The 115,343-nt window shown below is 36.6% G+C and carries 101 protein-coding genes (1 of these 101 cut by a window edge); 40 read left to right on the top strand and 61 right to left on the bottom strand.

Translation table 11 applies throughout. The features are described from left to right. Positions 1 to 139 precede the first annotated feature (139 nt). A complete protein-coding gene (locus H560_RS0101410) occupies positions 140 to 1,420 on the top strand; it encodes a dicarboxylate/amino acid:cation symporter (RefSeq protein ID WP_027378383.1) in 1,281 nt (426 codons plus the stop codon). Positions 1,421 to 1,601: 181 nt separating this feature from the next. Here the strand turns inward: H560_RS0101410 and H560_RS0101405 are convergent, their stop codons facing one another. The 7 genes from H560_RS0101405 to gyrB form a co-directional block, all read right to left on the bottom strand. After that, positions 1,602 to 2,492 carry a diacylglycerol/lipid kinase family protein gene (locus tag H560_RS0101405; RefSeq protein ID WP_394330251.1) on the bottom strand — a complete coding sequence of 297 codons (891 nt, stop codon included), beginning with the start codon at positions 2,490 to 2,492 and terminating at the stop codon, positions 1,602 to 1,604. A 5-nt stretch (positions 2,493 to 2,497) separates the two neighbouring features. Beyond that, positions 2,498 to 3,292: an RsiV family protein gene (locus tag H560_RS0101400; protein WP_027378381.1), complete on the bottom strand. Its 795-nt coding sequence runs from the start codon at positions 3,290 to 3,292 to the stop codon at positions 2,498 to 2,500. Positions 3,293 to 3,334: 42 nt separating this feature from the next. Next, entirely contained in the window at positions 3,335 to 4,156 is an 822-nt protein-coding gene (locus H560_RS0101395; protein WP_162143842.1) for an RsiV family protein, read from the bottom strand. Positions 4,157 to 4,340: 184 nt separating this feature from the next. Then, positions 4,341 to 5,168: an RsiV family protein gene (locus tag H560_RS0101390; RefSeq protein WP_027378379.1), complete on the bottom strand. Its 828-nt coding sequence runs from the start codon at positions 5,166 to 5,168 to the stop codon at positions 4,341 to 4,343. A gap of 81 nt (positions 5,169 to 5,249) precedes the next feature. Next, complete coding sequence (locus H560_RS0101385; RefSeq protein WP_027378378.1) at positions 5,250 to 7,184, bottom strand: transglutaminase-like domain-containing protein; 1,935 nt, start codon at positions 7,182 to 7,184, stop codon at positions 5,250 to 5,252. A 2-nt stretch (positions 7,185 to 7,186) separates the two neighbouring features. Beyond that, positions 7,187 to 9,079 (bottom strand): DUF3857 domain-containing protein, encoded by a 1,893-nt coding sequence (locus H560_RS0101380; RefSeq protein ID WP_027378377.1) that lies wholly within the window; start codon positions 9,077 to 9,079, stop codon positions 7,187 to 7,189. 272 nt (positions 9,080 to 9,351) lie between these two features. Beyond that, the gene (gene gyrB / locus H560_RS0101375; protein WP_027378376.1) at positions 9,352 to 11,286 is read right to left on the bottom strand and encodes a DNA topoisomerase (ATP-hydrolyzing) subunit B; all 1,935 of its coding nucleotides are present in this window, start codon (positions 11,284 to 11,286) and stop codon (positions 9,352 to 9,354) included. A gap of 444 nt (positions 11,287 to 11,730) precedes the next feature. Here gyrB and H560_RS0101370 point away from each other — a divergent pair, with 444 nt between their 5' ends. After that, positions 11,731 to 13,074 carry a cytochrome ubiquinol oxidase subunit I gene (locus tag H560_RS0101370; RefSeq protein ID WP_027378375.1) on the top strand — a complete coding sequence of 448 codons (1,344 nt, stop codon included), beginning with the start codon at positions 11,731 to 11,733 and terminating at the stop codon, positions 13,072 to 13,074. Continuing rightward, on the top strand, positions 13,071 to 14,075 hold the full coding sequence (locus tag H560_RS0101365) for a cytochrome d ubiquinol oxidase subunit II (protein WP_027378374.1): 1,005 nt from the start codon (positions 13,071 to 13,073) through the stop codon (positions 14,073 to 14,075). The genes H560_RS0101370 and H560_RS0101365 overlap by 4 nt, the downstream gene beginning before the upstream one ends. A gap of 2 nt (positions 14,076 to 14,077) precedes the next feature. Here the strand turns inward: H560_RS0101365 and H560_RS20915 are convergent, their stop codons facing one another. From H560_RS20915 to H560_RS0101340, 5 genes are all read right to left on the bottom strand, one after another. Beyond that, a complete protein-coding gene (locus H560_RS20915; RefSeq protein WP_228372397.1) occupies positions 14,078 to 14,902 on the bottom strand; it encodes a mechanosensitive ion channel family protein in 825 nt (274 codons plus the stop codon). 119 nt (positions 14,903 to 15,021) lie between these two features. Continuing rightward, positions 15,022 to 16,719, bottom strand: coding sequence for a lysine--tRNA ligase (lysS, locus tag H560_RS0101355; protein ID WP_027378373.1), 1,698 nt, complete (start codon positions 16,717 to 16,719; stop codon positions 15,022 to 15,024). Between the two features lie 118 nt (positions 16,720 to 16,837). Continuing rightward, positions 16,838 to 17,767: a 23S rRNA (adenine(1618)-N(6))-methyltransferase RlmF gene (gene rlmF / locus H560_RS0101350; protein ID WP_027378372.1), complete on the bottom strand. Its 930-nt coding sequence runs from the start codon at positions 17,765 to 17,767 to the stop codon at positions 16,838 to 16,840. Between the two features lie 3 nt (positions 17,768 to 17,770). Next, entirely contained in the window at positions 17,771 to 17,959 is a 189-nt protein-coding gene (locus H560_RS20910) for a c-type cytochrome (protein ID WP_262486254.1), read from the bottom strand. Positions 17,960 to 18,124: 165 nt separating this feature from the next. Further along, complete coding sequence (locus tag H560_RS0101340; protein WP_027378371.1) at positions 18,125 to 18,352, bottom strand: hypothetical protein; 228 nt, start codon at positions 18,350 to 18,352, stop codon at positions 18,125 to 18,127. A gap of 138 nt (positions 18,353 to 18,490) precedes the next feature. On the opposite strand from H560_RS0101340, the gene H560_RS0101335 reads away from it, so the two are divergent. From H560_RS0101335 to H560_RS22210, 11 genes are all read left to right on the top strand, one after another. Beyond that, entirely contained in the window at positions 18,491 to 19,135 is a 645-nt protein-coding gene (locus H560_RS0101335; protein ID WP_027378370.1) for a hypothetical protein, read from the top strand. A 252-nt stretch (positions 19,136 to 19,387) separates the two neighbouring features. Further along, entirely contained in the window at positions 19,388 to 20,812 is a 1,425-nt protein-coding gene (locus tag H560_RS0101330; RefSeq protein WP_027378369.1) for an anthranilate synthase component I family protein, read from the top strand. A 70-nt stretch (positions 20,813 to 20,882) separates the two neighbouring features. Next, entirely contained in the window at positions 20,883 to 21,452 is a 570-nt protein-coding gene (locus tag H560_RS0101325) for an anthranilate synthase component II (RefSeq protein ID WP_027378368.1), read from the top strand. A gap of 35 nt (positions 21,453 to 21,487) precedes the next feature. Beyond that, on the top strand, positions 21,488 to 22,474 hold the full coding sequence (gene trpD, locus H560_RS0101320; protein WP_027378367.1) for an anthranilate phosphoribosyltransferase: 987 nt from the start codon (positions 21,488 to 21,490) through the stop codon (positions 22,472 to 22,474). 18 nt (positions 22,475 to 22,492) lie between these two features. Further along, entirely contained in the window at positions 22,493 to 23,272 is a 780-nt protein-coding gene (gene trpC / locus H560_RS0101315; RefSeq protein ID WP_027378366.1) for an indole-3-glycerol phosphate synthase TrpC, read from the top strand. Beyond that, positions 23,269 to 23,898: a phosphoribosylanthranilate isomerase gene (locus H560_RS0101310; protein WP_027378365.1), complete on the top strand. Its 630-nt coding sequence runs from the start codon at positions 23,269 to 23,271 to the stop codon at positions 23,896 to 23,898. The genes trpC and H560_RS0101310 overlap by 4 nt, the downstream gene beginning before the upstream one ends. Before the next feature lie 83 nt (positions 23,899 to 23,981). Beyond that, positions 23,982 to 24,506 carry a hypothetical protein gene (locus tag H560_RS0101305; protein WP_155844930.1) on the top strand — a complete coding sequence of 175 codons (525 nt, stop codon included), beginning with the start codon at positions 23,982 to 23,984 and terminating at the stop codon, positions 24,504 to 24,506. Beyond that, complete coding sequence (gene trpB / locus H560_RS0101300) at positions 24,487 to 25,677, top strand: tryptophan synthase subunit beta (protein ID WP_027378363.1); 1,191 nt, start codon at positions 24,487 to 24,489, stop codon at positions 25,675 to 25,677. Before H560_RS0101305 ends, trpB begins: the two co-directional genes overlap by 20 nt. A gap of 81 nt (positions 25,678 to 25,758) precedes the next feature. Next, positions 25,759 to 26,493: a tryptophan synthase subunit alpha gene (gene trpA / locus H560_RS0101295; RefSeq protein ID WP_027378362.1), complete on the top strand. Its 735-nt coding sequence runs from the start codon at positions 25,759 to 25,761 to the stop codon at positions 26,491 to 26,493. 31 nt (positions 26,494 to 26,524) lie between these two features. Next, the gene (gene lipB, locus H560_RS0101290) at positions 26,525 to 27,256 is read left to right on the top strand and encodes a lipoyl(octanoyl) transferase LipB (RefSeq protein ID WP_027378361.1); all 732 of its coding nucleotides are present in this window, start codon (positions 26,525 to 26,527) and stop codon (positions 27,254 to 27,256) included. 11 nt (positions 27,257 to 27,267) lie between these two features. Next, the gene (locus H560_RS22210; RefSeq protein ID WP_051289076.1) at positions 27,268 to 28,431 is read left to right on the top strand and encodes a restriction endonuclease; all 1,164 of its coding nucleotides are present in this window, start codon (positions 27,268 to 27,270) and stop codon (positions 28,429 to 28,431) included. Between the two features lie 50 nt (positions 28,432 to 28,481). Here the strand turns inward: H560_RS22210 and H560_RS0101280 are convergent, their stop codons facing one another. The 8 genes from H560_RS0101280 to H560_RS0101235 all read right to left on the bottom strand — a co-directional run bounded on the left by H560_RS0101280 (position 28,482) and on the right by H560_RS0101235 (position 37,700). Beyond that, on the bottom strand, positions 28,482 to 29,069 hold the full coding sequence (locus tag H560_RS0101280; RefSeq protein WP_027378360.1) for a peptide deformylase: 588 nt from the start codon (positions 29,067 to 29,069) through the stop codon (positions 28,482 to 28,484). 425 nt (positions 29,070 to 29,494) lie between these two features. Beyond that, positions 29,495 to 30,367, bottom strand: coding sequence for a ChaN family lipoprotein (locus H560_RS0101270; RefSeq protein WP_027378359.1), 873 nt, complete (start codon positions 30,365 to 30,367; stop codon positions 29,495 to 29,497). A gap of 241 nt (positions 30,368 to 30,608) precedes the next feature. Next, entirely contained in the window at positions 30,609 to 31,637 is a 1,029-nt protein-coding gene (locus H560_RS0101265) for a hemin-degrading factor (RefSeq protein WP_027378358.1), read from the bottom strand. Positions 31,638 to 31,762: 125 nt separating this feature from the next. Next, entirely contained in the window at positions 31,763 to 32,533 is a 771-nt protein-coding gene (locus H560_RS0101255; RefSeq protein WP_027378357.1) for a heme ABC transporter ATP-binding protein, read from the bottom strand. Beyond that, positions 32,533 to 33,573, bottom strand: a complete 1,041-nt coding sequence (locus H560_RS0101250; RefSeq protein ID WP_027378356.1) for a FecCD family ABC transporter permease — start codon at positions 33,571 to 33,573, stop codon at positions 32,533 to 32,535. The genes H560_RS0101255 and H560_RS0101250 overlap by 1 nt, the downstream gene beginning before the upstream one ends. Beyond that, positions 33,557 to 34,435 (bottom strand): heme/hemin ABC transporter substrate-binding protein, encoded by an 879-nt coding sequence (locus H560_RS0101245; protein WP_027378355.1) that lies wholly within the window; start codon positions 34,433 to 34,435, stop codon positions 33,557 to 33,559. Before H560_RS0101245 ends, H560_RS0101250 begins: the two co-directional genes overlap by 17 nt. Positions 34,436 to 34,460: 25 nt before the next feature. Beyond that, on the bottom strand, positions 34,461 to 35,543 hold the full coding sequence (locus H560_RS0101240) for an HmuY family protein (protein ID WP_027378354.1): 1,083 nt from the start codon (positions 35,541 to 35,543) through the stop codon (positions 34,461 to 34,463). A gap of 12 nt (positions 35,544 to 35,555) precedes the next feature. Then, on the bottom strand, positions 35,556 to 37,700 hold the full coding sequence (locus H560_RS0101235) for a TonB-dependent receptor plug domain-containing protein (protein ID WP_027378353.1): 2,145 nt from the start codon (positions 37,698 to 37,700) through the stop codon (positions 35,556 to 35,558). Between the two features lie 96 nt (positions 37,701 to 37,796). On the opposite strand from H560_RS0101235, the gene H560_RS0101230 reads away from it, so the two are divergent. Next, a complete protein-coding gene (locus H560_RS0101230) occupies positions 37,797 to 38,597 on the top strand; it encodes a T9SS type A sorting domain-containing protein (protein WP_027378352.1) in 801 nt (266 codons plus the stop codon). Between the two features lie 194 nt (positions 38,598 to 38,791). Beyond that, positions 38,792 to 40,099: a T9SS type A sorting domain-containing protein gene (locus tag H560_RS0101225; RefSeq protein WP_027378351.1), complete on the top strand. Its 1,308-nt coding sequence runs from the start codon at positions 38,792 to 38,794 to the stop codon at positions 40,097 to 40,099. 190 nt (positions 40,100 to 40,289) lie between these two features. On the opposite strand, the gene H560_RS0101220 is transcribed toward H560_RS0101225, so the two are convergent. From H560_RS0101220 to H560_RS0101195, 6 genes are all read right to left on the bottom strand, one after another. Beyond that, positions 40,290 to 40,580 carry a putative quinol monooxygenase gene (locus H560_RS0101220; RefSeq protein ID WP_027378350.1) on the bottom strand — a complete coding sequence of 97 codons (291 nt, stop codon included), beginning with the start codon at positions 40,578 to 40,580 and terminating at the stop codon, positions 40,290 to 40,292. Positions 40,581 to 40,673: 93 nt separating this feature from the next. Further along, positions 40,674 to 41,558 (bottom strand): sulfite exporter TauE/SafE family protein, encoded by an 885-nt coding sequence (locus H560_RS0101215; RefSeq protein ID WP_027378349.1) that lies wholly within the window; start codon positions 41,556 to 41,558, stop codon positions 40,674 to 40,676. Positions 41,559 to 41,589: 31 nt separating this feature from the next. Beyond that, positions 41,590 to 42,831: a sulfate adenylyltransferase subunit 1 gene (locus H560_RS0101210; RefSeq protein WP_027378348.1), complete on the bottom strand. Its 1,242-nt coding sequence runs from the start codon at positions 42,829 to 42,831 to the stop codon at positions 41,590 to 41,592. A gap of 135 nt (positions 42,832 to 42,966) precedes the next feature. Further along, complete coding sequence (cysD, locus tag H560_RS0101205; RefSeq protein WP_027378347.1) at positions 42,967 to 43,875, bottom strand: sulfate adenylyltransferase subunit CysD; 909 nt, start codon at positions 43,873 to 43,875, stop codon at positions 42,967 to 42,969. Positions 43,876 to 43,895: 20 nt separating this feature from the next. Then, positions 43,896 to 44,588 (bottom strand): phosphoadenylyl-sulfate reductase, encoded by a 693-nt coding sequence (locus tag H560_RS0101200; protein WP_027378346.1) that lies wholly within the window; start codon positions 44,586 to 44,588, stop codon positions 43,896 to 43,898. Between the two features lie 89 nt (positions 44,589 to 44,677). Next, positions 44,678 to 45,085 carry an RrF2 family transcriptional regulator gene (locus H560_RS0101195; protein ID WP_027378345.1) on the bottom strand — a complete coding sequence of 136 codons (408 nt, stop codon included), beginning with the start codon at positions 45,083 to 45,085 and terminating at the stop codon, positions 44,678 to 44,680. A 139-nt stretch (positions 45,086 to 45,224) separates the two neighbouring features. Here H560_RS0101195 and H560_RS0101190 point away from each other — a divergent pair, with 139 nt between their 5' ends. The 3 genes from H560_RS0101190 (at position 45,225) to H560_RS0101180 (ending at position 48,119) form a co-directional block, all read left to right on the top strand. Further along, positions 45,225 to 45,653, top strand: a complete 429-nt coding sequence (locus tag H560_RS0101190; RefSeq protein ID WP_027378344.1) for a DUF4268 domain-containing protein — start codon at positions 45,225 to 45,227, stop codon at positions 45,651 to 45,653. 242 nt (positions 45,654 to 45,895) lie between these two features. Continuing rightward, positions 45,896 to 47,389: an autotransporter outer membrane beta-barrel domain-containing protein gene (locus H560_RS0101185; RefSeq protein WP_027378343.1), complete on the top strand. Its 1,494-nt coding sequence runs from the start codon at positions 45,896 to 45,898 to the stop codon at positions 47,387 to 47,389. A 160-nt stretch (positions 47,390 to 47,549) separates the two neighbouring features. Further along, complete coding sequence (locus H560_RS0101180) at positions 47,550 to 48,119, top strand: Crp/Fnr family transcriptional regulator (RefSeq protein WP_027378342.1); 570 nt, start codon at positions 47,550 to 47,552, stop codon at positions 48,117 to 48,119. Here H560_RS0101180 and H560_RS23540 read toward each other — a convergent pair. Continuing rightward, positions 48,112 to 48,243: a hypothetical protein gene (locus H560_RS23540; RefSeq protein WP_262486253.1), complete on the bottom strand. Its 132-nt coding sequence runs from the start codon at positions 48,241 to 48,243 to the stop codon at positions 48,112 to 48,114. The genes H560_RS0101180 and H560_RS23540 overlap by 8 nt on opposite strands. A 50-nt stretch (positions 48,244 to 48,293) precedes the next feature. On the opposite strand from H560_RS23540, the gene H560_RS0101170 reads away from it, so the two are divergent. From H560_RS0101170 to H560_RS0101140, 7 genes are all read left to right on the top strand, one after another. Beyond that, entirely contained in the window at positions 48,294 to 49,031 is a 738-nt protein-coding gene (locus tag H560_RS0101170) for an SDR family oxidoreductase (RefSeq protein WP_027378341.1), read from the top strand. A 135-nt stretch (positions 49,032 to 49,166) separates the two neighbouring features. Beyond that, positions 49,167 to 49,907: an SDR family oxidoreductase gene (locus tag H560_RS0101165; RefSeq protein WP_027378340.1), complete on the top strand. Its 741-nt coding sequence runs from the start codon at positions 49,167 to 49,169 to the stop codon at positions 49,905 to 49,907. A 157-nt stretch (positions 49,908 to 50,064) separates the two neighbouring features. Further along, positions 50,065 to 50,904, top strand: coding sequence for an SDR family NAD(P)-dependent oxidoreductase (locus H560_RS0101160; protein ID WP_027378339.1), 840 nt, complete (start codon positions 50,065 to 50,067; stop codon positions 50,902 to 50,904). Positions 50,905 to 51,077: 173 nt separating this feature from the next. Continuing rightward, positions 51,078 to 51,992 carry a helix-turn-helix domain-containing protein gene (locus tag H560_RS0101155; protein WP_027378338.1) on the top strand — a complete coding sequence of 305 codons (915 nt, stop codon included), beginning with the start codon at positions 51,078 to 51,080 and terminating at the stop codon, positions 51,990 to 51,992. 104 nt (positions 51,993 to 52,096) lie between these two features. After that, positions 52,097 to 52,522 carry a very short patch repair endonuclease gene (locus H560_RS0101150; protein WP_027378337.1) on the top strand — a complete coding sequence of 142 codons (426 nt, stop codon included), beginning with the start codon at positions 52,097 to 52,099 and terminating at the stop codon, positions 52,520 to 52,522. Then, positions 52,506 to 53,699, top strand: a complete 1,194-nt coding sequence (dcm, locus tag H560_RS0101145) for a DNA (cytosine-5-)-methyltransferase (RefSeq protein ID WP_027378336.1) — start codon at positions 52,506 to 52,508, stop codon at positions 53,697 to 53,699. The genes H560_RS0101150 and dcm overlap by 17 nt, the downstream gene beginning before the upstream one ends. Continuing rightward, positions 53,689 to 54,879, top strand: coding sequence for a type II restriction endonuclease (locus tag H560_RS0101140; RefSeq protein WP_027378335.1), 1,191 nt, complete (start codon positions 53,689 to 53,691; stop codon positions 54,877 to 54,879). The genes dcm and H560_RS0101140 overlap by 11 nt, the downstream gene beginning before the upstream one ends. A 48-nt stretch (positions 54,880 to 54,927) precedes the next feature. Here H560_RS0101140 and gldG read toward each other — a convergent pair whose 3' ends face one another. From gldG to H560_RS0101085, 11 genes are all read right to left on the bottom strand, one after another. Further along, on the bottom strand, positions 54,928 to 56,598 hold the full coding sequence (gene gldG, locus H560_RS0101135; RefSeq protein WP_027378334.1) for a gliding motility-associated ABC transporter substrate-binding protein GldG: 1,671 nt from the start codon (positions 56,596 to 56,598) through the stop codon (positions 54,928 to 54,930). Between the two features lie 4 nt (positions 56,599 to 56,602). Further along, the gene (locus H560_RS0101130; RefSeq protein ID WP_027378333.1) at positions 56,603 to 57,331 is read right to left on the bottom strand and encodes an ABC transporter permease; all 729 of its coding nucleotides are present in this window, start codon (positions 57,329 to 57,331) and stop codon (positions 56,603 to 56,605) included. A gap of 119 nt (positions 57,332 to 57,450) precedes the next feature. Beyond that, positions 57,451 to 57,996: a CopD family protein gene (locus H560_RS0101125; protein WP_027378332.1), complete on the bottom strand. Its 546-nt coding sequence runs from the start codon at positions 57,994 to 57,996 to the stop codon at positions 57,451 to 57,453. Positions 57,997 to 58,163: 167 nt separating this feature from the next. Beyond that, positions 58,164 to 59,360, bottom strand: a complete 1,197-nt coding sequence (gene kbl, locus H560_RS0101120) for a glycine C-acetyltransferase (RefSeq protein ID WP_027378331.1) — start codon at positions 59,358 to 59,360, stop codon at positions 58,164 to 58,166. A 92-nt stretch (positions 59,361 to 59,452) separates the two neighbouring features. Continuing rightward, positions 59,453 to 61,378 (bottom strand): M1 family aminopeptidase, encoded by a 1,926-nt coding sequence (locus H560_RS0101115; RefSeq protein WP_027378330.1) that lies wholly within the window; start codon positions 61,376 to 61,378, stop codon positions 59,453 to 59,455. Between the two features lie 83 nt (positions 61,379 to 61,461). Then, the gene (gene dacB / locus H560_RS0101110; RefSeq protein ID WP_027378329.1) at positions 61,462 to 62,931 is read right to left on the bottom strand and encodes a D-alanyl-D-alanine carboxypeptidase/D-alanyl-D-alanine endopeptidase; all 1,470 of its coding nucleotides are present in this window, start codon (positions 62,929 to 62,931) and stop codon (positions 61,462 to 61,464) included. Positions 62,932 to 63,089: 158 nt separating this feature from the next. Then, positions 63,090 to 65,537: a replication restart helicase PriA gene (priA, locus tag H560_RS0101105; protein ID WP_027378328.1), complete on the bottom strand. Its 2,448-nt coding sequence runs from the start codon at positions 65,535 to 65,537 to the stop codon at positions 63,090 to 63,092. A gap of 460 nt (positions 65,538 to 65,997) precedes the next feature. Next, the gene (locus tag H560_RS0101100) at positions 65,998 to 68,481 is read right to left on the bottom strand and encodes a beta-mannosidase (protein WP_027378327.1); all 2,484 of its coding nucleotides are present in this window, start codon (positions 68,479 to 68,481) and stop codon (positions 65,998 to 66,000) included. Positions 68,482 to 68,620: 139 nt separating this feature from the next. Continuing rightward, the gene (locus tag H560_RS0101095; protein ID WP_027378326.1) at positions 68,621 to 69,283 is read right to left on the bottom strand and encodes a copper homeostasis protein CutC; all 663 of its coding nucleotides are present in this window, start codon (positions 69,281 to 69,283) and stop codon (positions 68,621 to 68,623) included. Positions 69,284 to 69,374: 91 nt separating this feature from the next. Then, positions 69,375 to 70,370 (bottom strand): isoaspartyl peptidase/L-asparaginase family protein, encoded by a 996-nt coding sequence (locus H560_RS0101090; protein WP_027378325.1) that lies wholly within the window; start codon positions 70,368 to 70,370, stop codon positions 69,375 to 69,377. Positions 70,371 to 70,404: 34 nt separating this feature from the next. Beyond that, a complete protein-coding gene (locus H560_RS0101085) occupies positions 70,405 to 72,657 on the bottom strand; it encodes a family 20 glycosylhydrolase (RefSeq protein WP_027378324.1) in 2,253 nt (750 codons plus the stop codon). A 105-nt stretch (positions 72,658 to 72,762) separates the two neighbouring features. Between H560_RS0101085 and H560_RS0101080 the strand changes: the two genes are divergently transcribed. Continuing rightward, on the top strand, positions 72,763 to 73,566 hold the full coding sequence (locus H560_RS0101080) for a DUF4197 domain-containing protein (protein ID WP_027378323.1): 804 nt from the start codon (positions 72,763 to 72,765) through the stop codon (positions 73,564 to 73,566). A 208-nt stretch (positions 73,567 to 73,774) separates the two neighbouring features. Here the strand turns inward: H560_RS0101080 and H560_RS0101075 are convergent, their stop codons facing one another. Then, a complete protein-coding gene (locus tag H560_RS0101075; protein ID WP_027378322.1) occupies positions 73,775 to 74,428 on the bottom strand; it encodes a CoA transferase subunit B in 654 nt (217 codons plus the stop codon). 121 nt (positions 74,429 to 74,549) lie between these two features. Here H560_RS0101075 and H560_RS0101070 point away from each other — a divergent pair, with 121 nt between their 5' ends. After that, positions 74,550 to 76,349, top strand: a complete 1,800-nt coding sequence (locus H560_RS0101070) for an ABC transporter ATP-binding protein (protein ID WP_027378321.1) — start codon at positions 74,550 to 74,552, stop codon at positions 76,347 to 76,349. A 102-nt stretch (positions 76,350 to 76,451) separates the two neighbouring features. Here the strand turns inward: H560_RS0101070 and H560_RS0101065 are convergent, their stop codons facing one another. After that, the gene (locus H560_RS0101065) at positions 76,452 to 77,153 is read right to left on the bottom strand and encodes a CoA transferase subunit A (RefSeq protein ID WP_027378320.1); all 702 of its coding nucleotides are present in this window, start codon (positions 77,151 to 77,153) and stop codon (positions 76,452 to 76,454) included. Positions 77,154 to 77,328: 175 nt separating this feature from the next. On the opposite strand from H560_RS0101065, the gene H560_RS0101060 reads away from it, so the two are divergent. Then, on the top strand, positions 77,329 to 77,814 hold the full coding sequence (locus H560_RS0101060; RefSeq protein ID WP_027378319.1) for a DoxX family protein: 486 nt from the start codon (positions 77,329 to 77,331) through the stop codon (positions 77,812 to 77,814). 104 nt (positions 77,815 to 77,918) lie between these two features. After that, on the top strand, positions 77,919 to 78,299 hold the full coding sequence (locus H560_RS0101055) for a DoxX family protein (protein ID WP_034752029.1): 381 nt from the start codon (positions 77,919 to 77,921) through the stop codon (positions 78,297 to 78,299). 52 nt (positions 78,300 to 78,351) lie between these two features. On the opposite strand, the gene H560_RS0101050 is transcribed toward H560_RS0101055, so the two are convergent. Continuing rightward, the gene (locus H560_RS0101050; RefSeq protein WP_027378317.1) at positions 78,352 to 81,090 is read right to left on the bottom strand and encodes a fibronectin type III domain-containing protein; all 2,739 of its coding nucleotides are present in this window, start codon (positions 81,088 to 81,090) and stop codon (positions 78,352 to 78,354) included. A gap of 285 nt (positions 81,091 to 81,375) precedes the next feature. Between H560_RS0101050 and rplS the strand changes: the two genes are divergently transcribed. After that, positions 81,376 to 81,732 (top strand): 50S ribosomal protein L19, encoded by a 357-nt coding sequence (rplS, locus tag H560_RS0101045; protein WP_027378316.1) that lies wholly within the window; start codon positions 81,376 to 81,378, stop codon positions 81,730 to 81,732. A gap of 155 nt (positions 81,733 to 81,887) precedes the next feature. Here the strand turns inward: rplS and H560_RS0101040 are convergent, their stop codons facing one another. From H560_RS0101040 to rpsA, 4 genes are all read right to left on the bottom strand, one after another. After that, positions 81,888 to 82,883 (bottom strand): alpha/beta fold hydrolase, encoded by a 996-nt coding sequence (locus H560_RS0101040; protein ID WP_027378315.1) that lies wholly within the window; start codon positions 82,881 to 82,883, stop codon positions 81,888 to 81,890. 73 nt (positions 82,884 to 82,956) lie between these two features. Then, the gene (locus H560_RS0101035) at positions 82,957 to 83,937 is read right to left on the bottom strand and encodes an EamA family transporter (RefSeq protein ID WP_027378314.1); all 981 of its coding nucleotides are present in this window, start codon (positions 83,935 to 83,937) and stop codon (positions 82,957 to 82,959) included. 125 nt (positions 83,938 to 84,062) lie between these two features. Continuing rightward, the gene (locus H560_RS0101030; RefSeq protein WP_027378313.1) at positions 84,063 to 85,550 is read right to left on the bottom strand and encodes a T9SS type A sorting domain-containing protein; all 1,488 of its coding nucleotides are present in this window, start codon (positions 85,548 to 85,550) and stop codon (positions 84,063 to 84,065) included. A 158-nt stretch (positions 85,551 to 85,708) separates the two neighbouring features. Then, positions 85,709 to 87,508, bottom strand: a complete 1,800-nt coding sequence (gene rpsA / locus H560_RS0101025; RefSeq protein WP_027378312.1) for a 30S ribosomal protein S1 — start codon at positions 87,506 to 87,508, stop codon at positions 85,709 to 85,711. A gap of 321 nt (positions 87,509 to 87,829) precedes the next feature. Between rpsA and H560_RS22870 the strand changes: the two genes are divergently transcribed. Both H560_RS22870 and H560_RS0101015 read left to right on the top strand, forming a co-directional pair. Then, positions 87,830 to 88,006 (top strand): hypothetical protein, encoded by a 177-nt coding sequence (locus H560_RS22870; RefSeq protein WP_155844929.1) that lies wholly within the window; start codon positions 87,830 to 87,832, stop codon positions 88,004 to 88,006. Positions 88,007 to 88,124: 118 nt separating this feature from the next. Further along, positions 88,125 to 89,432: a DEAD/DEAH box helicase gene (locus tag H560_RS0101015; protein WP_027378311.1), complete on the top strand. Its 1,308-nt coding sequence runs from the start codon at positions 88,125 to 88,127 to the stop codon at positions 89,430 to 89,432. 155 nt (positions 89,433 to 89,587) lie between these two features. Here H560_RS0101015 and H560_RS0101010 read toward each other — a convergent pair whose 3' ends face one another. Further along, positions 89,588 to 90,481, bottom strand: a complete 894-nt coding sequence (locus H560_RS0101010; RefSeq protein WP_027378310.1) for an SMP-30/gluconolactonase/LRE family protein — start codon at positions 90,479 to 90,481, stop codon at positions 89,588 to 89,590. 164 nt (positions 90,482 to 90,645) lie between these two features. Between H560_RS0101010 and H560_RS0101005 the strand changes: the two genes are divergently transcribed. The 3 genes from H560_RS0101005 (at position 90,646) to H560_RS23200 (ending at position 92,418) form a co-directional block, all read left to right on the top strand. Further along, positions 90,646 to 90,990 carry a MerR family transcriptional regulator gene (locus H560_RS0101005; protein WP_027378309.1) on the top strand — a complete coding sequence of 115 codons (345 nt, stop codon included), beginning with the start codon at positions 90,646 to 90,648 and terminating at the stop codon, positions 90,988 to 90,990. 112 nt (positions 90,991 to 91,102) lie between these two features. After that, positions 91,103 to 92,170 carry a helix-hairpin-helix domain-containing protein gene (locus H560_RS20900; RefSeq protein ID WP_228372396.1) on the top strand — a complete coding sequence of 356 codons (1,068 nt, stop codon included), beginning with the start codon at positions 91,103 to 91,105 and terminating at the stop codon, positions 92,168 to 92,170. 17 nt (positions 92,171 to 92,187) lie between these two features. After that, positions 92,188 to 92,418: a hypothetical protein gene (locus tag H560_RS23200; protein ID WP_228372395.1), complete on the top strand. Its 231-nt coding sequence runs from the start codon at positions 92,188 to 92,190 to the stop codon at positions 92,416 to 92,418. Between the two features lie 144 nt (positions 92,419 to 92,562). Here the strand turns inward: H560_RS23200 and rluF are convergent, their stop codons facing one another. The 5 genes from rluF to H560_RS0100975 form a co-directional block, all read right to left on the bottom strand. Next, positions 92,563 to 93,288: a 23S rRNA pseudouridine(2604) synthase RluF gene (gene rluF / locus H560_RS0100995; protein WP_027378308.1), complete on the bottom strand. Its 726-nt coding sequence runs from the start codon at positions 93,286 to 93,288 to the stop codon at positions 92,563 to 92,565. Next, complete coding sequence (gene truB, locus H560_RS0100990; protein ID WP_027378307.1) at positions 93,266 to 93,994, bottom strand: tRNA pseudouridine(55) synthase TruB; 729 nt, start codon at positions 93,992 to 93,994, stop codon at positions 93,266 to 93,268. Before truB ends, rluF begins: the two co-directional genes overlap by 23 nt. A gap of 39 nt (positions 93,995 to 94,033) precedes the next feature. Then, a complete protein-coding gene (locus tag H560_RS0100985) occupies positions 94,034 to 94,852 on the bottom strand; it encodes an undecaprenyl-diphosphate phosphatase (RefSeq protein ID WP_027378306.1) in 819 nt (272 codons plus the stop codon). Between the two features lie 92 nt (positions 94,853 to 94,944). Then, positions 94,945 to 95,244, bottom strand: coding sequence for a DUF3098 domain-containing protein (locus tag H560_RS0100980; RefSeq protein ID WP_027378305.1), 300 nt, complete (start codon positions 95,242 to 95,244; stop codon positions 94,945 to 94,947). 3 nt (positions 95,245 to 95,247) lie between these two features. Further along, positions 95,248 to 96,147 carry a cell division protein FtsX gene (locus H560_RS0100975; RefSeq protein WP_027378304.1) on the bottom strand — a complete coding sequence of 300 codons (900 nt, stop codon included), beginning with the start codon at positions 96,145 to 96,147 and terminating at the stop codon, positions 95,248 to 95,250. 91 nt (positions 96,148 to 96,238) lie between these two features. Between H560_RS0100975 and rsmA the strand changes: the two genes are divergently transcribed. Further along, positions 96,239 to 97,015, top strand: a complete 777-nt coding sequence (gene rsmA, locus H560_RS0100970) for a 16S rRNA (adenine(1518)-N(6)/adenine(1519)-N(6))-dimethyltransferase RsmA (RefSeq protein WP_027378303.1) — start codon at positions 96,239 to 96,241, stop codon at positions 97,013 to 97,015. Between the two features lie 229 nt (positions 97,016 to 97,244). Here the strand turns inward: rsmA and H560_RS0100965 are convergent, their stop codons facing one another. The 8 genes from H560_RS0100965 to H560_RS0100930 form a co-directional block, all read right to left on the bottom strand. Then, positions 97,245 to 99,614, bottom strand: a complete 2,370-nt coding sequence (locus tag H560_RS0100965) for a T9SS C-terminal target domain-containing protein (protein WP_027378302.1) — start codon at positions 99,612 to 99,614, stop codon at positions 97,245 to 97,247. Positions 99,615 to 99,742: 128 nt separating this feature from the next. After that, positions 99,743 to 103,327, bottom strand: coding sequence for a choice-of-anchor L domain-containing protein (locus H560_RS0100960; RefSeq protein WP_027378301.1), 3,585 nt, complete (start codon positions 103,325 to 103,327; stop codon positions 99,743 to 99,745). Positions 103,328 to 103,499: 172 nt separating this feature from the next. Further along, a complete protein-coding gene (locus H560_RS0100955; RefSeq protein WP_228372394.1) occupies positions 103,500 to 105,776 on the bottom strand; it encodes a choice-of-anchor L domain-containing protein in 2,277 nt (758 codons plus the stop codon). A 304-nt stretch (positions 105,777 to 106,080) separates the two neighbouring features. Further along, complete coding sequence (locus H560_RS0100950) at positions 106,081 to 106,611, bottom strand: DUF1003 domain-containing protein (RefSeq protein ID WP_027378299.1); 531 nt, start codon at positions 106,609 to 106,611, stop codon at positions 106,081 to 106,083. Positions 106,612 to 106,622: 11 nt separating this feature from the next. Continuing rightward, positions 106,623 to 107,393, bottom strand: a complete 771-nt coding sequence (locus H560_RS0100945) for a TIGR02757 family protein (protein ID WP_027378298.1) — start codon at positions 107,391 to 107,393, stop codon at positions 106,623 to 106,625. Positions 107,394 to 107,400: 7 nt separating this feature from the next. Next, a complete protein-coding gene (locus tag H560_RS0100940) occupies positions 107,401 to 108,315 on the bottom strand; it encodes a ribonuclease Z (protein ID WP_027378297.1) in 915 nt (304 codons plus the stop codon). A gap of 142 nt (positions 108,316 to 108,457) precedes the next feature. Then, the gene (gene rdgB, locus H560_RS0100935; protein ID WP_027378296.1) at positions 108,458 to 109,033 is read right to left on the bottom strand and encodes an RdgB/HAM1 family non-canonical purine NTP pyrophosphatase; all 576 of its coding nucleotides are present in this window, start codon (positions 109,031 to 109,033) and stop codon (positions 108,458 to 108,460) included. 94 nt (positions 109,034 to 109,127) lie between these two features. Beyond that, positions 109,128 to 109,958 (bottom strand): CPBP family intramembrane glutamic endopeptidase, encoded by an 831-nt coding sequence (locus H560_RS0100930; RefSeq protein WP_027378295.1) that lies wholly within the window; start codon positions 109,956 to 109,958, stop codon positions 109,128 to 109,130. Positions 109,959 to 110,133: 175 nt separating this feature from the next. Between H560_RS0100930 and H560_RS0100925 the strand changes: the two genes are divergently transcribed. Both H560_RS0100925 and H560_RS0100920 read left to right on the top strand, forming a co-directional pair. Continuing rightward, a complete protein-coding gene (locus tag H560_RS0100925; RefSeq protein ID WP_027378294.1) occupies positions 110,134 to 111,729 on the top strand; it encodes a peptide chain release factor 3 in 1,596 nt (531 codons plus the stop codon). A gap of 343 nt (positions 111,730 to 112,072) precedes the next feature. Then, the gene (locus H560_RS0100920) at positions 112,073 to 113,005 is read left to right on the top strand and encodes a DUF4349 domain-containing protein (RefSeq protein ID WP_027378293.1); all 933 of its coding nucleotides are present in this window, start codon (positions 112,073 to 112,075) and stop codon (positions 113,003 to 113,005) included. A 212-nt stretch (positions 113,006 to 113,217) separates the two neighbouring features. Here the strand turns inward: H560_RS0100920 and H560_RS0100915 are convergent, their stop codons facing one another. Further along, positions 113,218 to 113,583 carry a hypothetical protein gene (locus H560_RS0100915; protein WP_027378292.1) on the bottom strand — a complete coding sequence of 122 codons (366 nt, stop codon included), beginning with the start codon at positions 113,581 to 113,583 and terminating at the stop codon, positions 113,218 to 113,220. Positions 113,584 to 113,602: 19 nt separating this feature from the next. Further along, complete coding sequence (locus H560_RS0100910) at positions 113,603 to 114,742, bottom strand: acyl-CoA dehydrogenase (RefSeq protein ID WP_027378291.1); 1,140 nt, start codon at positions 114,740 to 114,742, stop codon at positions 113,603 to 113,605. Between the two features lie 269 nt (positions 114,743 to 115,011). Between H560_RS0100910 and H560_RS0100905 the strand changes: the two genes are divergently transcribed. Beyond that, positions 115,012 to 115,343, top strand: partial view of an AMP-dependent synthetase/ligase gene (locus tag H560_RS0100905; RefSeq protein WP_027378290.1) — the 5' end (the start) only. Its footprint extends 1,447 nt past the window's final position; only the first 332 of its 1,779 coding nucleotides appear in the window; its start codon is at positions 115,012 to 115,014; its stop codon lies beyond the right edge, outside the window.

Below are 115,343 nucleotides of genomic sequence, written 5' to 3'. Positions count from 1 at the left end.
AAGGTTTCAGAAAACTTGAATTTTCTTGAATTAAATACTTTAGTTTCGGCGGGGCTTTCAGCCCCGCCGAAACTTTTCATGACTTTTATCATATTTTAAAGCAAATTTTCTTAATTTTCGCCCTTCAAAAATAATTTCATTGAAATCAAAAAAATTTTACCAGCAACTTTATTTTCAGGTAATTGTCGCAATTATTGCGGGAATACTCTTAGGAAGATTTTATCCGGAATTGGGTGAAAAAATGAAGCCTTTGGGTGATGGATTCATCAAACTTGTAAAGATGATTATCGCTCCGGTGATTTTCATTACACTCACGTTGGGAATTGCTCACATGACAGATCTTAAAAAAGTAGGCAGAATTGCGGTAAAAGCAATGATTTACTTTATTACATTTTCAACATTAGCCTTGATCATCGGTTTAGTTGTGGGTAATCTTTTACAGCCAGGACATGGTTTGAATATTGACCCCGCTACTCTTTCAGGCGATGTCTCGCAATATCAGCAAAAAGCCCATGAAACCACACTCACAGGTTTCATCATGAATATTATCCCGGAAACTCTGTTTAGTCCACTGGTAGGCGAAAATATCCTCCAGGTGCTGTTAGTTGCTATTTTGATGGGGGTTGCGCTGGTTTTAACAAAAGAAAAAAGCCACAAAATAACCAATTTTTTACAGGATCTTTCGGCACCTGTTTTTAAAATTGTCCATATGCTGATGAAGCTTGCACCTATCGGAGCATTCGGTGCGATGGCTTTTACTATTGGAAAATATGGACTGCATTCGGTGTTAAACCTGATATTTCTTGTCGGGACCTTCTATATTACTTCTGCTCTTTTTGTAGTCATTATTTTGGGAGCTGTAGCATGGTACAATGGTTTTAACATATTCAAACTTATGTACTACCTTAAAGAAGAACTGCTTCTGGTGTTGGGAACAAGCTCATCAGAATCTGCACTTCCGGGAATCATGGAGAAGCTTGAAAAGGCAGGATGCTCGAGGGCAATTGTAGGATTAGTGGTACCTACCGGATATTCTTTCAACCTGGACGGGACCAATATTTATATGACACTGGCTTCACTATTTATTGCCCAGGCTTTAAATATTCATCTTCCCATTGAAAAGCAGATCATGCTGCTTCTAGTGGCGATGTTGAGTTCTAAAGGTGCTGCCGGAGTTACCGGAGCCGGCTTTGTAACATTGGCTGCCACGCTTGCCGTAGTTCCTGAAATTCCGATTGCAGGAATGACCCTTATTTTAGGAATTGATAAGTTTATGAGTGAATGTCGTGCCTTAACGAATGTAATTGGAAATTCTGTAGCAACCGTAGTTGTGGCGAACTGGGAAAAACAACTGGATAAAACTCAATTGAAATATTCTTTGGATCATCCACATGACGTGGAAAAGAAATTGGAAATTTAATTTTAAAATTAATTGATATTCTTTAATAGATGCTTCGACTCCGCTCAGCATGACGTTGCTACTTATTGTTAAATAAAATAATTAGTATTAGAGTTATCATGCTGAGCGGAGTCGAAGCATCTATTACTGTGTATAATATATCAGATTTTAAAATAATCAATCCAGATAAAATTTCTTAGGCTTATATCAAAATATTCAAGCTTGAAGGCTGTACTTTTACATGAATAGGAGATTTTATTTTGTTGAATTCACCATCCAGATGCCAGTTTTTGGTATTAACCTTAAATTCAATTTCGGAAACCGGAAGATAAGTGATGTAATCATCATCCTTAAGCTTTTTTGTAAACATCCTGAAAGCAAAAAGAGGTGAATAAGTCAGTGGAAATTTTTTAACCAAAACCATATCCACGAGACCGTCGCTTTTACTTGCATTGGGAGCAATATAGGCATTGTTACCAAACTGACGCGTATTTGCGATATTCACCATAAGGTATTTTCCGTTGTACTGTTTGTATTCTTCCTTTAAGAATTTAACTTTAATCGGTTTATAGCTGAAAAAGGTTTTTAAGGATACTTTGATATAATTTTTAAAGCCCCGATTTGTTTTTTCAAATTCTTTAACCACTTTCCCGTCAAATCCCGTTCCTGAAACATTAATGGAAAGCCTGTCATTCACTGTAAAAGTATCAATCTTACGGGATTTTTTTTCCTGAAGCTTTTCCAAAAGCTCATCCAGGTTTTTGCTGAACTGCGTTTCGTTGGAGAATCCGTTTCCCGAACCAGCCGGAAATATAGCGAGGATTTTATCTGTGTTGATAATATTACGCGCTACCGTTGAGATAGTTCCGTCTCCCCCTATCGCTACAAAAAAATCTACCTCGTGAAAATGTTTCTGGATAAAATCATCCGTTCCAAATATTGATTCCGAAATATAATATAAAGGATCTTTGACCTTTGCTTTCAGCTCATTAAGAAAAGGCTGATAGTTTTTTTTGGCCGAAAAAGGATTGATGATAAAAGCTACTTTTTCCATTGCTGCAAAAATAAAAAATGCTTCCTGAATTGGAAGCATTAATATTAGTTAATTTTCATTCTTTCTTTAAAAGCAGGATTAATCTGACCTTCCAGTTTATCCCAGGATACAGCAACCACAATATCCCCCATCGGATAACCCGGCATGAAGACATTCATATTATAATGAAAATATAAATTATTCTTATCAAAATAAAAATTATTGTTAGGCACAATTTTCTTTACTGTAAGATCTGCAAACTTTATTTTCTTATCATTTTTATCGAAATTTTCCTGCAGGATTGTAGACAGTTTTTCCTTTGAAGCCGTGGTAATATCAGTTAACTCTACTTTTTTATTATTTTGAATATCAAAAACTTTTTCAGTGTAATCAGCTGTTCCACGGGTTTTCCCTTCGGTTTCTTTTTTATAATACTGAATATGAAGATATCCGTTTTCATAAGATTTCATCTTCATATCTGAAGCATATTCCCATGTCTGCTTATAATGAATATCAGCATTTTTGCGGTTTTTATTTACAAAATCATAGTATGCTTTAGTTTCTTTTGTAAAATTATCCGTCAGTCCCTTTGCAGAAAAATCAGCAAGTCCTTTTTTATCAAAATAAATGCTGTCAAGCAACGTTTTATCCTTCAGATCAGGAAAAACCAACAGCCTTGAATAATAATCAACGGTAACAGAATCAAATACTTTCTTAGAATCGCTCAATGAAAGGGAATCAACTCTGAAGTTTTCTGTTGTATTATTTTGCTGCTTGCTCTGGTGATTTTCTTTTTTATTGCACGCAAAAGACAGTAAAAGCAGGCCTGAAAATATGGTGCCTTTTAAGTAGTTTTTCATTTGTTGTTTAATTTATTGATTTTAAATGATAGTCTTATTATTTTATTTCATCCTGTTTTGAAACTCAGGATTCAGCTTTCCTTTAAGCTCTTCCCAAGAAATGGGGATTACTATATTTCCCAGAGCGTGTATGGCCACTTCTCCCGGGCTGTAATGGAAATACAGATTTTTTTGGTCGAAATAAAAATTATTTAAAGTAAGTTTACTATTTGTATCATACAGTTCCTCTGATAATATGATCGGTTTTTCAGAACCTTCATTTTTAAAGGTTATCTTTGCTGCATTTTGTTTTAATAACTTTTCTATATCGGTTTTTGCTAAAGAAGTAATATCTGAGAGCTCAACTTTTTTATCATTCTTAAGGTCAAAAACTTTATCCTGGAAAACTTCATTGCTGTATGGGCCTCCATTATTGGATTCCATACTGTATTCCATGTGAAGAAAGCCATTTTCATTAGACTTAATCTTCATTTTAGAATCTGCCATCCATAGGCTTTCGGGCATGCTTTTATCTTCTTCATTCTGTTTCTTCAGATCAGCATAATACATATTTTTCTCATTCTCCATCGCTTTCTGAAGCTCTTCTCTGGAAAAATCTTTCAATCCCTTATATTTAAAATAAATACTGTCAAGCATTTTTTTTCCTTTCCAGTCCGGAAAAAGTAAAACTTTTGATTTATAGTCTATTTTTACATTTGAAAATAACTGAGCAGAATCTTTGAACTCCAAAGAATCAATTTTAAGATTTTCTGAATTTTGTTCAGAAGCTTGCTGGCCTGCAACTGGTTTTGATTTATTTTCTTTACAAGAAGAAAATATGAGCAGTAAAGACATTGCTAGGAAAGTGGTGGTTTTTGTCATCATTTGGAATTTACTAAATAAAGTAGCAAAAAATATTCCATAGACAATACAAATTAACATCTGAAAATGAGCAACTAAATAATATAAACTTATTTTAAAAATAATATTAAAATAAGTTTATGCCGCCTCTATTTAAGTTTAATTTTTTTTGCAAAAAAACAAAACTGAATTTATTTAAAATTTAATATTATTTTATTTTCATCCTGGATTGAAATTCCGAATTTAATTTTCCCTTCAGCTCTTCCCATGAGACAGGAATTGTAATATCACCCGCCGCAAAAGCCGTGATTTCGTATGGACTGTAATGGAAATAAAGATTTTTTTCATCAAAATAGAAATTATCCGTTGCCGGGATTTTATCTACCAGCAGCATTTCTGAATTGTTGATATTCCCATTTCCATCAGTGGTTCCACTGTTTACTTTATTGATGTTTTTCATTAATAATTTTTCCAGCTCATTTTTAGGCATGGATGTGATATCTTTTAACTCAACTTTTTTATTGTTTTTAAGATCAAAAACTCTTTCTGAAAAACCATAATTATCATGTGCTCCACCTTCATAAGAACCCCATGCATACTCAATATGAAGATAATCATTGATGTTCGATTTCATATTCATTCCGGTATCAGAATACCACTTTTGAGCGTATCTAATATCTGCAAGCCAGTCTTTAGAGTCCTTTTTAACTGTATTAAAATATTCATTTTTATTTTTTTCAAGCAAAGCCTGAATACCTTTTTTCGAGAAATCCTGAATATTTTTATTCGTAAAATAAATACTATCCAATAGCTTTTTATCTTTAATGGAAGGAAAAACCAGCATTTTAGAAGAATATTGTACCATTAAAGAATCAGCAAGCTTAATAGAATCATTCATTTTTACAGAGTCTACTGTAAATTTTTCAGGTTGAGTGGTTGCCGTTTTTGTTGTATCAATATTGGTATTTTCAGATTTTTTGCAGGCAGAAAAAAAGAAAAACGTGGAAAGTGCTATAGCAGCAATGGTATTTTTCATAGTTTGATTTTCTTTCTTATATGCAAAAACCATTCAAAAAATGAATGGTTTGCAGAATTATTTGAATTTTGTTGTTATTTCTTATTTTTTAACGAGACTTATTACCTGATTTTCCTGTTTGGAAGCCACTCCCCAGATTTGTTTGAAGGCAGGGTAATACTCTTTCGGATAATCCGGGCTCATGATTTTTGTTGTAGAAACCACTTCCAGCTTATTTCCTTTTTGCTCAGCAATATAGCTGTACTCTATCTCCTTATCGTCGGTTATGATTTTCTTGTTTTTAGGCATCTCTTCAATGATGTATCCGTCAGGAATCTCAAGAACAATCTTTTTCACCCTTGTGAAAGACGAAGTAAAATCAATGGTGTATTTTCTTTCTTCCGTTTGATCAAATTCGTTTGAGTTTTTATTTAAAAACAACATCGGATTGATGATTATTTTCTTACCGACTTTATCAATAAGGTTATCAGAAGAAAACTTCATTGTACTTTCAAAATCTCCGTTTTCAAGAACTTTAGAATCAATATTTGTAAAATCAATAGAAAAATTTTCCTTGTACTGCTTCTTATATTTTTCGGAATTATCATCATAATTCTCCTTTGCAAACATGGCGTACGTTCCTGTATCCTTATCAGAATATGTTCCGGAAATACTTCCATCGTCATTTATTTTGGCCTCGGCAGTAAGATAAGTGTAGCTTGTTTTTGCGTTAACCATCGATAATTGCTGTACTTTTTCTTTGGCTATTAAAATACCGAACTGGTTCCAGTCTCGCGGAGGAAGCTGGTCCATTGAAGACTGCTTTGCCGTAGCATCATAAAGGTGAAAGCCATCTTTAGTCTGGATAGCAGCAATAACGAAATTCATGTTTGAAACATTGGGTGAAGCAAGATTGATCAAACCGTTGCTCACTGTGGAAATGACAAGCGGATCTGCCTTAATTCCCGCTTCACGAAGCATCATTACCAGGAAAAGATTCATTTCTGCAGCGTTCCCGGTCTTGGTTTCAAGCATTTTTTTGATTCCGTCTTCTACATAAATTCCACGGTCTTTATTCCATGTGAATGTGTTTTTTACGTAATTAAAAATAGCATTGGCTTTTTCAGTTTCATTTGAAATTCCGGAAATAGCAGCCGGCATATTTTCTTTTGCCAGCTTCGTTTTTTTCAATTCTCCACCGAAATCTTCATTATCATAGAGCCTCTGTTTGATCTGCTCCCAGGAAGAAGAATACAGTTTAAGTTCCCTAAAATTCGTAGAATGAAGCTCCGCACTTATTTTTGTTCTGTAATTTCTGTCATTATTAACGAATCTTTCAGTTTTAAAGCCTTTTACATTATCATATCCAAATCGGTATGTTTTGTAATTCATCCCATACATCATTTTCTCTTCCATCATTCTGTATTTTGGAATCAAAGAACCTGTATAGTTTACGTTATAAGCAATATTTGAAGGGGTATCCAGAACATATTCCGTATAAAGTGAAGGGGTGTCTGTTTCTATTAAGATTTCAGGAACAGTAAACAAAAACGGCGACAAAACCTCATACTGATATTCTATTATCGAACCATTTTTCACATTTGGAAACGCAAATTTTGTAATTGAAACATATTTACTTTCCTTACTTTTATATTTTGAGCTTTTATCAACCTTTGTAGCAACGGCAGCGCCATTTTCAAGGTTATAAGTAAAAGCCTTTATCTTTGAAAGAGATTCCTGATCACTTCCACTGCTCTGATAGAGTGGAATTTCAAGATTCAGCCAGTCTTCAGCTTTATCTTTATCATAAATTTTGACCCTGTAAAAAGCCTTTTTCACCAGATTTCCTGTAGTATTATCAATACTAAAATGCAATGATTTATATAAAATTTCCGCAGGAGCATTTTCATCAAGAGCAGATTTTTGTTTTGATAAATCTGCATCATTGAACTTTGGAGTTTCCAGGAATTCATGTTTTTGAGCCCCAATGAATATAAAATTCATTGAGCATAAAGCTATCATCAGTACTTTTTTCATGCTTAGATTTTAGATATTAAAATTTTTGAATTGTCTATGTTTATCGTTTTTTTTCTGAAATTGATATAATCGTTGTATTTTTCTTTAGGATAAAGACCTTTATTGATTCTGATCGTTCTGTTTACCTTTAGCTCTTCACCATTTTTCACAAAGTTCAGCTTATACATTCCAAACTCTGAATTAATGGTAACATTTTCCGGTAACTCCTCAATTTTATAATTTTTTGGAAGCGTAAAATTAATTTCATATTCATCTTCAAAAGACTGCCCCAGCTCAAAAGGCAGTTCCCTGTTTTCATCAGTCTTATAAACATTATCCGAATAAATAGGTACCGCCCTGAAAATCATACTGCTGCCTGCATTTTTAGAATAATTGTTGGCTTTAAAATCAAGATCATACTTGGTTATAGCATGATCTCTGTCGTTCAGCAGGTTCTTCAGCTCTACTTTTTCAAAATTAAGAATGTTCAGCATGCTTCTCATCGCTTCATTTCTTTCTTTCGGAGACAGTGAAACAAGTGGCATGGTAGTGTCATACTGGCTTCCGCTATAGGAAAAGTTTCCTTCTCCCAGAATGCTGTTATCTTCGTTAAGCTTAATCTTAAGTACCTGCTTTTCCTTGTTCTGTTCGGCAGGATAAGTGGGTGTATCAATGAGTTCAATTCCATTTTTTCTGATGGAAAGAACATTCCTGTCCGTTGTTCTATAACTTAAATGATTGAAAGCCACCTGTTGTGAAGTGTTTTCCAGCCAGATATTTCCTTTTTCCGTAGGAACCATCAAAATCACATGGTTCCCGCCCATTTTCGGGAAATCTTTATCAAATGAGACCGGCGACGTCCCGGAATTGACCACCGAATAATAAGATGGAATCCCAGCTTCATCCAGTAAGGTTTTCATATAATTGGTAAGACCTTTACAGTCCCCATATCCTTTTTTCTGAACCTCATCCGGGAGCATCGGCTGCCATCCGCCTATTCCCAAAGCCACGAAAATATAACGTGTTTTGGCCTGCATATGCTGATAAAGCTTTTTAACTTTTTCTTCCGTTGTTCCCTGTAAATTTAGAGCTGCAACTTCTGCTTTAATCGTAGGGGTAGAAACTGAAACCGGCTGCAAAATACTGTTGTAATACCACAATCCGAAATCCTGCCAATTATTAAGCTCGCCCTGTTTTCCTTCCAGATTAAATTTCGTTAAGGCAAAACTTACTTTTGGTAAAATTTTTACAGGCTCAGGAACTAAAGAGGCTTCATCAATTGCCGGAACATTTTTATAGGTGTACGTTTTTTCACCATTGCTATCGCTCTCCGCAACTGCAGTATAATTGTACTTTGAAGGATATGTTTTGGTTTTAAGCTCAATTCCGGATTTATTGATAATTTTCATCTGGGCTTCTTCAAGCGCCACATTGGTAGATCTGAACGGAATAAAATCTGGCAGAAAGATTGTATTTTCATCACCTATCTGGTAAGAAAATTCCACCGTATAAGGGTACTGAGTAGGCGTGTAAGACAAAGCCATCACCCTGTTGTCCGAATAAAAAGTTCCCTGATTATTATTCGCGAAATCACCAAAATCTGATTTTGAATATGATTTCATCTTTTTCCCTGATTCATCATAGATGGTCACTTTCACATCTGAAATGCTATTACCTTTTTCATAAGGAATATAAATGAGCGCATTAGAATCACCATCTTTGTTCAGGACCGTCGTTACAGTATAAAACTGATATTTAATATCATCAATTTTATTAATCTGAATTGTTGTAAGATCTTTCCTTACGACAGCGTTGGCATTCTTTTTCAGGTTTTCCGGAATTGCAGACGCAGGAAAGCTTTGTGCGTAATACAATGAAGCTATAGACAATGCTCCGATAGAGAGTATTTTCATCATGGTTATAAAATTGAGCAAAAATAGTGAAATCTTAATAATTGTTAAAAAATTATTTATTAAATATTGTAAGAATTGTAAATTAAAGTATTGTACAAAGTATGCTCAGCAACGAGCGACGTTGATAGAAGTGAATTTTTCATCTTTGTTTGTATTTTGACGCAAAAATATATTTTTTAAATTTAATTATATAATATTTTGACACATTTTATTATTTTCTAAATAAAAAAAGACCTCATTTCTGAAGTCTTTTATATTATATTTTCAAGAATTAATTATGCATCAATCTTAGCATATTTTGCATTCTTCTCAATAAATTCTCTTCTCGGTGGCACCTCATCCCCCATCAACATGGAGAAAACACTGTCTGCCTCTACCGCATTGTCTATTGTTACCTGCTTCAGGATCCTGTGTTCAGGATTAAGAGTGGTTTCCCAAAGCTGCTCTGGGTTCATTTCCCCAAGACCTTTATAACGCTGAACCTCAACACCTTTACCATCAGGAGATAGATCTAAAGTAAATTCTTCACGTTCTTTTTCGTTGTAGGCATATACTTTTTTATTTCCTTTCTTTAATAAATATAAAGGGGGCTGAGCAATATAAATATATCCGTTCTCAATCAATTCCTTCATGTATCTGAAGAAGAAGGTTAAAATCAGGGTAGAGATGTGAGAACCGTCAATATCGGCATCGGTCATGATTACGATCTTGTGGTATCTCAGTTTAGACATATTCAAAGCCTTACTGTCTTCCTCCGTACCTACGGAAACTCCAAGTGCTGTATAGATATTTTTAATCTCCTCGTTATCGTAAACCTTGTGAAGCATTGATTTTTCAACGTTCAAAATTTTACCTCTTAACGGAAGAATAGCCTGGAAAAACCTGTCACGCCCTTGTTTTGCCGTTCCACCCGCGGAGTCACCCTCTACAAGGAAGATTTCTGATTCTGCAGGATCTTTTGAAGAGCAATCCGAAAGCTTACCCGGAAGTCCTGAACCTCCCATCGGAGATTTTCTCTGAACCATTTCACGGGCTTTTTTCGCAGCCTGTCTTGCTTTTGCAGCTAAAACTACCTTCTGAACGATAATTTTTGCTTCATTTGGATTTTCTTCCAAAAAGTTGGTAAGCATCTCCCCTACAATCTTATCTACAGCCCCTGAAACTTCGGAGTTACCTAATTTCGTCTTGGTCTGTCCTTCAAACTGAGGCTCCATTACCTTTACAGAAATCACCGCTGTAAGTCCCTCACGGAAGTCATCCCCGGTAATTTCTACCTTTTCTTTCTGTGGAATACCCAAATCATCAGCATACTTCTTCAAAGTTCTTGTCAAAGCACGTCTGAAACCCGCTAAGTGAGTACCTCCTTCATGCGTATTGATATTATTAACATAAGAATGCAGATTCTCGTTGAATGAAGTATTGTAACGCATTGCTACTTCCACCGGAATCTCATCTCTTTCACCTTCCATGAAGATTACATTTTCCATGATTGATTCACGGTTTCCGTCTATATAGGCAACAAATTCTTTTAATCCGCCCTCAGAATGGAAAACTTCTGTTCTGAAAGTTCCGTCTTCCAGCTTTTCTCTCTCATCTGTAAGGGTAATTGTAATTCCTTTATTAAGATAAGAAAGCTCTCTTAAACGGGTTGCCAGTGTATCATAATTATACACAAGCTCTGTAAAAATAGTATCATCCGGCTGGAAGAACTGCTTAGTTCCTCTCTGATCGCTGTGACCTATCTCTTCAACACCAGTCTGTGCTTTCCCTCTGGAATATATCTGCTGATAAACATTTCCGTCTCTGTAAACGGTTGTCACCATTTCATTGGAAAGTGCGTTTACACACGATACCCCAACTCCGTGGAGACCTCCGGAAACCTTGTAAGAATCTTTATCAAACTTACCACCGGCCCCGATTTTTGTCATTACAACCTCAAGAGCAGATTTTTGTTCTTTTTCGTGGAAGTCTACCGGAATACCTCTACCGTTATCGCTAACCTCGATTCCGTTCCCTTCTTTAATGCTGACGAAAATAGTATCGCAGTATCCTGCCAACGCCTCGTCAATAGAGTTATCTACTACTTCATAAACCAAATGATGGAGACCTCTCACTCCCACATCACCAATGTACATTGAAGGACGCATACGTACGTGCTCCATCCCTTCCAATGCCTGAATACTACTAGCTGTATATTGTTTCTGACTCATATCAAATATTAAAGCTTTGCCTGTTGCAAAGACCCACAAATATCGTGATTTTTTTTGAGGTATGAAAGTTAAAAAGTGTCAAAAAAGAGGTGATTTTTCCACAACATTTTAATCATTTTAGAAGTGTTGATTTTTTCAGGCACTATAAATTTTTAATATTAAAAAACTTAGTACAATTAATAAATTAACTCTTAGTAAAATGCTAATTAATTTATTTTCTTAACTTCAATACAACCATTCATCTTCTTCATTTAAGTATTAAAAACCTAAATTCTTATTGTTTTAATGTTAAAAATATTTGAAACAAAATTTTAAAAGCTTACAGAGTGGATTTCTTTTAAAAAATATCAAAGTTAAAACCTATTCTCCAAACCAATACTGTTGTAAATCATACCGGACATCTCTAATTTATGCTTAAATTTATTTACTCAAAAATTGATATTTATGGACGATTTCATGGCAGCCCGTGCCCAGATGGCAATGTCCCTCGGTTTTCACATTATTTTTTCCTGTGTTGATATGGTAATGCCTTTTCTGATGGCATTTGCCCACTGGAAATACTTGAAAACGAAAAACGAAGTGTATAAAGGCCTCACCAAAGCCTGGAGTAAAGGTGTTGCCATACTTTTTGCTACCGGAGCCGTTTCCGGGACCATGCTTTCTTTTGAGCTGGGACTTCTTTGGCCACAATTCATGAAACATGCAGGCCCCATTTTCGGGATGCCTTTTTCTTTAGAGGGAACAGCTTTCTTTATTGAAGCCATCGCCATTGGTTTCTTCCTTTACGGATGGGACAGATTCAACAAATGGTTCCACTGGTTCTGTGGATTTTTAGTTGGTTTAAGTGGTTTAGCTTCCGGAATTTTAGTGGTTGCGGCCAATGCCTGGATGAATTCGCCTGCCGGATTTGATTATGTAAACGGACAGTATTTAAATATAGATCCTATAAAAGCAATGTTTAATGAAGCATGGTTTCCACAGGCTTTACACATGACGGTAGCTGCTTTTTGTGCCACCGGATTTGCTGTTGCGGGGGTTCATGCTTATTTGATTATGAAAAAAAAGAATGTAGAGTTTCATACAAAAGCATTTAAAATTGCTGCAGGGTTTGCATTAATTGGTGCGTTTGGAGCCCCTTTAAGCGGCGATATTGCTGCAAAGTCTGTAGCGGAAAGACAGCCTATCAAATTAGCTGCCATGGAAGCGCATTTTGAAACAGAAAAAGGAGCCGCTTTTGTAATTGGAGGAATTCCCGATGAAGAAAAAGGTGAAATAAAGTATGCTATAAAAATTCCAAAAGTATTAAGCTTTTTAGTAAGCAACGATTTTAATCATGAGGTAAAAGGCCTGAATGATTTCCCAAGAGACGAATGGCCGCCGGTTGCCGTCGTACATTATGCTTTTCAGATTATGATCTTCTTCGGGGTAGTAATGATCATCATTGGAATGGTTTATCTGTATGCTTATTTTTTCAGAAAAGAATGGCTCACGAAAAACTGGCTTTTAAAAACATTTTTAATAGCTTCTCCATTCGGATATATTGCACTTGAAGCGGGATGGACCGTAACTGAAGTCGGCAGACAGCCGTGGATCATCTACGGAATCATGAGAACCGCAGATGCCGTAACACCGATGCCCGGAATTCAGTATTCATTTTACTTTTTTACTGCGATTTTCGTTTCATTGTCTTTAATCATCATTTTCCTTTTAAGAAGGCAGATACAGATGGTTCCGAAGTTGTATGATCCCACCGATCCTCAGTTTAACTCTAAAAATAAGCAATCATGATTTATGTAGTTATAGGCTTTCTCTGGCTTTCGATTTGTCTTTATGTAATTCTGGGAGGTGCTGATTTCGGAGCCGGAATTGTGGAGCTTTTTACCAAGAAAAAAAACCGCCCGAAAACCAAAGTGATTATGTATGAATCCATCGCGCCGGTCTGGGAAGCGAACCACATGTGGCTGATCATTGCGATTGTTATACTTTTTGTAGGTTTTCCTGAAATTTATACTACTCTTTCCACGTATCTTCATATTCCACTGGTTTTGATGCTGGTAGGAATTATTGCGCGGGGAACTGCTTTTACTTTCAGACATTATGATGCCGTAAAAGACGACTGGCAGCAGGTTTATACGCAGATTTTTTATTTTTCGAGCTTACTTACTCCATTTTTTTTAGGATTAATTGCAGCTGCGACAATCTCTCATTCCATAGATTCTGAGGCTAAAGGATTTTTAGAACTATATATTTTCAGCTGGCTGAACTGGTTTGGAATTGCCGTGGGGCTGTTTACAGTGGCTATTTGTGCTTATCTTGCTTCTGTTTTTGCCTTACGGGAAACCATTGACAAGGTGGAATTAAGTTTAATGATTAAAAAATCGAAACAAACCATGATCTTTGTGGTCATCACCGGAATTTTGGTTTTTGTAACGGCTTATCTTTCGGATATTCCTTTATTAATGTGGGTATTTTCGAAACCTTTGGGAATGATGGCAACAGTTTTTGCAACGATTTGCCTGGCTTTGATCTTAAGAGCAATGCACACGCGCAAACTGCTTCCTGTAAGAGCTTTAGCGGGCTTTCAAATTATTATGATTCTGGTAGCAGCCACTTATCAGCATAACCCGAATATTATACTTTTTGCCAACGGGCAGCATCTTTCTTTGCTGGAACATGTAGCAGCTCCTAAGACAATTTCAGCTTTAGGATGGGCTTTAATGTTGGGATCTGTTTTTATCCTTCCGTTTTTATTTTATTTAATGATTTCTTTCAGTAAGCAAAGAAAATAAGCTTATTTAGTTTTATGTTCCGGCCATTGAACATCCAGAGTTCTGATAGGGAAAGGGATGGTAATCTTATGAAGATCAAAAGATTTTTTAATAGCAATAATTGCCTTATGCCCCATACTTAAATAATGACTCTGTTCAGTAGAGCTGCACCATAAACAGATTGTAAAGTTAATGGAACTTTCATCAAATTCTGTATATACTAATGTGACTTCTTCAGAAGGATCTAGGCCTTCGATATCTTTTACAGCCTCCAAAGCAAGTTTTGCAGCATATTCCAAATCGTCATTATAGGAAATCCCTATTTCAAGATCAAATCTTCTTTTTCCCAGAAGAGAATAATTTTCAATTGCGCTTTGAAAAACATCCTTATTAGGAATAATTACCATCTTACCCTGAAAGGTTTTAATTACAGTATCCCGAAGATTAATCTCCACTACCTTTCCCATATAATTTTTAATAGAAACTATATCACCAATCTTAAGTGGCCTTCTGAACGTAATAAAAATCCCGGATATAAAATTTGCAGCAATGTCCTGAAAAGCAAAAGCTAATGCCAAACCGAGAATACCTGCTCCGGCAAGAATTGAAGTAACCGCTTTGTCAAGTTTTAAAATACTTAACGTTGTGAAGATAACAATCCCTAAAGCTGCTACATAAGTGAAAGTACTGAATAAATGATTTATTGTATGATTAGTAAATATTCTTCCAAATATTTTATGAGAAGCTCTTCTTATATATTTTGCCATCCAAAAACCTATAACTAAAACTAAAGAAGCCAGTAAAAGGTTAGGAAGAATTTTCACAAACTCTTGAAACCAAAATTCCAACTTAGTATTTATAAGTTCCCATGCCTTGCTAAGATCAAACATATCAAAAAAATAGAGTAAAGTTTATAAAAAATAAAAGCAGGAATATATTTCCCGCTTATAAATGTATTAAAATATTTTTAAACCAGTTTCATCAAAACATTTTCGTCGATCTTCTCTACTTTCACCAGATTATTTTTAGTTAAAGTTTTTGAAGCTTTGTCCCATTTTTTACCGGACAGCTGGCTTCTCTCCTTTACTTCGGCTAAAGAGAACGGCTCTTCCTGAGAATTTAAGATTTCAAGAATCACTTTCTCATCTTCACCCAGCTCTACCTGAGGAACAGTTTTTTCCGGCTTCATCTGAGGGAAGAACAGCACTTCCTGGATGGATGCATTATTCGTTAAGAACATGATTAACCTGTCCATCCCGATTCCTAAACCTGATGTTGGCGGCATTCCGTATTCCAGCGCTCTAAGGAAATCCTGGTCGATAAACATCGCTTCATCATCTCCTTTTTCAGAAAGCTTCATTTGCTCTTCGAAACGCTCTCTCTGGTCAATAGGGTCATTAAGCTCCGAATAAGCATTCGCGATTTCTTTTCCGCAAACCATTAATTCAAAACGCTCGGTAAGGCCTTCTTTGCTTCTGTGCTTTTTGGTTAAAGGTGACATTTCAATAGGATAATCTGTAATGAAAGTCGGCTGGATGAAGTTTCCTTCACACTTTTCACCGAAAATTTCATCAATTAATTTTCCTTTACCCATGGTTTCATTCACTTCAATACCGATGGATTTTGCGAAGTCATATAGTTCCTGCTCCGTTTTCCCGGTAATATTAAAACCTGTAAATTTCTGGATAGCTTCCGTCATCGAAACTCTCGGGTAAGGTGCTTTGAAATCAATTTCATACTCTCCAAAAGTTGCTTTTGTAGTTCCGTTTACCTGAACTGCACAGAATTCCAATAGTTTCTCCGTGAAATCCATCATCCAGTTGTAATCTTTGTACGCTACATAGATTTCCATTGCTGTAAATTCCGGATTATGGGTTCTGTCCATCCCTTCATTTCTGAAGTTTTTTGAGAATTCATAAACTCCGTCGAAACCACCCACGATTAATCTTTTTAGATATAATTCGTTTGCAATTCTTAAATATAATGGAATATCCAAAGCATTATGATGTGTGATAAATGGTCTTGCCGCAGCTCCTCCCGGAATTGACTGTAAAATTGGCGTTTCAACTTCAAAATATCCGGCATCATTGAAGAAAGTTCTCATTGCGTTGAACAATTTTGTTCTTTTAACGAAAATTTCTTTTACCTGAGGATTTACCGTCAAGTCTACGTAACGTTGTCTGTATCTTAATTCAGGATCTGTAAATCCGTCATGCACTACTCCGTTTTCGTCTGTTTTTGCTTGTGGTAAAGGTCTTAAAGCTTTAGTAAGAAGTGTGAAATTTTTTACCAAAACTGTTTTTTCACCCACCTGGGTCGTGAACAATTCTCCTTCAATACCAATAATATCTCCTATATCTAAAAGGTGTTTGTACACTTCATTATACAAAGTTTTATCTTCACCTGTACAGATCTCATCTCTGTTAAAATATACCTGGATTCTGCCTGTAGAGTCCTGCAGTTCAGCAAAAGAAGCCTTTCCCTGGATTCTTCTTGACATTAATCTCCCTGCAATCTTAACCTGTTTATTATCAGCGAAATCCTGTTTTATAGATTCTGTAGTATCTGTAATTACATATTCATCTGCAGGGAACGCATTAATTCCCATTTCAACAAGCTTGTTCAGCTTTTCTCGTCTAATGATTTCTTGTTCTGATAATTGCATTGTATTTATTTAAAATAACGTGCAAAATTAGTGATTTTTGAATTGATGGTCAATGGCTTTTCTCAGAAATCTCATTTATTTCATATAAAATTTAATTCAAAAGATTTTTAAATCTAAATTATAAGAACCAGTCTATATGGTTTTGCTGAGGAATAAAAGTCCAGGCCAATATTCTGCTGATCTTCTGGCCCTGAGCCATATCAATTATTTTGACATCTATGGCTTTCAGCTTTTTTAAAAGCGAAGTCAATTTGAAAAGATTATCTTTTTTTGAAACCAGACATGTAAACCAAAGTATCTGTGATGAATACAGCCTGCTTTCATGGATCATTTTTGTAATAAAGGCCAATTCACCGCCGTCGCACCATAACTCAGACTGTTGTCCTCCAAAATTCAGCAAGGGTTTGCTGACTTTTGACCGGTTCAGGTTTTTTGTTTTTCTGAGATTTTCCTTTAGTGCAGATTCTTCAGAATCATGAAACGGAGGATTACACATGGAAAAAGTAAACCTGTCTTTTGAAGTAATTATACATTTAAATATATGATCGGGATTGAGCTGGTGTTTTAATTCAATTACAGATAACAAATCAGGATTATGATCTAAAATTTTCTGCGCATTTTCCAGAGATTTTTCATTAATATCTGTACCCAAAAGCTTCCAGCCATAAGATTTATGGGCAATTAAAGGATAGATAAGATTCGCCCCTGTTCCGATATCCAGGCCTTGTATGGAGGGGCCTTTCGGAACTTCATTCTGTTGCCCGGCCAATAAATCCGCAATATAATGAATGTAATCTGCCCTTCCGGGAATGGGAGGACAAAGATTAGTATCCGGAATATCCCAGCTCTGAATGTTATAAAAATGCTCTAATAAAGCTTTATTAAGTAATTTTACGGCTTCTGGAATGCTAAAATTAATCGTTGCCGTTTGATAAGAATTTTTGAAGACATAATGTTTCAGTTCCGGCACACAAGAAATAAGCTGATCAAAATCGTAAGGATCGCGATGCAGATTTCTTGCGTGCAGACTGGTTTTTTCGGCGGACATTTTCTACTTTTTCTTTAAAGTCAAAATATATTCCACCATTTTTTTAGCATCATCTTTAGACACCTGAGGATGGGGCGCCATTGGAACGCTTCCCCATACCCCGCTTCCGCCTTCTATGATTTTTGAAGCAAGCAATTCAATATCCTTTTCAGAATATTTATCTGCGATCTCCTGATAAGAAGGTCCTATCATTCTTTCATTTACCGAATGGCAGCCGGAGCAGTCCAGCGTTTCGATAATCTGGTCACCGGAAAGATCAGCTTTCGGAGCCCGAGATTTCTACCGGCGTATTTTCTTTTTTGGAACAGGAAACAATCAGCATACCCAGACATCCTGTCAAAAATAATTTTTTCATTATTACTTGGTAAGAGTATCTGCTTTTGCATCTTTTGCAGGAACGGATACTGCTGCATTTACGTCTGCTTCAGGAGTATCACGTGTTGTTGCGCTGGAATCCTGAACTACTGTAGGAGCGTCCGGTTCCGGCAGCATAGTGTTGCTGTCTTGTAAGTCATGATTAGGCTTCTTTGAGCAGTTAGCTACCAATAAACCTCCGATAAATGCGATTGCTAATACTTTTTTCATTATTTTTTCTATAAATTATTTAAGCAAAAATATAAAAAATAAACTTGTAAAATCATGACATCTGTCCATTTTGACTATATTTTTCAGTAAAGATTGTAATTCATAATGATTATATTTAAGTAATTTTAAACTAAAACTATGATTTTCGTTTCAAAAGTTCTATTCTTCACCAGCCATCATGGTTTTTACACGGTGGTTATTGTTTTTTTCCTCTTCGGACTGCTGTCTGCGGTAACGAAAAAGTGGTGGTTTTTAGTCCCAATACTCCCTTTGTCTATATTAAATGGCATTGGCGGACAGTTTTTGAACGCCTGGTTTCTCAATAAATACGGCGTAGAAAGTACAGCCATAATCACCTCTGATGTAGAGACGAATTCTACCTTAAACGAACAGTATATCCATGATTATGAAGCCATTGTAAAAAAGCAGGACGGAAAATACGTTACTACATTCTTTTCTACAACTACGGCGGCGATCTATCCTATAGAAAATGCTATCAGGATTCCGCAGAAAGAAAAACCTTTTCCTGTGAAATTCATTCCGGGTTACGAAAAAAATATCGTTATTCTTTATCATGAATCCGAAGAAGGAAAATTACTTTTAAAGTATGAAAAACAAGCCCCGATAGAAAAAGCAAGAATAAAATATGAAGCTGACAAAACAAATAAAGATTTCATTGAAGAATATATTTCTGCTTTAGAAGATTACACAAAAACTTATCCTGACGAAAATTATTCAATTAAAATAGAAGAACTAAAGAAAGAACTGCAACAACTGAAATAAAAGATCTTCAATTTTATATACGTTTAATTTCATTATTTTTATTTTTTGTATTAAAAAATTCCATACATTTGCCATATGTTTAATATAAGCAACAATATTTGGTGGTGGCTTTCAAACTCTTCGTCGGGTCTGGAAGTAGGATCATGTTGTTAATTTGTACAGCAGGAATAATACTTAAAACAATATATAAAGACTTTGACGTGTGCGTTGAAGTCTTTTTTTGTTTAAATACAATTGAATAATACACAGCAGATGTTGACTAAAAAAATAAAAATAAAAACCGTATCCAAAAAAGCATTGGGAGACCTTAAAACCCCGATGAATATTTACCTGCAGCTTCGGGATAAGTTCCGGGATACAATTCTTCTGGAGAGTTCGGATGCTAAAAATATTGATCATAATTTTTCTTTCATTGCTATTAACGCCATTGCAGGAATTGAAATAAAAAACCTTAATGAATATGAAATAAAACTACCGGGAGAAGAGCCTGTAAAGCAATTTATCATCGAACATAAAATTGCAGATATCTTTGAAAACTTTTCCCAGATTTTTGAATGTGAAAAAACAAAAGATCCTGTAGAAGAAACTGCACAGAGCCTTTTCGGGTATACAAGCTTTGAAGCCGTTCAGTTTTTTGAAAATATCATGCTGAAAGCACAAAGCCCCGAAGTTGAAATCCCGATCCTCCGGTACAGGCTGTATCAATACGTCATCGCCATTAATCATTATAATGACGAGATGTATATCATTGAAAACCAAATCAAGGGTATAAAATCTGAGCTTTATCTGCTGGAAAGCCTGATCAGAAATCAGAATTCCATCATTTATCCTTTCGAAAAAAACGGAAAAGAAACATCCAATATTACTGATGAAGAATATATTGAGCTTGTAAAAACCGCTCAAAAGCACTGCATGCGGGGCGATGTTTTCCAGCTGGTATTAAGCAGAAGGTTTGAGCAGAAGTTCAAAGGTGATGAATTTAATGTTTATCGTGCATTGCGAAACATTAATCCTTCTCCGTATCTTTTCTTTTTCGATTATGGAAATTATAAATTATTTGGCTCAAGCCCTGAAAGCCAGCTGATTATAAAAAACAACAAAGCTACCATTCATCCTATTGCCGGGACTTTCAAAAGGACCGGGCATTTTGAAACTGATCTCAAGTCAGTGGAAGCTTTAAAAAATGATGCTAAAGAAAATGCAGAACATACGATGCTGGTAGACCTTGCAAGAAATGATCTTGGAAAATTGGGGAAAAATGTTACTGTTACAAAATTGAAAGAAATACAACTTTTTTCTCACGTAATCCACATGGTAAGCGAAGTAACCGCAGATTTACCGGAAAATACAAATCCGTATGAAATGGTTGCCACCACCTTTCCGCAGGGAACATTAAGCGGCGCACCGAAACATCAAGCTTTACAGCTGATCAACAAATATGAAAAAGATTCCCGCGGCTATTACGGTGGCTGCATCGGAATGATCGGCTTAAACGGAGACTGTAACCAGGCTATTATGATCCGTACTTTTTTAAGTAAAAACAATACTTTGTATTATCAGGCCGGAGCCGGACTCGTCGCAAAATCTGACCCTGAAAATGAACTGCAGGAAGTCAACAATAAACTTAATGCCCTGAAAAAAGCAGTAGAAAAGGCAGGAAGCTTGGTTGAAAACTAATAAATGAAGAGTAAATTAAACTTTAAACAAGAAAAAAATGAACAACAATATAAATAAGGAAAAACAGGAAATTAAAGTGTTGGTTTTTGATAATTACGACAGTTTTACCTATAACCTTGTGCAAATCATTGAAAGGGTTTTGAATGCAAAAGTAGATGTGGTAAGAAATGATGAAATTACCTTGGATGAAATTGAAAAATACGACAAAATAGTCCTTTCACCAGGCCCCGGGATTCCTGAAGAGGCAGGGATTTTATTGGATGTAATAAAAAAATATGCTCCTACAAAAAGTATTCTCGGCGTATGTCTCGGTCAGCAGGCTATTGCTGAAGCTTTTGGAGGAAAGCTCATCAATCTTTCCGAGATTTTCCATGGAGTGGCAACTTCGGCAGATTTTGTGAAAAATGATACCAAGCTTTTTAAAAATCTATCATCCGGTATGGAAGTCGGAAGATATCACAGCTGGGCTGTAGATAACAATAATTTCCCTGAAGAACTGGAAATCACCGCAGTAGACAAAGACGGAATGATCATGGCTTTGCAGCATAAGCAATATGATGTTCACGGAGTCCAGTTTCACCCTGAGAGTATTTTAACGCCTGACGGGGAGATTATTATTAAAAATTTCCTTTTAAATTAAAAAATGCGAATGTTTTCATTCTTAAAACCCCGGTAATGAAAGAAATCCTACAATATTTATTCAACCATCATACCCTTTCAAAATCTGAGGCAAAAGCTATCATGATTGAAATTGCGCAAAACAAGTTCAATGCCATGGAAGTTACTGCATTTATCAGCGTTTATCTCATGCGGAACATTACCCTTAAAGAGCTTGAAGGCTTTCGGGAAGCCCTGCTGCAGATGGCTGTTCCCCTGAATCTTGATACCAGTGATGCCATTGACATCGTGGGAACCGGCGGTGATGGGAAAAATACCATCAATATATCCACTCTGGCAAGCTTTGTAGTAGCCGGAGCCGGACAGAAAGTGACAAAGCACGGCAATTACGGAACTTCTACCGTTGTAGGTTCTTCAAATGTGCTGGAAGAGCTTGGTTATCAGTTTAAAAATGATTCGGAAAGGCTTACCATGGATCTGGATAAAGCAAATATCTGCTTTCTTCATGCGCCGTATTTCCATCCCGCCGTACAGTCGGTAGGCTTGCTCCGGAAATCATTGGGTTTAAGGACATTTTTCAACCTTTTGGGTCCGCTTGTGAACCCTGCAAAGCCGCAATATTCCATGATTGGGGTTTATAATCTTGAAATTGCAAGGATTTACCAGTATATTTTACAAAAGGATAAGAAGGATTTCATCCTCATTCACGGAATGGACGGCTACGATGAGATCAGCCTTACCCACGACACCAAAGTAATCACAAAAAACGGTGAAGAAATTTATTCTACGGAAGACCTCGGGTTTGATTCTGTGAAGCCGGAAAGCTTAAAAGCGGGAGCAACCGTTCAGGAAACTGCAAAAATTTTCAGGAACATCCTGAGTGGTAACGGTACCGATCCGCAAAATTCTGTGGTTTTAGCCAATGCTGCAATGGCACTTCATCATACGAATAAGTTCGGGAACTATGACGATTGTCTATTTCAGGCTCAGGAAAGCTTATTCGGAGGAAAAGCTTTGAAAAGTCTTGAGCTGCTTTTAGAATAATTCAAAAAAGTAATGATGATGAATATTTTAGACAAGATAATCCAAAGAAAAAAAGAGGAAATTTCTGTTTCAAAATCAAGAATACCAGTTGGTGATCTTAAAAATACAATGTTTTTTGAAAGAGAAAATTTTTCGTTAAAACATAATATAAAAAATAAAAGCGGCATTATAGCCGAATTTAAAAGAAAATCTCCGTCAAAAGGTATTATTAATGATACAATATCACCTTTGGAAGTCACTTCAAAATATCAGGAATTGGGTGCAGGCGGAGTTTCTATCCTGACGGATACGGAGTTTTTTGGCGGAAGCATTGAAGATATTTTAAGTGTAAGAAATCATATCAATATTCCTATTCTGAGAAAAGATTTTATGATTGACGAATATCAGTTTTATGAAGCCAAAAGTATAGGTGCAGACGCTGTTTTATTAATTGCAGCCTGTCTTTCACCACAGCAGGTTATGGAATTTACAGAGCTGTCTCATGAATTGGGAATGGAAGTTTTGCTTGAAATCTATACAGAAGATGAGCTTAAGCATTTTAACCAAAATATTGATCTGGTAGGAATTAATAACAGAAATTTAAAGGATTTTAAAGTTGATCTGCAGCATTCGGTTAATTTAAAAAACCAGCTTCCTGAAAATGCCGTATCTGTTGCAGAAAGTGGGATTTACAGTGTTCAGGATTTTAAATTTTTAAAGCAAAAAGGGTTTGACGGGTTTCTTATGGGTGAATATTTTATGAAAAATGAAGATCCGGGAGAAAAATTTAAAGAATTTATGGCTGAAGTAATATTATGAATTTACAAAAACCAAAGTTAAAAGTGTGTGGTTTAACCAAAACCAGCCAGATTAATGAACTGGCTTCTATAAATATAGATTTTCTTGGTTTTATTTTCTATAAAAAATCACCAAGATATGTTTTGGATCAATTGTCCCTGGAAGAGATTTCGGAAATCAATCACCATGGGAAAGTCGGGGTTTTTGTAAATGAAAATATTAATAAGATAGTAGAAATTTCAGAAAAAGCAAACCTGAATTATATTCAATTGCACGGTGATGAAAATGAAAATTTTATTTTCGAATTAAAGAAAGAAATACCTGATATTAAGATTATTAAAGCAATAAGAATAGCAAACAATGAGATTAAAATAAACGATAAAATTACTGAAAATACAGACTATTTTCTTTTCGATACCGATTCAAAAGCTTTTGGCGGAACGGGAAAACAATTCGACTGGAATATTTTAAATACCGTACAGCTGCCGCTTCCCTACTTTTTGAGTGGCGGAATTTCAGAGGAAAACATTGATCAGGTGAAAATTTTAAACCAAAAACCATTTGCCATAGATATCAATTCAAAATTTGAAACTGAGCCGGGAATTAAAAATATAAGTAAAATAAAAACGTTTAAAGAATTATATTAGAATACAAAAACACAACAACGAAAAACAATACAATTTTGAAAAAATATTATTCAAAAAAGCTTAAGCTTTTAAAAATCAAGCGAATGAATTTACAGTCTTTAAAAAAGACGGTGAATTCTGCATTATTTCCTTTAAAATTTGAGAACAGGAAAATTGACGATTTACATAAGTTTATTACCCAGAATGACAGCAATACGGAACACTGGGAAATTGACGGCCTTCTGGGAGATTTCATCAGCATTATCGGAAAATTTGAGAAAGAAGATATTCAGTATTTCTTTAAAAATATAAGCCGGTGGGAAAGCTACCACCTTGTGATTATTGCCGATAAGTTATTGGATAACAATGTGAAATCGAGCGTGAGTTTTGATTTTGGATTTGTGTATTGTAAGATTTTCTGCCTGTATGAAAAACTGGATTCCTATTTTCTGGTGGATAATCTGGAAATTGCCGTCAATATGTACAATTCCAAACTAAACCTGAATATGATCGTGAATTTAACGGCAAAAATTAACCTTTTGTACCAAAACAAGCTGATTAATAAACAACAGTTTGATTATAATATTTCATTGATAAATAAATTACAAAATGACTTACAGAAACCCTGATGAATACGGATATTATGGAGACTTCGGAGGTGCATTTATCCCCGAAATGCTCTATCCCAATGTAGAGGAGTTACAGAAAAACTATCTGGAAATCATAGAATCGGAAAGTTTTCAACAAGAATATCAGGATTTATTAAAAAATTACGTTGGAAGATCAACGCCTTTATATTATGCTCAAAATCTAAGCGAAAGATATCAAACCAATATTTATCTGAAAAGAGAAGACCTCAACCACACCGGAGCCCACAAGATCAACAATGCTCTTGGACAGGTTTTGCTCGCAAGACATTTAGGTAAAAAAAGAATTATTGCAGAAACCGGAGCGGGTCAGCATGGCGTTGCAACAGCTACTGCATGCGCTTTACTGGGTCTGGAATGCATCGTTTATATGGGTGAAATTGACATTCAAAGACAAGCTCCGAACGTTGCAAGGATGAAAATGCTGGGAGCAGAAGTCATTCCCGCAACATCAGGTTCGAAAACGCTGAAAGACGCTGTAAATGAAGCATTAAGAGACTGGATCAATAATCCGGTTACGACTCATTATGTGATCGGAAGCGTGGTGGGACCACATCCTTTCCCTGATCTGGTGGCGAGATTTCAGAGCATTATTTCAAAAGAAATCAAAGAACAGCTTCTTGAGCAGGCCGGAAGAGAAAACCCGGATTATGTAATTGCCTGCGTAGGCGGAGGAAGCAATGCTGCAGGGGCTTTTTACCATTTTGTAAATGAAGAAAATGTACAATTAATCGCAGCCGAAGCCGGTGGCCACGGAGTTGATTCAGGAATGTCGGCAGCGACTACTTTCCTCGGAACTTTGGGTGTTTTACACGGAAGCAAAAGCCTCGTCATGCAGACGAATGACGGCCAGGTCATTGAACCCCACTCCATTTCCGCGGGATTGGATTATCCGGGAATCGGGCCTTTTCATGCGAATTTATTCAAAGAAAAACGGGCAGAATTTTTCAGCATTAATGATGATGAAGCGTTGGAGTCTGCATTTGAACTTACTAAAATGGAAGGTATTATTCCGGCTCTGGAAAGTGCTCATGCCCTAGCGGTTTTGGAAAAAAAAGCATTTGAAAAAAATGATATTGTAGTGATCTGCCTGAGCGGCCGCGGTGATAAGGATATGGAAACGTATTTAGAGAAATTAGAAGCTAGAAATTAGAGGTTAGTTATTATTAAAAATTTCTGCTTGCTAAATACTAACTTCTAATTTCTAACCTCTAACTTCTATTTTCAAAATAAAATGAAAAAATTAAACATCTATTTCACAGCCGGAATTCCAGCACTGGAAGACACCGCTGAGATTATAAAACTCATACAAAATTCCGGGGCAGATATGGTAGAAATCGGGATGCCTTATTCGGATCCGGTAGCTGATGGGCCAGTGATCCAAAAAGCACACGAGCTGGCTTTGAAAAACGGAATGATAATTTCAACATTATTTTCACAACTGAAATCTATAAAAAATGAGATAAAAATTCCACTTATTTTAATGGGATATATTAATCCCGTTTTAAGTTTCGGATTTGAAAAATTTTGTCAGGAATGCGCTGAAAGTGGTATTTCAGGATTGATTATTCCGGATTTACCGCCTATTGAATTCGAAAAAAATTATCAGAAAATTTTAGAAAAATACCACCTTAATTTTACTTTTCTGGTGACACCCGAAACTTCGGATGAAAGAATTATGTATCTCGATTCTTTGAGTTCGGGGTTTTTATACGCTGTAAGTTCCTCATCTACAACAGGAAATAAAAATGCTGATTTGAAAAATGAAGATTATCTTTCAAGACTGGGATCTTTACCTTTGAAAAACCCTGTGATGATAGGATTTGGAATTAAATCAAAAGAAGACTTTGAAAGTGTAACTGAAAAAGCGGATGGCGGAATCATCGGAACTGCCTTTGTGAATATTTTACTACAAAATAGAGACTGGAAGAAAAAAGCAATAGATTTCATCCATGCTGTAAAAGCATAAAAATCACTAAATTTGTGTATCAAAAAATGATATGAACACACATCAAAATAAAGTAGTAGAATTTGAAGATTTGGGAATCAAAGAATATCAGCCCGCCTGGGATTATCAGGAAAAACTGATGAAAGATATTATTGACACCAAAATAAAAAACCGTGATCTGCCTGCTGACCAACATATTACAACGCCCAACCATTTTCTTTTAGTAGAACATCCACACGTTTACACGCTTGGAAAAAGCGGTCATGAAGAAAATATGCTGGCCGGGATGGATCAGCTAAAGCAAATTGACGCTACTTTCGTAAAAGTAAATCGTGGCGGAGATATTACTTATCACGGTTACGGGCAAATTGTAGGCTACCCGATTCTTGACCTTGAAAATTTCTTTACGGATATTCATAAATATATGCGCAATCTTGAAGAAGTTATCATCAGAACTATTGCTGAATACGGCCTGAAAGGTGAACGCTCTCCGGGTGAAACGGGAGTCTGGCTTGATGTAGGAAAACCTTACGCCAGAAAAATCTGCGCCATGGGAGTAAAAGCTTCCCGCTGGGTAACTTTACACGGTTTTGCCCTGAATATAAACACAGATATGCGTTATTTTGAATATATTATCCCTTGTGGAATCAAAGACAAGCAGGTAACTTCCTTAAAAAGAGAGCTTGAAAGAGAGTTGACTCCTGAAGAAATGGAAGATATTAAGGCGAAGATCAGAAAGCATTTTACGGATGTTTTTGAGGCGGAATTGGTGACTATTCAGTAATAATTAAAGTTATGTTAGAAATTCTTATTCCTTTAATATTGATTCTTTTAATTTTTTCAATTTCTCTTTTTCGTATTAAAAAAGTATTAGAAAATGAAACAAAAAAATTAAAAATTAATCTTATTAATAAAGAAAAAGATTTTAAAACACTTGAAAATAGCTCAAAACAATTAGAAGAACAAAACAACAATTTAAAGCAATGCATTATTGAAAAAGACGAGCATTATAAAGACTTAGATAAATTCAATAACGATTCAATAAAAAAAATAATCACTTTACATAACGACTTTCTTTTATTTCAATTTGATATTAGTTCAAAATATTTAGAAAATAAATCCAGACCCGCAAATGTTGAAGCAAAAAGAATTAAAGAACTTAAGCAAGAGTCTAGATTGTACCTTGAGCAATATAAATTAATGCTTTATAAATATGAATATTTATTAAATATATTTCCTGAGCTTTTAAATTATGTTGATGACATTAGTTTTCTAAAAGAATTAGAAGACAAACAAAATATAGAGAAAATAACTAATGAAGATTATGTTTCTAGATATATTACTAAAGAGCAATATGCTCAATTAGATGATATACAAAGAAATCAACTGGCATTAGACAACTATATTAAAGGTAAAAAAACTAACTGGCAAATTGGGAGAGATTATGAGTTATTTTGTGGACAACATTACCAAAATTTAGGTTGGAATGTTACTTATTTTGGTATGGAGCAAAAACTCAAAGATTTAGGAAGAGATTTAATTGCTGTGAAAGATGATAAGACACTTATAGTACAATGTAAATATTGGTCTAAAGATAAATTAATTCATGAAAAACATATTTTACAATTATTTGCAACAACTTATATTTATAAAGTTTCTACCCTAAAATCTAAGAATAATTGTAAGGCAGTATTTATAACTAATACTGCACTTTCAGATACAGCAAAAGAATTTGCAAAAATTTTAAATGTTGAAATTATTCAAATGCAATTATCTGAATTTCCAAGAATAAAGTGTAACGTAAATAGAGATTCTTTTGGTGAATCAAAAATTTACCATCTCCCTTTTGATCAAAAATACGACTTTACTCACATAAAAAATAAAGGTGAGTTTTATGCGTATACAGTTAAGGAAGCTGTTGATAGAGGATTTAGAAGAGCCTTAAAATATTATGGCTAATTCAAACTTTACCTCGTTACAGAATCACTTTTCTTAAAAGCGTCCACTTTTTAATAAGAATCATTTTTCTCTTTTTCTTTTTTATCCGAAATTAAAATACCAAAGAGATGGTCAATCTCGTGCTGGAAAATTACGGCCGTGAAACCTTCTACAATTTCCGAATATTTCTGCCCTTTTAAATCAACATATTCAAGCTGAATAACCTTGCTTCTGTAAAATTCATCCCTGAAATCAGGAATGGATAAATCCCCTTCCGGACCGAGATTCTGCAGTTCCGACCTCCAGATGATTACCGGATTAATGAAATATTCCAACGGGCTTCCCTCTTTATCAAAACGCTGAACCCAGATCACTTTCCTATTGATTCCCACCTGTGGAGCTGCAATTCCCACTCCGCCGTCTGTTGAAAGCAAAGATTCTTTCATTCTCTTAACCAGAGTTACCGTATTCGGATCCAGTGGATCTATTTCTGTTGATAAGTTTAACAGCGTTGTATGCTGAGATTCATCCGTAGTCTGGTAGATGGGCAAGGCAGAGTTTTTATCTCCCTGATTGATAATGGAAAGTTCTGCTGAAGTTAATTTTTGAGCATTAACGAAACTGATAAAAAATATGAAGAAAAAGGATAGCTTTTTCATTATTATTGAATGTTTTACAAAGATAATAATGCTGATTTAAGTTTTGGTTAAAACTAATTTGAATTTTGATATTGAAAACGGGCTAAAGCCCGTTCCTATTAATAAAGAAAGTAAATTTTTCATTGTTTTGATTATTCTGCAAAGATATATTTTACAAAGAAAATAATTTAACGAAACAAGAAAATAGTTCAAACAAAAAAGGAAGCTTTTCGCTTCCCTTCTTTCACAATTTACCTTTATTTGTTCGTGTAAAGCAGATCAGCTTTACTTTTTTTTTTCTCATTGTGTGTTTTTAATCATTGTGTTTTTACTGAGGTAATTTGCTGATACAAAGGTAGAGACTATAAAAGTCAAAAAAGTTGAACTAGTTCAAAAAAAACATTTTACAAAAAAATAATTGTCTCTTTTTTTGCTTTTTAGTTTAATCAATACGTTTTCGTCATATCGGCCGGAATAATCAGATTAAAATCCGTTGGTTTGTAATCCTTCTCAGGCACCTTCAATTCAGGGTCTTCTGATTCAAAAACTGAGATTACCGCCATTTTAAGGTTAGGATTTTTCTGTTTGATATACCAATAAATCCCTCCAAACTCTTTGCTGTGATAATTTCCATTATAATGAATAAAAGTTTTCCCTGCCTGAAAATTTTTCAGGATAGACTCTGCCATTGTTGCATCCTTCGTTGCCTGCGCGGAAATAAAATTCATCACTTTTGTACCGTCTGTATGATCTCCCATCATGGCTTTCATTTCGGGATAGCCCGGCGTGTCAAGGGTTACTTTGATTGGCAGCTGAGCAATGTAAGTTTTTTCTTTTTCAGATAAATTATTCAAAGATTCAAGGCCTTCTTTTGATGTTTGGGAAGCGTATCTTCTGGGAATATTAGTGGCGATAAAATTCAGTTTTTTAGCTTTAGCAAAATCTACCAGCGGCTTGTAGTCCGTAGTAAAATTATTCCATAATCTTGCAGAATCCTTTAATATTTTTGCATCAAATTTCCCGCTTAGATATTGGTTCAACTGAGACTGGTTGTCTCTTTCAAACATTTCCGCTCCCAGGATAACCTGCCCGTTTTTCTCCCGGTATAAAGCTTCGGTAATTTTCAGCTGAAGCCAGTGATTGATAGAATTGTTATGATTTTCTCCAAAAAAAACAACATCATATTCCGCCAATTCTCTGACTAATTTTTCTGTCCGGATTTCCTTTCCTTTTTGATTATAAAACTGATAGGCTTTGAAGTCCTGAGCATTGAATGAACAGAAAGCTGTAAGAAGTATGGTTATGAAAATATTTTTCATTTTAATTATTTTTTTAACACTAATATTTTCCACAAATATCACAATATAATTTTAAATATTTCTTTTATTAACCATTAAGGATATTTAAGTTGTTAAGATTGATTAAGAAATAAAATTTTTAACTTCTAACAAGTAAAATTTAGTGTAATCCGTGAAAAATATTTGTGTAATTGTGTTTAGATTTAAAAAAGCCGCCCTGCAAAAAACAAAACGGCCTTATAAAAAAATCACCTAACTATTTTTATTTTTCTAAATTCGCTACAAGGTCTTTCCACTCCTGCAGTTCAGGAATTCCAGGTTTTCTTTTTCCAAAGAACTGAACGATGAAATCACCTTCTTTATTGAACACCTCAATAGCCGTTACTTCTCCGTCTTCCGTTGGTTTTTTCACGATCCAAGCCTCTGCAATTTTTGTTACATCAAGGTGTAAATTGAAATCAGGATCCATCACGTTGAACCATTGCTGGTGCCAAAGCGTTTTCTTCACATTTCCCGTATGAATCTGGATGATTCCTCTGTTTCCTACAAAAATCATGATCGGAAGCTCTTTTTCTGAAGCATCTTCCAATACATTTACCACTTTAGCATTGTCAATTTTCTTTGCAAATCCTTCCGGAGCCAGTCTCAAAGCCTGCGTTCTGCTCACGCCGAACTTTCTGGTCATCATGAAGAAATCATGAGTATCTTTAAGCTCTGTCCACGCTTTTTGGAAGCCTTCAACATCAATTTCTGAGTCTGCTTTTTCAGGAGCTTTAGGAGCCACAGCCTCAAATTCCAAAGCCTGAGTTTGATCTTCAGCCTTGAATTTTCCAACAATTGTATCAAAAGCAGCTTCGTTGCTGTCTTTTGTTAAATAAATCTTGTGAAGCGCCAGACCGTCTTTACCGAAGAACTGTAAGCTTTTTTTGTCACCTTCCACTACCGCGAAAGCGAATTTCCAATGGTTAAGGAAAATTCTAAGATCAATATCTTCTCCCACGAAAAGCTGAGCATGCGGGCTGCTGAAGTCTCCGTTCAGGTATGTTCCTTTTCTTTCGTGAACGCATTCGTCGTTACGAGTAAGAGCCATTACTTTTCCCAATTGCTCTGCTTCAGTGAGAATATCTTTAAAATCCGGCTTTAAAACGGTTACTCCTTCACCAACGTTTGTTGATAATAATTCTGCTTCGCTTACTCCAAGTTCTGCAGCTGCATTTCTGATTCTCAAATGTGGATTTTCTGCTTTTAAAGCTTCCCATTTTTCTTTCAAATCATTGACTAATGTGCTCATTATTTTATTTTTTTATGGTTAAAACTGTATAATTTCTTGTTATTGATTGTCGATTACTATTTCTTGTTTCTCCATGAAGATTGGCGAGATTCTTAGCCAATATTTTCAAATCTTCTTTTTCCATATTATCCAAAAATAATCATTGGGTTATTCGTGATCGGGTGCCCGCAAATGGTACAGGGAAAATTGTAAGCTGCACTGATATTCTCAGCGGTGAAAACCTCTTCCGGGGTTCCGTAAGCAGATACTTTTCCGGCTTTCATCAGTAATATTTTATCTGCATACTGTGCTGCAAGATTCAGGTCATGAAGAACAACAATCGCAGAATTGGCTTTTTTAGTGAAATTTTTAATAATTTCTAAAGCTTTGTACTGATGTTTTATATCTAAATTATTTAGAGGTTCGTCGAGGAAAAGAAGCTTATGTGCTATTCCGTTTTGCAGCTGAGCCAGCACTCTTGAAAGATGTACACGCTGCTTTTCTCCACCGGATAAAGTGTTGTACTCCCGGTCTTTCAGATGAAAAACATCTGTTTCATACATTATTTTGTTCATGGCTTCATGGTCTTCATGCTTCGGCTGTGCATCGAAATAGGGATAACGGCCCATCATCACGACATCTTTTACCTCAAGGGGAATATCATTGCTGTTGTGCTGGGAAAATTTTGCCTTGTGTTTAGACAGTTCTTTTACTTCCCAGTCAGTCAGGCTTTTATCTTTAAATAAAATTTTCTGTTTTGATTTTACTTCATTGGCCAAAACACTTAAAAGGCTGGATTTTCCGGCTCCGTTCGGACCTACAATCGCTAAAAACTCACCGTATTCCAAATGAACATCAACCCCATCCAGAACATGGAATTCTTTATGTTTGTAAATGATTTGATGCGCTTTAATCATTAGAGTGATTTTTTAAATTTAATTAAAATCGCGATGAAAATAGGACCTCCCATTAATGCTGTAAGAATCCCGATCGGCAGTTCTGAAGGTTCTACAATGCTTCTGCTGAAAGTGTCTGCCGTCAACAGTAAAATGCTTCCGCAAATGGCTGATAACGGTAAAATGAACGCATAATTTGATTTAAATAAAAGCCTCAAAATATATGGTACAATAAGACCGACAAAACCAATCGTCCCTGAAAATGCTACAGAGCTTCCCACCATTAATGCCGTAATGATGATGATCTGCTTCTTTAATCTTTCTACATTAATTCCCAAATGCTGTGCATCTTTTTCACCTAACATCATTGCATTCAATGCTTTACCTTTCGGCAGTAAAATGATGTATGAAATTATTAAAACAATGGCCAGAATGATATTCTTCGTCCATGTGGCAGCCGCTAAACTTCCTAAGTTCCAGAATGTTAAATCTCTTAACTGGTCATCTTTCGAAATATAAATCAAAAAACCTGTAATAGAGAAACCGATGGCCGTAATGGCTACTCCGGTCAATAACATCATAACTACATTGGTCTTTCCACCGCTCGTAGAAATCCTGTACACCAGCATCATTGATAAAAATGAGCCTATAAAAGCTGCAATACCCACCAGCGAAAATTGTACGGCCTCAGGAAGATACTGCTTAAAATGCCCTCCTAAAACAATTGCAATAGCTGCAAGTAGTGTTGCTCCTGAAGTAAGCCCTATCAAATCTCCCGTTGCTAAAGGATTTTTAAACAATCCCTGCAGTCCTGTCCCGGAAACGGCAAGCATACTTCCGATAAAAATAGCCATGATAATTCTGGCTGCACGTACGTCCCAGACTACATATTTATCACTCAGCGATACATCCTGATCCCCTTGTATTACTTTTCCTAAAACTTCAAAAGCAGATTTACCACCAAAGTCGTAAACGCCTGTATTAAGTGACCATACTGCTATGATAACCAGCAGTATGGCACTTATTGTAATGTAAAAGTATAATTTACTTTGTGTTTTCAATTAAAAGTTTGTTTAATCCTACAGCAGCCTCTCCTAATCTCGGTCCGAAACCTGAAACCAGGCCTCCGTCCATGGCGATAATCTTTTTGTTTTTACCAGCGTTTGTCTGTGAAACACCCGGCATTTTAAGTGCGCCTTCGTTTCCTCCTGCTCCCTGTAAACCGCTTGTGAAGAAGAATAACACATCTGGATTTGCTTTTACTACCGCCTCAGGTGTTAATGGCTTGAAATCTTCGAAATCATTTACTGCGTTTTCACCTCCTGCAATCTCGATTAATGAAGCCATTGGCGTATTTTTTCCTGAAACCATAAGCATATTTCCTCTTGCGTAGATGAATAATACTTTTGGTTTTTTAGCGATAGGCTGGATTTGTTTTAAATCAGCATCTATTTTATCGTTAAGCTTTTGATAATCTGTACTTCCGACTGCTTTTGCAACGTCAGCAATTAATTTTTTAGTCCCTTCAACAGTAAATTCCTGCTTGAAAATTTCCGTCTGGATTTTTGATTCCTGAATTTTTTTCATTAATTCCGGGTTGATATCTTTATCAGAAGCCAGGATTAACGTAGGAGAAACCGCCATGATCGGCTCGATAGTCATTGATCTTACGTGTCCCAGATCTTTAGCCGTAGCTTTCAAAGATTCCGGATATGTGCTGGTAACATCTGTGCCTACGATTTCTTTTTCGTGTCCTAAAGCCGCTACTATTTCTGTAATTCCGCCGTTTAGGGTAACAATTTTATTGTTGGATTTTGGAGCTTCAGCGCTTACTTCCGTAGTATTTTCTTTTTTAGCACCTTCTTCTTTTTTGCAAGAATATACTGCAACGAGAACGGATGCCGCAAGGATGAATTTTTTCATGATATACTATTATTTGATTTATTTTTTATAATGGTTTGTATTCAAACTGTGGATTACCTCTTTCGCCGGATGTACTTGTAAGTCTTGTGAATCTGAGCTTAAAGTAGTAGCCTTCAGCATCTTTCATCACGTAGAAGCGGTCTCCGTAAACTTCAAGTCCGTTTGTTCCTACGGGATTCCTCCAATTGGCCCCGATAACGCGCTGATCATTGTAGATAAATTTAGACTGATCAATATCCGAAGCTTTGAAATTATTATAGGCTTCCACGCCTGACCCCGAAGTCACTACAACCTCATAAGCTCCTGCTCCACCTACATTATTAATGGTAACAAAATCTGCATAAATATAGCTCCCGGCCCCGGTAATCGTATTGGTGAATACCGTAAAACAGATATCCCATTTCTTTTTCTCCGGCTGAATAGTAACTTCTTTATTATTTTTTAAGCTTACAAAATTGTAGTTGTAGGCTGTATTTTTTGCGATGGTAAGCTCTTTATGCGTCGTTGAATTAAGCTCTGCATATTTCACTTTGTATCCTTCACCGGATCTTATCACCTGTACTTTCATCCATCCTCTGCTGTCACCTCCCGTTGCTACAGAACCATTGGCCACTGTTCCTGTGTAGATCTCCTTCCCCATATTGACAAGGTAAACTGCATTTTCGGAATCTGTGGGTTTTATCTCTTCAATGGCCGTGTATCCACCGGGAAAGTTACCCTTCACATCATCAATATAAATTTCATTGGCAGGATTAAAATTCGCTACCTGAACCTGATCTTTAAATGATGCAACACTGGCTTCAGTTACCAGATCTATGTTTGTAGCATTAGGAATTTTTCCTGCTGCCATCATAATTGATGAATTTAAAACTACTTTAAAAGCGCTTCCGGAATAGAATGCAAGATCCCAATCTGTTCTTTTAGTAAGAATTTCAGTTTTAGTTCCCAGATCAAACCAAACCTGATTGGGCTGAGTGGCCCCTCCCACCTTAGGATCTACCCGTGCACCGTCTGAAGGAAGCATTGCTACCGGATCTTCATTATCGTTAATACATGATTGCGAAATAAAAGAAGCTCCTATTAAAAGGCAAAAAAGTATTTTTTTCATTTTTTAAAATGTTTAAAAATTATAGTTTAATCTGGCAAAATAACTTCTGCCATAGAACAGATTCTGCTGATCCAAAGCTGCATTGTGGCCATCGCCGCCTTGTATTGTATTTCTAATGGATGATATATCAAAGATGTTTTTAATCCCTGCACTAATCTCAAAGTGATTATTAAAGAAGGGCTGACTTACCGTAAAGTTCAGCATGCTGAAATCCCCAAGCTCACCCAAAACATACCGCCCCGGATCCTGCGGATTATTGGCATCAGTAATATGGGTATATCTTTTTTGAGTTCCGGTATATTTGTAATAAAGGGCAAACAGAGTTTTTGTGGCAGGCAATGTATAATTAGCAGCCACATTAGCTTCCGTATAAAAATTAAAGTCATCGGGCGAAGTGATATTTCCTGTATTTAAAACTTGGGAAATACCCATAACGGAAACTCCGGTATTGAAAGAAAAATCACCTTTTCGAATGTTAATTCCGCCGCCTAATAATATTGATTTATAGTTATCTACATTTAAATAAGTCAGTTTTAACGGGCTGTTGCTAATCACAACATCTACAATCCTGTCTTTCACATCAAGATACATTCCCGAGGCACTGAAATTGAACTTCCAGCCTGCCGCAGATGTTGTATTGTAATCCCAAAATGCGCCGGCCGAATATCCCGTTTCCGGCTTTAGATTTTCATTGCCTCTTATATCATGATTAAAATCCACTCTCATGGTATACAGCTCTTCATACGTTGGAAACCTGTTTGCAGAACCGACTACTAAACGGATATCTGATTTTTCGGTGGTTTTGAATCTTGCTGTTACAGAGTAATTATATTGAGAATTAAATTTATTGCTTACTGCAAATCTCACTCCCGGACGTAATGAAAGCCAGCTTGTGGCGTTCCATTCTGCTGATAAGAAATTAGCATAATTGAAGATAATCCTGCTTATATCTGTATTTTCTCCTGTAGTCCCGAAATTTCCGTCCTTGTTACTGGCAAAGCCTTTCGTCCTGTCCAGCTCGTAGCCTAATTGGAAATTAATCTTATCGCTGTTCAGGAAATTGCTGAACATTCCTCTTGAATACATGACTTCAGATTTAAAGAAGGTCTCATTCTCGCCCCGCGACAGTTCGTACCTGTTCGGAACATCATACACATAATCCTGTAATTTTCTTTCCTGGGTCTGGTAAGAAAAATCTCCGCTGTAATTGATTCTTGAGCCTAATTTTGTCTGAATATTAAACTGGTGAATCCATCTCTTAGTGCTAAAATCCGTATCATTTGAAATATAAGTTCTGTTTCCTCCTCCAAGGTACAGTTCTTCAACAATAGGATTGTATGAATTAATTTTTTCCGTTAAGAAATTAACTTTATAGAAAAAGCTTGTGCTATTTTTATTATAACGGATGATTCCGTTTGTAGTGAGCTGATCTTTCGGCAGCCATTCGTAGCCTCGGTTTCCGTCATTATTCTCCGTGAAGTATTTATAACCTCCCAAACTACCTTTATATCCCTGAAAATCATTATGATTAATATCTGCAGAGACAGACCAGTGGTCATTAATTTTATATCCTACATTCAGAAACTGTATATGCCTTCCGTTTCCTTTTTTGAACCAGTCATAATCTTTATTAACGGTTTCTTCCTGTAATGAAGCCTGTATCGTTATTTTTTTTCCGTAATTTTTCTTTGTGATAATATTAATTACACCTGCTACTGCATTATTACCGTACTCTACCCCCATTGATCCCTTTACAACTTCAATACGTTCGATATTATTTACGTTGATTTTAGTAAGGTCCACCAGGTTTCCCATTCCCTGATCACTGACTACAGGAATATTGTCGATAAGAATTTTAGTGTATTCCCCGCTCAGCCCCATAATATTGGCGTTGGAATCACCGGAGCCTCTGTTGGGTTCTATAAGAATATTAAGGTTTTGATTAAGAACTTCGGCTACATTGGTTACAGCCATGTTTTTAATCTGCTGCGCATCAATCACCTCCACTTTATAAATTGACTTATTAATGGACTGCTGCATATATTGCCCGGTGATGACAACCTCTTCTATTTTCTTCTGATCAAGAGTATCTTTTTCCTGTGCATTCACCCAAAAAACTGTGGATAAAGAGAGAATGGAAAGCACTTTCTTCTTCATAGATGCAAAAAATTTTCGACAAATATAGTGCTTTATTTAGAACAATTAAAAATAAATAACTATTTTTGTGGAATAATTCTAAATAAAAATAACGTTATGAAATTAAGACTACTTATTGGAACTTTAATGCTTACGGCTATTTCGGCTAATGCGCAAGTAGCTACTATTAATGAAAATTTCAACAACTTTACGGCAGGGAACAGCACTTTCCCACAAAACGGATGGTCTGCTGTTTTAGCACCCAACCCAATGCCTTTCCCTCCTGGACCGTTAATGATTGTTACCAATACTACCGACAGGGCTGTACAAGCATACTCTGGTAATAATACCAACGCACCTTCTTATCTTATTTCTCCACAGATTGTAGCACCAGCAGGTGATAAGACACTAACTTTTGCTGCAGCAAAAGCTACCGGGTCAGGCGGTAACGGAACATTGGAAATCGGACTTGCTTCCAGCCCAACTGATATGAGTACATTCACAGCTTTGGGTTCTCCAATTTCTTTAACGAGCGAAACATATCAGAACATTACAGTTCCAGTAACAGCTTCTACGTCTACTTATATTGTATTTAAATTTACTCCTACTGCAGCTCATACCGCTTTACAGATTGATAATGTAGTTTATAATGTGGGCAGTGTTTTAGCTGTTTCAGATAATTTTAAATCAAAAGAAGACATCAAATTCGCAGTAAATGCTGATAACACAGCACTACATTTCATAGCTAAAAAAGATCCTAAAAACATTCAGATCTATTCTGCTGCAGGTCAAAAAGTAGCGGAAGGAAAATTATCAAGCCAGCAATTTGATATTAATAATATCCAGACAGGGGTTTATTATATCATCATAGAAACTGCAGAAGGTACTGTTGTAAAATCAAAATTTATTAAAAAGTAAAGATTTATTAGACTATAATTTGCACTTTAAAGTCGGCTGATCATGTATTAGCCGGCTTTTTCTTTGTTTAAATCTTTTTAATATTACTATAAATTAATATCAAACCAGACAAAAATCATGTTTTTATTTAGAATGATTAAAAATAAATTATATAGTTTTGTGGAATGATTCTAAATAAATAAAATTAAAATATTATGAAAACAAAACTACTTTTTGCTTCAATGCTGGCTTTGGGTATACAGCAGAATGCTCTCGCTCAGGTGGATGCTAATGGCTATACAACAGTGAATATGACGATGGGGGCAAGCTATCAGAACAGAGTTTTTTTTGACCTGAGTGCAAACAACATGGTTTCTCAGCCTGCCAATACCTGGGATATTGCTTTTTACAGAAATTCAAGCATGAATTTTGGAACAAGGATCAATGATGCGCAATATATTGAAGTATATCAGGCTTCAAACAATCCAAATGACTGGAATACCATCACAACCAATAATATCTCAACCTTCGGGGCACCTTTATATAATCTGGATAATACTACAGCCATTCAGGAAGGCGCTTTTGAGCAGGGAACGGCTACTTACGGTTGGGGAGAATACAATCCCGGAACTCATCATGTAGAAGGAAAGGTAATTTTCATCCTAAAATATGTTACTACCAACACGTATTATAAATTTATGGTGGAAGATTATTACGGAGGTTATACTTTTAAATATGCAAAATGGAATTCTTCTACCTCTTCATGGGATCCTGCCGTTACAAAAAATGTTGCTAACGGTACAGATGACGCTTATTTCAACTATTTTTCTTTCGCGACTAATGATAAAGTAGCTAATCTGGAACCATCAAAAACCAACTGGGACCTGATGTTCACAAGATACTGGACAGATTACCCATACACCGACCCGAATACAGGCCAGCCGGCAACCATGAAATACAGAATGGCAGGCGTAATCCAGAATTCTAATATCACCGTGGCTAAAGTACAGCCGGAAACACAGGCTACCTCTACAGCTACTCTTCCTGCTGCCAACACATTCTCGAACAATATTACAGCAATCGGGCACAGCTGGAAACCAACTATGGGTGTACACAATGATGTAGTTTATTACATTAAGCAGGGTACGGAATACTACAGACTGTATTTTACTTCAAACGAAGGCTCTTCCGCAGGAAATATGTATTTCAAATATAAGAATATCACATCTTTTTTAGGAACAACTGATATAGCAAACAAAAAAGCATCTTTCGGGATGTATCCAAATCCTACAACGGCTGATAAAAAGGTAACGGTTTTATTTGACATTAAAGAAAAAGCAAACACTAAAGGCAATGTAGAGGTTTATGATATGTCCGGCAAAAAAGTATATTCTGCAGAACTCACTAATCAAACTGGCTTCTACAAGCAAGATCTAAATCTTTCTCACCTTTCTTCAGGAAATTATTTAGTAAAAATAACTTTTGGAGGAAGTACGGAAACCAAAAAGCTGATAGTGAAGTAATTAAGGTGAATTGTTAAATGTGAATTATTGTACTGTCAATTGTAAAGGTTGAAATTATACTATTATATTCACTTTCAAAATAATACTTTCTATTTTTTCTAATAAAAGGCTGCCCGCAATTGTGGACAGCCTTTTAGATTTTATGAATCCGGAAACTTTTACACAATGGTATTTACTTCTATCTTCCGGCCTATAATGTCTTATATCCTTTATAAACCTGTGTTGAGCTTTCCAGCATTTTTGCAACATCTCTCCGGAAATTCAGCAGGTGATCCTGGCCGTTGTGACGGTTCAGGTGTTCTTCACTTTCCCATAATTCTATCATAAGAAAAGTTCCTTTGTTATCCTTGTCTTCTACCAGGTCATATTGCAGGCAACCCTCTTCTTTCCTAGTTTCTCTTACCAATGTCTGAAAATGTTCCACTGCTTCCATAAGGTAATTTTCATTAAACTTAAAAAGCGCAACTACATGTAAATTCATTATTAATTTTTTTAATGGTGTAAATGTAGAATATTTTCAAGGCCGAAAGTATTTTACAGGCTTTTATTTTTCCACAATAAAGCATTGATTACATTAAAAAACAGATTTACAAATTGTTATCGAGCTCATTACAATAACTAAAATCCCGATGATGATAAACATACTTTTTACAGGAAGCTTTGCGGTAAGCATTGCAGAAAACGGTGCGGTGACAATACCGCCAAGCAAAAGGCCCAGAATGATATTCCAATGCTGAATTCCCAATGTAAAAATAAAAGTAATGGCTGCAGTAAGGGTTAAAATAAATTTTGCAACGGTAGAACTTCCTACTGCAAACCTCGGTGTGAAAGAATTTTTAATTAAAGTGCCCGTTACCAAAGGCCCCCAACCACCTCCGGCGAAAGAATCGATAAATCCACCAATGATTCCCAGTCTTGTAAGGTTGGTTTTCTTTTTCAGTTTCTTGTCCTGCTTGCTTTTAAAAGCATTTGATAAGATCTGGATTCCAAGGTATAATGTATAAAAAGAGATAATGGTTTTAGTAATTTTAGAATAATATTCTCCGAGATAACTCAATAAAATTGCACCGATGATCGCTCCGATTATAGCCGGAATCGCTAATTTTTTAACTAAACTTTTGCTTACATTCTTCAATTTGATATGGCTGATGCTCCCGGCTGCCGTTGTAAAGCTTTCCGCCGAGTGAATGCTTGCACTTACTGCATGCGGCGGAATTCCTATGAACAGAAGTGTTGTAGTGCAGATCACACCATATCCCATTCCCATTGATCCGGCCACAATTTCGGCTAAAACACCCACCAAAAGCATCCAGTAGAAAATGTAATTATCTTTTGCTAAAATGGCACCCAGCTCATCAAGGTAACCCGTTTCATACATGGCAAAAACCACGATGAACAGGATTGCAAGTGTCACTAAGAACACATTGAGCCTGATTTGAATTTTCCTTGAAATTACCATTTTATTTGTTAATTGTTTAAATCAATTTAAATTACAAAATCATCACAGCTCCCACCGTAGAATTACTCGTTTCATCAATCAGAATGGCGTTTCCCGTATTTCTGCTTTCATCAAAGCTGTCAAAAACCAGTGGCGAAGCCGTTTTAAGACGAAGTTTCACGACTTCATTCAGTTTGATGCTTTCCGTAATCGGTGTTTTTTCTAAGGTATTGACATCTATTTTATATTCGATTTCCTTTATTACAGCTTTTAAGACCTTGCTTTTATGCTGTATAAAATATTTATTTCCTTCATTAAGCTCTTTTTTATCCAGCCAGCAGACTACTGCTTCTATTTCATTTTCCACCTTTGGAAGGTTTTCTGATTGTACTAAAAAATCACCCCGGCTGATATCAATATCATCTTCAATATGCAGAACCGCCGGCTGATTGGTAAAAACAGATTCCACTTCTTTTCCGCCTGTTTCTATTTTTGAAATTTTTGTCTGAATATGTTGGGGAAGAACAGTAATTTTGTCCCCTTTTTTATAAGTTCCGGAGATAACTTCTCCTGCGTAGCCCCTGTAATCGTGCAATTCATCGGTTTGCGGACGGATCACATACTGAACCTGGAATCTCGGATTTTCAAATTCTTTATTTTCATTAATCTGTACATCTTCGAGAAAGCTTAACAGTGTAGAACCTTCATACCAGGGCATATTTTCTGATTTTTCAACAATATTGTCTCCATGAAAGGCGGAAATAGGGAAATATCTCACATTTTCCAGTCCTAATTTCTTAGCCACCAGGCTGTATTGAGCTTTAATATCATTAAAAACTTCCTCGGAATAATCTACCAGATCCATTTTATTGATCGCAACTACAACATTTTTCATCTTTAATAATGAAGCGATAATAGAATGCCTTCTCGTTTGTTCGATCACACATTGTCTCGCATCAATCAGAATCACAATCAGCTGCGAATTCGAAGCTCCTGTAATCATATTTCTGGTGTACTGGATGTGTCCCGGTGCATCAGCAATAATAAACTTCCTCTTCGGAGTTGAAAAATACCTGTAGGCTACATCAATAGTGATTCCCTGCTCTCTTTCGGCCCTTAAACCGTCCGTTAAAATAGCAAGGTCTACCCCGTTTTCATTTTTATTTTTTGATTGTTTTTCTAATGCTTCCAGCTGATCAATCAATATATTTTTACTGTCGTACAAAAGCCTTCCGATCAGGGTACTTTTCCCGTCGTCTACACTTCCCGCTGTTATAAATCTTAATATGTCCACGTAAATAATATTAATAATGAGTAATTGGTAATGAGTGATTTTTTCAAACCGCTCATCTTTTGTAATTTAATATTAAGCTATGAGTAAAATATGCAGGATATTTTGCATTACTTATTACTCATTGCCTATTACTTATTAAAAGTAACCTCCCTTCTTTCTGTCTTCCATTGCTGCTTCCGTTACCTTATCATCGATCCGGGTTTCGCCGCGTTCGGAAATTCTTGAGGCTGTAATTTCACTGACAACCTCATCCAAAGTTTCTGCTGAGCTTTCAACGGCGGCTGTGCAGGTCATGTCTCCCACGGTTCTGTAGCGGACTTTTTTGTTGACAATCGTATCATTTTCATCAATTTGGATAAAATCTGAAACCGCAATTAACTGTCCGTCATATTCTATCACCTCTCTGTTATGAGCAAAATAAATTGATGGCAGCTGGATATTTTCTTTTTTGATATAATTCCAGACATCAAGCTCCGTCCAGTTGGAAATCGGGAAAACTCTTACATTTTCTCCTTTGTTGATTCTCCCGTTGTAAATATTCCATAATTCCGGCCGCTGCAATTTCGGGTCCCACTGCCCGAACTCATCACGAACAGAGAAAAAACGTTCTTTGGCCCTTGCTTTTTCTTCATCTCTTCTCGCTCCTCCGATACAGGCATCAAACTGAAACTCCTCAATCGTATCCAGTAAAGTATGCGTTTGTAGCCAGTTTCTTGAAGCAAATTTTCCTTTAGGCTCTGTGAGTTTTTTAGCTTTAATGGTATCTTCTACTTTTCTTACAATCAGTTCAGCACCAATATTTTCCGCTAAATAATCCCTGAACTGCAATGCTTCCGGAAAATTGTGTCCCGTATCAATATGAACAAGAGGAAATGGAATTTTCATCGGGGCAAAAGCCTTTTTCGCCAGATGAACCAATGTAATGGAATCTTTTCCGCCACTGAAAAGCAGCGCAGGCTTTTCAAACTGGGCAGCAATTTCACGCATAATGTAAATGCTTTCCGCCTCCAACTGTTCCAGATAGTCTAGTTTATGTGTACTCATTTTAGTTTTAAATTTTTGAATTAATGGGTATGCAGACCACACTCCTTTTGTGAACTTTCCCACCACCAGCGTCCGGCACGCGGGTTTTCGCCTTCTACAATTGCTCTTGTACATGGCTGACAGCCCACACTTATGAAACCTTTTTTATGTAAGGGTAATTCCTGGACTTTATTTTGTTCTAAATAATTCAAAACATCCTGATAGTTCCACTGAATCAATGGATTATATTTATAAACCTGCCGTTCTCCATCCCATTCTATGATCGGCATATTTCCCCGGTTTTCAGATTGTTCTGAGCGGAGTCCTGTGATCCAGATTTTTGCATTTTCCAGTGCTCGATTTAAAGGTTTAACTTTTCTTATAAAACAGCATTCCTTACGGTTTTCAATGGAATGATAAAAAGCATTCATCCCTTTTTCATTCACATATTTTTCTACATCGGATGCTTCCGGAAAATAGACTTCGGTTTTTATTTTATAGCGGGAATTGTTCTGTGAAAGCAGTTCGTAATGTTCATAAAAAAGCCTTCCCGTATCTAAAGTAAAAACTTTTATGGGCAGCTGGTTTTTGAAAATAATATCGGTAATTACCTGATCTTCCTGACCAAGCGAAGTTGAGAAAACAGCTCCTTCCGGAAACTTTGCAGAGATGAATTTCAATCCCTCCTCTGCTGAAAGCTGTTTTAGTGTATCTGCATCTTCTTTTGAAATCATAGTTCGTTCATTTGAAGTAATGCAAATATCAGATAAAATTATTATCCTACCAAATGAGTAGACTAATTATTTTAAAAAAAGAAATGATTTTAATCCACCAGATCCATCAGAGTTTTCTTCTCTAAAATATTTAAAGAAGCATCCCGAACCTCGATCAGTACATCATGGAGTCCGCAATGATCTTCATTACAATCGTCACATTTTTCGTAAAAATTGAGGCTTACGCAAGGAAGAAGTGCGATGGGGCCATTCACAAGGCGGATGATTTTTGCCAGCTTTACATTTTCAGGGTTTTCTTTAAAGAAATAACCGCCACCTTTTCCTTTTTTACTATCAAGAATATCCGCTTTTTTAAGCTCAAGCAAGATATTTTCCAAAAATTTCAAAGGAATTTTCTTATGTTCCGCAATTTCGGAAATAAGAATAGGGCCTTCATTCCTTTTTTCTACAAGGTATGAAAGTGCTTTGAATGCGTATTGAGATTTTTTAGACAGCATTACAGCAAAAATAAGAAAAAGTTTGGATATAAAGAATGGAAGCTGGAGACTGGAAGTTGGGAACTATTCCAACTGCATTAATGCTTCACTCTTCTTACTTCAAGCATCCAACTTCAAGCCAAATTACTATCTTTGTCACATGTTCAGTAAGCAGGAAGCACAGCAGTTAAAAAAAGAGTTTTGGACGGCTTTCGGGAAGTCGTTTCCGCGGAAATGGATTTTATATGATACCAAGGTAAAGGATTTATCATTCAAATTCAATGCGGATAATAAAAAGGCGGAAGTTTCTTTAGATATAGAAATGAAAGATGAAATCTTCCGGAATGCTTATTATGAAAAGATCTGGTCTTTAGAAGATATTCTGAAAGATTTTATCGGAGAATTTCAAAAGGAAGAATATTTTACACTGGACAATGGAAAAGTAATTGCTAAAATCTGGATCGAAAAACACGGAGTTTCTATCTTCAATAAAAATACATGGCAGGAAATCTTTGAATTTTTTGTTGAGAAAATGGATGGTTTTGAAAGGTTTTATTATGAATATGAAGATTTCATAAAAGACGTTTAAAAATTTTGCTATCATCTTTTTTCCAAAACAAGTCCCCACATAAACAATCCGTTTCATCTGAGATTCTAAGATTTACAAATATGACTTGAGTCATAAATCAAAGAATGGAGAATTAATACTTTTGAAAGGTATCAATTCTGCTATGTATATTTTTATAATAAAAAATAGCAGTAATCATACCTAGACTGATGAATAAAAACTTCATCAGCAATTATTTCAAAATTAAATTAAAACACTTCATTATGGTAAAGACTTATATTTCAGATAATATTAAAAGGTTTTTATTGCTTATAATTTTACTGTCCACCGCCGCAGTAAAGGCACAAGTCGGTATTGGCACACCCAATCCCAATCCGAGTTCCATTTTAGACCTTTCTTCTACAACCAAGGGTTTGCTTGCCCCAAGAATGACTACCGCACAGAGAAACGCAATAATTTCCCCTGCCGACGGGCTGATGGTATATGACACCACAGCAAGGCTGCTTTATTATTACGTAGGTTCTACTGCATCATGGTCTCCACTGACAAGCAGTGTAACGGAAAGATTGAATTTTAAACGCATTAAGTCTACAGACGTCCTCTCAACAGTTCTCGCTGCTGAGCTTGCTGCAGGAGGTGGTGCCAGATATGTTATGAATTCCAGCACTTTGTACGAAATCAATGGCCAGGTAGTTTTCGATCTCCCTATCGATCTTAACAATGCCTATATTCACGGGCTGGACAGTGAAAATGATATCATAGCAAGAACCTCAGGCAATATTTTTGAGGGTGCAACAGGCGGGAGCATCAGAAGCTTAACGCTTACGGCTCCTAGCGGAAGTATTTTTAATTTGAACGGATCTAATACCCAAAATCTTATTTTCAGGGATTGTATCGTTGCTAATTCTAATAATGTAGGAACAGTTTCCGGATTCGGGCTGGTATTTTTAAGCATTATCCAGTTTACCGGGAACAGTAACGGAATCACATATAATAATATTAACCAGTTGCTGCTGAGCAATATGGGGTGGTTCGGGAACAATTCCGGGACGTATGAGAGACTCACAGGAACTTTCACTTTGGTGGAAAAGCAAGGCGGTTTCAGCCAGGTGAATGGTTCAGCAATAGGATTTGATGTTTCAGCATCCGGACTTACTATTACCGGGGATGCCGTAATGGAAACCGTGGTTTTTACCGGAACCAACACTGCCGGATATGTAAGACCTTATACCTCCGGAACTTACAGCGGATACAATTTTAATAACAGCTGGACCGTGAGAGCCGCCGGGATCCCTACCGAAACCGATGCCAATGCCGTAGGTGATTTCTCCGTAGATTACGCTGTGGGAACAGGTATCGGGGTAAGTTTTTCGAATACAAACCCAAGTAATATTGTAAAAGTAGGTACAGCCACTTCAGTTTCCACATCCTCTAACTTATTCCGTTTTTCTACAGATGGTGTTCCCAACAGACTAAGGTATTTAGGTAAAAAGAAAAGAATCTTCCAGATAACAGGGTCTATCTCTTTCCAGGTTCCGGCAGCAGGTACATATATCATCTATATTGCAAAAAACGGCGCAGTCCTGAACCAGTACAAAGTCTACGGCCGTGGATCCGCTACCAATGACATTGTTGTATTGCCGATAAATGGTACAACTGAGCTCAACAATAGCGATTATATTGAAATATTTGCGCAGCGGTATACAGGATCAAATGGTGATATCGTTGTTCCTAACATGACCGTTACAATAAAATAAGACATAACCGGAATTTGTAATACAAATCAAAAATTCCGGAGGATTAATTAAATGAATATAATAATAAGACTGCCCGCACGGGTGGTCTTATTTAGTTAAAAGATATACTTTTTTACCAAATGACAAATGTTGTAAGATTTTCTTTATTTAACTTGCATTCATGAAAGAATTATTTGATTTTATATTAAAATTCGGGAATCTGAATCAGCAGCAAATGGATTTCATAGCCAGTAAAGTCACAGAAATTCATCTTGCCAAGGAAGAATACTTTTCCGAAGCCGGAAAAGTCGCCAAACAGGTAGGTTTCGTACAGGACGGTATTCTCCGCGTCTGCTATTACAATAATCAGAGTGAGGAAATCACAAAATATTTCATTGACGAGAATAATCTTGTCGTTGATATGATAAGCTTTGATAACGAAATTTGCTCCAGCTCGTACGTTCAGGCTGTGACAGACTGTACCATCCTTGCTTTTTCAAAAAAAGACTGGACGGAGCTTCTCAATACCATTGTAGGTTTTGATGCCATTGTTCATAAAATTATCTCAAGGGCGCTGATGCAGAAAGTAGAAAGAAGAAGCCCGCTGGTAACGGAAGATGCCACGACCCGCTATTTAAAATTTTTAGAAATTTATCCTAATGCCGTCAACCGGATTCCGCTTTCGTATGTGGCTTCTTATTTAGGCGTTACTCAATCATCATTAAGCAGGATAAGGAAGAATATTAAGTAAGTTGGGAGCTTGAAGATGGAGGCTGGAAGTTATCATCAGAATGAATTTTTTTAGCCTTTATTAACTTCCAGCCTCCATCTTCCAACTTCCAGCTCAAAAAGCTTCTCTTTTTGCCAAATGACAAATGCTGTGTAAATTAATTAACGGAATTTTACATCATTAATTAAACAATAAATGAAAACAGCATTAATAACCGGAGCCAACAGAAGTATTGGCCTTGAAACAGCAAAACAACTTTCAGAAAAAGGTCTGTTTGTGTATCTTGGAAGCCGCAGCCTTTCAAAGGGTGAAGAAGCAGTAAAGGAACTTTCTGAAAAAGGATATCAAAATATCAAAGCCATAGAAATAGATGTAACCAATCCTGAATCTATTTCAAAAGCAAGAAATATTATTGAAAATGAACAGGGAAAGCTGGACATCCTTATCAACAATGCCGGTATTTTAGGAATAAATCCCCAAACTGCAGCTGAAACACCTGTAAATGATATCAAAGAAGTTTTTGAAACCAATTTCTTCGGTGTAATCAACGTTACACAGGCTTTTTTAGACCTTCTGAAAAAATCCGGTGCACCCAGAATCAGCAATATTACTTCTGGATTAGGCTCATTAACACTGCACAGCGACCCAGACTGGAAATATTATCACGTAAAAGGTGCAGCTTACGGCCCTTCAAAATCTGCTTTAAATGCCTACACCATTGTACTGGCCTACGAATTGAGAGATTTACCTTTCAAAGTAAATGCTATTGATCCAGGCTACACCGCTACAGATTTCAACCATCACAGCGGACCCGGATCTGTGGAAAGTGCAGCATCTTTTATCATCAAGCATACCTTAACCGACGAAAACGGGCCTACAGGGCAATATTTCAGCAATGATATTGAGGATGAAACCGGAATCAGTCCGTGGTAATTTCAGATAAGAGGCCGAGGTTAAGGTTGAGGTTGAGGTTAAGATTAATTTTAAATTATCTTTCTTTTTTGTCAAATGGCAAATGCCATCCTATTTTATTGACGGAATTTTACATCATTAATTAAATTTAAAAAAATGAAAAAAGCATTAATTACAGGAGCTAACAGAAGCATAGGATTAGAAAGCGCAAGACAATTATTACAAAAAGGTTATCACGTTTATTTGGGAAGCCGAAGTGCAGAAAACGGACAGGAAGCTGTAGAAAAATTAAAAAACGAAGGTCTGGATCATGTAGAATTCATACAGATAGATGTGGCGGATCAGGAATCTGTTAATAGAGCTTATGCCGAAATTTCTGAAAAGACGGATGTTCTGGATGTATTGATTAACAATGCGGGAATTTCCGGGGTTATTCCTCAAAGTGCTCTTGACTCCGAAATTGATAATTACAAAAATGTGTACGATATCAATGTATACGGTGTAATCCGTGTGACACAGGCTTTTTATCCTCTTTTGAAAAAATCGGATGAGCCAAGAATTGTGAATGTAAGCTCAAGTGTGGGCTCGCTGTCACTTCAAAGCAATCCGGAGTGGGCTTTTTACGACCACGCAAAATTTGCCGTGTATTCATCGTCAAAATCTGCGCTGAATATGTACACCGTTACCTTGGCTTATGAACTTAAGGATTCCAATTTCAAAGTAAATGCAGTAGATCCCGGTTATACAAAAACCGATTTCAATAACCATCAGGGAACAGGAACCGTGGAGGAAGCTGCAGCACGTGTTGTAAAATATGCGCTTATCGGCAACGACGGGCCTACAGGAAAATATTTCAGTGAAGAAACCAATCCTGAAACCGGGGAAATTGCCTGGTAATTTCTATGATTTCAAAAATTAAAGAGAAGCCTTCTGGTTTCTCTTTTTTATTTCCATTCACGATTTAGATACATCATTCGTGGATTCGGCTACTTTTTTCGACTGCAGACTTTCCATCTTTGTACCATCAATTTAAAACAAATAAAATATTTAAAAAATGGAAACAAAAAAAGTATGGTTCGTAACAGGAGCCTCAAAAGGTTTAGGACTAGTTTTAGTTAAAAAATTATTATCTGAAGGATTTCAGGTAGCAGCTACAAGCCGCAGCGTAGAATCTTTGATTTCAGAAATCGGGGAAAGCTCTGAAGACTTTTTACCATTAAGCGTAAGTCTTACAGACAACAACGATGTAAAATCTACCATTTCAAAAACCGTTGAGCATTTCGGGAAAATTGATGTGGTAGTGAACAATGCCGGATACGGACAGCTTGGAACTTTGGAAGAACTTTCAGACGAAGAAGCAAGAGCAAACTTTGATGTGAATGTTTTCGGAACATTAAACGTGATCAGGAATGCAATGCCTTATCTGCGTAATCAAAAATCAGGTCACATCTTCAACATCTCCTCTATCGGAGGCTTTTCAGGGAATTTTCCGGGTTGGGGGATCTACTGTTCCACAAAATTTGCAGTTGCCGGACTTACGGAATCACTGGCTGAAGAAGCAAAAGATTTCGGAATTCACGCAACGGTAGTTTATCCCGGATATTTCCGTACCGATTTCTTAACTAAAGACTCTGTAAGAACCCCGAAAAATTCTATCGAAGCCTACGAAGCAGCAAGAAACTCTGAACAGGCTCACCTTAACGAGATCAACGGAAATCAGCCGAACGATCCTGAAAAAGGCGCAGAAGTTTTGATTGCCATCAGCAAAGAACAGAATCCGCCGGTGCATTTGCTGTTGGGCGTTGGTACAATGGAATATCTTAATAATAAGATTGAAACGATCTCAAACGATGCTAAAAACTGGAAAGATTTAGCAGAATCAACTGCGATTTAATTTTTATATAAACTTAGAGATCCTTCGACAGGCTCAGGATGACATTCCGCTAATACTAACCGTTAGCAATGAGCAGAAATAATTTGCCGGTGTCATCCTTAGCGAAGTCGAAGGATCTTATTTTACAAATAATTTCAGTTTCAACTTTCAAATTAATTAAATAACTTAGTATTATGAAAGAAACATTTCGTTTTAATTCCATATCAGATTTTCATTCTTTCTGTGATCTTCCGAAGCCGGATCATCCGCTGATCAGCCTCATAGATTACAGCAAGGTAAGATATCCTGTGAATGATGATGAGCTGAAGTGGATTCAGAATTACTATTCCATCGGCCTGAAAAGGAATGTGAATGCAAAGTTCAATTACGGCCAGCAGGAATATGATTTTGATTCCGGGGTTTTATGTTTTGTGTCGCCACTGCAGTTTTTGAGGATCGAAATGAAACCTGAGGTTGAAGTAGAGCCCACCGGTTACCTTTTGCTGATTCATCCGGATTTTCTTTGGGGAACTTCCCTGATTAAGAAAATGAAATCCTACGAATTTTTCACTTACCAGATCAATGAAGCGCTTTTTCTTTCGGAAAGGGAGGAAAAAATTATTGTTGATTTGTTTAAAAATATCGAAAAAGAATACCAGAACAACATCGATAAATTCACGCAGGAACTCATTGTGGCCCAGCTGGAATTGATGCTGATCTACTCCGAGCGTTTTTATGAACGCCAGTTTTTAACCCGTAAAAAATCCAGCCACGAATTATTAGTAAAATTTGAGGAAGTCCTTTCCCAATATTTCAACAACGGCAATCTTCTGGAACATGGAATCCCGTCCGTAAAAACCATCGCCGAACAGATGAATATTTCACCAAATTACCTGGGAAGCCTACTCAGAATTCATACCGAGCTGAATACACAGCAACACATTCAGAATAAGCTGATTGATCTTGCAAAAGAACGCCTGAGCACGACGAGTTTATCCGTAAGCGAAATTGCTTATGAACTGGGATTTGAGCATCCGCAATCTTTCAGTAAGTTGTTTAAGCAGAAGGCGGGGCAGTCGCCGGGGGATTTTAGGAGGTTGTTTAATTAATCATATTTTGACATCAAAACTTCCGATTTATTTCTGTCAGACACTTCAGATACCTTATATTAAAAGGTTGCTTAATTTTAATAAACCAAAATTATTATTTTAATATGGATGTTTTAACAAAGGAACAACGAAGAAAGAATATGCAAGCTATAAAAAGTACAGGAACAAAAGACGAAGTTCTTTTGGCTAAAGCTTTATGGAAACTTGGATATCGTTACAGAAAAAATAATAAGAATGTCTTTGGAAAACCTGATTTGACTTTCAAAAAAAATAAACTTGCAATTTTTGTTGACAGTGAATATTTTCATGGAAAAAATTGGGATACAGAAAAATTTAGAATCCAAACCAATAGAGATTTTTGGTGGAAAAAAATTGAACAAAACATAAAACGAGATAAAATCGTAAATGAAGAACTAACTAAAAATGGCTGGAAAGTTTTACGGTTTTGGAGCAAAGATATTCGAAAAAATTTAGCATCTTGCGTAATGAAAATTGAAGAAAATTTAAAGAATAATGTTGAAATACAGTGAAATAAAAGAAGAACTTAATATAAACATTGACAAGCACTTAAATGATGGTTTTGCAGCTTTAACACATTATTGGCAAAATCATAAAAATGGTGTATCTCAGTATTTCAAGCCTGCTGCAAAAGAATACTTGCAAAAAGAAATTTTATTTACTATTGAAGAACCTCACCAATTATATATACCTTTTAAATTTGATATACCTTTTCCTCCAAAACAAAACTCTAAATTTAAATTCATTGATCTGTTTGCCGGAATTGGAGGCATAAGACTTGCATATCAAAATGTTGGTGGAAACTGTGTTTTTACAAGTGAGTGGAATAAATTTGCAAAAAAAACCTACGAAGCAAATTTTGGAGAAGTTCCTTACGGAGATATAACCGAAATTAGTGAGAAAAATATACCTGATCATGATGTTTTATTGGCCGGATTTCCTTGTCAACCATTTTCTATTGCAGGAGTCTCCAAAAAAAATTCTCTGGGAAGAAAACACGGATTTTTAGATGAAACACAAGGAACTTTATTTTTTGATATTGCAAGAATTTTGGATTACAAAAAACCAAAGGCTTTTATGTTGGAAAATGTAAAAAATCTTGTTTCTCATGATAAAGGAAATACATTTAGAGTAATTAAAAACACTTTAACAGAACTGGGATATTCTATTCATTATAAGGTTTTAGATGCAAAGCATCTTGTTCCACAACACAGAGAGAGAATCATTATTATAGGATTTCGAAACGATATTTTTAACGGCAATGAGAATTTTGAATTTCCTGACTTACCTAAACCAAAAGCTAAGATTAAAGATATTCTGGAGCCGGTTCCAGACCTAAAGTATACTTTATCTGATAAACTTTGGAACTATCTGCAAGATTATGCAGCAAAACATAAAGCAAAAGGAAACGGGTTTGGCTATGGGCTTACTGATTTAGAAGGTATTTCAAGAACAATGTCAGCAAGATATTATAAAGATGGAGCAGAAATACTTATACCGCAGGCAGATTCAAACCCACGAAGATTAACCCCAAGAGAGTGTGCAAGACTACAAGGATTTCCTGATAATTTCATAATTCCTGTTTCTGATAATCAAGCATATAAACAATTTGGTAATTCCGTGGCAGTACCTCTTATTCAAGCTGTTGCAAAACAGTTAGTAAAAGCTTTGGAAAATTATGGAAAATAGTATTTTAACTGAAGTAATCCAATCAGTACAGAGTTCTGAAATTGCATTTTCAAAATTTATAACAGCAAATGATGCCGGAGCAACAGGCGGACATCAAGCTGGATTTCATATGCATAAAAAGAGTTGGCCTTTATTTTTTGATTCTGAAGGTCAAAAAGGGGAAAACAAAGATAAACTTGTTACAATAAAATGGCAAAATAGTTTTGAAACTCAAAGTAGATTTATTTATTATGGAGTTGGAACTAGAAACGAATACAGATTGACAAGATTTGGAAGGAGATTTCCTTTTCTTCAGGACGAAAACATTGGTGATTTACTTGTAATTACAAAACAATCAGAAGAATTTTATGAAGCTTTTGTTCTTCATTATGACGACGAAATAGATGGTTTTTTGGCAGCTCTCAATATTTCAACAACAGAAATAAATGGAATTATTCCCAAACAAATTGAACAAACGGCAGAAGACAGGCTTATTGAATGCTTTAATGCTTTTATATCTACTTTAACTGCTAATTTCCCTCCAACAATTGAGCTTGCAACAAATGCAAGAAATTGTTATAATAATTCATATCATATAACTCCACAACTAATCAAAGCAAATCCTGATAAAGAAATTTTGCAATGGATTAACACCGAATTTCAACTTTTCAAAACACTTGAAAATAATAGATATTCTGAAAGGATCACATCACCTTTTATATCTGTAGAGGAACTTGTTGAAGTTGCAAATACTATTTTGAATCGAAGAAAAAGCAGAGCCGGGAGATCATTAGAACATCATTTAGCTGAAATTTTCAATATTTTTGATTTGCAATATGAAACTCAGGCAGTGACTGAAATTAATAAGAAACCCGATTTCTTATTTCCTAATATTAAAGCCTACAGAAATCCTAATTATGATGAAAGTAAGTTAATTGTTCTTGCTGCAAAAACAACTTGCAAGGATAGATGGCGACAAGTTTTAAATGAGGCTGACAGAATCAAAATAAAACATTTATTCACTTTACAACAGGGCATTTCTAGAAATCAACTTGAAGAAATGTATAAATCCAACGTAAATCTTGTTGTCCCTAAACCATATTTAGAAAGTTTCCCTAAAGAATTCAGGAATAAAATTTTAACACTTGATTCTTTTGTAAAAAAAGCCAAAAATTATCAAACAAAAAATTTAAATGGATGATTATAAACAAAAAAGAGAAGCCCAAAAGCCTCTCTTTTTCTATATCATTTATCCAAACTTCCTCTTCCTCAACCAGAAGAACAATCCTCCCAAAATTCCGATAATCAGTAACGGCAGCAGCAAATTAAACCATTGCCAGTTGCTTTTTTCTTCGGTGATTCTTTGTCGGTCAAGAAGACGTTCTTCGATGTTTCTGTTTCTGAGTTCCATTAGATTGCTGTCGTCCAGAAGATAGTCCAGTGCATTTCTCAGGAACTGTTCGTTTCCAAACTGTTCGTTGGTCAGCAAATCTACACCCAGCGGCAGCGGTTCACCTTTCAGTACCTTATTTCTTCCTACGTCCCCGTCTGCAATGATGATCATCTTATTTTCAGGGCTTGAGCCTTTGAAACCGGGATACGACTTCCTTTCAATCCTTGAAGCGTAAGCGGAATTGAACTTTCCTTCCAATGAAACGGCGTAGATTTTCGGAGTGCTTGGCTTTTCCATCTGCCCCAAGCTGTCGACGCTGGAAATTTCCTTTAAATCAACATAATTCGGAACCTGCTTCAGCAAAGTTCTTTCACTGGATTCGAAAAGAACGTTGGTTTTAATATTTTTTCTTCCTCCCAATGTATCAATTGAGGTCGGGAATTCAAATTTTACAGGGTTGATGTTTTTTGTGATCGGATTGTTGTGTTCCGCGATTCCCAGCGGGAAATACGGCCACGGAAGACTTGTGTACTGCGGGTTTCCGCCCACTTCCCCGGTTACGAGCCTTAGCAGGGCAAACTTTTTCACATCTTTCACCAAAGCCGGATTGATCCTGATTCCGTAATTGAAGAAAAAGTCGGTCATATTGATGTCTACAGGGAAAGGCATCACCTTTTGAGACCCCATCAGGGTATCCATTTCTGCGTTAACGGCATCGATCATCCAAAGGGTTTTCCCACCGTTCATTATATATTGGTCCAGGATTACTTTTTCATTGTCGGTGAAAGCTTTTCTTGGTTTTGCAATGACCAGCGCGCTCATCTGCTTCAGCATCGGAACATCAGCCAATGTAAGCTCAGTCTGGTTTTTCGGGATAATTGGCCCTGCATCATAGCTTTCAAGCGCCAGTTGCATAAAACCCTGAAATTCATTAGGGCTCAGCTCATCCTGATTCACTAAAACTCCGATTTTCTTTCTCTTGTCAACCGCAATATTTTTGATGTTGGAAACCAGGTTATATTCTAAATTCTCGATAGATTTTGTTAACAACTCTTCTCTGCTAATTCCTGCTTTTTGAATAATTAATGGTATTGAATACTCAATTCTGTTATGTCTTATTAAAGCGTAGGGATATATATCGATAAAAGAAACTTTCCCATCTTTAATATCTTCTAACTGTGACGCTGCCATTCCCATAGCAGCAAGTGTATCTTGAGGTATATTACTTTTGATAGGATCGATGAATTTGAAATCAATTTTCGGATTAATTTTTCTGAATTCCTCCAACATGAATTTCGTTTCGCTCTGCAGCTGCTTGAAGCTTGCCGGAAAGTCTCCCTCCAGGTAAACATCCACTGTCAAAGGTTTTTTTACAGATTCCAAGACCTTAATCGTGTTGTCGGAAAGGGTATATCTTTTTTCTTTGGTTAAATCCAATCTGATTCCTGAAACTGCAAGGATAATTACCAGCGGCAATACTACGAAAAGTAAAATTCCTAATGGAGATTTGAATTGTATCTTCTTCATAATTCTACTTCTTTTTATTAATAAAATGATTGGACAAAACTAATGTAACACCGATGATTAAAGTAAAATAAGCAACATCTTTAAAATCAATAAGCCCTCTCGTAAAACCTAAAAAATGCTGATAAAAACCTACATTCTGCAAAATAAAATCTGCACCTCCCAGCAACTTATAGCTTGCCAGCTGCTCGATTCCAAAATACATGATAAAGCACATGAAAACGCCCAGCAGATAAGCCATAATCTGGTTCTGAGAAAGCGAAGACGCCAAAATTCCCACTCCGGAAAATGCTGCAATTAAAATAATCAGCCCGATATAGCTTCCGAACGTCATTCCCATATCAATATTCCCGGCAGGAACGCCCAAAACATACACTGTATAAAGGTAAATTAATGAAGGAATCAAACATAAAATACCAACGATCCAAACGGAAAGAAACTTCCCAAACACAAGATCCGAAACCTTCAAAGGCTGGGAAAACAACCAGTTTAATGTTCCCGTCTGCTGTTCTTCCGCAAAAGTTTTCATAGAAAGTGCCGGAATAATGAACATTAATAACCACGGAACCAAAACGAAATAACTTTGTAAAGAAGCCATCCCGATTTCAAAAATATTAGAATCATTGTCGAAAAAAAACAAAAAGAGAGTAGCAATGAGGCTGAAAGCCGCAATGATGACCCATGCGCTCCAGTTCCCGAAGTAACTCCAAAGTTCTTTTTTTAAAATTGCAAACATGTTTTATAGTTATGAATTATAAATTATGAGTTATGAATTACCAGCTATATGTTGAAAAGTTTGAAATAAAAATGTATTAAAATCAACTTATAACTAATAATTCATAACTTATAACTTTATTACTTTCTTTTTTTATTAACCAATTTAACGGTCATCATGATCAAAAATACCAGAACGAAAAATCCTGTGATTAATTGCCACCAATATTCAATGACCTGAGACTTTAATATCACGGTAAATACGACAAGGAACAAAATAAAGGTTGCGATTTCATTGGCCTGCCTTAATTTGATATTAGCCGTCTCCAGAGTATTTCCGTTTAATTGTTTCAATTGTAAAACTTTTTTCCAGCACCAGTAGTGATAAACAGCAAGACCGATGAGGAATGTCAGTTTTAAATGAAACCACGGGGTCTTCATTAATCCTAAGTTCAGAAAAATCATGATTAACCCGCACACCGCCATGATAACACCGGCCGGAACGGTGATGATATTCCATAATCTGCGGGCCATAAAAGTATATTGTTCCCTTAAAATCTTTTTTTTGTCTTCCGCAAATCCGTCCGTGTCTTTGTAGTAAACAAAAATCCTTACGAGGTAAAAAATTCCCGCAAAATAGCTTACCATGAAGATAATGTGTAAAGCTTTTATTATAGTGTAAAGCATTCGAAAATTAATTACTACGGATAGTTCTTGTATAATTTAAATTCTTATTTTTTGGGAAATGACATCGCTACAAAATTACGTCAAATAAAGCAGCTAGTATTAGAGTTGTCATGCTGAGCCTGTCGAAGCATCTCATTATTTTATTTTAAATCTAATCAAAATTAAATCTAAGAAATTACCCCCAATTCCTTTCCAACCTTTTCAAAAGCAGCAATTGCCTTATCCAAATGCTCTCTTGTATGAGCCGCAGAAAGCTGAACCCTGATTCTGGCTTTTCCTTTCGGTACTACAGGATAGAAGAACCCGATTACATAAATTCCTTCATCCATCAGCTTTTCAGCCATTTTCTGAGCCAACGGCGCATCGTAAAGCATTACCGGAACTATTGCAGCATCACCATCAGGAATATCAAATCCTTTCGATTTCATTTCTGCTCTGAAATATTCTGCATTTTCCATTACTTTATCGCGAAGAGATGTGTCTGCCGAGATCATATCCAATACTTTCAATGCTGCACCCACGATCCCCGGAGCCAGTGAATTGGAAAATAAATAGGGTCTTGAACGCTGTCTCAGCATATCGATGATCTCTTTTTTCCCGGATGTAAATCCTCCCAAAGCACCGCCTAATGCCTTTCCAAGCGTAGAAGTAATGATATCTACCCTACCCATCACCTCATTAGCTTCATGAGTTCCACGGCCTGTTTTCCCGATGAAACCTGTTGCGTGAGAATCATCCACCATTACCAGAGCATCATATTTATCTGCTAAGTCACAAACTCCTTTCAAGTCTGCAACGATTCCGTCCATTGAAAAAACACCGTCCGTAACGATGATTTTGAAACGGTGATTCTTTTCTGAAGCTGCAATCAACTGTGCTTCAAGATCCTCCATATTATTGTTTTTGTAACGGTATCTTGCCGCTTTACAAAGACGAACCCCGTCAATAATGGAAGCGTGGTTCAGTTCATCAGAAATAATCGCATCCTCTTCCGTAAATAAAGGTTCAAAAACACCTCCGTTCGCATCAAAGCAGGCTGCATAAAGAATAGTATCCTCAAGACCTAAAAAATCCGCAATTTTTTGCTCCAATTGCTTATGAATATCCTGAGTTCCACAGATAAAACGTACAGAAGACATACCGTAGCCGTGAGATTTTATCATGTCCTGAGAAGCTTTCATGACTTCAGGATGGTTTGATAATCCCAGATAATTGTTCGCACAAAAGTTCAGCAGCTTTTTCCCGTTCGCCTCTATTTCTGCACTTTGCTGGGAAGTGATGATTCTTTCTCTTTTGTAAAGCCCGTCGTTATCGATATTCTGTAGTTCGTTCTGTAAATTTTCAAGATACTTTTTAGAGATCATTTCTAGTAATTTTTAAGATGCGCTAATTTAATAAAAAAAGCTGTTTCAATCTTATGAAACAGCTTTCTTATTTTAGGTTTACTATATTTTGTTTATTTCTTTAAGAATTTAATGTTTTTATCATTAATCTTAAAAATATAAGTCCCTGGAACAAGCTCTGAAATATTTATTGGTCTTTCAGGCTGATATGTTCCTTTTCTTACCAGTTTGCCATCCGTGAAATAAATGGTAAACTCGGCAGGTTTTTTAATCCCTTTTATATTTAATTCATTTTTTGCAGGGTTCGGGTATAATGCAAATTCTTCTTTCGTTACGTCTGAAGTATTTAAAGTAAGATCCTGTGTTACCGTAGAATTTTTCTCTAAAATCTGATATTCATAATTAAATTCTACACTTGCCACCGGAAAAGCCACGGATTCTACAAAATATTGATTATTCGATGTATTATTTAATTTAAAGTAGGCTGTCTGGCCTCCTGTTCCGTTTACTTTTATTGGTAACGGCATTTCATAGAAGCTTACAGTAGGGCTGCTTTGCGTTTGAGCCGCTTTAATAATAATTTGACCTCCTGACTGTTTCCATCTTATATCGTAAATAGGATAACCTTCACCATAAATCCAGTCATTGAAAAACTCTGTAAAATTAACGCCTGTTGACTGTAATAAAGAAGCATTCAAATCCTGAGTTTTTACATAATTATAAGCAAGAGCCGGTCTTGCATGATACTCCTTGATGGCCTGATAAAATGCCGTATCACCCAGGATCCATTTTAACATTCTTACCACATATCCACCTTTGGAATAGGTAAGTCTGCTATTGAAAATAGTTCCAACACTTCCCAGATTAGAATTAGCTACATATACACTACCTCCCGGAGCACTTGTAACATAATCTTTCTGATCCAGCAAATAGTCCAGAAACTGATCATTGGTCATCAATAACTTTTCATTGGCCAAATGCTCTCCGAACGTGGCAAAACCTTCATTCAGCCAGATATCGTTCCATGCGCCGCAGGTTACTTTATCACCAAACCACTGGTGAGCCAGCTCATGAGCAATCAGCCCTCTTCCCCATGATCCCATTGATGACATCGTCTGGTGCTCCATGCCGCCACCCGCCTGAAACTGCATGTGTCCGTATTTTTCATTTCTGAATGGATAAGGCCCCAAATAAGTTTCAAAAGTATTCATCACTGTTTTTGTCCATTCGATATTACTCATGGCGCTTGCGTTGGAGGCCGTTGAAGGAAAAACATAATTTACAAAAGGAAAGGGCGGATTTCCCATTGTATCATTAAGCTTCGTAAAATTTGTAATCGAAAGTGCCACAAGGTAAGCAGCCATTGGGTACATCGTTCTCCAGAAAGTAAGCTTCTGGCTTCCTGATATTGCCGTTTCCGACATTAATTTTCCATTGGAAGCAACGCTGTATTGAGATGGCGTTCTTATTTTAAAGTCAAATCTTTCGATTTTGTCATTAAGGCTTTGTTTGGTTGGAAACCAGTCCTGAGCGCCGTAAGGTTCGCTTAAAGTCGACAAAACAGCAGTTCCCCCCTGGGTCCCGTTAAAGAATGCATTATTTGCATTGGTAGGAGCACCAGAATAGCTGATTGTTAAAGAATCCAGAACATTCGCCGGAAGAGCACTTTGAAAATCGATTTTGATTTCCTTGGTTGAAAGCTGTTGGAAGGCAAGGGAGTTTCCATGATACTGAACCTGAGAAACCGACATCTGATTATCCAGATCAAAATAAATGCTGGTCATACTCTGATTTGGCTTAAAATGCGAGGTCACCGACCCCGAAATATTCAATACGGCAGGATTAATGGTGACATCCATCCTCTGATACTGAAGATCATAGTTCAATGTATTCGGGTTGACATTTCCGGCAGCCATTTTATGGGTAAAAGACTTCATTTCCTTTGCAATAAGACCCTTCTTTTCAATGTTGTCATTTTTTTGTGCGCTGATCTGCTGAAAAACAAAAACACTCCAGAATAAAAAATAGAATTTTTTCATATAGATGATATAATGTTCAAATATAAAAAAAACCTTCTAATCATTGATTAAAAGGCTCTTATAATATTAAAATAAAAAAAATTTTAAAGATCCAATGCCGGTTCCAGGATTTTTTCCATTCTTTTCTTTACCATATCTACAGATCCTGCGTAATTGTTAACCATTAAAGAAAAAACTAAAGTCTTGCCAGAATTGGTCTTCATATATCCTGCTAATGTTTTAACTTTATTTAAAGTACCGGTTTTAGCAAAAACCTGTCCGTTTCCTGTTCCCATGAACATTCTCTTCAAAGTTCCTGACTGCCCTCCTACCGGTAATGAATTGAAATAGGTTTTATAATATTTTTCTTCCATTAAAGAAGATAAAAACTTCACTTGTGAAATTGGCGTTACATTATTGCTTCTTGAAAGCCCGCTTCCATCCATATAATTTAGCCCCAACATATCAAAACCTTCACTCTTCAAATGTTCCGTAACCACTTTTCTTCCGGATTCTGTAGTCTGGTCACCCAGGCTCTGGAACCCTACCGTTTTTAGTAAAGCTTCCGCAAGTCCGTTATCACTATGCTGATTGGTATAATAAACAATATCGCCCAGTGTAGGAGATTTGTAAGCAGAAACCAGCTTTCTTGCTTCAGGATTAGCATCCGTCATTCTTGGAGTTACTTTTCCAGTTACTGCAATTCCGCTTTTAACTAAAGTTGTTCTGAAAGAATTTGCAAGATAGGCCGGCGCATCCGGTAATTTTGTTGTTAAAATCGGTTCGCCGTCATATTTTTCTGCATAAACCATCTGGCTGTTGTAAGGAGAAACATAGAAGAATTTCTTTTCCCCTGCAAAGCCTGTTCCTTTCTTCACGATCAGCTTTTCATTCGCAGGATTAATCTCACGAGTAGTACCAGCAGGCAAATAATAGTTATTGTTTTCTAGCCAAACAACATTTTCCGGAAGTCTTGAAATATTACCTTTGAAAAGCGCTGTCTGGATGATAATATCACCATTCACCTTTTTGATTCCCTCACGAGAAAGCCCACCTACAAAATCTGAAACGATATCCCTGTAAGACCATGCTCCTGCTTTGTTTGTTCCCAAAGACGGGTCGCCGCTTCCCACGATATAAAGATTTCCGTTCAAAACTCCGTTTTCATCCACATTTCCTGAATATTCCAGCTGTGTCATCCAACGGTAATTTTCACCCAACAGGCTCATTGCTGTTTCTGTGGTCAGTAATTTTGTTGTAGAAGCCGGAACCAAAGGAGAATTTTCATTGTACGAAGAGATTATTTTCTTCGTTTTAGGATCATACACTACGAATCCCCAGTTTGCATTTTTCAAAACCGGGTCGCTCATCATTGTGTTTACATTAATGTCTACAAGTTCTTTTGCCGACAGAATAGTCTTTTCTACCATTGATGTAACGGGAGAAGGTAAGTTTAAACTTTTCTGATTTTCGTATGCCTGAGAATATAGAACTGTAGATACGGTAGACTGTGCTAGGAAGAAACCTGACGCCAGTACCGCAAAACCTGAAATATACTTTCTGTAATTTACCATCTATTTTTCATTTTGCTATAGTTTGGATAGGTTAAAAATCAATTGGTTAAATCAAAAGTTAAACGCCAAACATATAATCAACGGTCAAAAGTAGAAAATATTGCTATAAGTAGTTTATTGCGACCATTATAAAACACTATAAAGTTTGTTAAAAATTGTTAAAAATCCACAAAAATGTCTTTTTTAATGCTTTGATAAGCAGTGATTTCGTCAAATTCTTTTAAACTTAACAAAATCAGCTTTTTATATTCTTCATACTTTTTGCCACGCGGCAGCTTGAGCATAATCTGAAACTGATACAGGTTGTTGAGCCTTGCAATTTGTGCTTTTTCAGGGCCCAGGACACATTCTCCGGGAAGATATTTTCTGAAGATCGAACCTAAAAACTGGGATGCTCTGTTTGCTTTGTCTTCCCTCCTGTGTTTAAGCTCAATCATGATTAATTTTGTAAATGGCGGATAATGAAATTTTTGTCTTTCCGTTAAAATATATTTATAAACCCTGGCCGGATTATTCATTTTAATCAATTGAAAAACAGAATGATCCGGATTAAAAGTCTGGATAATTATTTTGCCTTTTCCAGAAACTCTACCCGCACGTCCGGAAACCTGGGTGATAAGCTGATACGCCCTTTCTTCTGCCCTGAAATCCTGCACATACAGCAAAGAATCTGCCTTGGGAATTGCAACCAATTCAATATGATCAAAATCTAATCCCTTGGAAATCATCTGTGTTCCGACCACGATATCGGTTTCCCGGTCTTCTATTTTTTCGTACAGTTTTTCGTAGGCAAATTTTTTCCGCATTGAGTCTACATCCATCCTGTCTACCTCATGGTCAGGAAATATTTTTGAAACTTCCTCATGAATCTGTTCAACTCCCACTCCTCTTTCATTGAGATTTTCCGAATGGCATTTCGGGCATGTTTTGGGTTTGGAAGCGCGCTGGCCGCAGTAATGGCATTTCATTTCGTTGGCAGCTTTATGGTAGGTCATCACCACGTCGCAATTGGAGCAATAATTCACATATCCGCAGGTTTCACATTCTACTACATTGGCGTAACCACGGCGGTTGTGAAGTACAATGGTTTGATTTTTTTCTTCTAATGTTTTCTTGATTTCGTCAATCAGCTGTAAAGAAAAATTCCCTGAAACTTTTTTGGAATCCTGAGCTTCTTTAAAATTGATTAATTCATATTCCGGAAGATTCACATTCCCGAATCTTTCTTCAAGGAAGATATATTTCATTTTATCCTTCCGTGCATTGTAATAGCTTTCCACTGAAGGTGTTGCAGAACCAAGAATTGCTTTTGCCCCGTAAAACCCGGCTAAAATTAAAGCCGCATCTTTTGCATTAAAATAAGGAGAAACTTCTCGTGGTTTGTAAGCGGAATCGTGCTCTTCATCCACGACAATCAATCCTAAATTCTGAAACGGTAAAAACAGAGAATTTCTCGTTCCGATAAGGATTTTAATATCATTCTGCTTAATTCTTCGCCAGACTTCCACCCTCTCAAAATCTGTGAGCTTCTGGTGATAAAAACCAAGCTGTCTGCCGTATTTTTTTTCCAGCCTTTGGGTGATCTGCTTCGTTAAAGAAATTTCGGGAAGCAAAAACAGCACATTTTTTCCTTCATTGATAGTTTCCTCTATTTTCTCCAGATAGATATGCGTTTTTCCAGAAGAGGTTACCCCGTGAAGCAAAACATTTTTCCCTTCCTCGAAAGCTTCATCAACTTCTGTTTTTGCAGATTTCTGAGCTTCTGAAAGTTCTTCTATGTCTTCAATTTCGCCCTCGTAGCTTTCAATTCTGTCTTTCTGGATATAATATTCTTCTACAAGATTTTTATCCGCCAATGCCTTAAAATGCGAGCCTGCAAAATACCCATCCTCAAATAATCCCGATTTTTTAATGGGTGTATCTGGTTTTTCCGTCTGTATTTCCAGAATATGAAGGAAAAGTTCTTTCTGCTTTTGGGCTCTTTTTAAGGATAAAAGTATTTCTGTAAAATTCCGGTCTTTTATAACCTCATCCCTGATTTTAACGTAAGCTACTTCTTTTGCTTTATATTTTTCAGCAATTTTTTCATCAATTTCGATGTATTGTAGATCAATAAGTGAATTGATGGTTTTAATAATGTCTTTTTTGGGAATAAAAGCTTCAATATCAGTCAGATTGATTAACTGTCTAACCTCCAGAGCCTGAACGAGGTACATTTCATTCACGTCAAGGTTTTCAAAATCAACCGTTACATTTGGTTTTAATTTTAAATAAGTTTCACTTTCCAGCTTCAAAGATGAAGGAAAGGCAAAACGGTAAATCTCACCCAATCCGCACAGATAGTAATCTGAAAGCCACTGCCAGAAATTAATCTGCTCCTGCGGAACAATCGGCTGGTCATCCAGAATACTGATCACCTCCTTTGCCACAAAGCTTTCCGGCGCATTATCATGAAGTTCAAAAACAATTCCCGTATAAATTTTCTTGCCGCCAAACGGAACCAAAACCCGCATCCCAGACTGAATTTCAGACTGCAGTTCTTCGGGAACTTTGTAGGTGAAAGATCCTTTTAAGTTTAATGGTAAAACAATTTGGGCGTAATTCAAAGGAAATATTTAAAGTGTAAAATTAAATTTTTCTTTTGTGAACTGCAATTTTTTGTTTAGTCATTGCAAGGAGCGAAGCGACGAAGCAATCTTTTTAATTCATAATTAAACATAAAATTTGTCATTCTGAAAGAATCTAAATAGCAAAAATTTTCAAGATTTACATTAACATGAGATTGCTTCGTCGCTTCGCTCCTGGCAATGACATACACAACGATATACTTAGATAAAAAGACTACTTTTCTGGGGTGGCTGAGGCACTCGAAGCCACCCGTCCTGACATACCAGCCCGGATTGCAACGGCATCCTTTTGGGTTGCGGCGGAGCGAAGCGGAGCCGTAACCCAAAAGATATAGTACTTCGACTTTGCTCAGCATACATTACAAGCCGGAAATAGCTCCTTAAAAAAATAAAATACAATTCGACATAGCCAAATAGCCAGCAAAAATTAAGCATAAAATTAATTCTGTGCATCCCACAAACTCATCACTTCCACTTTCTCCAAAGGTTTTGAAAGGGTAATTTTTTTGGAAGTTTTTGGAAGAAGATCAAAGTAGTTATCACTGAAATGAGTATCGCCCATTAAATAAACATCTTTAGCAAGAACATCAGTCGAAATTTCAATTTCTGTTGGTGAAATGGCTTTGATTTTAATGGTTGGCTTTGTAAGGCTCAAATCTTTTGGTTTTACAAAAAAATGATTGTTTTGAGCAATAATTTTGCTGTTTTTATCCTTTAAGGTTAATTTTAAAAAAACTCCGTTTTTATTAGAATATTTAATTAAATTCTTAATTTCTATATGATCAAATCTCACAAGATCCTCCAATGTTTTCCCATTGGAAACTGTGGTTACATCATTCAGGATTTTTCCATCAAATTTCACCACCTGAATTTCAACCTTTATATCTTCAAATTTTTTGGGTTCATCATTAATTGCATAAAAATTCAAAAAATCCTCTTTTTCTTCCGTTAAGATCACCTGATTTTCAAAACTTCTTTTAACCTGATAATGAAGCGCTTTCCAGTTGCCCAAATAATCAATGGAAGACCAGGAAACTACCGGCCAGCAATCATTCAGCTGCCAATATAAAGTTCCCATATTGTATGGTTTTGCGCGTCGGTGGGCCTCAATGGCAACCTGCATTCCTCGGGCCTGAAGCAACTGGGAAATGTAATTGTATTTCACAAAATCAGTCGGAATTTTATAATCCCTTTTCATGTACAGATCAATAATTTCCCAACCCCTGGAATGTTTTTCGTGCGCTTTTATTGTACCGTTTTGCAGGTTTAAATCGGGAGTTCCCGAGAACATGGATTTGGTGGTCTCTAACGTAGACATTCCCTGAAAACCATACTCAGAAGCAAATCTCGGAACTTTTTCATTAAAAATTTCAAACGGCTGCTCGCCCCACCAAACACCCCAATAATGGGAATCTCCCTCGGTAAGGCTTTCTTTGTGTCCCCAGCCAATGGATGGTGAGCTTGGCCAGTAAATGGATTTGTCACTTGTAGCGTATTTTTTTATCGCATTTGGAATTACTTCATGAAAAATTTTCTTGTAATCTTTCCAAACCTGTAAAGAGTCATCTTTTGAGTATTTAAGCTGTTTTTGATAGCCCCAGTTGACTATAGCTTCATCAATTTCATTATTTCCGCACCATAAAGCTAAAGATGCATGATTTTGAAGCCTTTCTATTTGATCTTTTACTTCTAATTCCACATTTTGCTGAAAATTTTCACCCGCTGGATAAAAACTTCCGGCAAACATAAAATCCTGCCATACCAGAATTCCGTTTTCGTCGCAAGCCTTGTAAAATTCGTCGTCCTCATAGATTCCGCCACCCCAGACACGGATCATATTCATGTTGGCTTCTTTAGAATCCCTGATTAATTTTTGATATTTTTCCTTTGTAATTCTTGGTGTAAAGCTGTCAGACGGAATCCAGTTGGTTCCTTTTGCGTACATAGGCTTTCCATTGACCTTAAAATAAAAAGATTTGCCTTTTGCATCTTTTTCCTGAATTAATTCAATGATTCTCAATCCAATTTTTTCCGATTTTTCCGCTATTTTCCTGGAATCTTTTTCTAATGAAACATTTATATCATACAAATTCGGATCGCCCCAACCGTTTGGTTGCCAAAGTTTTGGATTTTTAATCTGATAAGGAACCGTAATTTTATTTAAGCCTGATTTTAAAGCAATATTTTGAGATTGATTATTAATTATAATTCTATATTTCCCCTCTTTTACAGCAAAAATTTCAGTATGAATATTTAAGTCTGCATTTTGCCCTGTTATATTTTTCTGTTCAATTTTTACAGTATTCAATTTTGCCTGATTCCAAAAAATTAATTGCACATCTTTCCAGATTCCTGCAGTCACCAGCCTCGGACCCCAATCCCATCCAAATTGATATTGCGCCTTTCTTACAAAACTGCGCGGAGATTCCGGCATAGTGAAGGGAATTGTTTTCGCTAATTCTTTCCCTGTATTTACCGAAGATTTAAATTTAATCAGTAAAATATTTTCACCATTTTTTAAATTTTGCTTTACAGGAATTTCCCATTTCCTGAACATATTATCAGTTTTTTTCAAAAGTTTCCCATTAAGATATATTTCAGAAAACGTATCTAACCCTCTGAAAACCAAATCAACATTTTGATTTCCCAGTTCTTTTGAAGACACCTTAAACCTGGACTGATACTCCCAGTCTTCATTTTCAACCCACTGAACTTTTTTCTCATTTTCATCTTTAAAGGGATCAGGAATAAGATTATTTTTCATTAAATCCAGATGAACCGTTCCCGGCACGGTGGCCGAGAGCCATTTATTTTCTTTTGAATTCCTGAACTGCCATTTTTCAGAGGAAAGATTACGCTCAGAAAATTGTGCTAATACTATATTCTGAATAAAAAAGAAAGCAAAAAGTATAGTTTTGTTCATCAATAATATTTATTACATTGGAATTTCAACAGTACTGTCATTCTGACGAAGGAAGAGAATCTAGCTTTAAAAATAGAGATTCTTCATTTCACTTCGTTACATTCAGAATGACAAATGCATTACATTTTATCACTAAAGTTTATTTACTTTTCAAAGCAACCACTTCATCCGCACTCGCAAAAGCACCACCATCAGTAATCGCTGAAGAATGAAAATATGAAGCCTTAGTAAAGTCCCTGATTTCCTCGATATTTGTTGATCTAAGTCCGCCGCCTACCAGGATTTCAATTCTTCCATCCGAAAAATCAACCAGTTTTTTCAGGTTTTCTTTTCCTTCTGAAACATTGGGTTTCTGACCGGAAGTAAGAATGGTTTTAAAACCACATTCAATGACTTTTTCTAAAGAATTCTCCAAATCTTTTGCACGGTCAAAAGCACGGTGAAAAGTGCACGGAAGAGGTTTGGCCAGTTCCACCAGCTCTTTGTTTTGCTCAACATTAACCTCATCATTTTCATCCAAAATTCCAAAAACAAAACCATCAACCTGTATCGATTTTAATTGAATTAATTCCGATTTCATCTGCTCAAATTCTGCATCAGAATATGTGAAATCACCTCCACGGGGGCGGATCATCACGAAAATCGGGATGTTTATCTTTTCCCGGAGTTGTTTTGCTGTTTCGAAATCCGGTGTGGTTCCGCCTTCGCTTAATCCGTCACATAATTCTATTCTGTCTGCTCCATTTTCGAAAGCTGTAACCGCTGATTCAGGATTGAAGCACGCTATTTCTATTTTTGACATTTGGGTTTAGGGTTTAGCAAAATTAATTTCTAATTTCTAATTTCTAATTTCTAATTTCTAATTTCTAATTTCTAATTTCTAATTTTTATACTTATTTCAAAGCAAAACCCGGTTTTTCCAGGCGATTTCCTTTCTGGTCATACACCGCAAAATTAAATCCGTCCTGAATACAATAAGAACCATATTCTCCTTTTTTATTGATCGCTATAAAACCAACCTGAATATCTTTCAAGTTTTTGTTTCTTCTTTTTGTAATCTGTACAATCCGTTCAACCGCCTCTTTACAAGCCTGTTGAGGATTTCTTCCCTGTCTCATTAATTCAACCACTAAATGCGTTCCCACCATTCTTATCACTTCTTCTCCATGACCGGTTGCCGTAGCTGCGCCTACCTCATTATCAACAAATAAGCCTGCCCCAATGATCGGTGAATCACCAACTCTTCCATGCATTTTGAAAGCCATTCCGCTCGTAGTACATGCTCCCGAAAGATTTCCGTTCGCATCCAGGGCAATCATACCTATTGTATCGTGATTTTCAATGTTTACGATAGGCTTATACTTGCTTTCCTTTAGCCATTCTTTCCATTCCTTTTCGGAATCAGGAGTGAGAAGGTTTTGTTTTTTAAACCCCTGAGAAACCGCAAACTGTAACGCTCCGTCTCCCACAAGCATTACGTGCGGCGTTTTTTCCATTACTGCTCTTGCTACAGAAATAGGATTTTTGATATTTTCGAGACAGGCAACGGATCCGATGTTGTAGTTTTCATCCATAATACAGGCATCCAGTGTCACCCTTCCGTCTCTGTCCGGACGTCCGCCATAACCTACACTTCTTTCATTGGGATCATCCTCCACCAAACGAACTCCTTTTTCCACCGCATCAAGGGCCCGTCCCCCTTTTCCTAAAACTGTCCATGCTTCTTCATTAGCTTTTAAGCCAAAATTCCAGGTGGAAAGAACAATAGGTTTATTGATTATTTTACTTCCATTTTCCGGCAGATCTTTAGCCATTAAATCCAATGGATTCAACAGTAATGCGGAAGATGCCAATGCTGTATTTTTTAGAAATTTTCTACGTGAGTTCATAGTTTTTAAGGTATTAGATTGCAGGGTTTGGGACTTAATTGGCTCCGATTTCGTCGACGAAAAGCCATGCTTTTGAGTCTGCACCCGGATTTCCTGCCGGGATAATTCCTGCGTTCTCTATTTTAATTTTTAAATATTTAGAATTTTGATTTCCTACATTCAGCCTGATTTTTCCATTAGCTTTAAGGATTTCATCTTTTCCGATTTCCTTGATTAATTTAAAATTAGTTCCATCATCAGAAACAAAAATCTGTGCTGATTTTGCCATGTGAATCCAGCTTCCTTTATTATCCAACGTATTAAAATATACTTCCTTGAAAGCTGTTTTCTGTCCGAAATCAATAGTCGCCACCACATCTTTTCCACTAAAGCCAAGCCATGTTTTTCCTAATTGTCTTTGATTTCCGATGATTCCGTCAATTAAAGTAAAAGAACCTCCAAAAGAATAATTTTCGCTCGGCTGCTGTTCAAGCATTATTTTTTTTCCCGTGGTTTTTGAAACCGTGAAATCCTGTGAAGAAACTGCACTTTTCAATTGTCCATTTTCAAAATATGCAGATTTTATTGTTGCGGATTTTGATACAGGAATGGCATTTTTATAGGTCTGAGAACCAGCTGCAGGCTCACTTCCGTCAAGTGTATAACGAATTCCGTCAGGATTTTGAGAGGTTGAAAGCTCATAAGCTACCCCATTATCAGCCGCTATTACTTTTCCCGTTACATTATAGATACTTTTGGCATAATTCACATTCATTTTATCTAAAATTTTAAAATGATTGATCACACGGCCTTCAAATTCTTTATAATTCTTGGGATCAGATGTTCCCCATCCCACTTCGGAAAGGGCCATCAATCTTGGGAAAATCATATATTGAACCTGCTTAAAATCCAGAATATATTCAGTCCATAAATTCGCCTGAACACCCAGTATGTATTTTGCCTGTTCAGCATTTAATTCTTCAGGGATCGGGTTGTAGGAATATACTTTATCCAATGGTGTAAATCCTCCGAAAGCATTGGGCTCGGTAGACGGATCTCCCTGATAGTGATCGAAATAGCAATAAGAACCCGGTGTCATAACTGCGAAGTGGCCGGTTTTGGCGGCTTCTACCCCACCTTTGATGCCCGTCCAGCTCATTACGGCTGCATTAGGAGCCAGTCCGCCTTCCAGAATTTCGTCCCAGCCTATAATTTTTCGACCTTTTCCGTTTACATATTTTTCAATTCTTTGGATAAAATAACTTTGCAGCCCGTGTTCGTCCTTTAAATTATTTTTCTTGATTAAAGCCTGACAGTGAGCACATTCCTTCCATCTTGTTTTCGGGCATTCATCACCACCGATGTGAATATACTGTGATGGAAAAAGTGAAATAACCTCATCCAAAACATTTTCTAAAAATTTAAAAGTTTCATCTTTCGGACAGAAAACGTCATCAAAAACGCCCCATTTTGTAGCCGGTTCAAAAGGTCCTTTTGTACAGGCCAATTCAGGATATGCTGATAATGCGGCCAGCGCGTGACCCGGCATTTCTATTTCCGGAACCACCGTAATATGCCTTTCCTGTGCATATTTTACAACATCTTTAATCTGCTCCTGCGTATAAAAATAAGGACCGTAAGGTTTTCCGTCAAAAGTATTATCTACATAGGCCCCAATCATTGATTCTTTACGTTTTGAACCAATTTGCGTTAATTTTGGATATTTTTTTATCTCAATTCTCCATCCCTGATCATCTGTCAAATGCCAATGAAAAGTATTTAGCTTATACATAGCCAGATAGTCAATATACTGCTTTACTTCTTCTACAGTGAAGAAATGGCGGCAGACATCAAGGTGCATTCCCCGCCATGAAAATTTAGGCTGGTCTTCTATTGTTAAGACCGGAATTTTTTTATCTTTTTTATAAGTTTCTATTAATTGGATCAATGTCTGAAGCGCTAAAAAATATCCCTGCTTAGTATAAGATTTTATTTGAATCTGCTTCGGAGAAATTTCAAGAGAATAAAACTCATTCGAACCTGCATTGTTTGATTTTGGAAGCTGAGAATACACCAAATGAGCACCTGAACCTTTAGAATCCTGAAATTTTACGCTTGAACTTAATTGTTTTTTAAAATATCCTGTTTCATCTTTTGGGAGATTACTATTTAACATAATTATTTCAGGAATAGTAAAAAATCCTTCTTTTATAATAACTTTTTGGGGATAAGGAATTAAATTCAGTTTTTCTTGAGAAAAAAATACATTTGAAATTAAGATAAAAAATACAAAAATAGCGCGTACCATTGGATTTGATTAAGGTTTTAGCTAATATAATTATTTTCTGAAAACTTACCCTACCTTTTTAACTTATTAAAAAATAAAACATCTAAATTTGCAAAAAATAGACAAATGAGAAAGAACTTTATAACAGCTGCAATTCTGCTGTTTTCTATTTCGACACAAGCTCAAATCCTTGATGCCATTAAATCCGTAGTAAAAGATAAAACAGGTGTTGACCTTAATGCTCCTGTAAAAAGCGGAACATCAACCACCCCTACTACGACAGCTCCTACAACTTCATCACCTGTAAATCTGGGAAGCCTTACTTCCACACAGATTTCCTCAGGTTTAAAAGAAGCTTTAAGCATGGGAGTAACCGAAGGGGTTAAAAAACTTGGGGTAACCGACGGTTTCTTAAAAAATGAAGCGGTAAAAATTTTAATGCCGGAAAAATTAAGAAAAATTGATACTACTTTACGTTCCATCGGTATGGAAAGCCTGGCAGATCAGGGGGTAAAACTGCTGAACAGAGCTGCAGAAGATGCCGTTGTAGAAGCGGCTCCTATCTTTACAAAAGCCATTACATCCATGACGATCACCGATGCAAAAAATATCTTATTGGGAACGGATAATGCAGCAACCAACTACCTTCAATCGAAAACCCAAAGCCAGCTGTTCACAGCTTTTCAGCCGAAAGTAAAAGCCTCGCTTGGAAAGGTGGGCGCAGATAAAGTCTGGGCAGGTCTGATTTCAAAATATAATACCTTCACCGGACAGTCTGTAACAACAGATCTTAACGAATATGTTACAAACGAAACCATTAACGGTGTGTTCAAAATGGTGGCTCAAAAGGAAAGCGGTATCAGAAATACTCCCGCAATGAGAACTACTAGTATTTTGCAGAAGGTTTTCGGAGCACAGGACGGAAAGTAATTGTTAAATTGAATAAAAATACTTCGAGAACCTCTGCATGATATTTCTAATACTAGCTGCTTTATTAACAGCCAATTTGTAGCGGTGTCATGCTGAGCGGAGTCGAAGCATCTATTTTTTAGCAATCATAATTGTATCCTTATTTGAATTTAATTACGATACAATATTTTCAATAAAAAACCTTGTCGGTGACAAGGTTTTTATTTTATTAGAACTGCATTTCAGGAACTTCTCCGTCAATGATCAAATCAGCTTCTGTTGCTTTTATTATATCTTCCACCGAAACTCCCGGAGCTCTTTCTATTAGCCTGAATCCGGCCGGTGTTACATCCAGAACAGCCAATTCGGTTACGACTCTTTTTACACAGTTAACTCCCGTAAGAGGAAGTGTACATTTTTTAAGGATTTTGCTTTCTCCGGCTTTATTAACGTGCATCATCGCAACAATAATATTTTCTGCGGAAGCTACCAGATCCATTGCTCCACCCATACCTTTTACCATCTTTCCCGGAATTTTCCAGTTGGCAATATCTCCGTTTTCCGAAACTTCCATCGCTCCAAGAATGGTAAGATCTACTTTCTGGCTTCTGATCATTCCGAAACTGAAAGCCGAATCGAAAAATGAACCTCCGTTTAAAATAGTAATCGTCTGTTTTCCGGCATTGATGATGTCCGCATCTTCTTCCCCTTCAAAAGGAAAAGGGCCCATTCCCAATACTCCGTTTTCACTCTGAAATTCTACTGAAAGGTTGTCCGGAACATAGTTAGCGACCAATGTGGGAATTCCGATTCCTAAATTTACATAATATCCGTCTTTTACTTCTCTGGAAATTCTTTGTGCAATTTGTTCTTTAGTTAGCATAGCATAATCTTATCCCGCCAAATTAGCCATTTTTTCAGAATTACGAAAATACTTTCTTTCTTATCCTATGATAAATTTTGAGCCTTAAATTGTTGTAAATTTGTGAACTTTTGATTTTACTATGAAAATTCTCTTACAATATTTAAAACCATATAAATGGCTGATCTTCATCTCGCTATTATTAGCTGCTGTAAATCAGGTTTTTTCGCTATTTGCCCCTGCAATTACCGGGAATATTCTGGATCAGCTGGTAACCCATCCCAATTTTTTTGATAAGGAAAAAACACTTCCCCGAAACCTGAACGACTATCTTTACGGAACGGATATTTATCATGGTGTATTCTATTTTCTTGGGCTGCTGATAGGAACTGCGATGATAAGCCGTATTGCAAAAGCCTTTCAGGACTATGTGGTGAACGTGATTAACCAAAAATTTGGGGCAAAAATTTTTACAGACGGTCTTAAACATTCCATGAGGCTGCCTTATCAGGAATTTGAGGACCAGCGTAGCGGTGAAACGCTTTCTATCTTAACCAAAGTGCGGGAAGATACCGTGAAGTTTATTAACAATTTTATTAATGTTTTTTTCGGGATTTTGGTAAGCATTATTTTCGTTTCGGTGTATGCGATTCGTCTGCATTGGTCTATTATGCCGGTATATGTACTGGGAATCATTTTCATTGCCGTTATCACAAATTTATTGAGCAAGCGGATCAAAAATATTCAGAAAAACATCGTTAAAGAAACTACCAATCTTGCGGGAAGCACTACTGAAAGCCTTAGAAACATTGAAATTGTAAAAAGTTTAGGCCTTACCAACCAGGAAGTTGAACGTCTGAACAACAACACCTACAAAATCCTGAATCTTGAATTGAGAAAGGTGAAAAGCATCCGTTCGCTGAGCTTTGTGCAGGGAACTTTGGTTAATTTTCTACAGCAGGTTATTACGTTTACGTTATTGTTATTAATTTTTAAAAATATCGTAACACCGGGGCAATACTTATCATTAATGTTTTACGGTTTCTTTATTTTCGGGCCTATGCAGGAAATCGGAAATATTATTATTTCTTATCGTGAAGCACAGGCATCACTGAATAATTTTGACCGTGTAATGAAAAAAGAAGTGGAAGCCAAACCAGCCCATCCAAAAACAATCGGAGCTATCGAAGACCTGGAATTCCAGAACGTTTCCTTTCAGCATCAGTCCGCTCATTATAAAGCGCTTAATTCTATTTCATTTAATGTAAAAAACGGTGAAACCATTGCTTTTGTGGGGCCGAGCGGTTCCGGAAAAAGTACCTTGGTGAAATTGCTTGTGGGCCTTTACAGACCACTGGAGGGAGATATTTTTTATAATAAAATTAATGGAAAAGAATTTGATTTTGATGAACTGAGAAATCAGATCGGTTTTGTAACGCAGGATACCCAGCTTTTTTCAGGAACAATTAAGGAAAATCTTTTATTCGTAAATCCTTCGGCTACGGAAGAAGATTTACAGTCAGCTTTAAAAAAATCCAGCTGTACGGCACTTCTGGAGCGCGCAGAAAACGGAATTGAAACCATAATCGGTGAAGGCGGATTAAAATTAAGCGGCGGTGAAAAGCAGAGAATCGCCATTGCCAGAGCATTATTGAGAAAACCTCATTTATTGATATTTGATGAGGCCACTTCTGCACTAGACAGCATCACCGAAGAAGAAATTACAACGACCATTAAGGAAATTTCGAAGGAAAAGGAACAGATTACGGTTCTTATCGCCCACCGATTGAGTACAATTATGCATGCCGACAGGATCTATGTTCTTGAGCGCGGACAAATTGTAGAAACAGGTTCTCATCTTCATCTTATTGAAGAAAAAGGCTTGTATTATGCGATGTGGAGACAGCAGATTGGGGAGCGTAAACTTACGGTAGAAGCTTAATTTAAATTACTATTTTCTGAGATTTTTTCTTCGTCAGAATGACAGTTAATAAAATACCCCGAATGTTACTTCGGGGTATTATTTTAATTATTTTAATAGAAATTAATCTCTTTTTCTCACAGTTCTCTGCTCGATTCTTTTTTCAAATTTTTCGCCCTGGAAAATCCTCTGGATCATAATTCCCGGAATATGAACCTGGTTCGGGTCTAGCTCTCCCGGTTCTACCAGCTCCTCAACTTCTGCAATTGTAATTTTTCCTGCTCCGGCCATAGGATGATTAAAATTTCTTGCCGATCCTTTAAAAATAAGGTTTCCAGCATGATCACCCTTCCAGGCTTTTACAATGGAAAAATCTGCTTCGTAAGCGTGCTCCAGAATGTGTGGTTTGCCTTTGAAATCCTTTACTTCCTTACCTTCCGCTATTTCCGTTCCATATCCTGCAGGAGTGTAAAAAGCAGGAATTCCCGCCTGTGCAGCTCTGCATTTTTCCGCCAAAGTTCCCTGTGGAGTAAGTTCCACTTCCAACTCGCCGGAAAGCATCTGTCTTTCGAATTCTGCATTTTCTCCCACATAAGACGAAATCATCTTCTTAATCTGTCTCTTGTGAAGAAGCAGTCCAAGACCGAAATCATCCACACCAGCGTTGTTTGAAATACAGGTAAGATCTTTTACATCACTCTCTACCAAAGCATTAATTGAATTTTCAGGGATACCGCAAAGACCAAACCCTCCCAGCATCAACGTCATTCCGTCTTTAATTCCTTCAATGGCTTCCTTTGCGTTTTTTACTCTTTTATCTATCATGAAATATTAGATTTTCTGTTGGCTTAAAATTAATAATTTTTCTCATATATCCGATGTTTCTGATTTTTGTCTTTCTAAAACAAATTTCATACTTTTACAATATATTATGTTAAATGTTTCGCCTCAGAAATTGACAGCATAAAAAAAATAATTAACCCTCATAATTATTATACAAATGAAACAAGAAAATTTTAACAAAATCGGGGACATTTTCTATGTCATCTGCAGGCTAAGCATTGGATTATTCTTCTTTATTACCGGCTTCAACAAACTCTTCCACCCTGTTTTTCAAGGCTATATGCTGAAAACTATTACCAGCCTTGGCTTCTCAAATCCGCAGTTTATGGCAAATTTTGTTGCTGCCAATGAAATGATATGGGGATTCTTCCTTCTGATCGGGCTTTTTACAAGGTTCAGCTCCGCGGCTTTAATTGTAATCATGCTTGTTGCTTTAGTTACAAAAGATATTCATTCTATCCCGACTGAAATGGTTGGCATTGATACAAAAACAAGGCCTATGGAAAATTATACATGGCTTACCTATTTCTTTTATTTACCGCAGGTTTTATATATCATGCTGCTTGGTTTATTTGCTTTATACGGCTATAAGACTTTTGGTTTTGATAAGTTCCTGAAGAAAAAAGTTAGTCTTTACAGGTAAATTTTAAAACAGAAAATTTTAATCCGTTATTTTGGAAAGTATTACTATTTTTTATGGTCTGATTTTGGTTTAAAATAATTAAAACCACCACAAAATTTATTAATATGGAAACGAAAGACATTTCAAGAATTGCTCTCGGAGCATTTCTTATTACGGCAGGAATAAGCCACCTCACTTTTGCAAGAAAAGAATTTCAGGCGCAGGTTCCGGATTGGGTACCTCTGAAGAAAGATGATACGGTAGTATATTCAGGAATTGCAGAAATCCTTCTGGGAACAGCAACCATTATCACCCCTGAAAAACATAGAAAAACAATTGGTAAAATAGTGGCCGGATTCTTTGCTGCCGTTCTCCCCGGAAATATTGCCCAATACAAAAACAGGAAGGACGGATTTGGCTTAAACAATGATAAATTACGATTCGGAAGGCTGTTTATGCAGGCTCCTCTCATTGCTTGGGCACTAAAATCTACAGATAATGTCTAAATACAAAAAGCGGGAAATTTTCCCGCTTTTTCTTTTCTATAAACTTTAAAATTTAGTTGATAATTAACTTTAAAGTAAATAATTTTCTTGTGTGAACTTTCACAAAATATACACCTTTCGGAATGTTTTCATTCACCAGTGAGAAACGCTGGTTATTGATATTTTTAGATTGATACAAAAGATCTCCGTTGGCAGAAAGCAGCTCTATTTTTTCAATAGGATAATCACTTTTGATGAAGGTAGGCTCTCCCGGCTTTGAAGGGTTTGGATATAAAATTACATTCTTTTCAGTAGTTTTTGTCTCTTCCGTACCCAATGTAGGCCCTGAAACCTGGAACTGCACCCTGTTTGAAACTTCCGTATAAGAATCATTGGTGAACATCACCATATAATAATTCCCCGGAGTTGCCGGCAATGCCGTTCCGCTGATGGTTTTTGTACCCTGCGTTATTCCATCAAAATAAGTATAAGAAACAAAATTATCATCCGGTACAGAAACACTCTGAGGGTAAATTCCCAGCCAGTCTTTGATAATTCCAGGGGAATCCGTCCACGAAGCCGTAATATTTTCACCTAAAGTATAAACCGGTTTATTGGTCCAAAGTTCTGTAACAATATCTCCGACTTTAAAGAAAACTTTTTCGCCAATTGCTGTATATCCATCTTCAAGGAAGTATTGTGCATAATAGTATCCTTTTGCAAGACCTGTGAAATTAAGAGTTCCTGCAGGTATCGTCACATAGCTCCACTGGGTAGAAGGATTTGGCCCCGGAGTGTGCCCCATTTTGTAAATCCCGATCCAGTCTTTCGTTAAATTCGGTCCGTTTGTAAAATTCACGGTTACTGTTCCTCCTACAGGATATGTGTCTGCGGTAGTGCTCAATACAACTTTTGGCCCTACATAGAAATTTTTTCTCGGGGTAATTTCTGTGTAGCCGTTATTGGCAAAAAACCCTGCAAAATACTGTCCTTTATTAGCAATACCACTTGGGAAACTGGCGGTTCCGGCTGTCTGGCCGTTTGTATAAACGAAAGCCTGTGAAGTTACAGTGGCAGGATTCTGTCCTTTTTTATAAATACCCACCCAGTCCTGATTATTTCCCGGACCATCTGTGAACGTTGCTGTAATAGGCTCGTTTTGTGTGTATTCAGTTTTATTTAAAATAAACGTAGGATTGGAAACCACACTACCGGTAATTTCAAATTGTTTTGAATCACTCCATTCGCTCCACTCCATATTTCTGTCTCTGTAACGTACTTTTACATAATAAATTCCGTTTGTAATTGAGTTTGCAGCTATGGTAGCTTTTGTAATATCTAGATTTGCATTCTGGTTTTTGGTGATATCCGGAGTTCCGTTTCCATCTTTCCCGTACCAATTTTCGTAGTCTCTGTAAAATTCTTTTTCGATAACTGAAAAATCAGCAGCTTTACTGATCACAAACTGAGTCGTATTAAGCAACTCCCCGCTTGTTGTAGAAAAAGCGCTTCCATTTAATGTTAAAGGTAAAGTAACCGGGGCCGTAAACGTATTTGAAATAGATGGCTTTGCCGGCTTTGGCTTATTTTTATACCTATGGAAAGAGTCAACCAGCTCATTATATTTTTTATGATAAACTCCCCCAATTGAGTATGATTCGATATCAACTTTTCCCGTCGGTACATCCACTTCCACAATCTGATACGTCCAGTCTGTCAATGTTTTTTGAACATCATCAAAATCCTGTTCCGTAGACATTCCCCAATACTGATCCCATGCCGTTCCGCCGGAGATGATCTGGTAATTCGGGGTTTCTTTCAACTGTCCTCTATGATAGAGATGATGGTGCGCTCCAACATGCATTAAATATTTATTTGATGTCGTCAAAAGCGGTACGGCATTGTTTCTCACCCAAGTGGAAATATCTCCCACATACTGCTCTGCCTGATAAGGTCTGTGACTTAAAGAAATGATCCAATCTACTGTGGAATCGTTATTTGCTTCATTTAAAATCTGCTGAAGCCATGTCATCTGTGCGGCACCCGTATGTTCTGAACTTAAACTGATAAATAAAACATTTCCGGCCTGCTGAGCATAATAATTTTCATTCCCGGAAGAGATGTTCTTGTATTTAATTTCATCAATATAAAAGTGAGCATAATATGAGTTCATTCCTAATGTTCCATAAGTTTCGTGGTTTCCTACCGTAGTCTGAATCGGAAGATAAGGCGAAAGCTTGATATTCTTTTTAAAATGAACGTTTTCGTAATGGTCCAACGTTCCCACATCTACCTGATCGCCAACCATAAACGTTAATGCAACATTATCAGATGGATCAGAATCCGGCCCGAATTTTTCTTTCAGCTTTTTGAAAGCATTTAAAGTTAAGGTATCATATCTCGGTTCCGCTTTGATCTGGTTGTCTCCCATGATCAGGAAACGGATTTTTCCGTCAGCAGTGACAGGCTGTCCCGGAGCCGGCAATGTCCTGAAGTTATAGACAGCAGATTCATTGGTTCCGGTTTTGATTTTATAATAATATTTTGTGTTTGGCTGAAGGTTGGTGATTTTTGCCGTGTGGTAATAATAATTATTATTGTAGCCCGTATCCGAGAAGATGTTTGTAGTTCCCGTTACAGTAACACCCAAGTTGGTGGGTGAAGTTCCGTAAATCACTGTGGTTTCGTTATTGGAAGATGTTTTCCAGTTCACGATCATGGAATTGGGCGTAGGATTCTGCAAATAAGGATACAGAGCCTGGCCAAAAGCCATCTGGACAGCGAAACAAAAAAAGAAGAAATAATGCTTCATTGTAGTTCAGTTTTAAAGTGTATATGAATTAAATTTGTGTGTAATATTTAAAAGAAACTGCTGTTTTTCTATCGTGCAAAAGTAGAATTCCCATATAAACTCTGTTTGATGGTAATTTAAAAGATGTGTTAATTTTTCAGGGAGAAATCAGAATAAAAAATCAGTAGATTTAATATGAATTTGTTTGGAATATTTCAAAAATGTTTTGTACATTTGCAACCTGTTATTCAACCTCTGACGAAAAACGTGTAAGTTGCTTAGCTTTAACATTTTATTTTATTAATAATGGATTTATTAAAGTACGTACAAGACAAGTACATTGCGAAAAAAGAATTCCCTGAATTCAAAGCAGGTGATACAATTACTGTGTATTACGAAATTAAAGAAGGACAAAAAACAAGAACTCAGTTCTTCAAAGGAACAGTAATCCAATTAAGAGGTACTGGTTCTACAAAAACTTTCACCATCAGAAAAATGTCTGGTGATGTAGGTGTTGAGAGAGTATTCCCTATCAATATGCCAGCTTTACAAAAGATTGAAGTTGACAGAAGAGGTAAAGTTAGAAGATCAAGAATCTACTACTTCAGAGACCTTAGAGGTAAGAAAGCAAGAATTAAAGACGCTGCTTACAAGAAGAAATAATTCAGACAACAATAAATACAAAAAGAGACTGCTAATTTTAGCGGTCTCTTTTTATTTTGATGAAGTATAAGAGTGAATGTTGAATGTTACTTCGTAAGTGAATTGTGAATTGTGAATTATTGACTCCTTAGAATTGACAATTCAGTATTCATTTTTTATTTTATAAAATCATATAAAGCATTCCAGAATTTATCATAAACTTCAATATGAGGAAGATGGCCTACATTATCAATCTCCACTAATTTTGAACCGGGAATCTGCTGCTGCGTTCTTTTTCCTAATTCCTGGTACTGTCCCATCTTTGGCTGTAATTCTTTTGGAGCCCTGTCTTTTCCAATTGCCGTCCTGTCTCTTGTTCCAATAATTAGTAATGTTGGAACTTTAATATTTTTAAACTCATAACAAACCGGCTGATTGTAAATCATATCTGAGGTTAAAGCCGCATCCCAGGCTACTTTTGGGTAATCGGGATGTAAAGTCCAGCCTGCAATTAAATCCAGCCACGGCTGATATTCTGCTTTCCATTTATTATCATAGTAAAATTTCAGCTGATAATTTTTATATGTTTCGGCAGTATTTTTTAATTCCGACTGATAGGCCTGATCAATGGTTTGATACGAAGCAAAAGTTTTATAATCTTCCAGTCCAATCGGGTTTTCAAGGATTAATTTCTGAACCTTTTCAGGATAAAGCAAAGTAAACCTGGTGGCCACCATTCCACCCATTGAATGACCTAAAACAATAGTTTTATCTATTTTTAATTCATCTAAAACTGCTTTTGTATTTTCAGCCAGCTGAGAAAAAGAAAACTGATAGCTCTGCGGCTTTGAGGATTTTCCAAAGCCAATCTGATCCGGAATAATAACCCTGAAACCCTTCCCTGAAAGATCCTTAGCTGTTTTCTCCCAATATGCTCCATTAAAATTTTTCCCATGAAGAAGCATGATGGTTTTTCCGTTCGACACTTTGGGCTGAACATCCATATAGGCCATTTTCAAGTCATTATTCTGAGACTTTAAACTAAGAAAATGAACTTCATACGGATAAGTGTAATTCGTAAGTTCCGCATCCAGGGGCCTGATCTGGGCAAAAGCCAAATTTGAAGTAATCGACAGCATTAAAATGACCGCTGCATTCTTAAAATTTTTCATTAGAATTAAATTTATATAAAAATAAAAAAACCGCTTCAAAAGAAACGGCTTATATTCATTAATTATAATTTATTTATGATAATCCAACGGTTATATTTTCTTTTTTGGAGGGCAAATTCATTAGAACAATTGCAAAAAGGATCAATAAAATTCCTATCCATTGAATCAAAATAACTTTTTCACTTAGTAAAATAAAGGCCATTGCCACAGAAACCGGAAGCTCCAGAGAGGAAACAATACTTCCCAAGCCCAAGCCTGCATTTGGAAAACCGATATTAAACAAAATCGGCGGAATTATAGTCCCGAACAACGCTAAAACAAAACCATACTTCCATAAAATAGAATACCGGAAAGAATGAATGTGCTCTGTATTTTCAGTAAAATTTAAATAAATTGATTTTAAGCCTTCAAAATGAAGCGGCCCGATCTGCGCAAAAAACAGGAACGCAAAAACGACAATTGAACCTCCTGAAAGCATGATAATGCTCTTTCTGAAAACCGGCAAATGAGTACCCAGCGTATTGGATGTAAACATGGTTCCGGTATAAGAAACTGCAGCCAGTAAGCCCCAGGCAATCCCTTTAAAATCCAGTTTAATCTCTGTATTAACAAGGTTTGTAGCTAAAACAGTACCCACTAAAACTATAATTACGGATACAACCTTTCTCGCAGTGGGTAATTTTTTTGTGAGAATACTTTCAACAACTACACTGAACCAAACAGACTGCATCAGCAATACAATTGCAATAGAAACATTAATGTACTGTACCGCGATATAATAAAATAAGCTTGTACATCCCATCGATGTTCCGGCCAGCATTAAATTTCTGATTTCTTTTGCATTAGGTGACGGCAAAGCTTTCTTTGAAGTAATTGTCTGAATAAAATTCAAAATCAGTAATCCTACCAATCCCAATAAAAACTGCGAAGTTGTAACCTCTGAGGTTGTGTAGCCTTCCTGATAAGCCAACTTAACAAAAGTTGCCAACATACCATATATACTTGCCCCAATTCCTACAAATAAAACTCCCTTTAGTATATTTTTCTTCTCCATAAATCATTTTAACAGCCCGCAAAGTTACAATTTTATTCATTAGAATATCCGGCATGGTTAAAGTGATAGATAAATAGAATCGGCGGAAGCTTTGCTTCCGCCGATTTTTAAATAATTAACTAAACTTATTTTTTAATCAGTTTTTCAATAAATACTTCGCCTCGGTTAGAAATTACTTTCACCAGGTAAATACCTTCTTTCTGATGCGTCAGATCTATATCGATCTCTTTTTGCTGCTTAAATGATTTGGAAGATACTTTGTTTCCGGTAAGATCAGTAATCTCAACAGTTCCGCTCTCAAAACCTTTATTTAAAACAATCCTGAATGCTCCCAGAGTAGGGTTCGGACTCAGTTGGAATCTTTTATTTTCCGTTACCGTAACAAGATTATTTTTAACATGGTTTGGATCCGCATTTCTGTTGATCTCAGTATTTTGAGTTCTTTTTGAAACTGATGACGGAGCCATTTTTGAACAAGACAAGTCAAAATCAATCGGGAAGAATGGATACTGATTGAGTGATGCTGCCACATATTGTACCCCGGCTACATCATAATATAATTTCATTACAAATTTATGCTGTCCGGACGTTGGTGGGGAAACGAAAGCGGCTGTAGTAAGCCATTCGTAGAAATCTGTTCCTGTGAAGGCCGGGTTATAATCTACAGGAACTTCATTACCCGTAGCAATATCTCTCAGGAATAATTTCAACGCTCCAAAAGTAGCACCTGGAGGAAGAGAATAACTTCCGTAAACTGATTGTACTGAGTTTAGATTACACATATTAGACTCATGCCAGAACTGAACGGAACCGCCACCCCATGAGTAATCACAGATATTTATAGCTATTTCTTTTATATCCTGATCATCCAACACAAAATTAACTCTAGGATAATACATTCTCGGAACATTATTATTCTGAGGATCTCCCGGCTGTACCTCAATATTTCCCATATAAGAACCTCCTACACTTGCAATTGCCGCTCCGGCTTCCGTAGAAGCTGTATCGTAGTTCATATGTACAACTGCAAAAATGGCTTTTCTATTAGTTTTAAAATCATTGATATTACTAAAAGCTGCTGCTGTATTCACAGTAGGGCTATAATAATTGACCAGATAAGAACCTCCATTAAGATCACCCGCTCCTCTTATGCCGTCCGAAAAAAGAATCACTTTAAGTGGCTGTGAATAATCTCTGTTCAATGTGGTCTGCGGGCTTACGATACTTGCATTCGGGATATTGTCGATTGCATTTCCCACAAGTCCGAGCGCTTCATGAAAGTGATCTCCAACGTTCAATCTTCTTACAAAACCATGCGCTATTGTCTGATCATTTGTAAAATCTGACTCAATGTAGATTCTCGGCATGTACGTGGGATTGGCCTGGTTATGAAGCCCGGTTCCATAATGAACTACAGAAACCCTGTTTTTTTCATTACACCCAAGAATCACATCAATAAGGCGGTGAACACTTTTCTCCATATCATCATAATAGGGAGTGATTGATCCGCTGTTATCCAGGATGATAACGTAATCTCCACCCTGAGACTGGGCTTTTAATGGATTGAATGACATAAGAAATGCCATGAGCAAGAATAAAAATGCTTTTTTCATAGTTAAAATTTTGTTTTTGATTCATTTAAAAGTAATATTTTTTCTTTATACTGTGAAATAAATTTAAAATTTTAACTATTTTAATTTATATGATTAAAAATAAACACAAAAAAAAGCCACTCAGTTGAGTGGCTTCAATATCATAAATGAATCAAGGATTATTTACCTTCTTCCATTTTTCTTTTCAATTCTGCTAATGCATCGATATCACCTAAAGTAGATCTTTCTTCGTTGTTTGAAGAAGATGATGTATTATTAGATCTGTTGTTAGAGTTTTCTCTAGCATTTTTCTTCTCTTCATCTCTGAAGATACCTGTGTGAGAAACTACAACTCTCTTGAATTCTTTGTTGAATTCGATTACTTTGAAGTCAGCTTCTTCACCTTTCTTGATTTTAGATCCGTCTTCCTTCTCTAATAATCTTGATGGGCAGAAAGCTTCTACTTCAGCATCTTCGAACTGTACAGAAGCACCTTTATCGTGTACTTCTACCGCTTTACCAGCGTGGATAGTTCCTTCAGCATATTTAGTTTCGAATGCATCCCAAGGGTTGTCAGTCAATTGCTTGTGACCTAGAGATAATCTTCTAGCCTGGATGTCTAGTTCAAGAACGATAACATCTAATTTGTCACCTACTGCACAGAACTCAGACGGGTGCTTGATTTTCTTAGTCCAAGAAAGATCAGAGATGTAGATCAAACCGTCGATACCTTCTTCCAATTCTACGAATACACCGAAGTTTGTGAAGTTTCTTACAGTTCCTACATGCTTAGATCCTACTGGATATTTAGCTTCGATATTTTCCCATGGATCTTTGCTTAATTGCTTGATACCAAGAGAGATTTTTCTTTCGTCTCTATCTAAAGTAAGTACTTCAGCTTCCACTTCATCACCTACTTTTACGAAATCTCCGGCAGATCTCAAGTGAGTAGACCAAGACATTTCAGAAACGTGGATTAATCCTTCTACACCTGGAGCGATTTCTACGAATGCACCATAGTCAGCAAGAACTACTACTTTTCCTTTTACTCTGTCTCCTACTTTAAGATCAGCAGAAAGAGCATCCCAAGGATGAGCTTCTAACTGCTTCATACCTAATTGGATTCTTGTTTTCTCATCATCGAAATCAAGGATTACAACTTTTACAGTCTGTCCGTCCTCAAGGATTTCAGATGGGTGGTTCACTCTAGACCAAGAAAGGTCTGTAATGTGGATCAATCCGTCTACACCACCTAAGTCGATGAACACACCGTAAGAAGTGATATTCTTAACAGTACCTTCAAGAACCTGTCCTTTCTCCAATTGAGAGATGATTTCTTTTTTCTGACCTTCGATATCTGCTTCGATCAATGCTTTGTGAGATACCACTACGTTTTTGAACTCAGGGTTGATTTTCACAACTTTGAACTCCATAGTTTTACCTACAAACTGATCGTAATCTTTAATTGGCTTAACGTCGATTTGAGAACCAGGTAAGAATGCTTCGATTCCGTGTACGTCTACGATCATACCACCTTTAGTTCTAGATTTCACAAAACCATTTACGATTTCTCCGGTTTCGTGAAGCTCATTTACTTTATCCCAAGCTTTAAGCGTTCTTGCTTTTCTGTGAGATAACTGTAACTGACCTGTTTTGTCTTCTCTTCTGTCTACCATTACTTCTACCTCGTCACCTACTTTTAGGCCTTGGTTGTAACGGAATTCGTTAAGAGAAATAACACCTTCAGATTTGAAGTTGATGTCTACGATAGCTTCTTTGTCAGTCAATCTTACAACTTTTCCAACTAAAACGTCGTTATCGCTTAAGTTGTTAAGAGATCCGTTGTAGATTTCTTCTAAATCGCTTTTTTCTTTTCTCGCATCTGCATCAAGACCTGATTCGAATGAATCCCAATCAAATTGTTCTGGTGCTACGTTTTGGTTTAAAATAACCTCTGCTGAATTTGTCTCTTTTGACATTTTCTAATAAAATTTGTATTCCTTCTTTTTTAACGGTCTGAATAAATGCGGATTAAAAAATACGGAAGTAATTAATTTTTAGTAATTTACTCATCAAACCTTTTCGCCACAAAAGTGGGTGCAAAGATAAGGAATTTATTTATAATAAACAATAGTTTGAACCTTCTCAAAACAATACATAACTTATTCATAATCAATATCTCTATCAAAAATAGAATTTTCGGATAGGTGGCTTCGAGTGCCTAAGCCACCATTGGAACGATTGGCTTTTTCATCAATTGTGGTGATAAGTTGAAAATATTAAAGTAATAGTTATGAATTATGACTGAGAGTTGTAAGGTGGCTGAGGCACTCGAAGCCACCTATCCTGAAACCCTAGCCCCGATTGTAATGAAAATCCTTTTTTGCAAAAAAAAGATTGTAATGGAAAGCGGGAGAAAGCTTCTTATGATAAAGAAAGGAAGATGGAAGCCGGATGCGGGAAGTTTACATGATTGAAAACAGAAATTCTTCATTAAACTAAAAAACTAAACCTTAAACTCTAAACTTTAAGTTTTAAACTTGTAACAAGCAACCAGAAACCAGCAACCATCAGCGAATTCCGTATCTTTGCACCATGGAACTACAATCAATCTACGAAAAACTGCAGATTCAGGACATGAACCAGATGCAGAAATCTACCTATAAAGCTACTGAAAACCAACAGGATGTTGTTTTACTTTCTCCTACAGGTTCGGGAAAAACACTGGCTTTTCTGTTTCCTGTTTTAAGAAATCTGAAAAAAGAATCTTCCGGAATCCAGGCTTTAATTTTGGTTCCGGCAAGGGAACTGGCCCTGCAGATTGAGCAGGTTTTCAAGGCAATGGGAACGGATTTTAAGGTTTCCGTCTGCTACGGAGGTCATGATAAAAAGATTGAAGTTAATAACCTGATTGAAGCACCCGCCATTCTCATCGGAACACCGGGAAGAGTGGTTTACCATTTGAGAAATAATAATTTTGACCCGAAAACAATTCAAACCCTGGTTTTGGACGAATTTGACAAAGCTCTTGAGCTTGGTTTTCATGATGATATGGAATTCATTTCCAATTCTTTAAAAGGTCTTTCGCAAAGAATTCTGACTTCCGCGACAGCCATGGATGAAATTCCAAAATTTACCGGACTGAAAAATGAAAAAATAATTGATTTTTTAAAGCTCAGTGAAGTAAAACCGGATATTCAGTTTAAAAAAGTGATGACGATTTCTGAGGAAAAGCTGGATACATTGTTTAATCTGATCTGTAAAATAGGAAACAAGAGAACTTTGATTTTTTGTAATCACAGGGAAGCTGTTGACCGTATCTCCGAACTTTTAAGACAGAAAGGAATCGACCGCGAGACGTTCCACGGCGGGATGGAACAGGACGAAAGAGAGCGCGCTTTATTGAAATTCAGAAACGATTCTGCGAGAATTTTGATTACTACGGATCTTGCTGCAAGAGGCTTGGATATTCCTGAAGTTGAGTCGATTGTACATTATCAACTTCCCCCAAAAGAAGATGCCTTTATTCACAGAAACGGCCGTACCGCAAGAATGAATGCAAAAGGTTTTGCCTATTTAATTATGACTGAAGAAGAGAATTTTCCTTTCATAAAAAATAATACTCCGGAAGAAAGTGTTGCCGGCTTCAACAAAGTTCCTGAAAAAACGCCGTTCCAGACAATTTACATCAGCGCCGGAAAAAAAGATAAGGTGAATAAAGTGGATATTGTAGGTTATTTAATTAAAAAAGGCGAGCTTCAAAAGGAAGACATTGGACTTATTGAGGTAAAAGATACAACCTCTTACGTTGCGGTTTCCAGAAATAAGGTAAACACTTTATTGAAAAAATTAGCTAATGAAAAACTGAAGGGTAAAAAAGTAAAAATGGAGGTTGCTTATTAATTTAAACGCGAATTTTTCACGAATGACACGAATAATGGCATCAATAGGAACGGGCTTTAGCCCGTTTTTTAAATGTAAATCAAACATTTGGCTTTAGCCAAAACTTAAACGTTCAATAATTTGTGTCATTCGTGAAAAATTCAATCTATTAGTATTTACTCCACTCCTTTCACTTTTGTCGGCAAAATATACACCGATTTAGAAGCAGTGATGAATAAAATATCGTTGTTCTTCCCGCCGAAAGTAACATTAGACGTCCAGTCTTCCTCTATCGGGATATGGTAAATTTTCTTCCCATCTTTATTGAAAACATGTACTCCGTCACCTGTAAGATATAAATTTCCATGTTTATCGAGCGTCATTCCGTCTGAACCCATTTCACAGAAAAGCTGCTTATCGGATAATTTTCCTTCACCAAGAATGTCATAAACATACGTTTTTCCTGCATCTATATCCGAAACGTATAATTTTTTAAACTTCTCACTTCCCACTACTCCATTTGGCTGTGTGAAGGTCTCAATTTTTGTAATTTTTCCGTCCTTACTTCTGTAATACAAGCTTTTATGAGGAATTTCCTGCTTAAAATCCACCCAATAATCCCTTTCATATAAAGGATCCGTGAAGTACATGCCACCAAATTCGTCGTTCCAGACATCATTCGGGCCGTTAAGCCTTTTTCCATCAACATTTTTAAGCAACACTTCCACTTTTTTATCCTTAGAAATTTTCCAGATCTCTCCTTTGTTGTCGGAGCAGGTGATCAGATTATCATCCTTATCAAAATGGGTCCCGTTGGCCCGGCCGCTTTTATCCAAAAACTCAACAATCTTATTGGTTTTCCAGTCCCAATAGTAAATTTTATCATTGGGTTGGTCTGTAAAATAAACATTTCCTTCCTTATCAGACGAAGGCCCTTCCGTAAAACTAAACTGATCTGAAACTTTTTCCAGCTTTATATCATCATAAAACATATTAGTACTATTTACTGATTTGCAATTAACTAATACTAAAACCAAACCAAGGTAGCCTATTTTGAGAATATTTTTCATACCACATTATTTTAAGATGCACAATTTACGACAGAATTGACTTATTTTCTCATTTTGATGTATTAAATTAAGCTTTAATTATAAAAAGTAAATTCAACTTTTTTATGACAGTATTTTGTAACAGATTTTAAAAATTTTTATCTTTGAAAATTAGGATTCTAAAAATGAAGATAAATTTACCCGATAAGCTGTATTATTCAATAGGAGAAGTTGCAAAAGCATTTGATGTAAACACCTCATTGATACGTTATTGGGAACAGGAATTCCCCATCATAAAGCCTAAAAAAAACAAAAAAGGCAACCGGTATTTCACTCCCGAAGATATCAAAAACCTGCAGATGATCTATCATTTGGTCAAAGAAAAGGGTTATACGCTTGACGGAGCGCGTGTTGCACTGACCACCAACAGCAAAATTTCCGAGACCGTTACCATCATAGACCGCCTGGAATTTGTAAAAGCCGAACTTCTTAAGCTTAAAGAATCTCTGGCAGAAAGGGACACCGAATAATTGATATTTTATTTTGTTTCATCTGTTTTAATTTATTTTCTGAAAGAATAAATCACTATTTATATTCTAAAATAATTCATTTTGATATTACCCATTGCCGTGACTTGAAATAATGATTAAGTTTACAGCGATGAAAAAAATCTATTACCAAAAAGTAGCATTCATGGGTATGCTGCTCATTATTTTATTAGCTTTTCAAAAGTTTACGAGCAAAAATAAAGAAGATTTTTCTGACGTAAAATTTATTTCAGAAAGTTCAGCTCCTTTGAATATCACAGAATTCGACCCGAACGACCTGGATGCAAAACAATGGCAGAACTTGGGTTTCACAGAAAAACAGGTTTCCACCATTCTTAATTATAAAAAAATCATAGGCGGAAAATTTATTTCCAAGGCTCAGTTTAAAAAATGTTTTGCCGTTTCTGAAGAAAAGTTCAATGCACTGGAATCTTTTATTTTATTGCCGGAAACCAATAAAGAAACCGGTTCTGGCGGATTTAAAAGCTATGAGAAAAGGTCAATTGCTATTCCCGGAAAATTCAATCCGGATCATTTTTCTGTGGCTGACTGGGTAAAAATGGGTTTCAGCGAAAGGCAGTCTGAAGCTATTATAAAATATAAAAACTACCTCGGAGGAAGTTTTGTGAGTAAGGAAAAGTTTAAGGAATGTTTTATCATTAATGAAGAAAATTACAAAAAACTTGCACCTTATTTAATTCTTCCTGAAAAAACACCTGCCAATTTCAGAAGCTTTGCTAAAAATTTCAATGGTAACAATAAAAAAATACAGTACCATCCATTCGACCCCAATACTTTACCTCTTGAAGGCTGGAAGTCCTTCGGCTTTTCTGACAGACAGGCACAAACCATCATCAATTATCGCGACAGAAATTTAAAAGGAAGCTTTAAAAACCTGGAAGACATCCAACATTGCTTTGTAATTTCCGCAGAAAAGTTTGAAGAACTGAGACCTTTTGTAAAACTTAATTCATCTACGATTGCGAAAACTGAACTCCAAAAGCCTGAAATCAAACAGGAGAAAATAGATTTTTCAAAAACAGATCTTAATACAATTACTTTCAAACAGCTGATAGAATTCGGGCTTGATGAAAGGGCCGCCGGCTCCATCATTGGATTCAGAAAAAGCTGGGCGGGTTTGTCAATAAAGAACAAATCCTAACAACTTATAATATTGATGTGGAACTGGTGAAAAAATTACTGGCAATTGCTCCGCTGAATACTTCCAATGTTCCTAAATACAATCTTGTCGATGCTCCTGAAGAATGGCTGAAAAATCATCCTTACTTCAAATATTCTGCAGACAAAATTATTTTTTATCGTTTAAGTGAAAAAGACGAAAAGAAAATTTGGAAACTTTTGAAGGTAAAACCTGAATATGAGGCCAGGATGAAGCTTTATTTGAAATGATGAATTAATATTGAAGATGCTTCGACAGACTCAGCATGACAACGCTACAAAATAAAATAAGATGATTAGTATTAGAGATGTCATGCTGAGCCTGTCGAAGCATCCTTATTTATTAAGTATTAGAGTTTAAAAACAAAACAATTTTTAATCAAAAGTCTTGCTGGAACCTTCCAAAAGCTTATTCAAATTTTCCAGCTCATCATCAGTCAGATCTCTCCACTTCCCGATTGGGAGATCAAGCTTTATGTTTAAAACACGGATTCGTTTCAGCTTTTTTACTTCGTAACCAAGATATTCGCACATTCTGCGGATTTGTCGGTTCAGTCCTTGTGTTAATACGATCCGGAAGTTCATTTCATCAATTTTTTCCACTTCACATTTTTTAGTGACTGTGTCTAGAATCGGGACTCCATTTCTCATTTTTTCAAGGAATTTTGGAGTAATCGGCTTGTCCACTCTTACGATATATTCTTTTCCGTGATTGTTTCTTGATCTTAAAATTTTATTCACAATATCCCCATCACTGGTTAAAAGTATTAATCCTTCACTGGGCTTATCCAGCCTGCCGATCGGGAAAATTCTCTTGGGATGGTTAATATAATCGATGATATTGTTTTTTTCACGCTTAGTATCTGTTGTACAGACAATTCCTACAGGCTTGTTGAAGGCGATGTACACATGATCCTGTTCCGGCTCGCGGATCGGTCTTCCATCTACTTCAATGACGTCTTCATCGGAAACTTTGGTTCCCATTTCGGGAATTTTACCATTGATTGTAATTCTTCCCTCTTCCAGAAGCTTATCCGCAGCTCTTCTGGAACAGTAACCTACTTCTGATAAATATTTATTAATTCTGGTTTTCTCCTGCATCACCAACTTTTAATGTTTCAAATCTAAAGTCATTTTCTAACAAATCAGAGGTTGCATCTTCAATTCTGTAGTCTCCGATTTTTGTTCTTCTTAGCTGAGTAAGGTAAGCCCCAACAACCAATTCCTGTCCTATATCATGAGCCAAACTCCTGATGTAAGTCCCTTTTGAACAGCCAACTGTAAAACTTACCAACGGAAGATCAATATTAATATCATTGATATAAAAAATGGTAGTTTTTCTGGATTTCATTTCAACCTCTTCCCCAGCTCTTGCCAGGTTATACGCTCTTTTTCCATCAATTTTTATTGCTGAAAAAACGGGTGGCGTCTGATCAATTTCACCAATGAATTTTTCCAAAACTTTTTTGATCTGCTCTTCTGTAATATGCGAAAAATCCTGGTGAAGAATTTCCGGCTTTTCAGTATCGTAAGACTCGGTCTGAACTCCGATTTTTATTTCCGTCCAATATTCTTTCGGAGCATCCTGAATTTCGGGAATTTTCTTTGTGAATTTTCCGCAGCAGACAATTAAAAGTCCTGTTGCTCTCGGGTCCAGCGTTCCTGCGTGACCAATCTTAAATTTCTTGGGTAAATTAAACTCTCTTTTGAGCTTGTATTTCATTTTATTGACTGCCTGAAAAGATGTCCAATCCAAAGGTTTGTCTAATAAAAATATGTGTCCTGACTGTAGATCTTCAGCTGTCATTAATTCTGAGTAATGAGTAGTAAGTAATTTTTTAATCTATTATTTAAAAAAATAAAAATAAATCAACAAAGCCAGTCCGACAAAAATACGATACCAACCCCAAGGTTTAAAACCATATTTGTTTAAAACTCCGATAAATGCCTTGATAGCAATTAAAGCCACAATAAATGCCACAATATTTCCAACAATAAAAATGGTAATATGATCCTGTGACGCCATAATCATCTCATACCCTTTTTGTGGATTTGCCGTTTCTTTACCCCATGTTTTTACAAAAACGGAATAAACTGTTACCGCTAACATGGTAGGAACCGCTAAAAAGAATGAAAATTCTGCGGCAGCTTTCCTTGTAAGACCCTGTGCCATCCCTCCGATGATAGAAGCAGCACTTCGGCTGGTTCCCGGCATCATGGCGAGACATTGCCAGAATCCTATAGTGATTGCATTTCTTATTGTAATTCCCTTTTCATCGTCAATTCTGGGATTTTTGAACCATTTATCAGCAAATAATAAAACCACTCCGCCTATGACCAAAACTGCCGAGATGGCAATCTGATTTCCCAGAACCGCTTCGATTTTATCATCAAATAAATATCCCAAAACCAAAGCAGGGACCACTGCAAAACCCAGCTTAAAATAAAACTGTAAATTTTTTAAATCAAAGAATTTTTTCCAGTAGGCAATCACCACAGAAAGAATGGCCCCAAACTGAATGGATACCTGAAACATCTTTAAAAATTCGTCTTCCGGCAATCCAAGTAAATTGGATGTGAAACCCATGTGCGCAGTGGAAGAAATGGGAAGATATTCCGTTAAACCTTCTATAATGGCAATAATTATTGCTTTGATTAAATCCATAATTTGTTTAAATTAAAAGATTAAGAAATTAAGAGATTTAGACATTATATCTAAATTTCTGAATTCCTTAATCTCTAAATAAAAATTTATTTCTATTTTCTTTTTAAAATTGCAAAAGCTTCAATGGCAAAACCAAAGATAACGAACAGTGGAGCAATTCTGATTCTGCGGATGGAAAAAATGTCGTCATTCCATGCATTCGGATCAAATTTTCCGTCTACTGTATTGGCATCCGGGCCCAGCATCAGAAGGAAACCCACCACAATGAATGCTAAACCGATAAGCATCCATTTAAAGTTTTGCTTTCCGAAGTAAAAAGTGTTTTCCTGTGGAACTTCAGCAGTTTCTTTACCAAAGTTATCTGCGGAAAATTTATTTGTTTTTTTGCTCATTTTCTAAGAGTAATATAAGTCGTCAACATTTGATCTTAAGAATCTCCAGGTTGCAACAATTGTACTTAAAACCGTGATGAAAATCCCTACTCCAAGTACCAGAAGCACCAGCCAGAAGTATTGGTTTGTATCCTGTACGAATGCCGACCCGATCTGGCTGGTAAAATAATACCACACGCCAAATAAGGCTAATAGACCGATTACAGAACCAATAGCTCCCAATATCACAGCTTCAATAATGAACGGCTTAAGAATAAATCTCCTTTTGGCCCCCACCAGCTGCATGGTTTTAATGATAAATCTTTTGGAAAATATTTTCAGACGGATCGAGTTATTAATTAAAACAACCGCTAAGATCAGGAATAGTATAGAGAATCCTAAAATCCATTTAAGAATTCTGCTCAGGTTGTTGTAAACGTCTACCATCAGGGTACTGTCGTTTTTCACATCAATCACACCTGGAACAGACTTGATGGCTTTAATCGCCTGGTCAATCCTTGTAGGGTCTACATATTCCGGTTTCAGAGCTACTTCTATAGAGGAAGGGAAGATATTTTCTTCAAAAAGGGCGTCGGTATCAATTCCCATACTTTTTTTAGCTTCTTTGGCAGCCATTTCTCTTGAAATGTAAGTCGCTTTTTTTACGGGAGCCAATGCCTGAATTTCTTTGAAAACCTCGGCTTCCATCTTTGCAATTTTCGCAGAATCTTTTACGTTGTAATTTTCGTCAAAGTAAGCATTTACCACAAGTTGTTCTTTAATATAATCAGAATATTTCTGGGCATTGATTAATATAAGACCCATTAATCCTAATAAAAATAACACTAAGGCAATACTTATTACTACTGTAATATTGCTAGACCGAAGTCTTTTCTTATTAAACTCATCTACAGATTTAGCCATTAAGATTAAATTTTTTGGCTAAAATAGAAAAAAACTTCCGAAATTTGGGAACGAAAAAGAGAAAATCACTGTTAATAAAATCATAAAAACATTGAGTGTAAAAGCAAAAAAGCATCTTGGTCAACATTTTTTGACGGATGAAAACATCGCAAGAAAAATAGTAGAAGGTCTTAGTTTTGAGGGCTACAAAAACGTAATGGAAGTTGGCCCCGGAATGGGCGTTCTTACCAAGTATCTTTTGGAGAAAGACCAGCATATTTACCTTGCAGAAATAGATAAAGAATCTATTGAATATCTTAAAAATAACTATTCTAAAGTAACGGAAGAAACTTTTGTAGGGGATTTTCTAAAACAGGATTTCGCATTTACGAACGGAGAACAGATCGCCATTATCGGGAACTTTCCTTATAATATATCGTCCCAGATTTTGTTTCAAATCATAGATCATTATGAGCTGGTTCCGGAGATGGTGGGGATGTTCCAGAAGGAGGTGGCAGAAAGAACTGCTGCTGTTCCAAGGACCAAAGACTATGGCATCTTGTCTGTTCTCATCCAGGCTTATTATGATACGCAATACTTATTTACAGTTCATGAAAATGTCTTTAATCCGCCGCCAAAGGTAAAATCCGGAGTAATAAGAATTACAAGAAACCCGAAGGAAGGCCTTGCCGGAAATGAGGTTTTATTTAAACAAATTGTAAAAGCCGGATTCAATCAAAGGAGGAAAAAGCTTTCCAATGCCCTGAAAATTTTAAATATCCCTGAAGCTTTGAAAACTCATGAATTTATGGATAAAAGAGCTGAAGAATTGAGTGTTGCAGATTTTATTACCTTTACGCAGTTATGGTTTGAACACAAGGATAACTAACTTTCATACGAATTCACAGTATCATTTTTAAATGTTTTGGCTAAAGCCAATTTGAATGTTTTAAACTTGAAAAAGGGCTAAAGCCCTTTCCTATTGAAAGAAATTATTATTTTTTAAATTATTTAGCTTCAAGTTATAATAAACTTCTCATTTGCAATCAAAAATTTAAATACAAAAAAGGCCCTTCAATTTCTTGAAAGGCCTTTGTTTTTGCATTATCGAATTTAAATTATTCTCTGTTCTTAAGCATAATCCATCCGGACTGGCTCATGTTTGCTTTTGATTTTGGATACTGGAAGTTGAATTTATACCAGTATGTTGCGGTTGGCAATCTCTTACCTCCTACTGTTCCGTCCCAGATCGGTGTATCTTTTGTAAATCTGAACATTTCAGATCCGTATCTGTCATAAACAGATCCTGTGAAGTTATTGAACTTACCTAAAGATGTAAGGTCTAATACATCATTGATACCATCCTGATTCGGAGTGATAATATTCGAAATATGAAGCGTAAAGAACTCCAGTGCACCCACACAGCTGGTACCTACTGTTCTTACCTGTATTTCATACGTTGTATTATTCAGCAAGCCTGTGAAAACATTTGAAGGCTGCCATGAAATACCTCCGTCTACAGAATATTCTACTGTTTGCGGAATATTGTTGATCATAGGAACTTCTGCCGTAATTGTTAAGGTATTATTACTGTAGTCCACATTCGATACATACGGAGATGCAGCACCTAAAACGTGAGCGGTGAATGTTTTTTCACAATATCCATTTTTGATTGTTACCGTATAAATTCCCAATTCGTTTACATTGATAGTCTGGGTAACCTCACCTGTACTCCACAGATAAGAATAATTAGGACCTGCTCCTGCATCAAGAGTTACTCTGTCTCCTATACACATTTCAACGTCTCTTAACGGAGATGTAAGCTCAGGAACCACTTCTACCGTAATAGATGCCGGCTGTAGAGATTTACATCCTTTCGGACCTAATGAATATACTGTGAAGGTAGTTGTATTAAAAACTGTTGCAGACTGTGTATTCCCTGTTCCCGGGAAATTACCCCACTCATAAGTAGCACCGCCTGTTGCAGTAAAGTCTACGGTTTCTCCCGGACATACTTTTAATTTTGATGCAACGAGATTAACGGTAGGGGTAGCTTCTTTTAATAATTTTAATTCAATCATTTTGCTGCAGAAGCCACCGTTGGAAACTACTACATAAAGGATCTGCCCGTCATTACCCGTGTAATGTAAAACATCCTGAATATAATCACCATTCTGTGCTAAAGCATCTGCCTGATCTTCATAAAAATAAAACACTGCACCCGGAGTTGTACTGATAGACGGCATTGCATCCGTAAGATCAAACCATGTAACATCCGTAGTTGTACATAAAAGCAGTGATGCATCTACAGCTGCAGGTGTTGTACCGCCGTTTATTTTAATATTTGCTTTACCCGGACAAGGATTTCCAGGGAAACTCACCTGAATTTCATAATTACCCGGCTGTGTAGCTGTAATAGTAGGTGTGGTCGCTCCCTGAATGGCAACACCATTGTAGAACCACTGGTAGGTCATGTTAGGGTCACTTACGGAAGCTGTAATCACCTGAGGAACATTATCACAAACATTAATTTCTTCCGGCAAAGTAGCTCCCGAAGGGTCTAATAATTCTACACCGATGTTAAAAGATCCACCTTCCAGGAAAACAGCAGAATCATAGCTGCTGTCAATAGCATCAGCCAAAACCATTTTAAAGTGATAAGACTGTCCCGGTATTACAGTAGCCGTAGCCTGTAACGGAACGGTTTTACCATTAAAGTTTGTTTCTATAGCACCAGTATTGTATCCACCGAAAAACGCTACATTGGGTGCTCCACATCCCATATCAAATCCCGTAAAGCTATTTTGCGGGTGAATGTTGGTAACACTTACTGGTCCTGTACCCGGAGCCGGTACAATTGCCATGTTTACGTAAGGCCCTCCTGCTGTTGGCTTCAACAATAAAGCAAAAGCATCAGAGAAGCTGCATGGAAACGATCCTGTATATTCCTCAGAAGCAAAAAGATAATTAAATTTTACCTGAGAAGATGTAGGTACGAAATCAAATTCCAGAATTACAGCATCATTAAGAGTGGCCGTAGGATTAGTAGCTGCTACAAGATCCGGATCACTTCCTGTCGACAAATCGTCACCAAGTGTATTTGCAATATATGAATTCCCTGCCTTATTTGCATATCCTGTAGTAAGTACAATCCCATCCTTAAAAGGAAAATTGGTGGTTCCTTTGTGGAAATATCCCCAAGATCTGTTGGCATCACTTGCAGGCAGATTTGGCGTTACCTGAACATTGGATACATTGGGTGTCACACATGAATTGGTTCCCGAAGAGATTAGTACGTCTTTTACCAACTGTAAAGGTGTGTATGCAGAAGGAGCATAACCAGGGTCATTAACATCAATAAAGGTACCCGCTTTCATAGATAAAGCCGAGGGTGTTTCTTTCTGAGGTTTTCTGGGTGTAACAGTTTGGGAAAAGAGACTCGACGAGGAGGCTAAAAAAAATGAAAACAATAGTAGATGTCTCTTCATAATAAGTTTGTTTTAACAAATTTAATTTTTTTTTAAATAAACTACACACATATTTAACATTTTTCTATAAAAAAAACAAAAAACCTCTCATATGAAAGGTTTTAATTTGTTTATAATTATTTATATAATTAATTTCTATTTTTCAACAGGATCCAGCCGCTTCGGAGCTCCAGTTTTTTGGATGCAGGATGCTCCCACTGCACACGATACCAGTACGTAGTCGTAGGAAGATTGAGGCTGTTTCTTAGTCTTCCGTTCCATACTGTTTCTGTTTTGCTTGCTTTAAATACCTCCTGCCCGTATCTGTCGAAGATTGAAGCCGCAAAATTATTGTATTTGCTTATTCCTGTAAAGTCTACCGTATCATTGATGCCATCATCATTCGGTGTAATGGCATTGCTGATAATAAATGTAAAATATTCCAGTGTTGTACCACATTTTGCATCTTTTACCTTTACCATAAGATTATAGCTGGTATTATCCATGACATTGTAGAAAATATTGGAACTCTGCCATGTAAGCCCTCCGTCAATAGAATATTCTAGTGTTCCATTGGTAGGGTTGGTTGCTGTGAGTGTAAGAACGTGATTTTCATAGGTCACATTTGTAAACTGAGGCAGCGCAGGATTTATTAACTGCGCGGTAAATACCTTAGAACAGGTTCCGTTGCTTATGGTTACGGAATAAGTTCCCGGCGTGTTTACAGAAATGGTCTGTGTAGTTGCGCCTGTATTCCAAAGGTAAGTATAGTTTGGCCCAGGACCTGCATCCAGAGTTCCGAAATCTCCGGCACACACATACACATCCTGTAATGTAGAAACAATGGCAGGTACTACTTGAATACTTATACAAGTAGGAGTAGCTACTTTACAACCATTTCCTCCCAAAGCATAAACGCAATATGTTGTATCGGCAGTAGGCGAAACAATCTGGGTATTTCCGTTTCCGGGCAGCCCTACCCATTCGTAGGTAACTCCCCCTGAAGCCGTTAAGGTGACTGATTCACCAACACATATTTTAGATTTTGAAGCTGCTAATACAGCAACCGGCGGTCCTACAATAATAGTAACGGTAGCAGGTGTCGCGGAAACACATCCGTTTGCACCTACTGCAAAAACCGTATAGGTAGTAGTAACTGTTGGAGAAACCACCTGCGTATTTCCGTTCCCCGGAAGTCCCACCCAGTTATAGCTAGCCCCTCCGGAAGCCGTTAAAGTAACAGATTCTCCCGGGCAGATTTGCAGTACAGTAGATGTTACTGTAGCTACCGGAAGTGTTGTATTTTGCGTTACCGTTACGTTTGCGGTATAAGAACAGCTTAGATTTCCAGGCTGGTTTACATTGGTTACTGTAAGAGTGTATACTCCTCCTGCGTTTACTACAGGGTTTAAAGTATTAGCTCCTGAGACAATATTTCCTCCTCCCGTAGTTGTCCACGCAATAGTAGAGCCCGCAGGCACTACTGATCCCGAAGCATTCAGTGTTACCTGTGGTGTTGTACAGGTAATCTGCTGTGGAGGTGCAATCGTTAAAGTAGTTTGCGGTGTTGCATTCAATTGTAATGTAACAACATATCTACATCCGCCATTGGAAACTAAAACATAAATAGTCTGTCCTCCCGCACTGTTAAATGTTGTAGGAGTAGGAATTGTATTCGTATTTCCTGCGTTGGCATCAGCCAGATTTAAGTAATAGGCAAAAGTAACTCCTGTAGCGGAAGTGATTTGTGGTTCAGCTTCTGTTAAGTTATAATTAATTCCACCGGTCTGATAACATTTAAATAAGGTGGCATTTTGTGCCGTGAAAGGCTGGGAAACCTGAATAGTAATCGTCGCCGGATTTTGAGAAACACACCCGTTTGCTCCTACAGCTGTCACGGTGTAAGTTGTGGTAGTGGTAGGGGAAACAGTTTGTGTATTTCCTGTTCCCGGCAGACCAACCCAGTTATATGTAGTACCTCCCGAAGCCGTTAATGTAACAGACTCTCCGGAACATATCTGAATTTTAGATGCAGTTAAACCTGTCGTAGGCGGTGCACTGTCTCCGGTTACGGTAACGTTTGCGGTTGCTGTACAGGTAAGGTTTCCTGGCTGATAGGTATTTGAAATCGTTAATGTATAGGTTCCTGCCAAGCTTACAACAGGATTTAAAGTATTCGCTCCCGAAACAATATTTCCGTTTGCAGTCGTCCAGCTGAAAGTAGATCCTGCCGGATAAACTGAAGTAGTTGCATCTAAGGTAATCTGTGAATTGGTACATGTTAAAATACCTGGCGGAGCAATGTTAGCCGTCATTTGTGGAGCTTTTACCAACTGGAGCTGCGCCACTTTTGAACAAAACCCGCTTTTAACCAAAACATAGATCGTCTGTCCCGCACTTGAAAATGTAGTAGGGGCAGCAATGGTATTCCCGTTTCCAGCCAAAGCGTCTGCCTGATTGACATAGTAAGCAAATGTAGCTCCCGGCGTTGTACTTATCGAAGTTTGAGCTGATGTTAAATTAAACGTAGCATTTCCCTGGGTATAGCAGGCGGTAAGTGTGGCATTCTGTACGGTAGGTGATGTCCCGCCAACTATTGTGACGCTCGCTGTTCCCGGACATGTATTTCCCGGTAAAAATACCTGAACCGTGTATACACCCGGCTGAGTAGCTGTATAAGAAGCATTGGTAGCTCCAGGAATTGGAGCATTATTAAACAGCCACTGATAGGTAGCTCCTCCACCCTGCACAGAGGCTGTTAATATCTGCGGTGCATTATCACAAACGTTAATAGAAGAAGGCAGCGCAACACCTGCAGGATTTAAAATTTCAACCCCTATATCAAAAGACCCGGCTTCCAGAAAAACTCCGGAATCAAAGCTTGAATCCTGATAATCTGCCAATACCATTTTAAAATGATACGTCTGCCCCGGAATTACGGTAGAACTAGCCGTTAAAGGTATTGTACGTCCATTGAAATTGGTTTCAATGGTAGGATTATTTATCCCTGCAAAATACTGAACATTTTTTGGACCGCAGGGAAGACTTGCAGGAATAATATTGGTAACACTTACAGGTCCGGCTCCACCCGGAAGAACGGCAAGGTTCGTATAATTAGGATCTCCTACTTTTTTTAACAATAGGGCAAAACCATCTGTAATATTACAGGTAAAATTACCCTGATATTCTTTGGATGCAAATATATATCTGAAGGTTACTTTAGTAGAAGCAGGCACAAAATCGAACTCAATATAGGTAGCATCTCTTAATTCCGCATTTGAAACTCCCAAAGCCGTTGCAAGATCTACATCTCCTCCACTTCCTAAGGGATCACTAAGTGTTCCCTGAAAATCGTTTCCGGTCTTTCTTGCATAACCTGTAGTTAGAACAATACCTTTAGCAAAAGGAAAATTAGTAGTTGCTTTATTGAAATATCCCCAGCTTCTGTTTGGGTCGGTAACTGCTAAATTAGGAGAAACCACAACGTTGCTTACATTCGCAGAAGAGCAGGCAGATCCGCCGCTGATAAGCACATCTTTTACCAATTGGGTAATACTGAAATTTGTTTCCGGATAACCTGGCGCATTTACATCAATAAAAGCTCCTGCCTTCAGGCTTTGAGCCGAAGGTTTTTGTACTGCTACTTTACTCTGTCTGTCCTGAGCAAACGTGAAGCCGTACGTAAGAACCAAAAATAAAGTCAAAAATAAACTTCTCGTCCTCCTATTTAACATTTTATATTATTTTAAACAAAAATACTATTTTTTTTGATTGAAATTCAATTCAGGTTAAATTACATTATCATCAATACAACTGTTATTATTTTAAACTATCAATTTAAAACTTGTTTAAAACAAAAAAAAGACCGACAAATTGCCGGTCTTTTCTTATATATTATTAAATATTTTATTCAAAATTCTTTAGTAAAATCCAACCTGTTTTTATCGCAGGCTTTTTGCTTGCAGGATCTTCGAAACTTACCTGATACCAGTAAGATGAAGTAGGAAGACGTTTTCCCTGGAAATATCCGTCCCAATAAGGCTGAAGACCGCTTGCTTTATACACCTCTCTTCCGTAACGGTCGAAGATGGAAGCTTTGAAATCTTTGTATTTAAGAACTCCCCTAAGGTCAATAATATCATTGATATTATCCCCGTTTGGAGTAATAACGTTCTGCATCACAAATGTGAAGTATTCCAGGAATCCTACGCAGCTTGTATTCTTTACTCTTACTCTGATAGAAATTACAGTATTTCTCGGAACATTGGAGAACACATTAGAATTCTGCCATGTAAGTCCGTTGTCGATTGAATATTCTAAAGCTCCGTTACTTGGGTTGCTCGCGGTAAGAACCATAGTATCGTTTTCATTATAATTCACATTGATAATTTCAGGAATAATAGCCTGGATAACCTGAGTAGTAAATACTTTTGTACAAACCCCGTTGTTGATCGTTACAGAATAAGTTCCCGGTGTACCTACACTGATTGTCTGTGTAAGATCACCTGTATTCCATGTATAATGGTAATTAGGGCCTGTTCCTGCGTCAAGGGTAATCACGTCTCCTACGCAGATCATACCTCCGGAAAGAGATGATGTAATAGCTGGAACCACTTCTATGGTAATTGAAGCCGGCTGAAGAGATCTACATCCCTGAGCTCCGATAGCATATACGGAATACGTTGTGGTCTGAGTCGGGGAAACCGTTTGTGTCGGTCCTGTTCCGGTCATTCCTACCCACTCGTATGTTGTTCCGTTGGAAGCCGTTAAGGTTGTGGATTCACCTGCACAGATTCTTACTTTTGTTGCTGCAAGCTGCGCTACCGGTGTTGCTTCTTTTCTTAGAGTTAAAGTAACCATTTTGCTACAGAAAGCACCGTTTGAAACCACTACATATAAAATCTGCCCGTCTGTACCGTTGTATGATGAAAGAAGAGTAGGATTAATATAGTTATTATTTTGAGCAATCGCATCAGCCTGGTTAATATAATAACGTACAATAGCCGTTGTAGAAGAAGTAATCATCGGCGTTGCAGTATTCAGGTCGAATGTTGAAACGGATGGCGTTGTACAAAGCTTCAATGTCGCGTTCTGTGCCGGAGGTGTTGTACCGCCAACAATGGTAACACTTGCATTCTGACACTCTGTACCGCCTACATAAGTTCTTACAACATATACACCCGGCTGAGTTGCCGTATAGGTAGCACTTGTAGCACCCGGAATAGCAACATTATCTTTAAACCACTGGAACGTCATACCAGGCACAGAAGCAATCTGAGCCTTTAAAAGTTGTGGTGTATTATCACACATATTCACATTGGTGATAGGATTTCCATTACCGTCAACGATTGTCATCCCGATATCAAATGATCCTCCTTCAAGGAAAACAGCAGAGTCAAAACCTGAATCGGAAGCATCTGCCAATACCATTTTAAAATGATAAGTCTGCCCCGGAATTACAGTAGCTTTTGCCTGTAAAGGAATTGTTCTTCCATTAAAGTTTGTTTGAATATTGGGAGTAGGATTTATCCCTGCAAAAAAGGTTTCATTGATAGGACCGCACGAAAAGCCGTTTCCTGCAGGAACGATATTTGTTACACTTACAGGTGTTCCGTTAGGAAGAATTGCCATATTAGTATAGGTAGGATCTCCTACTTTTTTAAGCAATAAGGCAAATCCGTCGGAATATACTCCACATGGAAAATCGCTGGTGTACTCTTCTGAAGCGAAGATATAGTTAAATTTAACTTCCGTACTGTTTGGAACGAAATCAAACTCAATAAATACAGCATCTTTCAAAGCTGCCAGAGGGTTAATTGCAGCTACTAAATCCGGATCACTTACGGTAGATCCCGCTACTGGATCACCTAATCCTCCCTCATCTACGTTACCCGCTCTTCTGGCTTTACCTGTAACAAGCACGACCCCGTCCGTAAAAGGAAAAGCAGTAGTACCTTTATGAAAATACCCCCATGCTCTCTCCGTATCGGTAACCGGTTGGTTTGGTGAAACCGTTACATTAGTTACATTCGCTACTGCACAGCTGGAACCTCCCGAAATAAGGATATTTTTCACAAGCTGTTCAATATTATAACTGGATGGTGTGTATGTTGATGCATTTACATCAATAAACACACCTGCCTTAGATCCGGTAGCTGGTTTCTCTGTTGAAACTCTTTTCATCGTTTTTTTCTGCCCGAAAACACAACCAGAAACTAATACCAGAACTAGTAAAAAAAGGTAGTTTTTTAATCTATAATTTAACATTTTGTAGTTGTTTGTTCAAAAATACTATTTTTTTAAATTAAAATTGAATATAAATAGCAGGAATTCACACCAATAATTTAATTTATTTCGAATTTTATCAAAACAAAGATATTATATCTAAAAAAATAAAAAAGACTAATAAAAATTATTAGTCCCTTTTTATTGATATCAATAATATATCTATAAATTATTAATATTAATTAACTTAAATAGAAAAAATTTACTCTTTCCTAAGCTCATCAATTTTATTTTGCAGCTCTTCTATTTTATCTTTTAAAGCTTTTATTTCATTTTTATTGGAGCTTACATTACTTTTCAGCATTACAGTTTTGGCGCGTTCGCTGTGGATTTCTTCATCTTCATCCTCGTTGATCTCCTCAATATCTTCCTGAATATCTTCAATATCTTCATTAATTTCTTCAATATCCTCGCTGATCTCTTCTATGTCTTCACTGATCTCTTCAATATCTTCCTGGATGTCTTCAATATCTTCCTGGATATCTTCAATTTTTTCGTGACTTTTATTCACCGACATCTGGATAAAAATGGCCAGATAAATTGCCTCCAGAGAAACCACTGTTGTAAGGATGAGCAGCATTTTATCAAACTCAACGATATGCAGCAGCGGCAGCAAAAATGAGATCATGAAGAATAAAGTATGGGCAATCAATGAAGGTATAGAGCCTATCCACCATGTGATTCCGTTTGCAATTCTTTCTAAAACTTCAGATTTTTCAGTGTCTTTTTTCATTGTGTTTCTATTTATAATAGTTCTTTGGTAACTCCCAGTCCGAACAGTGCAAAATCATACTTTGCCGGATCTTTTTCATCAAATTTTCTTATCACTAAGTCAAACTCTTCCACTGTTTTCCAGTCGTTTTGTGTCCTTGAAATGAGCCCAAGTTTTCTGGAAATATTTCCTGTATGTACATCCAGCGGAATGGAGAGGTGTTTCTGATCAATAGTTTCCCAGATACCAAAATCCACGCCACGCTTGTCTTTCCTTACCATCCACCGCAGAAACATGATGATTCTTTTAGTGGAAGAATTTTTATAAGGTGAGCTCACATGCTTATGGCTTCTGTGTTTTTCGGAGCCCAAAAAATTGTTTCTGAACCTTTCAATAGCGTGGGAAAAATTGATTTCCGGATCATTTACTTTAAATAAATCCTCAAGGCTTTCATTTTCCTTATAAATACGGTTAAACTGTTTGATAAAATAGGTAAAATCCTCCCCGTTGAACGTTCTGTGAATGCTTTTATCCTGTATATCTTTTAAGTCTTTTTCGGAATAATTTAATATAAAATCATACGGAGAATTCCCCATAATGTCCAGCATTTTTTCTGCTGATTTTATGATCGCCTTTCTGTTTCCCCATGAGATGGTTGCCGCAAGAAATCCCGCAATCTCAATATCTTGCTTTATGGAAAACCGATGCGGAATCTGTATCGGGTCATTTTCTATAAATTCAGGACGATTGTACTGATCAGCCTTTTCATCTAAGAAGATTTTTAATTCTTCAAACTTCAACATACATTATTTAGATTTTTACAGGCTCTAATGCCTTCGGTAAAAACGTATTCGGGAAAATCTCTCTGGCTTCATCCGTGAATACGGTAAGATCTCCATATCTGTTAGAAAAATGTCCCAGAATAAGTTTTCCTACCTCTGCTTTTTGAGCAATCATTGCTGCTTCAAGAGCCGTTGTATGACCTGTATAATCTGCCATTTCCTTCAGATCATGCAAAAAGGTAGATTCGTGATATAAAACCGTTACATTTTTAATAATAGGGATTACACTTTCCAGATATCTTGTATCACTGCAGAACGCGTAAGAAACGGAAGGCGCAGGATCCACAGTAAGAACTTCATTTTTAAGAACATACCCATCGCTTAAAACAAAGTCTTTTCCAGCCTTAATATTATGATAATCACAGGTTTCTATTTCACTGTATTTTGCGATTTCCTTCATGTTCAGGTGCCTGTCTTTCGGTTTTTCCTTAAATAAATAACCGTTGCAGTAAATCCTGTGATCCAAAGGGATGGTATACACCTCTACCCTGTTATCCTCATAGATTTTTTCGGAAACATCTTTATCCAGCTCATGATAAACCACTTCAAAACCACGATGTGTTTCTGTAATGGTGAAAATGGTTTCCAGCATGTTTTTAATCCCTTTCGGCCCGTAAACATGCAGCGGGGTTTCTCTTCCCAACAGCCTGAAAGACGCAATAAGCCCCGGCAATCCAAAACAGTGGTCACCATGCAGATGCGAGATAAAAATATGGTTAATCTTAGAAAATTTTGCTTTTGCTTTTCTCAGCTGAACCTGCGTACCTTCCCCGCAATCAATCAGAAAATGTCTCTCCTCCATTTCCAGCAATTGTGAAGTGGGAGAAGAATTGATCGTAGGAATCGCTGAATTAAAGCCTAATATCGTTAAATATGTACTCAAAACAATAGTTTATTATCTTGGCAAATGTACGGAATTAGGTTAAGATTAAGGTTTAGACTGAGATCAAAATTAGATATAAAAAAGGTTAAAATACATTTAAACTCATTCGAGTCTAATCTAAACCTTAACCTCAATCCAAATATTATTCTTTTACTTTTAAAAAGTTCAAAAACAGATCTAAAGCCTGCTTTCTATGGCTGATTTTGTTTTTATCTTCAGGGTTCATCTCTGCAAATGTTTTGTCATACCCTTCCGGCACGAAAATCGGGTCATAACCAAATCCTTTGAACCCTTTGTTTTCAGTTAGTAAATTTCCGTGGACTCTTCCGTCAAAATATTTTGCACCATTTTCATCGTAATAGCATAGAACCGTTATAAAATAAGCCTTTCTGTTTTCGATACCGTTCATTTCGCTTAAAACTTTTTCAATATTTTTCGCAAAATCGTGGTCACCGGCATAGCGTGCAGAGAAAATCCCGGGTCTCCCGTCCAAAGCTTCCACTACAAGGCCACTGTCATCACCAAGGCTTGGAATTCCTGTTTTTTCGAAGCAGTATTTAGCTTTTATCAAAGCATTAGCGTTAAAAGAATCACCATCTTCTATAATTTCTTCATGAATATTGTAATCTGTAAGGCTTTTTACCAGAAATTCATTTCCTAAAATCTGCTGGATCTCTTCTTTTTTATGAATGTTGTGAGTGGCTACAAGTAATTCCATTCTTTAAATTTATTTTTTTAAAATTTTATAAACCTAACAGGTTTTTGAGCGTTAAAAAATTTACTCAAATTAATAATTATCAAAAAATCAAGACCTAAATCTCTGTATAATGCACTTTATTTCTGTACATAAGCAAATAATAAAACAGTGAAAAAAGGACAATTCCTACTGCCAGAATTATCCATTCTGAAACTTTAAAAGCTTCCGCAAAACTTTCGTTTTTAGTGTATGTTATCAATAATGTTGAACATAGATTATTAAAACCATGAAGCAGCATCGGCAAAAGCAGAGATTTTGTTTTATAATATACCAAACCAAGCACACAGCCTAATAAAACAGCACCTACAAACTGCCATGGATTGGCATGAACAAGTCCGAAAATAATAGATGCAAAGACAATTGCAGTCCATGGTTTGACACCTTTATTGATCAACCCTTTCTGAATGATTCCCCGGAAAATAATTTCTTCAAAAACAGGTGCACAAATGACCGCCGTAATTATCATCACCACCGGATCATCTGTAAGCTGCTCCATTAATCTGCTGAAAAATTCATAATATTCTCCAAAGAATGGTCCTGTAGTAGGAATCTGAGCGGTAATGAATTCTGCAATGAACATCATCCCGGTCATCATGGGGAAAATCAGCAGGTAAGTATAGAAATTGGTCGGTGAAAAATTAAAATTCAGCTTTTTCCCTGTCGTAGTTCTTACAATCAGAAAATCAAAAGCTGCAATAGCCGTAAGAAAACCCGCTGCATTGGTAAGCATAAAAAACCAGTCTTTATACTGCAGGCTCTCTTTAAAAGTAAACATCCAGAAAACATTAAAAAGTGAAGGAATCATTGTTCCTACGAATAATCCCGCCAGTAAGACAAGACCTCCGATCCATGTAAAGGTAAACTTTGGATATCTGCTGTTTTCCATGATAAATATTTAGTAAAACAAAGATAATTTTTTTGTATTAAAAAGTGAATATGTCAATGGTGAATTGCAAATTTCCGGGTTTAAGTCTTAAACTTTGCGTTTTAAGCTTTAAACCATCCAAATTCATTTTTAATTTCCATTAAAATTCACGATTTTTGCAACTTCAAAATACGATATGTCAGACTTAATCAAAGAAATACAAAAAAGAAAAACCTTTGGGATAATCTCTCACCCTGATGCCGGAAAAACCACTCTTACGGAGAAGCTGCTGCTTTTCGGGGGTGCAATTCAGGAAGCGGGTGCGGTAAAATCCAATAAAATAAAAAAAGGAGCTACCTCCGACTTCATGGAAATTGAAAGACAGAGAGGGATCTCCGTGGCAACTTCCGTGCTTGCTTTTGAATACAGAGACCATAAAATCAACATTCTGGATACTCCGGGCCACAAGGATTTTGCAGAAGATACGTACAGAACATTGACTGCCGTTGATTCCGTAATCGTTGTAATTGACGTTGCAAAAGGAGTTGAGGAACAGACGGAGAAACTGGTTCAGGTGTGCAGAATGAGAAACATTCCGATGCTGGTTTTCATTAATAAGCTTGACCGTGAAGGTAAGGATGCCTTTGATTTGCTGGATGAAGTGGAACAGAAATTAGGATTAACAGTTTGCCCGCTTTCTCTGCCAATTGGTATGGGAGCTGATTTTCAGGGAATTTATAATATCTGGGAAAACAACATCCAGTTATTTCTGGAAGAGAAAAAGCAAAAAGTTGGTGAGGCCATTAAGTTTGATGACATCAATGATGCTTCTATTGACGAAGTAATTGGTGAAAAAGCTGCAAAAACATTGAGAGAAGAACTTGACCTGGTACAGTCTGTTTATCCTGAATTTAATCGTGAGGATTATATGAACGGTGATCTGCAGCCTGTTTTCTTTGGTTCAGCTTTAAATAATTTCGGAGTTCGTGAGCTATTGGATGCTTTTATAGACATCGCTCCGATGCCACAGCCAAAAGAAAGTGATATCCGTCTGGTAAAGCCTGAGGAAAGCCAATTCACAGGGTTTGTCTTCAAAATTCACGCTAATATGGACCCTAAGCACAGAGACCGTTTAGCGTTTGTGAAAATTGTTTCCGGAACTTTTAAAAGAAACGAAAATTATTTACTGGTAAGAGAAGGTAAAAAGATGAAATTTTCTTCACCTAATGCTTTCTTTGCCGATAAAAAAGAGGTGGTGGACGAAAGTTTCCCGGGAGATATCGTCGGACTTCACGATACGGGAAGTTTCAGAATCGGGGATACATTGACCGGAGGTGAAAAACTGAGCTTTAAAGGTATTCCGAGCTTCTCTCCTGAACATTTCAGATATATCAATAATAACGATCCATTGAAAGCAAAACAATTGGCAAAAGGTATTGATCAGCTGATGGATGAAGGTGTTGCCCAGTTGTTTACATTAGAAATGAACGGTAGAAAAATCATTGGAACTGTAGGAGCGCTTCAGTATGAAGTTATCCAATACCGTCTGGAGCATGAATATGGCGCAAAATGTACCTATGAGCCTCTTTCCATGCACAAAGCCTGCTGGGTTGAGGCAGATGAGAGATCAGAAGAATTTAAAGAATTTGCAAGATTGAAACAGCGATTTCTGGCCAGAGATAAATACAATCAATTGGTTTTCCTGGCAGATTCATCTTTCACTATTCACATGACACAGGAGAAATTTCCAAATGTGAAGCTGCATTTTATCAGCGAGTTTCAGAATGCTTAATTGAGAAACACAAATTTAAAATATCACGAATTAATAATATTTATTTTGTGTAAAAATTAGTGATATTTGTATTTTAAATAAAAATAAAAAACCGTTCAGCGATTGTGCTGAACGGTTTTTATTTGTTGATACGTATCTATTTAAAATTTTTTCTACTTATTCCCACTTCCAATAAAACCAGATTACAGCTTAATTGTGATAAAAAAACTTTGTAAATCAATTGTAAAACAAAATTAATTTACTGATTTACAATCTATTAATAATTTACGAGCACAATACATTTCTTTTACAAGCTTTACAAAAATTCCCCATTTAATTTTACTTCATCAAAAAAATTAAGCTTATGAAAAAATTCATACTACTGATCGCAGTATCAGGAACATTCATTATGTGTAAAAAAGGGGAATCAGCAGCATCTCAGCTTGAAAATGCCGTACATTCTGCCGACAGTACGGTTTCTTCCGCATCTGAAAAAATAAATGAGGTGAGTGACAAAGCAAATGCAGCACTTGACTCCGCCAGTGTAAAAATCAAAGAATTTGAAGACACAAAAAATGAAGTAAAAAACAAAATCGAAAACACTTCAAAAATAGTAGACTCTTTATCTGAAAAAATTTCATCTGTAAAGCTTGAAACCAAAACAGAAAAGAAAGATTCTACTAAAAAAGAAGAAAAAATTGTAGTAAATGTACCTTCCCCAAAAGTGATAAGGGAAACAAAGATTGTTTACAAAGACAAACCAAAGAAAGAAAATTATGAACTTACTATTCCTCAGAATAAATTAGTGAAAACAGGCGTTCTGGAACTTACTGTAGATGATGCAGAAACAGCAAAAGAAATTGTAAAGCAGGAAGTTTCCAAATATGACGGATTTGTAAGAAGTGAAAATATTTCTCTGAATAACAATGAAAATAAAATAGCATACTTAAAGATCAAAGTTCCTATTCAAAAATTTGATTATTTAATGGATGATCTTAGTTCAAACCTGGGCACTGTAGAGAACAAAAACATAGAGCTTTCCGGGCAGGATTTTGTGCAAAATACCTTGTGCGAAGTAGACATTACACTGTATGGAAAAGCCGGCAGCTATGCAGAAACAGAAGAGCCAAAAACTTTTGGCGAGAAGTCATTTGCAGCCATTTCGTCCGGCTGGGAAGTGATCACTTCTATCTTTTTGTTTATTCTTCCTTTGTGGCCGTTATTTTTAATAGGAGGAATAGGATATTATTTCTTTAAGAAGAGACAGCAGAAGCCTTCAGAAAATCATGATAAATAATTTTTCAATTTTGACTTATTTTTAATAATATTTTAATCATAATTCTGTTTTTTTTAAAAATTATCATTTATATTTTTATCCAATAATGAAATATTTTAAACAACAATATTTAACCAAGGTAAAATATTCTAATCAAAGAAATAAACAGATATATTAATATTTTGTGGTTCGTGTGTATGTAAAAAGGCTCTCAGATCGAGAGCCTTTTGTTACTATTTCATATTGACAATTTTATCTACTACATACTTTGTGTTTCCTCTCCAGGGAAGAGCTCCGTTGTACTCTTTGTAATGAAGGTCGAAGGTTTTTCCGCTGTTCATTTCCAATTGCTTGAAAATTTCGGCATCCTGTACGGAAAACTCGAACTCATAGCTTGTAATGGTTCCCGTTTTTCCTCTCCCGAAACCTTCCTGAATCAACTTTCCTTCATAGGTTTTGAAGATATAGCCTTTTTTGATGGCATAATTCAGATAGCCTGACTTCACCCCTTCTCCGAAAACGAAGAAATATTTATACCAGATAAATACTCCTAACAAAAGAAATACTATCCCCAGTGTGATCCACAAAGATTTTTTCATAGATAAATGTGTTTAAGCTTTATTTTGAAATGCTTCTGGAAATCACAATTTTCTGGATTTCAGAAGTTCCTTCATAGATCTGCGTAATCTTCGCATCTCTCATCATTCTTTCCACGTGATATTCTTTTACATATCCGTATCCGCCGTGGATTTGTACTGCTTCGATGGTAGTATCCATAGCCACCTGAGAAGCATATAGTTTTGCCATTGCACCGCTTTCTGAGATATCTTTTCCGGCATCTTTTTCTACTGCAGCCTTGTAGCAAAGCATTCTTGCCGCTGTGATCTGAGTGGCCATATCAGCTAATTTGAATGCAATTGCCTGGTGGTTGATGATCTCAGTTCTGAAAGCTTTTCTTGTCTTAGCATATTTTAAAGCCAGTTCATAAGCTCCTGAAGCAATTCCTAGTGCCTGGGAAGCAATCCCGATTCTTCCGCCGTTTAAAACCGCCATCGCAAAGTTGAATCCAAAGCCATCTTCCCCGATTCTGTTTTCTTTCGGTACTTTTACATTATTGAAGATCAAAGAATGCGTATCACTTCCTCTGATTCCCAATTTGTCTTCTTTCGGCCCGATTTCGAAGCCTTCCCAGCCTCTTTCAACGATGAATGCGTTGATTCCTTTATGCTTTTTCTCTGGATCAGTCTGGGCAATTACAATATAGTAAGATGCAGTACCTCCGTTTGTGATCCAGTTTTTGATACCATTTAATAAATAATAATCTCCTTTATCTTCTGCAGTAGTTTTCTGAGAAGTTGCATCAGAACCCGCTTCCGGCTCAGACAATGCGAATGCCCCGATTACCTGCCCGCTTGCAAGAGGAGTAAGGTATTTTACTTTTTGCTCTTCAGAAGCGAATTTTTCAAGCCCGGCGCAAACCAATGAATTGTTTACAGACATTACAACAGCTGCAGAAGCATCTATCTTTGCAATCTCCTCCATCGCCAAAACGTAAGAAACGCTGTCCATTCCTGCTCCACCGTACTTAGGATCCACCATCATCCCCAGAAGTCCCATTTCTCCCATTTTCTTCACCTGTTCTGCAGGGAATTTCTGGTCGCGGTCTCTTTCAATTACTTCCGGTAATAGCTCGTTTTGTGCAAAATCTCTTGCCGCCTGCTGAATCATCAGCTGTTCTTCTGATAAATTAAAGTCCATAAAAATTAAATAATTAGATGGTCGCTAATTTACACTTTTTAGGCAAATCTGAAAACAGAAATAGAAGATAGAAGTTAGTACTTAGAAATTAGCAATTTAAAACTTATTTTTTATGAATAACATTCTTATGTAATTCTCCCGATTACCGTATCAGTATTCTTGTTTTTAAGATAGTTTAAATCAAAATCTTATTTTCTCTTTCATTAAGTCTAATTTTTAATTAAAAAAAATTCTTATATTTAAAATCATTTAACTTTTACAAAAAAATCATGACAATCAAAAGATTATTCGATATACCACGCTTTGCTTTAGAAAACTATCCCAAGCAGGATATGTTTGTAACCAAATATCAGGGCGAATGGAAAAAAACTTCCACACAGGAGTTTATTAATGAAGGCAATAAAATATCCAGGGGGCTCCTGAAATTAGGGATAAAACCTGGCGATAAAATCGCTTTGATTACCACTAATTCCCGTACAGAATGGGCCATTATGGATCTTGGACTTTCCCAGATCGGGGTGGTATCCGTACCCGTATATCCCAGTATTTCACCTGAAGATTATGAATTTATATTCAATAATGCTGAAATAAAATACTGCTT

The sequence above is a fragment of the Chryseobacterium daeguense DSM 19388 genome (assembly GCF_000430825.1).
GTDB lineage: Bacteria > Bacteroidota > Bacteroidia > Flavobacteriales > Weeksellaceae > Chryseobacterium > Chryseobacterium daeguense.
This window is presented reverse-complemented; position numbering and strand designations above follow the sequence as displayed.

Excerpts from the sequence above, each read along its gene's own strand:
- H560_RS0101405 (WP_394330251.1), bottom strand. The coding sequence starts at position 2,492 with ATGCTTCCAATTCAGGAAGCATTTTTTATTTTTGCAGCAATGGAAAAA.
- H560_RS0101400 (WP_027378381.1), bottom strand. The coding sequence starts at position 3,292 with ATGAAAAACTACTTAAAAGGCACCATATTTTCAGGCCTGCTTTTACTG.
- H560_RS0101395 (WP_162143842.1), bottom strand. The coding sequence starts at position 4,156 with ATGATGACAAAAACCACCACTTTCCTAGCAATGTCTTTACTGCTCATA.
- H560_RS0101390 (WP_027378379.1), bottom strand. The coding sequence starts at position 5,168 with ATGAAAAATACCATTGCTGCTATAGCACTTTCCACGTTTTTCTTTTTT.
- H560_RS0101385 (WP_027378378.1), bottom strand. The coding sequence starts at position 7,184 with ATGAAAAAAGTACTGATGATAGCTTTATGCTCAATGAATTTTATATTC.
- H560_RS0101380 (WP_027378377.1), bottom strand. The coding sequence starts at position 9,079 with ATGATGAAAATACTCTCTATCGGAGCATTGTCTATAGCTTCATTGTAT.
- gyrB (WP_027378376.1), bottom strand. The coding sequence starts at position 11,286 with ATGAGTCAGAAACAATATACAGCTAGTAGTATTCAGGCATTGGAAGGG.
- H560_RS0101370 (WP_027378375.1), top strand. The coding sequence starts at position 11,731 with ATGGACGATTTCATGGCAGCCCGTGCCCAGATGGCAATGTCCCTCGGT.
- H560_RS0101365 (WP_027378374.1), top strand. The coding sequence starts at position 13,071 with ATGATTTATGTAGTTATAGGCTTTCTCTGGCTTTCGATTTGTCTTTAT.
- lysS (WP_027378373.1), bottom strand. The coding sequence starts at position 16,719 with ATGCAATTATCAGAACAAGAAATCATTAGACGAGAAAAGCTGAACAAG.
- rlmF (WP_027378372.1), bottom strand. The coding sequence starts at position 17,767 with ATGTCCGCCGAAAAAACCAGTCTGCACGCAAGAAATCTGCATCGCGAT.
- H560_RS20910 (WP_262486254.1), bottom strand. The coding sequence starts at position 17,959 with ATGATAGGACCTTCTTATCAGGAGATCGCAGATAAATATTCTGAAAAG.
- H560_RS0101340 (WP_027378371.1), bottom strand. The coding sequence starts at position 18,352 with ATGAAAAAAGTATTAGCAATCGCATTTATCGGAGGTTTATTGGTAGCT.
- H560_RS0101335 (WP_027378370.1), top strand. The coding sequence starts at position 18,491 with ATGATTTTCGTTTCAAAAGTTCTATTCTTCACCAGCCATCATGGTTTT.
- H560_RS0101330 (WP_027378369.1), top strand. The coding sequence starts at position 19,388 with ATGTTGACTAAAAAAATAAAAATAAAAACCGTATCCAAAAAAGCATTG.
- trpD (WP_027378367.1), top strand. The coding sequence starts at position 21,488 with ATGAAAGAAATCCTACAATATTTATTCAACCATCATACCCTTTCAAAA.
- trpC (WP_027378366.1), top strand. The coding sequence starts at position 22,493 with ATGAATATTTTAGACAAGATAATCCAAAGAAAAAAAGAGGAAATTTCT.
- H560_RS0101310 (WP_027378365.1), top strand. The coding sequence starts at position 23,269 with ATGAATTTACAAAAACCAAAGTTAAAAGTGTGTGGTTTAACCAAAACC.
- H560_RS0101305 (WP_155844930.1), top strand. The coding sequence starts at position 23,982 with ATGAATTTACAGTCTTTAAAAAAGACGGTGAATTCTGCATTATTTCCT.
- trpB (WP_027378363.1), top strand. The coding sequence starts at position 24,487 with ATGACTTACAGAAACCCTGATGAATACGGATATTATGGAGACTTCGGA.
- trpA (WP_027378362.1), top strand. The coding sequence starts at position 25,759 with ATGAAAAAATTAAACATCTATTTCACAGCCGGAATTCCAGCACTGGAA.
- lipB (WP_027378361.1), top strand. The coding sequence starts at position 26,525 with ATGAACACACATCAAAATAAAGTAGTAGAATTTGAAGATTTGGGAATC.
- H560_RS22210 (WP_051289076.1), top strand. The coding sequence starts at position 27,268 with ATGTTAGAAATTCTTATTCCTTTAATATTGATTCTTTTAATTTTTTCA.
- H560_RS0101280 (WP_027378360.1), bottom strand. The coding sequence starts at position 29,069 with ATGAAAAAGCTATCCTTTTTCTTCATATTTTTTATCAGTTTCGTTAAT.
- H560_RS0101270 (WP_027378359.1), bottom strand. The coding sequence starts at position 30,367 with ATGAAAAATATTTTCATAACCATACTTCTTACAGCTTTCTGTTCATTC.
- H560_RS0101265 (WP_027378358.1), bottom strand. The coding sequence starts at position 31,637 with ATGAGCACATTAGTCAATGATTTGAAAGAAAAATGGGAAGCTTTAAAA.
- H560_RS0101255 (WP_027378357.1), bottom strand. The coding sequence starts at position 32,533 with ATGATTAAAGCGCATCAAATCATTTACAAACATAAAGAATTCCATGTT.
- H560_RS0101245 (WP_027378355.1), bottom strand. The coding sequence starts at position 34,435 with ATGAAAAAATTCATCCTTGCGGCATCCGTTCTCGTTGCAGTATATTCT.
- H560_RS0101240 (WP_027378354.1), bottom strand. The coding sequence starts at position 35,543 with ATGAAAAAAATACTTTTTTGCCTTTTAATAGGAGCTTCTTTTATTTCG.
- H560_RS0101235 (WP_027378353.1), bottom strand. The coding sequence starts at position 37,700 with ATGAAGAAGAAAGTGCTTTCCATTCTCTCTTTATCCACAGTTTTTTGG.
- H560_RS0101230 (WP_027378352.1), top strand. The coding sequence starts at position 37,797 with ATGAAATTAAGACTACTTATTGGAACTTTAATGCTTACGGCTATTTCG.
- H560_RS0101225 (WP_027378351.1), top strand. The coding sequence starts at position 38,792 with ATGAAAACAAAACTACTTTTTGCTTCAATGCTGGCTTTGGGTATACAG.
- H560_RS0101220 (WP_027378350.1), bottom strand. The coding sequence starts at position 40,580 with ATGAATTTACATGTAGTTGCGCTTTTTAAGTTTAATGAAAATTACCTT.
- H560_RS0101215 (WP_027378349.1), bottom strand. The coding sequence starts at position 41,558 with ATGGTAATTTCAAGGAAAATTCAAATCAGGCTCAATGTGTTCTTAGTG.
- cysD (WP_027378347.1), bottom strand. The coding sequence starts at position 43,875 with ATGAGTACACATAAACTAGACTATCTGGAACAGTTGGAGGCGGAAAGC.
- H560_RS0101200 (WP_027378346.1), bottom strand. The coding sequence starts at position 44,588 with ATGATTTCAAAAGAAGATGCAGATACACTAAAACAGCTTTCAGCAGAG.
- H560_RS0101195 (WP_027378345.1), bottom strand. The coding sequence starts at position 45,085 with ATGCTGTCTAAAAAATCTCAATACGCATTCAAAGCACTTTCATACCTT.
- H560_RS0101190 (WP_027378344.1), top strand. The coding sequence starts at position 45,225 with ATGTTCAGTAAGCAGGAAGCACAGCAGTTAAAAAAAGAGTTTTGGACG.
- H560_RS0101185 (WP_027378343.1), top strand. The coding sequence starts at position 45,896 with ATGGTAAAGACTTATATTTCAGATAATATTAAAAGGTTTTTATTGCTT.
- H560_RS0101180 (WP_027378342.1), top strand. The coding sequence starts at position 47,550 with ATGAAAGAATTATTTGATTTTATATTAAAATTCGGGAATCTGAATCAG.
- H560_RS0101170 (WP_027378341.1), top strand. The coding sequence starts at position 48,294 with ATGAAAACAGCATTAATAACCGGAGCCAACAGAAGTATTGGCCTTGAA.
- H560_RS0101165 (WP_027378340.1), top strand. The coding sequence starts at position 49,167 with ATGAAAAAAGCATTAATTACAGGAGCTAACAGAAGCATAGGATTAGAA.
- H560_RS0101160 (WP_027378339.1), top strand. The coding sequence starts at position 50,065 with ATGGAAACAAAAAAAGTATGGTTCGTAACAGGAGCCTCAAAAGGTTTA.
- H560_RS0101155 (WP_027378338.1), top strand. The coding sequence starts at position 51,078 with ATGAAAGAAACATTTCGTTTTAATTCCATATCAGATTTTCATTCTTTC.
- H560_RS0101150 (WP_027378337.1), top strand. The coding sequence starts at position 52,097 with ATGGATGTTTTAACAAAGGAACAACGAAGAAAGAATATGCAAGCTATA.
- dcm (WP_027378336.1), top strand. The coding sequence starts at position 52,506 with ATGTTGAAATACAGTGAAATAAAAGAAGAACTTAATATAAACATTGAC.
- H560_RS0101140 (WP_027378335.1), top strand. The coding sequence starts at position 53,689 with ATGGAAAATAGTATTTTAACTGAAGTAATCCAATCAGTACAGAGTTCT.
- gldG (WP_027378334.1), bottom strand. The coding sequence starts at position 56,598 with ATGAAGAAGATACAATTCAAATCTCCATTAGGAATTTTACTTTTCGTA.
- H560_RS0101130 (WP_027378333.1), bottom strand. The coding sequence starts at position 57,331 with ATGTTTGCAATTTTAAAAAAAGAACTTTGGAGTTACTTCGGGAACTGG.
- H560_RS0101125 (WP_027378332.1), bottom strand. The coding sequence starts at position 57,996 with ATGCTTTACACTATAATAAAAGCTTTACACATTATCTTCATGGTAAGC.
- kbl (WP_027378331.1), bottom strand. The coding sequence starts at position 59,360 with ATGATCTCTAAAAAGTATCTTGAAAATTTACAGAACGAACTACAGAAT.
- H560_RS0101115 (WP_027378330.1), bottom strand. The coding sequence starts at position 61,378 with ATGAAAAAATTCTATTTTTTATTCTGGAGTGTTTTTGTTTTTCAGCAG.
- dacB (WP_027378329.1), bottom strand. The coding sequence starts at position 62,931 with ATGGTAAATTACAGAAAGTATATTTCAGGTTTTGCGGTACTGGCGTCA.
- H560_RS0101100 (WP_027378327.1), bottom strand. The coding sequence starts at position 68,481 with ATGAACAAAACTATACTTTTTGCTTTCTTTTTTATTCAGAATATAGTA.
- H560_RS0101095 (WP_027378326.1), bottom strand. The coding sequence starts at position 69,283 with ATGTCAAAAATAGAAATAGCGTGCTTCAATCCTGAATCAGCGGTTACA.
- H560_RS0101090 (WP_027378325.1), bottom strand. The coding sequence starts at position 70,370 with ATGAACTCACGTAGAAAATTTCTAAAAAATACAGCATTGGCATCTTCC.
- H560_RS0101085 (WP_027378324.1), bottom strand. The coding sequence starts at position 72,657 with ATGGTACGCGCTATTTTTGTATTTTTTATCTTAATTTCAAATGTATTT.
- H560_RS0101080 (WP_027378323.1), top strand. The coding sequence starts at position 72,763 with ATGAGAAAGAACTTTATAACAGCTGCAATTCTGCTGTTTTCTATTTCG.
- H560_RS0101075 (WP_027378322.1), bottom strand. The coding sequence starts at position 74,428 with ATGCTAACTAAAGAACAAATTGCACAAAGAATTTCCAGAGAAGTAAAA.
- H560_RS0101070 (WP_027378321.1), top strand. The coding sequence starts at position 74,550 with ATGAAAATTCTCTTACAATATTTAAAACCATATAAATGGCTGATCTTC.
- H560_RS0101065 (WP_027378320.1), bottom strand. The coding sequence starts at position 77,153 with ATGATAGATAAAAGAGTAAAAAACGCAAAGGAAGCCATTGAAGGAATT.
- H560_RS0101060 (WP_027378319.1), top strand. The coding sequence starts at position 77,329 with ATGAAACAAGAAAATTTTAACAAAATCGGGGACATTTTCTATGTCATC.
- H560_RS0101055 (WP_034752029.1), top strand. The coding sequence starts at position 77,919 with ATGGAAACGAAAGACATTTCAAGAATTGCTCTCGGAGCATTTCTTATT.
- H560_RS0101050 (WP_027378317.1), bottom strand. The coding sequence starts at position 81,090 with ATGAAGCATTATTTCTTCTTTTTTTGTTTCGCTGTCCAGATGGCTTTT.
- rplS (WP_027378316.1), top strand. The coding sequence starts at position 81,376 with ATGGATTTATTAAAGTACGTACAAGACAAGTACATTGCGAAAAAAGAA.
- H560_RS0101040 (WP_027378315.1), bottom strand. The coding sequence starts at position 82,883 with ATGAAAAATTTTAAGAATGCAGCGGTCATTTTAATGCTGTCGATTACT.
- H560_RS0101035 (WP_027378314.1), bottom strand. The coding sequence starts at position 83,937 with ATGGAGAAGAAAAATATACTAAAGGGAGTTTTATTTGTAGGAATTGGG.
- H560_RS0101030 (WP_027378313.1), bottom strand. The coding sequence starts at position 85,550 with ATGAAAAAAGCATTTTTATTCTTGCTCATGGCATTTCTTATGTCATTC.
- rpsA (WP_027378312.1), bottom strand. The coding sequence starts at position 87,508 with ATGTCAAAAGAGACAAATTCAGCAGAGGTTATTTTAAACCAAAACGTA.
- H560_RS22870 (WP_155844929.1), top strand. The coding sequence starts at position 87,830 with ATGACTGAGAGTTGTAAGGTGGCTGAGGCACTCGAAGCCACCTATCCT.
- H560_RS0101015 (WP_027378311.1), top strand. The coding sequence starts at position 88,125 with ATGGAACTACAATCAATCTACGAAAAACTGCAGATTCAGGACATGAAC.
- H560_RS0101010 (WP_027378310.1), bottom strand. The coding sequence starts at position 90,481 with ATGAAAAATATTCTCAAAATAGGCTACCTTGGTTTGGTTTTAGTATTA.
- H560_RS0101005 (WP_027378309.1), top strand. The coding sequence starts at position 90,646 with ATGAAGATAAATTTACCCGATAAGCTGTATTATTCAATAGGAGAAGTT.
- H560_RS20900 (WP_228372396.1), top strand. The coding sequence starts at position 91,103 with ATGATTAAGTTTACAGCGATGAAAAAAATCTATTACCAAAAAGTAGCA.
- rluF (WP_027378308.1), bottom strand. The coding sequence starts at position 93,288 with ATGCAGGAGAAAACCAGAATTAATAAATATTTATCAGAAGTAGGTTAC.
- truB (WP_027378307.1), bottom strand. The coding sequence starts at position 93,994 with ATGACAGCTGAAGATCTACAGTCAGGACACATATTTTTATTAGACAAA.
- H560_RS0100985 (WP_027378306.1), bottom strand. The coding sequence starts at position 94,852 with ATGGATTTAATCAAAGCAATAATTATTGCCATTATAGAAGGTTTAACG.
- H560_RS0100980 (WP_027378305.1), bottom strand. The coding sequence starts at position 95,244 with ATGAGCAAAAAAACAAATAAATTTTCCGCAGATAACTTTGGTAAAGAA.
- H560_RS0100975 (WP_027378304.1), bottom strand. The coding sequence starts at position 96,147 with ATGGCTAAATCTGTAGATGAGTTTAATAAGAAAAGACTTCGGTCTAGC.
- H560_RS0100965 (WP_027378302.1), bottom strand. The coding sequence starts at position 99,614 with ATGAAGAGACATCTACTATTGTTTTCATTTTTTTTAGCCTCCTCGTCG.
- H560_RS0100960 (WP_027378301.1), bottom strand. The coding sequence starts at position 103,327 with ATGTTAAATAGGAGGACGAGAAGTTTATTTTTGACTTTATTTTTGGTT.
- H560_RS0100955 (WP_228372394.1), bottom strand. The coding sequence starts at position 105,776 with ATGAAAAGAGTTTCAACAGAGAAACCAGCTACCGGATCTAAGGCAGGT.
- H560_RS0100950 (WP_027378299.1), bottom strand. The coding sequence starts at position 106,611 with ATGAAAAAAGACACTGAAAAATCTGAAGTTTTAGAAAGAATTGCAAAC.
- H560_RS0100945 (WP_027378298.1), bottom strand. The coding sequence starts at position 107,393 with ATGTTGAAGTTTGAAGAATTAAAAATCTTCTTAGATGAAAAGGCTGAT.
- rdgB (WP_027378296.1), bottom strand. The coding sequence starts at position 109,033 with ATGGAATTACTTGTAGCCACTCACAACATTCATAAAAAAGAAGAGATC.
- H560_RS0100930 (WP_027378295.1), bottom strand. The coding sequence starts at position 109,958 with ATGGAAAACAGCAGATATCCAAAGTTTACCTTTACATGGATCGGAGGT.
- H560_RS0100925 (WP_027378294.1), top strand. The coding sequence starts at position 110,134 with ATGTCAGACTTAATCAAAGAAATACAAAAAAGAAAAACCTTTGGGATA.
- H560_RS0100920 (WP_027378293.1), top strand. The coding sequence starts at position 112,073 with ATGAAAAAATTCATACTACTGATCGCAGTATCAGGAACATTCATTATG.
- H560_RS0100915 (WP_027378292.1), bottom strand. The coding sequence starts at position 113,583 with ATGAAAAAATCTTTGTGGATCACACTGGGGATAGTATTTCTTTTGTTA.
- H560_RS0100910 (WP_027378291.1), bottom strand. The coding sequence starts at position 114,742 with ATGGACTTTAATTTATCAGAAGAACAGCTGATGATTCAGCAGGCGGCA.